This is a genomic window from Paenibacillus xylaniclasticus, assembly GCF_004001065.1.
Lineage (GTDB): Bacteria > Bacillota > Bacilli > Paenibacillales > Paenibacillaceae > Paenibacillus_T > Paenibacillus_T xylaniclasticus.
Genome location: NZ_BIML01000017.1, coordinates 1 through 115343 on the forward strand (window position 1 = coordinate 1; position 115343 = coordinate 115343).

General features: G+C 50.8%; 98 protein-coding genes, 1 other RNA gene, 3 pseudogenes, 2 riboswitches and 1 other annotated feature (1 of these 105 running past the window's edge). Of the genes and pseudogenes, 37 read left to right on the forward strand and 65 right to left on the reverse strand.

Going from position 1 to position 115343, the window contains the following annotated elements; all coding sequences use genetic code 11:
* Positions 1-272: 272 nt before the first annotated feature.
* The 14 genes from PXY01_RS15175 to rpoE form a co-directional block, all read right to left on the reverse strand.
* Complete coding sequence (locus PXY01_RS15175; RefSeq protein WP_127570864.1) at positions 273-536, reverse strand: pro-sigmaK processing inhibitor BofA family protein; 264 nt, start codon at positions 534-536, stop codon at positions 273-275.
* The gene (locus tag PXY01_RS15180; protein WP_164744447.1) at positions 533-826 is read right to left on the reverse strand and encodes a YaaL family protein; all 294 of its coding nucleotides are present in this window, start codon (positions 824-826) and stop codon (positions 533-535) included. The genes PXY01_RS15175 and PXY01_RS15180 overlap by 4 nt, the downstream gene beginning before the upstream one ends.
* 148 nt (positions 827-974) lie before the next feature.
* Complete coding sequence (gene recR, locus PXY01_RS15185) at positions 975-1574, reverse strand: recombination mediator RecR (RefSeq protein WP_127570866.1); 600 nt, start codon at positions 1572-1574, stop codon at positions 975-977.
* A 113-nt stretch (positions 1575-1687) separates the two neighbouring features.
* The gene (locus tag PXY01_RS15190) at positions 1688-1999 is read right to left on the reverse strand and encodes a YbaB/EbfC family nucleoid-associated protein (RefSeq protein WP_127570867.1); all 312 of its coding nucleotides are present in this window, start codon (positions 1997-1999) and stop codon (positions 1688-1690) included.
* Between the two features lie 40 nt (positions 2000-2039).
* Positions 2040-3833: a DNA polymerase III subunit gamma/tau gene (gene dnaX, locus PXY01_RS15195; protein WP_127570868.1), complete on the reverse strand. Its 1794-nt coding sequence runs from the start codon at positions 3831-3833 to the stop codon at positions 2040-2042.
* 175 nt (positions 3834-4008) lie between these two features.
* An RNA gene (ffs, locus tag PXY01_RS15200) (signal recognition particle sRNA large type) lies at positions 4009-4274 on the reverse strand.
* Positions 4275-4354: 80 nt separating this feature from the next.
* The gene (locus PXY01_RS15205) at positions 4355-4798 is read right to left on the reverse strand and encodes a hypothetical protein (RefSeq protein WP_127570869.1); all 444 of its coding nucleotides are present in this window, start codon (positions 4796-4798) and stop codon (positions 4355-4357) included.
* A gap of 73 nt (positions 4799-4871) precedes the next feature.
* Positions 4872-5069, reverse strand: coding sequence for a 50S ribosomal protein L31 (rpmE, locus tag PXY01_RS15210; RefSeq protein WP_127570870.1), 198 nt, complete (start codon positions 5067-5069; stop codon positions 4872-4874).
* A 146-nt stretch (positions 5070-5215) separates the two neighbouring features.
* Positions 5216-6478, reverse strand: coding sequence for a radical SAM family protein (locus PXY01_RS15215; protein ID WP_127570871.1), 1263 nt, complete (start codon positions 6476-6478; stop codon positions 5216-5218).
* 18 nt (positions 6479-6496) lie between these two features.
* On the reverse strand, positions 6497-7858 hold the full coding sequence (gene rho / locus PXY01_RS15220) for a transcription termination factor Rho (protein WP_127570872.1): 1362 nt from the start codon (positions 7856-7858) through the stop codon (positions 6497-6499).
* Positions 7859-7972: 114 nt separating this feature from the next.
* Entirely contained in the window at positions 7973-9235 is a 1263-nt protein-coding gene (gene murA, locus PXY01_RS15225; RefSeq protein ID WP_127570873.1) for a UDP-N-acetylglucosamine 1-carboxyvinyltransferase, read from the reverse strand.
* A gap of 206 nt (positions 9236-9441) precedes the next feature.
* Positions 9442-9837, reverse strand: coding sequence for a response regulator (locus PXY01_RS15230; protein ID WP_127570874.1), 396 nt, complete (start codon positions 9835-9837; stop codon positions 9442-9444).
* Positions 9838-10118: 281 nt separating this feature from the next.
* A complete protein-coding gene (pyrG, locus tag PXY01_RS15235; RefSeq protein ID WP_127570875.1) occupies positions 10119-11723 on the reverse strand; it encodes a CTP synthase in 1605 nt (534 codons plus the stop codon).
* Between the two features lie 464 nt (positions 11724-12187).
* Complete coding sequence (gene rpoE / locus PXY01_RS15240) at positions 12188-12745, reverse strand: DNA-directed RNA polymerase subunit delta (RefSeq protein ID WP_127570876.1); 558 nt, start codon at positions 12743-12745, stop codon at positions 12188-12190.
* A gap of 361 nt (positions 12746-13106) precedes the next feature.
* Between rpoE and PXY01_RS15245 the strand changes: the two genes are divergently transcribed.
* Positions 13107-14240, forward strand: coding sequence for a S8 family peptidase (locus PXY01_RS15245; protein ID WP_127570877.1), 1134 nt, complete (start codon positions 13107-13109; stop codon positions 14238-14240).
* A gap of 130 nt (positions 14241-14370) precedes the next feature.
* Here PXY01_RS15245 and argS read toward each other — a convergent pair whose 3' ends face one another.
* The 6 genes from argS to speE form a co-directional block, all read right to left on the reverse strand.
* Complete coding sequence (gene argS / locus PXY01_RS15250) at positions 14371-16047, reverse strand: arginine--tRNA ligase (RefSeq protein ID WP_127570878.1); 1677 nt, start codon at positions 16045-16047, stop codon at positions 14371-14373.
* Positions 16048-16080: 33 nt separating this feature from the next.
* Entirely contained in the window at positions 16081-16545 is a 465-nt protein-coding gene (locus PXY01_RS15255; protein ID WP_246027966.1) for a YwiB family protein, read from the reverse strand.
* Between the two features lie 122 nt (positions 16546-16667).
* Positions 16668-16936 (reverse strand) — a binding site (T-box leader).
* A gap of 67 nt (positions 16937-17003) precedes the next feature.
* Complete coding sequence (locus PXY01_RS15260) at positions 17004-17522, reverse strand: DNA-deoxyinosine glycosylase (RefSeq protein ID WP_127570880.1); 519 nt, start codon at positions 17520-17522, stop codon at positions 17004-17006.
* Positions 17523-17571: 49 nt separating this feature from the next.
* A complete protein-coding gene (locus PXY01_RS15265; protein WP_127570881.1) occupies positions 17572-17817 on the reverse strand; it encodes a DUF7667 family protein in 246 nt (81 codons plus the stop codon).
* 243 nt (positions 17818-18060) lie between these two features.
* Positions 18061-18930, reverse strand: coding sequence for an agmatinase (speB, locus tag PXY01_RS15270; protein WP_127570882.1), 870 nt, complete (start codon positions 18928-18930; stop codon positions 18061-18063).
* A 93-nt stretch (positions 18931-19023) separates the two neighbouring features.
* On the reverse strand, positions 19024-19851 hold the full coding sequence (gene speE, locus PXY01_RS15275; RefSeq protein WP_127570883.1) for a polyamine aminopropyltransferase: 828 nt from the start codon (positions 19849-19851) through the stop codon (positions 19024-19026).
* A gap of 265 nt (positions 19852-20116) precedes the next feature.
* On the opposite strand from speE, the gene PXY01_RS15280 reads away from it, so the two are divergent.
* Complete coding sequence (locus tag PXY01_RS15280; protein ID WP_127570884.1) at positions 20117-22297, forward strand: transglycosylase domain-containing protein; 2181 nt, start codon at positions 20117-20119, stop codon at positions 22295-22297.
* 83 nt (positions 22298-22380) lie between these two features.
* On the opposite strand, the gene PXY01_RS15285 is transcribed toward PXY01_RS15280, so the two are convergent.
* Positions 22381-23280 carry a LysR family transcriptional regulator gene (locus tag PXY01_RS15285; protein WP_127570885.1) on the reverse strand — a complete coding sequence of 300 codons (900 nt, stop codon included), beginning with the start codon at positions 23278-23280 and terminating at the stop codon, positions 22381-22383.
* A gap of 144 nt (positions 23281-23424) precedes the next feature.
* Here PXY01_RS15285 and PXY01_RS15290 point away from each other — a divergent pair, with 144 nt between their 5' ends.
* From PXY01_RS15290 to PXY01_RS15305, 4 genes and pseudogenes are all read left to right on the forward strand, one after another.
* Positions 23425-24498, forward strand: coding sequence for a branched-chain amino acid aminotransferase (locus PXY01_RS15290; protein ID WP_127570886.1), 1074 nt, complete (start codon positions 23425-23427; stop codon positions 24496-24498).
* A 155-nt stretch (positions 24499-24653) separates the two neighbouring features.
* A pseudogene (locus PXY01_RS15295) lies at positions 24654-25350 on the forward strand (cupin domain-containing protein).
* Positions 25351-26259: 909 nt separating this feature from the next.
* Complete coding sequence (locus PXY01_RS22865) at positions 26260-26646, forward strand: hypothetical protein (RefSeq protein ID WP_246027962.1); 387 nt, start codon at positions 26260-26262, stop codon at positions 26644-26646.
* A gap of 77 nt (positions 26647-26723) precedes the next feature.
* Positions 26724-28043 (forward strand): ABC transporter substrate-binding protein, encoded by a 1320-nt coding sequence (locus PXY01_RS15305; RefSeq protein ID WP_127570888.1) that lies wholly within the window; start codon positions 26724-26726, stop codon positions 28041-28043.
* Positions 28044-28046: 3 nt separating this feature from the next.
* On the opposite strand, the gene bioB is transcribed toward PXY01_RS15305, so the two are convergent.
* Entirely contained in the window at positions 28047-29027 is a 981-nt protein-coding gene (gene bioB / locus PXY01_RS15310) for a biotin synthase BioB (protein WP_127570959.1), read from the reverse strand.
* Positions 29028-29269: 242 nt separating this feature from the next.
* Between bioB and PXY01_RS15315 the strand changes: the two genes are divergently transcribed.
* The 4 genes from PXY01_RS15315 (at position 29270) to PXY01_RS15330 (ending at position 37014) form a co-directional block, all read left to right on the forward strand.
* Positions 29270-29896: a hypothetical protein gene (locus PXY01_RS15315; protein ID WP_127570889.1), complete on the forward strand. Its 627-nt coding sequence runs from the start codon at positions 29270-29272 to the stop codon at positions 29894-29896.
* A gap of 201 nt (positions 29897-30097) precedes the next feature.
* The gene (locus PXY01_RS15320; protein ID WP_127570890.1) at positions 30098-32191 is read left to right on the forward strand and encodes a methyl-accepting chemotaxis protein; all 2094 of its coding nucleotides are present in this window, start codon (positions 30098-30100) and stop codon (positions 32189-32191) included.
* 141 nt (positions 32192-32332) lie between these two features.
* Entirely contained in the window at positions 32333-33961 is a 1629-nt protein-coding gene (locus PXY01_RS15325; RefSeq protein ID WP_127570891.1) for an SWIM zinc finger family protein, read from the forward strand.
* Positions 33958-37014: a DEAD/DEAH box helicase gene (locus PXY01_RS15330; protein WP_127570892.1), complete on the forward strand. Its 3057-nt coding sequence runs from the start codon at positions 33958-33960 to the stop codon at positions 37012-37014. The genes PXY01_RS15325 and PXY01_RS15330 overlap by 4 nt, the downstream gene beginning before the upstream one ends.
* A 75-nt stretch (positions 37015-37089) precedes the next feature.
* Here the strand turns inward: PXY01_RS15330 and PXY01_RS15335 are convergent, their stop codons facing one another.
* Positions 37090-37614 (reverse strand): YwhD family protein, encoded by a 525-nt coding sequence (locus PXY01_RS15335; protein WP_127570893.1) that lies wholly within the window; start codon positions 37612-37614, stop codon positions 37090-37092.
* A 240-nt stretch (positions 37615-37854) separates the two neighbouring features.
* On the opposite strand from PXY01_RS15335, the gene PXY01_RS15340 reads away from it, so the two are divergent.
* From PXY01_RS15340 to PXY01_RS15350, 3 genes are all read left to right on the forward strand, one after another.
* The gene (locus PXY01_RS15340; RefSeq protein ID WP_127570894.1) at positions 37855-40011 is read left to right on the forward strand and encodes a M1 family metallopeptidase; all 2157 of its coding nucleotides are present in this window, start codon (positions 37855-37857) and stop codon (positions 40009-40011) included.
* A 93-nt stretch (positions 40012-40104) separates the two neighbouring features.
* Complete coding sequence (locus tag PXY01_RS15345) at positions 40105-40920, forward strand: hypothetical protein (RefSeq protein WP_127570895.1); 816 nt, start codon at positions 40105-40107, stop codon at positions 40918-40920.
* Positions 40921-41557: 637 nt separating this feature from the next.
* Positions 41558-41719, forward strand: a riboswitch (cyclic di-AMP (ydaO/yuaA leader).
* 4 nt (positions 41720-41723) lie between these two features.
* The gene (locus PXY01_RS15350) at positions 41724-42227 is read left to right on the forward strand and encodes a C40 family peptidase (RefSeq protein ID WP_127570896.1); all 504 of its coding nucleotides are present in this window, start codon (positions 41724-41726) and stop codon (positions 42225-42227) included.
* A 192-nt stretch (positions 42228-42419) separates the two neighbouring features.
* On the opposite strand, the gene PXY01_RS15355 is transcribed toward PXY01_RS15350, so the two are convergent.
* From PXY01_RS15355 to PXY01_RS15365, 3 genes are all read right to left on the reverse strand, one after another.
* The gene (locus tag PXY01_RS15355) at positions 42420-42878 is read right to left on the reverse strand and encodes a hypothetical protein (protein WP_127570897.1); all 459 of its coding nucleotides are present in this window, start codon (positions 42876-42878) and stop codon (positions 42420-42422) included.
* A gap of 378 nt (positions 42879-43256) precedes the next feature.
* On the reverse strand, positions 43257-43721 hold the full coding sequence (locus tag PXY01_RS15360; RefSeq protein ID WP_127570898.1) for a hypothetical protein: 465 nt from the start codon (positions 43719-43721) through the stop codon (positions 43257-43259).
* A gap of 100 nt (positions 43722-43821) precedes the next feature.
* Complete coding sequence (locus PXY01_RS15365; protein ID WP_127570899.1) at positions 43822-44142, reverse strand: hypothetical protein; 321 nt, start codon at positions 44140-44142, stop codon at positions 43822-43824.
* Between the two features lie 325 nt (positions 44143-44467).
* Positions 44468-44626, forward strand: a riboswitch (cyclic di-AMP (ydaO/yuaA leader).
* Between the two features lie 44 nt (positions 44627-44670).
* On the opposite strand from PXY01_RS15365, the gene PXY01_RS15370 reads away from it, so the two are divergent.
* Positions 44671-45105, forward strand: a complete 435-nt coding sequence (locus tag PXY01_RS15370) for a C40 family peptidase (protein ID WP_127570960.1) — start codon at positions 44671-44673, stop codon at positions 45103-45105.
* Between the two features lie 128 nt (positions 45106-45233).
* Here PXY01_RS15370 and PXY01_RS15375 read toward each other — a convergent pair whose 3' ends face one another.
* The 3 genes from PXY01_RS15375 to PXY01_RS15385 form a co-directional block, all read right to left on the reverse strand.
* Positions 45234-46145: a sensor domain-containing protein gene (locus PXY01_RS15375; protein ID WP_127570900.1), complete on the reverse strand. Its 912-nt coding sequence runs from the start codon at positions 46143-46145 to the stop codon at positions 45234-45236.
* 215 nt (positions 46146-46360) lie between these two features.
* Positions 46361-46921 carry an acyl-CoA thioesterase gene (locus PXY01_RS15380; RefSeq protein WP_127570961.1) on the reverse strand — a complete coding sequence of 187 codons (561 nt, stop codon included), beginning with the start codon at positions 46919-46921 and terminating at the stop codon, positions 46361-46363.
* A 64-nt stretch (positions 46922-46985) separates the two neighbouring features.
* The gene (locus PXY01_RS15385) at positions 46986-48233 is read right to left on the reverse strand and encodes an aspartate aminotransferase family protein (protein ID WP_127570901.1); all 1248 of its coding nucleotides are present in this window, start codon (positions 48231-48233) and stop codon (positions 46986-46988) included.
* 512 nt (positions 48234-48745) lie between these two features.
* On the opposite strand from PXY01_RS15385, the gene PXY01_RS15390 reads away from it, so the two are divergent.
* The 5 genes from PXY01_RS15390 (at position 48746) to murI (ending at position 54954) form a co-directional block, all read left to right on the forward strand.
* Positions 48746-49723: a diaminopimelate dehydrogenase gene (locus PXY01_RS15390; RefSeq protein WP_127570902.1), complete on the forward strand. Its 978-nt coding sequence runs from the start codon at positions 48746-48748 to the stop codon at positions 49721-49723.
* Between the two features lie 310 nt (positions 49724-50033).
* Positions 50034-51404 (forward strand): NADP-specific glutamate dehydrogenase, encoded by a 1371-nt coding sequence (gene gdhA / locus PXY01_RS15395; protein ID WP_127570903.1) that lies wholly within the window; start codon positions 50034-50036, stop codon positions 51402-51404.
* 140 nt (positions 51405-51544) lie between these two features.
* Positions 51545-53002 (forward strand): MocR-like pyridoxine biosynthesis transcription factor PdxR, encoded by a 1458-nt coding sequence (pdxR, locus tag PXY01_RS15400; RefSeq protein ID WP_127570904.1) that lies wholly within the window; start codon positions 51545-51547, stop codon positions 53000-53002.
* 147 nt (positions 53003-53149) lie between these two features.
* Entirely contained in the window at positions 53150-54043 is an 894-nt protein-coding gene (locus tag PXY01_RS15405; protein ID WP_127570905.1) for a DMT family transporter, read from the forward strand.
* A 116-nt stretch (positions 54044-54159) separates the two neighbouring features.
* Positions 54160-54954: a glutamate racemase gene (gene murI, locus PXY01_RS15410; protein WP_127570906.1), complete on the forward strand. Its 795-nt coding sequence runs from the start codon at positions 54160-54162 to the stop codon at positions 54952-54954.
* Positions 54955-55090: 136 nt separating this feature from the next.
* Here murI and PXY01_RS15415 read toward each other — a convergent pair whose 3' ends face one another.
* The 5 genes from PXY01_RS15415 to PXY01_RS15435 form a co-directional block, all read right to left on the reverse strand.
* Positions 55091-56908 carry an ABC transporter ATP-binding protein gene (locus tag PXY01_RS15415; protein WP_127570907.1) on the reverse strand — a complete coding sequence of 606 codons (1818 nt, stop codon included), beginning with the start codon at positions 56906-56908 and terminating at the stop codon, positions 55091-55093.
* A gap of 62 nt (positions 56909-56970) precedes the next feature.
* Positions 56971-57510, reverse strand: coding sequence for a TlpA family protein disulfide reductase (locus tag PXY01_RS15420; RefSeq protein WP_127570908.1), 540 nt, complete (start codon positions 57508-57510; stop codon positions 56971-56973).
* Positions 57511-57524: 14 nt separating this feature from the next.
* Complete coding sequence (locus PXY01_RS15425; protein WP_127570909.1) at positions 57525-58037, reverse strand: MauE/DoxX family redox-associated membrane protein; 513 nt, start codon at positions 58035-58037, stop codon at positions 57525-57527.
* A gap of 717 nt (positions 58038-58754) precedes the next feature.
* On the reverse strand, positions 58755-59657 hold the full coding sequence (locus PXY01_RS15430) for a hypothetical protein (RefSeq protein WP_127570910.1): 903 nt from the start codon (positions 59655-59657) through the stop codon (positions 58755-58757).
* Positions 59650-60621 (reverse strand): helix-turn-helix transcriptional regulator, encoded by a 972-nt coding sequence (locus PXY01_RS15435; RefSeq protein ID WP_127570911.1) that lies wholly within the window; start codon positions 60619-60621, stop codon positions 59650-59652. Before PXY01_RS15435 ends, PXY01_RS15430 begins: the two co-directional genes overlap by 8 nt.
* Before the next feature lie 284 nt (positions 60622-60905).
* On the opposite strand from PXY01_RS15435, the gene PXY01_RS15440 reads away from it, so the two are divergent.
* Positions 60906-61664, forward strand: coding sequence for an exodeoxyribonuclease III (locus PXY01_RS15440; RefSeq protein WP_127570912.1), 759 nt, complete (start codon positions 60906-60908; stop codon positions 61662-61664).
* 65 nt (positions 61665-61729) lie between these two features.
* Here the strand turns inward: PXY01_RS15440 and PXY01_RS15445 are convergent, their stop codons facing one another.
* From PXY01_RS15445 to PXY01_RS15480, 8 genes are all read right to left on the reverse strand, one after another.
* Positions 61730-62077, reverse strand: a complete 348-nt coding sequence (locus PXY01_RS15445; protein WP_246027963.1) for a DUF4190 domain-containing protein — start codon at positions 62075-62077, stop codon at positions 61730-61732.
* A gap of 336 nt (positions 62078-62413) precedes the next feature.
* Positions 62414-63292 carry a carbohydrate ABC transporter permease gene (locus PXY01_RS15450; protein ID WP_127570914.1) on the reverse strand — a complete coding sequence of 293 codons (879 nt, stop codon included), beginning with the start codon at positions 63290-63292 and terminating at the stop codon, positions 62414-62416.
* 13 nt (positions 63293-63305) lie between these two features.
* Positions 63306-64187 carry a carbohydrate ABC transporter permease gene (locus tag PXY01_RS15455; RefSeq protein ID WP_127570915.1) on the reverse strand — a complete coding sequence of 294 codons (882 nt, stop codon included), beginning with the start codon at positions 64185-64187 and terminating at the stop codon, positions 63306-63308.
* A gap of 101 nt (positions 64188-64288) precedes the next feature.
* Positions 64289-65569 (reverse strand): extracellular solute-binding protein, encoded by a 1281-nt coding sequence (locus PXY01_RS15460; RefSeq protein WP_373864300.1) that lies wholly within the window; start codon positions 65567-65569, stop codon positions 64289-64291.
* Between the two features lie 329 nt (positions 65570-65898).
* On the reverse strand, positions 65899-67623 hold the full coding sequence (locus PXY01_RS15465; RefSeq protein WP_127570917.1) for an AAA family ATPase: 1725 nt from the start codon (positions 67621-67623) through the stop codon (positions 65899-65901).
* Positions 67624-67922: 299 nt separating this feature from the next.
* Positions 67923-68870, reverse strand: a complete 948-nt coding sequence (locus PXY01_RS15470; protein WP_127570918.1) for an acetamidase/formamidase family protein — start codon at positions 68868-68870, stop codon at positions 67923-67925.
* 49 nt (positions 68871-68919) lie between these two features.
* Positions 68920-69720: a hypothetical protein gene (locus tag PXY01_RS15475; RefSeq protein WP_127570919.1), complete on the reverse strand. Its 801-nt coding sequence runs from the start codon at positions 69718-69720 to the stop codon at positions 68920-68922.
* 303 nt (positions 69721-70023) lie between these two features.
* Positions 70024-70458, reverse strand: a complete 435-nt coding sequence (locus tag PXY01_RS15480) for a MarR family winged helix-turn-helix transcriptional regulator (protein ID WP_127570920.1) — start codon at positions 70456-70458, stop codon at positions 70024-70026.
* A 127-nt stretch (positions 70459-70585) separates the two neighbouring features.
* On the opposite strand from PXY01_RS15480, the gene PXY01_RS15485 reads away from it, so the two are divergent.
* From PXY01_RS15485 to PXY01_RS15505, 5 genes are all read left to right on the forward strand, one after another.
* A complete protein-coding gene (locus PXY01_RS15485) occupies positions 70586-71173 on the forward strand; it encodes an NAD(P)H-dependent oxidoreductase (protein ID WP_127570921.1) in 588 nt (195 codons plus the stop codon).
* Between the two features lie 329 nt (positions 71174-71502).
* Positions 71503-72201, forward strand: coding sequence for a response regulator transcription factor (locus PXY01_RS15490; protein WP_127570922.1), 699 nt, complete (start codon positions 71503-71505; stop codon positions 72199-72201).
* A 53-nt stretch (positions 72202-72254) separates the two neighbouring features.
* Positions 72255-73409, forward strand: a complete 1155-nt coding sequence (locus tag PXY01_RS15495) for a sensor histidine kinase (RefSeq protein ID WP_127570923.1) — start codon at positions 72255-72257, stop codon at positions 73407-73409.
* A gap of 171 nt (positions 73410-73580) precedes the next feature.
* Positions 73581-74357, forward strand: a complete 777-nt coding sequence (locus tag PXY01_RS15500) for an ABC transporter ATP-binding protein (protein WP_127570924.1) — start codon at positions 73581-73583, stop codon at positions 74355-74357.
* On the forward strand, positions 74332-76281 hold the full coding sequence (locus tag PXY01_RS15505; protein WP_127570925.1) for an ABC transporter permease: 1950 nt from the start codon (positions 74332-74334) through the stop codon (positions 76279-76281). The genes PXY01_RS15500 and PXY01_RS15505 overlap by 26 nt, the downstream gene beginning before the upstream one ends.
* 191 nt (positions 76282-76472) lie before the next feature.
* Here PXY01_RS15505 and PXY01_RS15510 read toward each other — a convergent pair whose 3' ends face one another.
* From PXY01_RS15510 to PXY01_RS15520, 3 genes are all read right to left on the reverse strand, one after another.
* Positions 76473-77792: a hypothetical protein gene (locus tag PXY01_RS15510; RefSeq protein WP_127570926.1), complete on the reverse strand. Its 1320-nt coding sequence runs from the start codon at positions 77790-77792 to the stop codon at positions 76473-76475.
* The gene (locus PXY01_RS15515) at positions 77782-78312 is read right to left on the reverse strand and encodes a sigma-70 family RNA polymerase sigma factor (protein WP_307719387.1); all 531 of its coding nucleotides are present in this window, start codon (positions 78310-78312) and stop codon (positions 77782-77784) included. The genes PXY01_RS15510 and PXY01_RS15515 overlap by 11 nt, the downstream gene beginning before the upstream one ends.
* Before the next feature lie 147 nt (positions 78313-78459).
* Positions 78460-79428, reverse strand: a complete 969-nt coding sequence (locus PXY01_RS15520; protein ID WP_127570927.1) for an MraY family glycosyltransferase — start codon at positions 79426-79428, stop codon at positions 78460-78462.
* 258 nt (positions 79429-79686) lie between these two features.
* Between PXY01_RS15520 and PXY01_RS15525 the strand changes: the two genes are divergently transcribed.
* Together PXY01_RS15525 and PXY01_RS15530 are read left to right on the forward strand one after the other, a co-directional pair.
* A complete protein-coding gene (locus tag PXY01_RS15525; protein ID WP_127570928.1) occupies positions 79687-81498 on the forward strand; it encodes an RNA polymerase sigma factor in 1812 nt (603 codons plus the stop codon).
* A gap of 4 nt (positions 81499-81502) precedes the next feature.
* Positions 81503-82639, forward strand: coding sequence for an ABC transporter substrate-binding protein (locus PXY01_RS15530; protein ID WP_164744449.1), 1137 nt, complete (start codon positions 81503-81505; stop codon positions 82637-82639).
* Positions 82640-82754: 115 nt separating this feature from the next.
* On the opposite strand, the gene PXY01_RS15535 is transcribed toward PXY01_RS15530, so the two are convergent.
* From PXY01_RS15535 to PXY01_RS15580, 10 genes are all read right to left on the reverse strand, one after another.
* Positions 82755-83084 (reverse strand): DUF4190 domain-containing protein, encoded by a 330-nt coding sequence (locus PXY01_RS15535; RefSeq protein WP_127570930.1) that lies wholly within the window; start codon positions 83082-83084, stop codon positions 82755-82757.
* Positions 83085-83414: 330 nt separating this feature from the next.
* Entirely contained in the window at positions 83415-83801 is a 387-nt protein-coding gene (locus PXY01_RS15540; RefSeq protein WP_127570931.1) for a hypothetical protein, read from the reverse strand.
* 79 nt (positions 83802-83880) lie between these two features.
* Positions 83881-84261 carry a hypothetical protein gene (locus PXY01_RS15545; protein ID WP_127570932.1) on the reverse strand — a complete coding sequence of 127 codons (381 nt, stop codon included), beginning with the start codon at positions 84259-84261 and terminating at the stop codon, positions 83881-83883.
* A 358-nt stretch (positions 84262-84619) separates the two neighbouring features.
* Positions 84620-85741, reverse strand: coding sequence for a DUF4303 domain-containing protein (locus tag PXY01_RS15550; protein ID WP_127570933.1), 1122 nt, complete (start codon positions 85739-85741; stop codon positions 84620-84622).
* 175 nt (positions 85742-85916) lie between these two features.
* On the reverse strand, positions 85917-86783 hold the full coding sequence (locus tag PXY01_RS15555; RefSeq protein WP_127570934.1) for a hypothetical protein: 867 nt from the start codon (positions 86781-86783) through the stop codon (positions 85917-85919).
* A gap of 158 nt (positions 86784-86941) precedes the next feature.
* Positions 86942-87967: a phage lytic cycle repressor MrpR family protein gene (locus tag PXY01_RS15560; RefSeq protein ID WP_127570935.1), complete on the reverse strand. Its 1026-nt coding sequence runs from the start codon at positions 87965-87967 to the stop codon at positions 86942-86944.
* A 180-nt stretch (positions 87968-88147) separates the two neighbouring features.
* Positions 88148-89266, reverse strand: coding sequence for an ABC transporter substrate-binding protein (locus tag PXY01_RS15565; RefSeq protein WP_127570936.1), 1119 nt, complete (start codon positions 89264-89266; stop codon positions 88148-88150).
* A gap of 93 nt (positions 89267-89359) precedes the next feature.
* Entirely contained in the window at positions 89360-90637 is a 1278-nt protein-coding gene (locus PXY01_RS15570; RefSeq protein WP_127570937.1) for a methyl-accepting chemotaxis protein, read from the reverse strand.
* Positions 90638-90764: 127 nt separating this feature from the next.
* Entirely contained in the window at positions 90765-91973 is a 1209-nt protein-coding gene (locus PXY01_RS15575; protein ID WP_127570938.1) for an MFS transporter, read from the reverse strand.
* A 208-nt stretch (positions 91974-92181) separates the two neighbouring features.
* Positions 92182-93687 carry a protein adenylyltransferase SelO gene (locus PXY01_RS15580; RefSeq protein WP_127570939.1) on the reverse strand — a complete coding sequence of 502 codons (1506 nt, stop codon included), beginning with the start codon at positions 93685-93687 and terminating at the stop codon, positions 92182-92184.
* Between the two features lie 197 nt (positions 93688-93884).
* Between PXY01_RS15580 and PXY01_RS15585 the strand changes: the two genes are divergently transcribed.
* Positions 93885-94298, forward strand: a complete 414-nt coding sequence (locus PXY01_RS15585) for a hypothetical protein (RefSeq protein ID WP_127570940.1) — start codon at positions 93885-93887, stop codon at positions 94296-94298.
* A gap of 87 nt (positions 94299-94385) precedes the next feature.
* Here PXY01_RS15585 and PXY01_RS15590 read toward each other — a convergent pair whose 3' ends face one another.
* Positions 94386-95219, reverse strand: a complete 834-nt coding sequence (locus PXY01_RS15590; RefSeq protein WP_127570941.1) for an RMD1 family protein — start codon at positions 95217-95219, stop codon at positions 94386-94388.
* 233 nt (positions 95220-95452) lie between these two features.
* Here PXY01_RS15590 and PXY01_RS15595 point away from each other — a divergent pair, with 233 nt between their 5' ends.
* Entirely contained in the window at positions 95453-96070 is a 618-nt protein-coding gene (locus tag PXY01_RS15595; RefSeq protein WP_127570942.1) for a hypothetical protein, read from the forward strand.
* Between the two features lie 34 nt (positions 96071-96104).
* Here PXY01_RS15595 and PXY01_RS15600 read toward each other — a convergent pair whose 3' ends face one another.
* From PXY01_RS15600 to PXY01_RS15610, 3 genes and pseudogenes are all read right to left on the reverse strand, one after another.
* Positions 96105-97352, reverse strand: coding sequence for an outer membrane protein assembly factor BamB family protein (locus PXY01_RS15600; RefSeq protein ID WP_164744450.1), 1248 nt, complete (start codon positions 97350-97352; stop codon positions 96105-96107).
* Positions 97353-97521: 169 nt separating this feature from the next.
* The gene (locus PXY01_RS15605) at positions 97522-97791 is read right to left on the reverse strand and encodes a DUF2277 domain-containing protein (RefSeq protein WP_127570944.1); all 270 of its coding nucleotides are present in this window, start codon (positions 97789-97791) and stop codon (positions 97522-97524) included.
* A gap of 52 nt (positions 97792-97843) precedes the next feature.
* Positions 97844-98665 (reverse strand): annotated as a pseudogene (locus PXY01_RS15610) (DUF3221 domain-containing protein); the annotation flags it as partial.
* A gap of 432 nt (positions 98666-99097) precedes the next feature.
* On the opposite strand from PXY01_RS15610, the gene PXY01_RS15615 reads away from it, so the two are divergent.
* Complete coding sequence (locus PXY01_RS15615; RefSeq protein ID WP_127570946.1) at positions 99098-101008, forward strand: ATP-binding protein; 1911 nt, start codon at positions 99098-99100, stop codon at positions 101006-101008.
* A gap of 128 nt (positions 101009-101136) precedes the next feature.
* Here PXY01_RS15615 and PXY01_RS15620 read toward each other — a convergent pair whose 3' ends face one another.
* A complete protein-coding gene (locus PXY01_RS15620; protein WP_127570947.1) occupies positions 101137-101820 on the reverse strand; it encodes a DUF421 domain-containing protein in 684 nt (227 codons plus the stop codon).
* Positions 101821-101893: 73 nt separating this feature from the next.
* Here PXY01_RS15620 and PXY01_RS15625 point away from each other — a divergent pair.
* The 3 genes and pseudogenes from PXY01_RS15625 to PXY01_RS15635 all read left to right on the forward strand — a co-directional run.
* Positions 101894-102154: pseudogene (locus PXY01_RS15625) on the forward strand (shikimate kinase); the annotation flags it as partial.
* Positions 102155-102284: 130 nt separating this feature from the next.
* Positions 102285-102836 carry a glutathione peroxidase gene (locus tag PXY01_RS15630; protein ID WP_127570948.1) on the forward strand — a complete coding sequence of 184 codons (552 nt, stop codon included), beginning with the start codon at positions 102285-102287 and terminating at the stop codon, positions 102834-102836.
* Between the two features lie 142 nt (positions 102837-102978).
* Positions 102979-105057, forward strand: coding sequence for a serine hydrolase domain-containing protein (locus PXY01_RS15635; protein ID WP_127570949.1), 2079 nt, complete (start codon positions 102979-102981; stop codon positions 105055-105057).
* A 57-nt stretch (positions 105058-105114) separates the two neighbouring features.
* Here the strand turns inward: PXY01_RS15635 and PXY01_RS15640 are convergent, their stop codons facing one another.
* A complete protein-coding gene (locus PXY01_RS15640) occupies positions 105115-105744 on the reverse strand; it encodes a DedA family protein (protein WP_127570950.1) in 630 nt (209 codons plus the stop codon).
* Positions 105745-106068: 324 nt separating this feature from the next.
* On the opposite strand from PXY01_RS15640, the gene PXY01_RS15645 reads away from it, so the two are divergent.
* Positions 106069-108408 carry a transglutaminase domain-containing protein gene (locus PXY01_RS15645; protein ID WP_127570951.1) on the forward strand — a complete coding sequence of 780 codons (2340 nt, stop codon included), beginning with the start codon at positions 106069-106071 and terminating at the stop codon, positions 108406-108408.
* A gap of 56 nt (positions 108409-108464) precedes the next feature.
* Here the strand turns inward: PXY01_RS15645 and PXY01_RS15650 are convergent, their stop codons facing one another.
* A complete protein-coding gene (locus tag PXY01_RS15650; protein WP_127570952.1) occupies positions 108465-109364 on the reverse strand; it encodes a LysR family transcriptional regulator in 900 nt (299 codons plus the stop codon).
* Between the two features lie 162 nt (positions 109365-109526).
* On the opposite strand from PXY01_RS15650, the gene PXY01_RS15655 reads away from it, so the two are divergent.
* Both PXY01_RS15655 and PXY01_RS15660 read left to right on the forward strand, forming a co-directional pair.
* Positions 109527-109910, forward strand: a complete 384-nt coding sequence (locus tag PXY01_RS15655; protein ID WP_127570953.1) for a CidA/LrgA family protein — start codon at positions 109527-109529, stop codon at positions 109908-109910.
* Entirely contained in the window at positions 109904-110581 is a 678-nt protein-coding gene (locus PXY01_RS15660; protein ID WP_127570954.1) for an LrgB family protein, read from the forward strand. Before PXY01_RS15655 ends, PXY01_RS15660 begins: the two co-directional genes overlap by 7 nt.
* A gap of 31 nt (positions 110582-110612) precedes the next feature.
* On the opposite strand, the gene PXY01_RS15665 is transcribed toward PXY01_RS15660, so the two are convergent.
* Positions 110613-111323, reverse strand: coding sequence for a hypothetical protein (locus PXY01_RS15665; RefSeq protein ID WP_127570955.1), 711 nt, complete (start codon positions 111321-111323; stop codon positions 110613-110615).
* 55 nt (positions 111324-111378) lie between these two features.
* Positions 111379-112608, reverse strand: coding sequence for an FAD-dependent oxidoreductase (locus tag PXY01_RS15670; RefSeq protein ID WP_246027964.1), 1230 nt, complete (start codon positions 112606-112608; stop codon positions 111379-111381).
* 228 nt (positions 112609-112836) lie between these two features.
* On the opposite strand from PXY01_RS15670, the gene PXY01_RS15675 reads away from it, so the two are divergent.
* On the forward strand, positions 112837-114609 hold the full coding sequence (locus PXY01_RS15675) for a glycerophosphodiester phosphodiesterase (RefSeq protein ID WP_246027965.1): 1773 nt from the start codon (positions 112837-112839) through the stop codon (positions 114607-114609).
* 298 nt (positions 114610-114907) lie between these two features.
* Here the strand turns inward: PXY01_RS15675 and PXY01_RS15680 are convergent, their stop codons facing one another.
* A protein-coding gene (locus PXY01_RS15680; protein WP_127570958.1) for a DUF4153 domain-containing protein crosses the window boundary here: on the reverse strand, positions 114908-115343 show its 3' end. The gene runs 809 nt beyond the window's last position; only the last 436 of its 1245 coding nucleotides appear in the window; its start codon lies beyond the right edge, outside the window; it ends in the stop codon at positions 114908-114910.

Below are 115343 nucleotides of genomic sequence, written 5' to 3' on the forward strand. Positions count from 1 at the left end.
CATTATTTTTTCTTTCTCGTCGTCGTTGGCGTTGTGCTCAGCGGCGACTTTTATAATATATCACAGCCATCTATAGGTTTGCAAGCACTTTTTAAAAAAAACATTCAGCACTCCATTTACCCCTATATCGTTCGTATCTCGAAGCACTTTAATACATGCTCAGTGTACGACCTAAGCCGCTCACGACAGGACTGTTACAGCACATTCCACATCGCGCATCCACGGGGTATCTAGCCAATCTCAACTACAACCCAATCCCTTAATAAGTCCGCTCAAAACAAGGTATAGCGCAATCCTACAATTAGCGCGATACCCGGTATACCAAGCACCATAACTGTACCGATCGTAGCGAAATTCAGCGGCACTTCCCATCCGTCGATCAAGCCCGAGTAATTGATCGCATACAAACCAATCGCGGCCAATATTAGATGTAGCGCCAATCGCCGAATCCACTCAAGCGAGTAACGATTTCTTATCAGCACCAGAATTAAAGATATGGACGAGACAATTAGAACTGCTATCATAACGATCTTCACTGCAGATCCCCTCCGATCCATGCCGGCCACTGTACAGACGTTAAAGACTTCGCTTTTCGTATTAACATGGTATACCGCTGCTCAGCAGCCATTAGATGATAAATGGCATAATCGATCTCGTTGGGCTCGACAACGTATTCGAAGAAACGGCATGCCGCCTGCCAGTCTCGACGCGCCTCATCGATTTCTTTCTTAAGCTGCATCACATCATCGGAGACATGCCCAGTTTCTTTCCGTTCTTGATTCAGCCTCGACTTGACAACTTGTATCCACGATAATAGCCTCTTCACTGACGTTCGCCCCCCGCTCGTCCGATTCCTTATCACCACAATGTATGTGTGAGGATAAAGCAATAGACCATGAACGGGGCGCCTCCATTCCTTCATCGCATTACTGAGCACACAAAAAAAACCAGGCGTTTATACGCCCGGTTGTTCATTAGTTCAGTTCACGCCTGCCCTCAAGGGCTTTAGATAATGTCACCTCGTCTGCATACTCCAAATCCCCGCCGACCGGCAGACCGTGGGCGATGCGCGTAACACGTATGCCGAACGGCTTCACAAGCCGCGATAGATACATTGCCGTCGCTTCGCCCTCAATATTCGGGTTCGTCGCCATAATTAACTCCTGCACACGCTCATCACTAAGACGCCGCAGCAGCTCCGCGACCCGGATCTGGTCCGGCCCGATCCCCTCCATAGGAGAAATCGCGCCCTGCAGAACATGGTAATAGCCGTTATATTCCTTCGTCCGCTCCATGGCAACCAAATCCTTGGACTCTTGGACGACGCAAATGACAGCTTGATCGCGGCTTTTGTCCTGGCATATTCTGCACGGATCAACATCGGTAATGTTGCAGCAGACCGAGCAGTAATGCAAATTGCGTTTGACGCTGACGAGCGCCTTCGCGAAATCGATCACGTCATCCTCCTGCATCCGCAGTACATGGAATGCCAGTCTAGCTGCCGTCTTCGGCCCAATGCCTGGGAGACGAGTAAACGCATCGATCAATTTGGCTATCGGCTCGGGATAATACATGAACACGTTCTCCTCTCTGAACACGTCAAACGGCCTGCCGGTCGCAGGATGCGGGTCCGACAGGCCGCCTATCATGATGACGCTGTAAGCCTATAATGCTGTAAGCCTATAATTTAGAACAGGCCTGGAATTTTCATACCACCCGTATATTTGCCCATATCTTCATTCGCCATTTCCTCTGCTTTGGAGAGCGCATCATTAACCGCCGTCATGACGAGATCCTGAAGCATTTCGATATCGTCTGGATCGACAGCCTCTGGCTTGATGTTAATCGACAAAATTTGTTTATGGCCGCTTGCTTTAACGGTCACAACACCGCCGCCCGCAGAGCCTTCAACCGTTTTGTTGCCGAGCTCCTCTTGTGCTTTGAGCATTTGCTCCTGCATTTTCTTAACTTGACGCATCATATGCTGCATATTTGTCATCTTCATCACCCCATAAGAAATATAGATACCGCTATTCTACCTAATCGCGCTTCAGCTCGACAAGCTGATCTCCGAACATTTTGAATGCTTCCTCTACCCATTCCGGCCTTTCTGCAGGTTCATCGCCCTCAGGCTCGAGCTGCAAAGCCTCTGTAGCTGGACTACCTGCTCCGCTTTCGGATGCCGCCTGCCAGTCCTTCATCATGACAGTTGCCAGCTTGATCGGCCTGCCGAACACCTGGTTAAGCACATGCTCGATCAACTCTCGGTTCGCAGGCCTCTCTGTCGTCTCACGATGCATCATGCTTTTGAACGCGACAAGAACCGTCTCATCCGCTGCCGATACAGGCTCGCCATCGACGAGCCAAGCGTGCACCGTGATCTTCGTCTCCTTCACACGCTGCAGCAACTCGCCCCAACGCATTCGAATTTGAGTGATGGCTTGTCCATTCATCGCTGCGACGAAAGGCTCCAGCTTCGGCTTTCCGATTGTACCAAGTCCCGACCCGCCTGCAGAACCAAAAGCATTGCGCTTGCCGCCCCGACGATTCGCTCCACCTGTCGATTGGCTTCCTGACGACGAGCTAACTCCATCACCCATTCCCGCCGGAATGCCGTTGAGAAGCAGCTGCTCCAGCTTCTTCTCCAGCATTTCGACCTGACGCTGAAGCCGAATTACTTCACCGCCAGATGCCTCCTGCGAAGCAGAAGCAGAAGTACCACTAGAACGCTCGATCGCCTCTCCATGCTCACCCATCGTACAGAGCTTCATAAGCGCCACCTCGAACAACGTCTGCGGCTGCAGTGCATGCTTCATCTCCGTCTGATAACGATTAAGAACATCGATCATCCGGAACAGCCGCTCCGCGCTGAAGGCTTCCGCCATCTCGCGAAACCGACCCTCGTCAACGATTCGCTCCGCTTGTGCTCCGCTATTCGGAGCAAGCTTAAGCACAAGCAGATCGCGGAAGTAATAGATAAAATTCTCCATACACTTCTCCGCGCTCTTGCCTGCCTGCATCAACCCCTCAACCAACGGAAGGATAGCTCCGGCATTCCGATCTCGAACCGCCTCTGCCAGCTGCGCGAACTGCTCTGCAGCCAAGCCTCCGGTAACATCGATGGCCCCTTCCAGCGTAATCCTCTCTCCGCCGAAAGCCGCCGACTGCTCCAGCAGACTTATAGCGTCGCGCATACCGCCTTCGGACAGCCTCGCGATGTAAGACAGCGCTTCGTCTTCCGCTTGAATGCCTTCTTCCTGACAAATAAGCCGTAACCGTTCAGTCTGCTCCTCCAACGATACCTGCCGGAAATCAAACCGCTGACAACGGGATATAATGGTCGGCAATAGCTTATGAGGCTCCGTCGTTGCCAAGATGAATATGACATGCCCCGGCGGCTCCTCCAGCGTCTTCAACAGCGCATTGAAAGCTTCCGTCGTCAACATATGCACTTCATCAATTATATACACTTTATAGCGAACCTCGGACGGGGCATAACGAACTTTGTCGCGGATTTCGCGAATTTCGTCAATCCCTCGATTGGAAGCGGCATCAATCTCGACGACATCCATCACCGTACCCGCTGTAATGCCGACACATGCGTCGCATTCATTACAAGGCTCCGGCGCCGGTCCGCGTTCGCAGTTTATTGCTTTGGCCAGAATCTTGGCTGCGCTCGTCTTGCCTGTGCCGCGCGGTCCGTTGAATAGATAGGCATGAGAAACGCGGTTCTCTCGTATCGCGTTCTGCAGCGTCTGAATGATGTGCCGTTGTCCGACCATGTCACGGAACGTCTGGGGACGCCAAGCTCGGTATAAGGCTATGTGAGACATGCGGACCCGTCCTTTCTGCAATGACATTTCGATCCGATTATTCCATTATACACGAACCCTCGCAGCAACAAAACAAACATTATGCCGGCAAAAGCTGTGTAACAAAAAAATCCGGCTGCGTTAAGAACGATTCCATCATTCTTAACGCGCCGGACCTGCTCATGCTATGTGGGAACCGTGCACCTGCCCTCGATACATGTGATCCGGGCGGCATCCTTGCTCCCAACTCGAGCCAGGCACTCCCCCAACACATGGACGTGTCTGCTTACGGCTGCTTCCTTCCGGACCTGACCGGGTTCACAGATGCCCATTGCGAGGGACCCAACTGTCAACATTGTTCGCAAGTGCCAAACCCCGCATCACATAACCTCAAGCAGGAATTCAACCTCGCTATAGCGGATTGCGAGTTACAGGGCACCGCTACCTCCCCGTCTAGCACGGTAAAACTAAGTATAGACCATTCGGAACCAAAGCGCAACTGCTTAGAAAAAGTTACATAACGATTTTTCAGCAGCAAGCAGCTATGGTGCAATATTAACATTTACATCGTAACGCGGCATGTTATACCGAACCATGGCTTCTGCTTGATTCTTGATCCCTTTTCTCTCGATGGCACTCAATCCCGATACCGGGTAGATCGTGACCACCATCTTGGAGCCTTCCACTGCAATACGCGTATGGTCGACCCCCCTGATTGTACGCAGCTTCTGGTCGACGAAATCAGTATCATTCTTAATCGTCAAGCTATGCGGCGAGTTAGGCAATGACGGATTCGTATTCGTTAACCCCATATAACCGTCATGGCCGTAATGCTGAGCCTTCATCTTATGATCATATTTGCCGCTTCCTCCCCCGCAGCCCGCCGCAAGCAGTAACACAGCAGCAATGAGAAGCCCCGGAAGAAGCCGACCAGCAAGTCTGATACGCAAACGAGAGCGAAGCCGTTTATACATGCTGCGAAGCATAACAAAAAACCTCCCTTCCATCCATAGGATGGCTGAGGGAGGCTGTTGTATTCTGCCAATTTCAGACAGAATATTAGATACCGTATTTCTTTTTGAATCTGTCCACGCGGCCGCCTGCATCAACAAACTTCTGTTTGCCAGTGAAGAACGGGTGGCATACGGAGCAAATCTCGACACGAAGGTTCGGTTTGATCGAACCCGTCTCGAACGTGTTACCGCAAGCACACGTTGCCGTAGTTACGTGGTACGTCGGATGAATACCTTGTTTCATCGTCTGTTCACCTCTTTCCGCCCTGGATTGCATGCGAACCCAGAGTAAATTACACACAAGCATGATTATAGCATGGGCGATTCGCCGCGCGCAATGACATATATGCCCTGTTCATAAAAGCCTCGAATTGCAAATACAACCGTATATTAAGAACGGACACGGCGAAGCTCATGCGGCGGCACATGTGTATAAGAGCCGATAACGACGTCTGGCAGCTCTTCTCGATAAATTTCCAGCATTTGCTTCATACCATAAATTTCTCCCTGTGCCTTCGGGATGAGCTCCAGATAGCTTTCCGGGTCGATATTCAGATTGCGCATTTGAATCATTCTTAATCCCGTCCGCTTCGCGAAGCCGATCATCGCCTCGATCTCTTCCTCACGGTCGGTGACACCTGGGAAAATCAAATAGTTAATCGAGGTGTAAACCCCCTGCTTCGATGCATACGTAAGCGACTTCTCAACATTAGCAAGCGTGTATGCGCGCGGCTTATAATATGCATTATAGTGGTCATCCAGCGCACTAATCGTACTGACGCGCATTAAATCTAGACCAGCATCCACAATGCCCCGAATATGGTCGGATAGACCCGCATTCGTATTAATGTTGATGTAGCCCATCGAAGTACGGCGGCGCACCTCTTTGATCGCTTCGATAATGATTTTCGCTTGGGTGGACGGCTCACCCTCACAGCCTTGGCCGAAGCTGATTATCGCATCCGGCGTAACGAGCTGCTCCATCATCACCTGTACAACCTCTTCGACGGTCGGCCTGAAGTTCATACGTGTCTGCGGCGCCACGAAGCCGCTGTCGTCCGGCTGTTCAGAGATGCAGCCGTAGCACCCTGCATTGCAGGAATACGATACCGGAACGGCGCCTTCCCATCGCTGCAGAAACGTATTGGAGGAGGTGAGACATTCATAGCCGAGCGCACAGTTGGACAAATGCTTATACAACCGATTATCCGGATAGCGGCTTGTTAACTGCTCGACCCCTTTGGCTACAGCCCGGCGGTCGCAATTGAGCGGATTCCATCGTTCCGGATCATCCGTCGCTTCGGCCGCGACATAGAATTGTCCATCCTTCCATACGACCGCCGTGTAGCCGAACAATGGAAACTTTTCATTCTTATCAGTCTTCATATAAGATGGGATGTTCAATCGGGTATAGCCTTGCGGCAGCAGGGCTCCGACCGCCTGAACATCGCCAGGCAATACCGCCATTTGACCCGTCCTTGGATCAAGGCCAATCGGACGCGTATTCGGCAGCCCGACAAGCGTCGCGCCTTCTGGAAGCGGAATAAGCTCGTCCTCCATCAACTCCACGACCATATCGCCGCTGCGGCCAAGGCCAATCCAGCTTGGATGGTCAAACACTTGACCCTTGGCGTCTGCATAAACGAGATTCATGGTGTCCTCCTAATGGCTTTATTCGCGCGGTGCCGCACTTTGGCGGGCTGCAGGTCTGCGGCTCGCAGCGCTCGCGCTTACACTGCCGGTGCTGCTTGGGGTATTCGTGCCGCTGGCGGGAGCGCTCGAGAACGATGAGGTATCAAGAGACATAAGAAACTCTTCGTTCGTCTTCGAATCGGCAAGCTTCTTCAAGAAGCTGTCGACAAACTCCATCGAATCGTTCATGCTTTTGCGAATCGCCCACACCTTGTCGAGCTCTTCCTTCGTCAGCAGCATTTCCTCGCGACGGGTACCGGAACGACGAATGTCGAGAGCCGGAAATATTCGTCTTTCGGCCAAGCGGCGGTCCAAATGCAGCTCCATATTGCCTGTACCTTTAAATTCTTCATAAATAACGTCGTCCATTCTCGAGCCGGTATCTACGAGCGCTGTCGCCAGAATGGTCAGACTTCCGCCCTCCTCTACATTGCGGGCAGAACCGAAAAACCGTTTCGGACGATGGAATGCAGCCGGATCTATACCGCCGCTTAGCGTCCGTCCTGACGGCGGAATAACAAGGTTGTAAGCACGGGCAAGACGTGTAATGCTATCAAGCAAAATGACTACGTCCTTCTTGCTCTCCACGAGACGAAGCGCGCGCTCAAGAACAAGCTCCGCGACTTTAATATGATTCTCTGGCAGCTCGTCGAATGTAGAAGCAACAACTTCCCCTTTGACCGAACGCTGCATGTCCGTTACTTCCTCCGGTCTTTCGTCAATGAGCAGTACAAACAGCTCGATATCCGGATGGTTGTGCGATATACTGTTGGCAATCTCCTTAAGCAGCAGCGTCTTACCGGCCTTTGGAGGAGCTACGATCAAACCGCGCTGTCCAAGTCCAACCGGCGCAAGCAAATCCATAATTCGAGTTGATAGCTTGTTAGGGGCCATTTCCAAAACCAATTTCTTCTCAGGGAAAAGAGGAGTAAGGGCGGGAAAATGAAGACGTTCAGCAGCCGTTTCAGGGTTCTCTCCGTTAACCGCGTTAACTTGAAGCAGGCCATAATACCGCTCGTTTTCCTTAGGCGGACGGCATTTGCCGGATACAAGATCGCCAGAGCGAAGATCGAATCTGCGAATCTGGGACTGCGAAATATAAATATCCTCGTTGCTGCTGGAGTAATTGATCGGACGCAGAAATCCAAAACCATCAGGCAAAATATCTAGTATACCTTGCATGAAGAAAAATCCGCTCTTCTCCGCTTGAGCCCGCAATATTGCAAAAATCAGTTCCTTCTTCTTGAATTGACCATAATAAGGGATCTGGTACTGCTTCGCAAGCTTATACAGATCGGTCAACTTCATCTCTTCCAGATCTGCGATCTGAAGATCTGTCATAATCTCACCACACTATTAGATTTTGCTTACCAGCATTGCCGGAATTGACGAGCGCTATTCCGCTAAGCAGCAAAATAGCGCCGCAGTCCCGTAAAATCAAACTTTCGTTATTACTTAAGATACCGTCTCCCGCCAAATATCAGCGCCAAGCCGGCGTAAATTGTCTACTAGATTATCATAACCGCGGTCGATGTATTCCACTCCGCTCACTTCCGTAATGCCGTCTGAAACGGTTAGTCCCGCAATAACAAGAGCAGCGCCAGCCCGCAAGTCGGTCGCATGCACTTTAGCCGCGCTGAGCGGCCCACCCTCGATAATGGCCGAACGGCCCTCAACGCGAATGTTCGCACCCATCATCTGCAGCTCCGGGACGTGCTTAAACCGATTACCGTAAATATAGTCAGACAGCACGCTTATGCCGTTCGCCTGCGTGAGCAAGCTCGTCATCGGCGACTGCAGATCGGTGGCAAAGCCCGGATACACAAGTGCCTTCACATCGACGGCTTGATATGGGGCATCAGCGGAAGCAAAGATGCGGATAGCATCATCAAGCTCTTCTACCGAAGCACCCATCTCACGAAGCTTCGCCGTTACAGCCTCCATATGTTTCGGAATGACACCCCCCACGGTCACATCGCCGCGCGTCGCAGCCGCCATTATCATGTAAGTACCTGCTTGAATTCGGTCCGGAATAATGGAATGCCGACAGCCATGCAGCCGCTCTACCCCTTCAATCCGAATCGTCTCGGTTCCAGCGCCTTTTATTCTGGCCCCCATCGCATTAAGCAGCATTGCAACATCGATGATCTCAGGCTCTTTGGCCGCATTCTCAATAATGGTAGAGCCTTTGGCTCTAGATGCCGCAAGCATAATATTGATCGTTGCGCCTACGCTGACAAGATCCAAATAAATTTTCGCTCCGCGCAGCTCCTTCGCCGTAATGCGCATAGCCCCATGTTCGTTCGTAACAGTTGCTCCAAGCGCTTCGAAGCCTTTAATATGCTGATCAATCGGGCGCGGCTCGAAGTTACAGCCTCCGGGAAGGCCAATTACAGCCTCGCCAAACCGGCCCAGAAGCGCCCCCATCAAATAATAAGATGCGCGCAGCAGCTTTACTTTACCATTAGGCATCGCTACTGACTGCAAATTGGACGGATCAATACGAATCGTATCGTCTTCTCGTTCGACTACCGCCCCAAGATCCCGTAAAATTTCACTATATACAGCAACGTCGCTAATCGCGGGTAAGTTATCAAGCGTAACTTCCGATTCTGCCAAGATGGCAGCCGGAAGCAGTGCAACCGCACTATTCTTGGCTCCGCTAATTTGGACTTCACCATGAAGCGGACGCCCACCGCGTATCATCAACTTCTCCATGCTCTTAACCAATTCCTCCCCGTCAGAAGCGCAACTAACAAACAACCGCTTCAGCTGGTGTTCAAACAATGCTATAGATAACACAAATCTCTCCTAACGAATCAACATCTGCAGGAGAGACTATCGCATGACATACTGAATTATTATAGCACAATGCACCCGAACATAGTAAATTGGTTTATATTAACAACAAAGGACCTGAATGATCAGGTCCCGATTACATAATGACTATTCGATTGATCGCCTCTTAGCTCACTGTTAACTGCAAGCCGCATCTCATCGATATCGAACGGCTTCGTAAAATGCATCAGTGCACCAAGCTCAGTTGCTTCCTTAATAATATCAAGCTCACCATATGCCGTCATCATAATAACTTTGATACTAGCATCGAACGTCTTAATATGACGCAAAATCTCAAGTCCGTCCATTCCCGGTATCTTCATATCGAGAAGCACTAGATCTGGCCGCTCGCTGCACACAATCTCCAACGCCAGTTTGCCATTCGAGGCTTGGAAGGTTGTGTACCCTTCACTGCTGAACACTTCCATAAGCAGCACTCGAATTCCGTTTTGGTCATCGACAATAAGAACCTTTTTATCCACTCTTACTACCTCCCATATGCTACACTGCCGCTCTGTCGCAGTCGAACTTTTCGAATTCCGTAATTTTGTAACTATACTATTCGCAAGCGCTATCACATTTTCCTGCCACTTTTTCAAAAAAAGGAATTACATGCTTTGTCAGATCTCAGTAAAAGACCTGTAACAAAAAGCACTAGCAACATAAAATACCCTTTAATTCACTCCATTCAATCGCCGGAAAAACAAAAAAAATCCTGCCGCTGCATTCGACCAGAATGCAACGGCAGGATTGAAATGTTAATTTATTGCTTGGAATAGTTAAGCGCCGCACGAACGAAGCCGCGGAACAATGGCTGTGGACGGTTCGGACGAGACGTAAACTCCGGATGGAATTGCACGGCCAGGAACCATGGGTGGTTCGGAAGCTCGACCATCTCAACCAAGCGTCCGTCTGGCGACGTTCCGGAGAATACGAGACCAGCCGACGCTACCCGTTCGCGGTACTCATTGTTGAACTCGTACCGGTGACGATGACGCTCGTACACAAGCTCGTCGTCATACTCTCTCATGCCAACTGAGCCTGGCAACAGCTTGCATGGATACAAACCAAGACGCATCGTACCGCCCATATCCTCAATATCTTTCTGATCCGGCAGAAGGTCGATAACCGGATATGGCGTCGAAGGGTTAATTTCGGAGCTGTTCGCATCGTCCAGACCGCATACGTTGCGAGCATACTCAATAACCGCTACCTGCATGCCAAGGCAAATACCGAAGAACGGCACATCGTTCTCGCGGGCATAACGGATTGCTGCCACTTTGCCTTCGATACCACGATCACCGAAACCGCCCGGAACGAGAATACCATGAACGCCCTGCAGCAAATCAGCTGCATTACGATCCGTCACCTCTTCTGCATTAACCCAGCGGATATTAATGTCAGACTCAAGCGCAATGCCGGCATGTCCAAGCGCTTCAACGATCGACAAATACGCATCATGGAGCGCAACATATTTGCCGACGATGGCAATTTCGGTTTGCTTATGAAGTGATTTAACCCGCTTCACGAGCGCTTCCCACTCCGTCATGTCTGGAGGCGTCGTCGTCAGCTTCAGATGATTCACCACAATATCGTCGAGACCTTGCTCACGAAGCATAAGCGGCACTTCGTACAGCGTCGAAGCGTCACGGCATTCGACTACCGCATCAACATCCACATCGCAGAATTGAGCAATCTTGCGCTTCATGTCGTCCGGCAACTCTTGCTCCGTACGGCATACGATAACATTCGGCTGAATACCAATGCTGCGCAGCTCTTTCACGCTGTGCTGCGTTGGTTTTGTTTTCATCTCTCCAGCTGCTTTAATGTAAGGAATAAGCGTAACGTGAATGTACATGACATTATCGCGACCGATATCGCTCTTAATCTGGCGAATGGCCTCCATGAATGGCAGGCTCTCGATATCGCCTACCGTGCCACCGATTTCGGTGATGACGACGTCGGACCCTGCCTCTTTGCCCGCACGGAAAATCCGGTCCTTAATCTCGTTTGTGATGTGCGGGATAACTTGCACCGTACCGCCCAAATACTCGCCGCGTCGTTCCTTCGTAATAACGGTCGAGTAGATTTTACCCGTCGTCACGTTGCTGTTCTTAGACAAGTTAATATCGATAAAACGTTCATAATGGCCGAGGTCAAGATCTGTCTCAGCGCCATCATCCGTAACGAACACTTCGCCATGCTGATAAGGACTCATCGTGCCTGGGTCAACGTTAATATAAGGATCGAACTTTTGAATCGTTACTTTAAGACCGCGATTTTTGAGCAGCCTTCCCAGCGAAGCCGCCGTAATGCCCTTACCTAGAGAAGACACGACGCCGCCAGTTACAAAAATGTATTTAGTCACTGTACCAATACCCTCCAAGCTCCTATGTTAATGTTTAGGTTTGCCTAATTCTACGCGATTCAGCGGATCGCACCACAAGGAATTTCGTCCAATTTGTGGGGTTCATGCCACGTCCATATACGATAAAAAGGTTTTCGCCGTCCGGAACCGGACGGCGTCCTATGTCGGAGAACGATATATTGGCAAAATAAAAAAAGTGACACCCGTGTCCACGGGGCACTTTCGTTCTCGAATATACATACAAGTTATGACCAGAGCAAGGAAAATGAACGCTCTAACACGCTCTGTTCCCACCTGCATCAGAAGCCCATGCAATAGTTTACCTGCTGCATACGGGCCTGTCAAGTGACGAAACACGCCATTATTCGCCTTGATTCCCCTAACAAAGGTATACCACCTTGGCTGTTACAAGCGGCCTAGCTGACCCGTATGGGCAACTAAGGCCGCTCAATAATAGTATTCGTTTAATTATCGTCGTCGCTCTCATCCAGATCGCCGTCGAAGTCTTCTTCCTCGTCGGCAGCATCCAGATCTTCTTCTTCTTCGAGTTCTTCATCATCCAAAGCGACTTCCTCGTCGACGTCCGCCTCTTCCTCGCCGTCTTCGAATTCCTCATGATCCTCGTCGTAGCTGTCGTAATCGTCTTCTTCCGGCGTGTACGTTTCTTCTTCCTCGTCCGCGTACAGATCTTCATCCTCATCGTCATCGTCGTTAATGATACGAGGTCGCTTGGAGCTTGCTACCGGATCTTCGTTGCGCTCAACTGGATACCAACGTTTCAGTCCCCAGTTGTTGTTGCCAACGCACGCGAAACGTCCATCGATATTAATTTCCGTATATACTTGCGCAATGACATCATTGATGGTATCCGGATCCAATTCACGGATCTTAGCAATCTCCATCATCAAGTCCCGATAATACATCGGCGTGTTGACCGATTTCAGCACTTCGAATGCCAGATCCACCATCGGCATTTCTTGAATATGTTCGCGGTCCCATTTTGCGGCGAAATCGCTGCTCATACTGGCCCATCCTCCCGTACTACCTCAATATCGTAAAAATACCCGTTCACATACGAGTGTTACCGTATCAACCTATAGTAAAACCTATTTCCTTTAAAATTGCAAGCTTCGAAGCATGTCCCCACGCAAAAAGCGAAGGGCATATCCCTTCGCTCCGACTGTATCCTTCCGGACAGGATTGCTGACAATCCGCCTTCCGGGAAGGCAAGAGCCTTGCCGGCCCTCACATCATCCTATGTCCCGTTCCGCTTTTTGACACGGTTTCAAGCCCATTTATATTTAAAAAGGTCACTTGCTCATGCGCGTCCCTACGCTCGTTCATACAATACCTCAGCATCGTCGTCGGGAGGGGACCCGTAATTTGGACACCACCGCTTTTCTCCGTTGGCTGCAGGGTTTGATGGCCGAGAAAAACACAAGCCATAGAAAGAGAATCATCCGGTTCCAGAACAACCAAGACTTTCGCCGCTTTGTCCATGAGTGGTCAGCCATGAAGGCATCGGTCTCATCACTTCAGTCGGTCAGACAGATGGGGATTATACAGGCAATATCCTGTCCAATTCCCGACGACCACCCACACCGCCGATTTGACGGTCGAGTCTGGGTAGAGAACGATCAGCGTATCCAGATCCATACGACAGCTCAGCGCTCACTCTCGTTAGAGAAGGGCATCCCTTGGGGCGTAGCCCAAATCAAAGCGCCTCAGGCATGGAGCACTACAACCGGGCATAAAGTGAAAATCGGCGTCGTGGACACCGGCGTTGACTTCAGTCACCCCGATCTTCGCGGATCTTTAGCAAGGGGCATTAACTTGCTCAACCGCAGTATGCTGCCGCATGACGATAACGGACACGGAACGCATATCGCTGGCACCATTGCAGCGGCCAATCAACTGCAAGGGATGATCGGAGTCGCCCCCCGCTCTTCCATTCATCCGATCAAAGCGTTCGACCATAATGGCAGCGCCTATGTCTCCGATATTATACTCGCGATTGATTGGTGTGTGCGAAACCAAATGCATATTATTAATATGAGCTTCGGAATGAAAACGAGAAGCAAGGCGCTGCTTAGCGCCGTGACGAATGCAACGAATGCCGGCGTCGTCATCGTCGCCTCTTCGGGTAACGACGGCAAACGGCGGTCGATCGACTATCCGGCACGGTATCCGCAGACGATATCCGTCGGAGCGACGAACAGGCTGCGGCGAATCGCACCTTTCAGCAACCGCGGTATTTATATCGATATCTATGCGCCGGGCGATAAAATTACTTCTGCATGGCTCAAAGGCAAGTACCACGAGATGAGCGGAACTTCGATGGCCACCTCGCATGTAAGCGGAGCCGTTGCGCTGCTGTTAGCCAAGCAGCCGGATTTAACCCCTGGGGAAGTGAAAGCTATTCTAAGAAAATCAATGCAGCCGCTGCGTGGCAAACGTTCCCCCCGCCAGACGGGTGAGCTTGATGTTGCAAAGATGCTGCAAGTGTTAGATAGGTAGATGGTGGTTACGAATGGACAGGATAGATGCCATCCTTACAGCAAGGCCGTGAACCGGTTATTCCCTGCGAGGAAATGACCAGATCACGGCCTAGATTCATAAGTGGAGTTATCCGTGTCGTCCTGTCCGATTACATCCGCTCAGGAGCCGATACGCCGACCAGCCTCAGGACATTCGCGATCACGACGCGGGTTGCAGCGAGCAGTGCGAGCCGAGCTTGTGTCTGCTCCGCATCGTCCGTCATTACACGCTCTGCTCTATAGTAGCTGTGGAACTGCGAAGCCAGATCGTACACATAACGAATCAACCGGTGAGGCGCGTACTGCTCCGCCGCGTCGGACACTTCCTGCGGCAGCTCGCCAAGCTTGCGCAGCAGGTCGTATTCCTGTTCCGTCACGAGGTGAGACAGGTCGATATCCGCAAGCGGACGCATCGTTACCCCTTGCTCCTCTGCCTGACGGAAAATGCTGCAAATGCGGGCATGCGCATATTGAACATAGAATACCGGATTCTCGTTCGATGTCGAGACAGCCAGATCCATATCGAAATCGAGATGGGAATCCATACTGCGCATTGTGAAGAAATAGCGAATGGCGTCGACACCGACTTCATCCATCAAATCTTCCATCGTTACAGCTTTGCCTGTACGTTTCGACATTTTGACCTTCTCACCGTTCTGGAACAGGCTGACCATCTGCGCAATGAGAACGGTCAGCTTGTCCGGATCATTGCCGAGCGCCTGCATTGCCGCCTTCATGCGTGGGATATAGCCGTGATGATCGGCGCCCCAAATATTAATTAGACGGTCATAGCCACGGCCGTATTTGACCCGATGGTATGCAATGTCCGGCGTCAGGTACGTATAAGAGCCGTCATTTTTGACGAGTACGCGGTTTTTGTCATCGCCGAACTGCGTTGTATTCAGCCAGGTTGCGCCATCCTCTTCATAGACATGGCCGGTCGCACGCAGCGCCTCAAGCCCTTGCTCCACAAGTCCTTGCTCATATAGTGAAGTCTCGCTATACCATAGATCGAAGCTGACACGGAATCGAGCAAGGTCCCGCTTGATCTTGTCAAGCTCCCGCTCCAGGCCATATTGGCGGAAGAATGCGAATCGCTCGTCATCCGGCAGCGACAACAGGCGATCGCCTTCTTGGGCAGCAAGCTCCTGTGCAAAACCGACAATATCCGCTCCATGATAACCGTCTTCCGGCATTTCCGCGTCTTGGCCAATCGCCTGTTTGTACCGTGCTTCAATGGAATAGGCGAGATTCGCTACTTGATTGCCGGCGTCATTAATATAATACTCGCGAGTGACATCATAGCCGGCGAAGTCGAGTACGTTGCATAGCGCATCGCCCACTGCTGCGCCGCGTGCATGGCCCAAATGCAGGCTTCCCGTTGGGTTCGCGCTGACGAACTCAACCTCGACGCTTTTGCCTGTGCCGTCATTCACACGTCCATAGTTATCGCCAGCGTTCAGCACTTGGTTAACTACCGGATAGAGATAGCTCTTGTTAAGACGGAAGTTAATAAATCCGGGACCTGCAATTTCGGCCGATTCAATTGAAGCGGCTGCCTTATCTAGACCCGCAATGATCGCCTCTGCAATCTGGCGCGGATTGCGCTTTGCAAGCTTCGTTAGCTGCATCGCTGCGTTCGTCGCCAAGTCACCATGAGACTTATCCCGCGGAACCTCGAGCACGAGCTCAGGCAGCTCCTCTCGAGCAGCGATTCCTGCTGCAACGACCGCATCGGCAATAGCCGTTTTGATATTGGCATATAATTGTTCCAGTACATTTGTCATCAGGAAGAATCCTCCTTCACAAGAGTCGGCGCTTTAGCTCGCAACCATCTCTGCTTTCAATTTGATTTTGAACTGACCGGTCAGCTCTTCATCTACATACATCTTATAATGCCATTCCAGCAGCATCGGCAGTACGGGCAGCAGATTATCGTCCGAGGCCGGCTCATGCTGCTGACCCTTCTGCTTCCAATCTCCGCACTGCATCCACAACAAAGAGGTATCGGTTACCATGTGAAACCGGGCAAAGGGAGAGATGTACTTGCCGGTTCTTCGTACTCCTGCAACGAACGTTTGCTCTGACTCCACAATTCCGCGTCTCGTTACGTGAAGCTCGCCTTCCCGCCACCGCACAACCGTTCTAACTTCACCCGCATTATCGTCGTTCTCCGTATAACGGACGTAAACCGTACGCCCTTTGCGGAACCATTCACCCCGAAACTGGTGCTCCTGCCGGTCGCCATCGATCTCGCTCGTGAGCGTCAGCTGCACGATCGCCATATCATTCAAACCCGGCACCTCCTGTATCAGCCTATATGTTCCTACTATACCCAGACATCCGTCCGCATCCAATCTTATGCCAAGAGACAGCTTGGATCAAAAAAACCTCCGTCTCTATATAGGAAAGAGACGGAGGTTATCCGCGGTACCACTCTTCTGGCTGCATGCACATGAGCGCGGTCGCGTCATTGCAACTTGCAGCCTCTTGAACACGATAACGGCGTGACCGGACTGCCCTACCCAGCCGATTCGTCCACATTCCCCAGAACCCGCCTTCAGGCCGCCAACTCCCGGGTGCGCTTCCGAAGCGCTAATGCCGCCGGCTCCCACCATCCCGGCTCGCTAATGGGCATCACTGCCTGCTTCGTACTGTCCCGTTCATCGTCAGTAACATGATTATTGCATCTATTATATGCGATAGAACGAAAATTGCAAATGATAGAATTACGAGCACTGTATCATGATGTGCCTAAGTACGGGACAATCGCCCGCCATGCCGCAAGCCGGTCGTCAAGATTGCGCATCGTTCGCGTCGGAACGGGGCTTGTGGACGGCAGCTTCAAACATACGACACGCCTAGCGGCGTCCGTCTTGCCGAAGTGGCGCATAAAGGTGTCGTGCGCTTTCGTACCGTTCAGCGCCAGACAACGAATACTCGGATAACGCTTCAGCAGACCCGGAATATCGTTCACAACCTCGTTTCGGATGTTCGAATCCAGACTCCCTTCCCGTGTGCATGACTTCAGAACATCCCATAACGCTACCCGGTGAGAAAGCGCAAATGCGAGCCGTTCCTCGTATTCGTCATCAACCGTTGATTGACCGAACAAGCCGTACAGCACCCGCCAGAAGTAGTTGCGCGGATTGCCATAATACTCGCTGAGCGTAAGGGAAGGCACTCCCGGCATACTGCCCAATACGAGCACTTGGCAGTTCTCATCGATGACCGGCTCGAAGGAGTGGACCATTGACATCATGTTATAGGAGCCTCCTCTTCGTTCAGCGGATAGCCTGTCCCGCGCAGGCTCAGCCGCTGCTCGGCAAACCGCCGCCGTACCGCTCGATCTCTTGGCACAGCTCATGCTGCCATTCCTTATCTTCTGTCATTGAAGCCATCAGCGACCAATTATACAGCTGCGCTAGCCGGAGACAATGATCGGCGTTAACATCCAAGCAGTGATCCAGCTCCAGACGCTCCGTATCGGTCAGCTTGCGTCGCTTCTGGATAATACGAAGCTCCGCCATCCGTTCGTAAATCGGCATTAACTTCATATGGACACCCCCCTCTTGGTATCCATCATGCCCAGATTTCGGCGCAATATATCATTTAAATGCGGAAGATAGGTGCCTTTGGGCACCTATTTCTGCGCGCGAGGCGCGGGGCGCCTGCATTTAGGCGTCTCTCAGCACCTACCTTCCCACACGCGCCTCTCCTTCGCCGGCGTAAAAAGCTCCGTTCCATTCGGCGTCAAGCCAACTTGAAACGGAGCTTCTTCTTTACTTTCAGTCCTCGCCTTACTTCACGAAGCCAAGCAGCATTTCACGAATCACTTTCGCAGCAACGATCTGCGTTTGCTCCGTCGGGTCATACGCTGGTGCTACTTCAACCAAGTCGCAGCCGACGATGTTAATGCCCGCGCGTGCGATAGCATGAACTGCATCAAGCAGCTCTTTGCTCGTAATGCCGCCCGCTTCCGCTGTGCCGGTACCCGGTGCGCAGGACGGATCGAGCACGTCGATGTCAATCGTCAGATAGACCGGACGGCCTGCCAGCTCAGGAAGCACTTTTTTCAAAGGCTCAAGCACTTCGAACGGATAGAAATTGATGTTCTCGCGTGCATATTGGAATTCCTCACGGGAACCGGACCGGATGCCGAATTGGTAAATGTTTTTGCCGCCAATCAATTCTGCAGCTTTGCGAAGCGGCGTCGAGTGAGATAACGGCTCGCCTTCATAGCTCTCGCGCAGGTCAGCATGCGCATCAAAATGAATGATCGCCAGATCCGGATACTTCTTATAAACCTCTTGGAAAATCGGCCACGATACAAGGTGCTCGCCACCCAGACCGATCGGCAGCTTGCCGTCGTTCAACAGCCCGGCGACATAATCGCCGATGATTTCGAGCGATCGGCCCGCATTGCCGAACGGCAGCAGCAGATCGCCAGCGTCGAAATATTCGATATCTTCTAGGCTGCGATCGAGATAAGGACTGTACTCTTCCAGACCAATCGATACTTCGCGGATACGGGCAGGGCCGAATCGGGAGCCCGGACGGAATGATACGGTGAAATCCATCGGCATTCCGTAAATGACTGCTTTGGATGCGGCATAATCTTCCGAGCTAAGGATGAAGACGTTGCCGGAATATTTTTGATCAATTTTCATCGTTACAAGATCCTCCTCAACAATGGCTATGTACATTCAAATTCCCGGCCTCCTTCGCTCTGTCGGCAGAACGAAGAGTACCGGGAATTCAGGTTACTTCACAAGGTTCTCCACGAACTTCGGCAGCGCGAACGCTGCTTTGTGAAGGCGCGGGGAGTAATATTTGGTATCGAGCTCCGGAATCGCCGTCTCGTCGACAGCAAGCGGGTCATGCTTCTTGCTGCCCATCGTGAACGTCCACAGACCGGACGGATAAGTCGGCACGTTCGCGCAGTAAACGCGGACAATCGGGAATACTTCCTTCACGTCGCGGTTAACGCTCTGGATCAAATCTGCTTTGAACCATGGATTGTCTGTCTGCGCAACGAAAATTCCCTCTTCCTTAAGCGCATCGTAGATGCCTTGGTAGAAGCCGCGTGTGAACAGGTTCACCGCTGGGCCTACAGGCTCCGTAGAGTCAACCATGATGACGTCGTACGTATTCTTATGATCGTGAATGTGCATAAAGCCGTCGTTCACGATGACTTCAACGCGAGGATTGTCGAGCTCGCCGGCGATGTTCGGCAAATACTTTTTGGAATACTCGATCACTTTGCCGTCAATCTCAACGAGTACCGCTTTCTTAACTTTCGGATGCTTCAGCACTTCGCGGATTACACCGCCGTCGCCGCCGCCGACGACAAGCACGTTCTCTGGATTCGGATGCGTGAACAGCGCCGGATGAGCAACCATCTCGTGATAGACGAACTCATCTTTATCAGTCGTCATGACCATACCGTCGAGAACGAGCATTGTGCCGAACTCTTCGGTCTCGATCATGTCAAGCTTCTGGAAATCCGTCTGCTCGCTAACGTAGGTTTCTTTAATTTTGGCCGTAATGCCATACGATTCGGTTTGCTTCTCGGTGTACCACAATTCCATGTCTAATCGATCCCTTCTTTCCATTGAATGCCCACGGGGTCAATGTTTCTTTCTGTATTATAGAGTAACCCCTACCTCATTACAAACAATAATTCAACCGCTTTTTTGAAGAACCTTACTGGCAGCAAAACCTAATAACAACCTGATCCTTTTATACAAAAAAGCTAAAAACCGCGGAAACATTTCAGTTCTATTGCGAATAGCGCCGCCTTTCTTTTTCCATACTAAGGAAATAAGAAGTTTTCAACCGAGAGGAAGCTGCCGCATGAAACGTTGGTTCGCTCGACTGAAGCATCGTATACCCGGTATCCCCCGCCGTAAAACTGTGCCTAAGCGTGCTGTGCATCGCAGGCCGCCGCTGTTCCCGATTATCGCCGAACGGCTATGGCCGCGGCTTACCGGACGAGCTAAATGGAAGAGACGCGCTAAGCTTGCCGGCGTAATAATCGCCTTATTCATCACCTCAACTGCCGGTATGCTGCTCTATTTGCGCATTCAATCACTACCAGCCGCTTCTATCACCCAAACGTCCCAAATGCTCGATCTTCAGGGTAACGTAATCGATACATTCCATACGACACAGAATCGGAGCTCTGTACCACTCGACCAAATATCACCCTATGTCGTACAAGCAACGCTGGCAATCGAAGATCGGCGCTTCTACGATCACAGCGGCTTCGATGTAAAAGGCATGGCTCGTGCGATGCTCGTCAACGCCAAGAACTTGTCCAAGAAGCAGGGCGCCAGTACGCTGACGCAGCAGCTTGCGCGCAATTTGTATTTAACACAAGAACGTACTTGGAAGCGCAAGCTGAAAGAGGCGATGTATACGGCACAGCTCGAGATGCACTACTCCAAAGATGAAATTCTTAATATGTACCTGAATCAGATCTACTACGGGCATGGTGCATACGGAATCGAGGCGGCAGCAGAGCAATACTTCGGCAAGCGGGCATCCGAGCTCAATCTTGCCGAAAGCGCACTGCTGGCAGGCATTCCAAAAGGTCCAAAGTACTACTCACCCTACAATAATATGAAAAATGCTAAGGACCGGCAGTTGACGATTCTCGATGCCATGGCCGACCAAGGGATCATTACCCGACAGGAGGCCAAGGATGCATACGCCGAATTGCTGACATTCAAGCCGCTGGCTGAATCGCGCGGAGATGGCTTCGCCCCTTACTTCCGCGACTATATCCGTTCCGTCGCTACGGGCGAGCTGGGCATTGATGAGCAGCTTCTGAACGAGGGCGGTATTCGTATCTATACGACGCTCGATCGTGATGCGCAGCTGGCCGCCGAGAAAGCGATCGCCGAGAACATTCCAGCCGACTCGGAGCAGCAGGCGGCGCTTATCGCCATTGATCCGCGCAACGGTTATGTGAAAGCGATGGTCGGCGGACGCGACTACCCGAACAACCAATACAACCGCGTATTCGCGACGACGCGGCAGCCCGGCTCTTCTTTCAAACCGATACTCTATTTGACCGCGCTGCAGCAGGAGGGGATTACCCCTCTTACTTCATATAAAAGCGAGCCGACGACGTTCACCTACGACGACGGCAGACTGACGTACGAGCCGCATAATTATAATGACAAGTACGCCGGCGACTTCATCGATATGCGTCAAGCCATCGCAAGCTCGGACAATATTTATGCAGTCAATACGATAATGCAGACTGGGGCAGACAAAGTGATCGCCATGGCTCGTAAGCTTGGCATCGACAGCCCGATGAAGCCTGTCCCGTCGCTTGCGCTCGGCACGTTCCCGGTCAGCCCGTTTGAGATGGCGTCAGCCTTCGGTACGTTCGCGAACGGAGGCGTGCGCGTGAAGCCGATCGCGATATTAAGAATCGAGGACCGAAACGGCAGCGTGTTATATGAGGCGAGTCATGAATCAGAGCAGGTCGTGGACCCTGCGTATGCCTATGTCCTGACGAGCTTAATGGAAAGCGTGTTCGAGACAGGCGGAACAGGACACCGGGTATCCGCCAGAATCAACCGCCCCGTAGCAGGCAAGACCGGCACGACAGCCTCGGATGCTTGGCTCGTCGGGTATACGCCTGAGCTAGCTACGGCGGTCTGGGTTGGCTACGACAAAGGACGCCAACTGACAACGACGGAGGCCCACCGGGCGGCGCCGATCTTCGCGGCGTTTACGGAAGGCGCGCTGGCGTCCGTCCCTCCGAAAATATTCCCGATGCCATCCGGCGTCGTAAGCGCGTACGTCGATCCGAAATCAGGCAAGCTCGCCGGAAAAGGCTGTGAAGACAATAAGCGGCTGGAGACGTTCGTCGCTGGCACCGAGCCGACCGTCACCTGCGACGGCTCCGAGCCCGTAGTCGGCAGCGGCGACAAAATGCCAGCGGATGGCACCGCAGATCACCAAGCACAGGAGCACAAATCGTGGTGGAACGATTTGAAGCGCTGGTGGCGGAAGGAGTAACCTGATAAGCCCCGTATCACACTCATAGGTTTGGGTGGATACGGGGCATCACGTTTTGTGCCGTTAGAGACTCCCGTAATAGCTTAATACCCATCCTTATATTGCTCAATAAAATGCCGGGCGCTCTTCGACAGATACCGGTCCTTCAGCCAGACAATGCCGACCTCGGACTGGAAGTCGGCTCCTTCAATTTGCAGCATCCGCAGCGAGTCGATCGGCGACATCGCCACGACCGACTTCGGCAGGACCGTAGCGCCGATGCCTGCTGCAACCAGCGATAAAATAATCGCAACACTCGAGCATTCGCATATGATATGAGGGACAAGGCCGCTGCGGCCAAACTCATTCATCACCTGCTCGTGCATGCCGATCGTCTGGTCAGTCTTGAGCGTTAAGAATGGATGGGACGCTAGCTCGTCCAGCGAGATTGAGGTCTGCGTATCGGCGGACGTCCATTTGCGTGGGATCACGGCCACGTAAGGGTCAGACGGAAGACGCAGCACATCGTGCTCATACGGCGAATCGGCAGCGAATTCGAATGGCAGTCTGGCGACGACCAGCTCGATGCCGCGTTTGACTAGAGCATCGCCGAGCTGGAAGTGATCTCCCTCGCTTATTTTGAAGGTAACCTGGGGATACTTTTCTCGATACCGCTCAATTGCACGAGGAAGCAGGGAGACGCAGGAGACGACGGCGCCGATCGACAACAGCCCTTGTACGCCCTCCTCGACCTCCTTAACTTCCTGCACGGTTTCGTGAAACTGCCGCAGCAGCATTTCCGCCCGCTCCCGCAGCAGCTCGCCTGCGTGCGTCAGTGTTAATTGCTTGCTGCTTCGATCGAACAGCGTCACGCCGAGCTCCCGTTCCATCTGCTTCAACTGCCTGCTGAGCGGAGGCTGCTCCATGTTAAGTGACTTGGCGGCGCGCGTAATTTGACCCGCCTCTGCAATTGCAATAAAATAGCGAAGCTGCCGGATATCCATCGTTTTCCACCTCCGTTTCAATCATACCCAAAAAGTATGTTGACTCTATAAAACTGATACTTTCAATATATAGAAGAGAGTGATACGATTCAATTAATATAGTCGTTTTCTTCACACTAATAAAACGATAAGAAGGGGCTGTTCATGTTGTCGAAAGTTTCAATTTCGGTTACTCGCACAAGTAATCCCAAACCACGCCCAGACGAGAAAAATCTCGTATTCGGCAAAACCTACACCGATCACATGTTCATTATGGAATATGATGCCGGCCAAGGCTGGCACGACGCTCGCGTCGTTCCATACCAGAACATTTCACTCGATCCGGCCGCGAAGGTGTTCCACTACGGCCAGACGATTTTCGAAGGATTGAAAGCTTACCGGACAGATGACAACCGCATCGTGCTGTTCCGTCCTGATCAAAACTGGCAGCGCCTTAACCGTTCCAATGAACGTCTAAGCATTCCAGCGATCGATCCAGAGGTTGCTCATGAAGCGCTTCGCACACTCATCGACGTTGACCGCGAATGGGTTCCTTCGGAGCCAGGCACTTCGCTCTACATCCGTCCATTCGTCATTGCTACGGAACCAGCGCTTGGTGTATCGCCATCCTTGAAATATTTGTTCATGATTATTATGTCTCCGGTTGGCGCTTATTACAGCGAAGGCCTGAATCCTGTTCCGATTCATGTTGAGTCTGAGTACGTCCGTGCTGTCAAAGGCGGCGTCGGCAACGCGAAGACAGCGGGCAACTATGCGGCAAGCTTAAAAGCGCAGGAAGGCGCAGCTGAGCTTGGCTACTCCCAAGTACTATGGCTCGACGGCGTGCATCGCAAATATATCGAGGAAGTCGGCAGCATGAACGTGTTCTTCAAAATTAACGGTACGGTCGTTACTCCTGAGCTGAACGGCAGCATCCTGGACGGCATTACGCGCAAATCGGTTCTGCAGCTGCTCCGCTCGTGGAATGTTCCGGTCGAAGAACGTACCATCTCGATCGACGAGCTCGTCGAAGCACATAAGAACGGTACGCTGGAGGAAGCGTTCGGCACCGGCACGGCTGCTGTTATCTCGCCAGTCGGCGCTCTTCACTACGCAGGCGAGAAGTTCGTCATCAACAACAACAAAACGGGCGAACTATCCAGCCGCGTATACGACACGATTACCGGCATTCAACGTACGGAGCTTCCAGATCCGTTCGGTTGGGTTGTCGAAGTATAATTTATTTCTTCATACAGCTTCCCGCAGCTTCCCTAACAATGGGTCGTGCTGGAAGCTTTTTTTATTTCGAAGTTCAAGCGGACCATGAGACATACACCTAAGAGACTGTATTGCCATACGTTACAGCATCACGATGCGCGAGAGGATGTTGCTCGATGGGCGGAGCAGGCCTCGTAACTGATAATTTGAATCTAAAGAAAAACGCAGGTAACCCTAACCTTACTTATAACTTGAAAGACAACCTCCTGTTCAAGGCCGACGATCACAATCTGGCCTACGAAGTATCCGCTACGCAAATTCCCGCTCGCTATGGTTGGCGGTTCGATAGCCGACTTATATATGACCAAGGGACAAATTCGCGAGCCGCATTGGCACCCGAATGCGTGGGAGCTGGACGTCGTCATTGAAGGCCGAGTCGTCGTGTCGATTCTCAATCCCGATACGTCTCAACTCATCAACAATCCGGCCGGGACAGGCCAGGTCGTCTTTATTCCGATGGGCTGGCTTCACTGGATTACGCCGGTGACCGACCGGACGCGGCTGCATTTATTCTTCAACAGCAGCCAAGTAGAAAATGCTGAAGTGTCTGACTTCCTGCGGACGCCGCCGCCGGAAGTGTTCCAGCTGTCCTATCGTATCGATCCAGCGCTCATCTCATCTGCACTCGCTCCGGTCAAGACGGCGAAGGAGACCATCTTCATCGGTCCCCCTGCCTCTGGCGGCACAATCAGCAGTCAAACCGGAACAGGAGCAAGCGGGGATATTAGTCCAATGGGCGGCATGATGCGGTCAGGATGGGCTACAACTGCAACGAGTATGACTCAGCCGACAATTAATATTAAGCGCAAATAGCAAGAGCAGCCGTCATATGCGGCTGCTTCTTGCTGTCTTATTGCGTAATCCTCTCCCGCCTACCCATTAAATTGCGGAAAACCGTAAATTAGTTTTCGTTCTCTCAAGCGACTCTATTATGTTAAATTGTATTATATATTTTAATTATTATATTTATTGTAAAATTTTAACATTCAATGAGGTATGTTTTTGATCCGCATTACCCGCTTAACAGACCTAAAGACAACCCGCTGCTTCGTCAAGAAGCCTCGCTAACGATCGGGTACCGTTCTTCTCAGGAGTTGAACAAACGATATCCTAATCTACTTCACAACGAAATTTCCTAATTTGAACTATACTATCATCTCTAATTCTGAAGTGTGAATAGGCGATCAGACCCCTACATATCAAGCAAGTGCGCTATGGCCCTTATTAATTACCGACAGCACACCGCGCTCAAGTATGCATATCCCGACTTTCAATGGGAACTTGCTCCTATGCCTGTCGATCCCCAGAATGCTAGCAGTTCGCCCTTGTACTCGGTCGAAGGGTTTTACGCTATTTCCACCAAATCCGCCTATCCAGAGGTTGCTCTCGAATTGTTGAAATTTTTGACGTCAAACACCGCTGCCAAGTGGGAGATCAATACTGTTGGAATTAGCTCCAACAAATCGGTAACGCCAAGCGACTATCTGACAGCCATCGGGCAGTTAACTCCGTCTCCTTCGACGATATACCAGTCGAATTTATTGCAATGGGTAACATGGCGTCATTCAAGACCTGCAGCACGGAGTCTCACGAGAGGATGCTCTGGCAGAGTACAAACAGAAAACATTGGACCTCATCTCAGGTCAATCTTCACCTTAATATTCGGTATCAACGGAGCTCGCCCCGTTAATACATATATCATTTTGTTTGGAGGAATGAATAATGAACAAGAAAGCTACAACCTCAATTCTTGCACTAGCCATGCTGCTCGCTTCCGCTGTCCCTGCTCTAGCAGGATCTACAGGTGTGGCGGACCCCTTAAGTTCCGTAACTGCCCAGTGGTCTTCACCTTACATTAGCGCAGTCACAATGACAGGTGATGTTACGGCAGTCAGCCATAATCCCGATTTGAAGGAACTCAAATTATATGTCACCGTACATGATGGGAGCAAATTAATTAAAAGTAGAACAGAAACTGGAAAATCTAATTATGAAGTCTCCATCCAGGCAGATAAAAAATCCGGTTTGCTCCTTCAAGCAGCAGCCAGATCTTATTACACGAACGGTGACTACAGCGAAGCAATTTTAGCTACTCATACTTGGCCATAATAAAAGGGAAGGCGAGGAAGCAACTCCTCGCCTTTTGTATCTGGCATAAATACGAACGGCAAGCCGCAGGAGGATTTATGAAACGGATATCGTTAATGCTAGTCATTATTACAATAGAATTGATTCTGACCTCATGTGTATCACAACCTGACCATAAACCTGTGACACTCAAGGTCAATTACCCGGACTCCGAAATTTTCTATAAGCGGGTCGGTTACTTCTTCGAGCAGAGATACCCCTTCATCCATCTTGAGGTCATCCAGACAACTCGTAATGGAGCTTTCGATCCCGGACAGCTCGATATTGTGTTCAATGATAAGATTACCGAATTTAAGAGACTTCAAGAAGCAGGGAAGCTGGCTGATCTCAGTCCCTATATCCGAAAAGAACGACTAGACTTGAACAAAATGCAGCCCATTACATATAAACCATTCGAAGATCCTTCAACTAAAGCACTGTTCGGTATCTCACCAACGTTCAATAGCACAGTGCTTTTCTACAATAAAAATTTATTTGCCCAATACGGCGTTCCTGAACCCTCGAACCAAATGAGCTGGCAACAGCTCCTGAAGCTTGCGGAGCGGTTCCCCTCTCAAATGAACGACAGCCGTAGCCTGTATGGCCTTGTTACAAGCCACTATCGGGACATCCCATTCCTTACGATTCTATCCGTTGGCAGGACCGAAGAGCTACAGGTGATCGATCCTGCCACTTTGAAGATCACGATCAACACACCTAAATGGAAAGAAATCAGCTCCTACGTCATTGAGGCGTTTCGTAAGCAAGCGGTCTTTAACAAGCCCGATATGAATGAGTTTACTTATAGTCCTATCCTAATGGGCAACACGGCAATGTCTTTCGGCTCTCTGGCAACGGCATATAACTTCCAAATCTACAATAAACAAATTCCACACGACGGCAATAATATCGATTGGGGAATGGTGACCGCACCCGTCAATCCAGCGAACCCTAACCTTTCTAATCAATATTCGGTGGGCGAAATTTTTTCCATTTCATCCGACTCTGCTCATCCGGAAGAAGCTTGGAAATTTATATCGTTTATTACGAATGACGATAAATACCTAGCTTCCAATGCGTTACAATTGATTAACTGGGGTATCCCTGCACGTTCAGAATATTTGCCTGTTATTGAAGGCCACGATCTAGCTCCGCTTACCATGCTTCAACCTTCAATGGAAACTTATAATCCATATGATATCTTCCACCACGATGCCGTAAATGCATTCGTTGAGACCGCGGAGAAATGGATTGATTTGGCGATAAACGATCAGATCTCAATTAACAAAGCTTTGGAGCGTATCGAACAAGAAGGACAGACCGCGTTCTCTACCGCAATCGAGCGGCTGCAAGAAAACGGGATGTCCTACCTGCGTTAAAGGCTACAGCGCACACTGCTCGATCTCAAAGCCAAGATCGGCGATCATCTGATGATCGGCCTCGACCGCCTGCCCCTCCGTCGTCAAATAGTCACCGACGAACAACGAGTTAGCGGCATAAAGCGCCAGCGGCTGCAGCGAGCGCAGGCTCAGCTCGCGGCCTCCGGCGACGCGAATCTCTTTGCTCGGACAGACGAAGCGGAACAGCGCCAACATCTTAAGCGCCTGTATCGGCGGCGTTAAAGGCATGCCTTCAAGCGGCGTTCCCGGGATCGGATTCAGGAAGTTAACCGGAATCGAGTCCGCATCCAGTTCTCGCAGCGCGAATGCCGTCTCGACCAGCTCCTTCGGCGTCTCCCCCATACCAACGATAACGCCTGAGCACGGCGACATGCCGCTGCGCTTCACTTTCTCGACCGTGTCGACGCGCTGATCATACGTATGCGTGGTCGTAATCGAATTATAATTATGCCGGCTTGTATTCAAATTGTGGTTATAGCGGTGAACGCCTGCCTCCTGCAGCCGGGCGGCCTGTTCATCGCTAAGAATGCCGAGGCAGGCGCATATTTTGAGCGGCATCGTATCCCGAATTTCGCGTACTGCATCAATAACCTGAGCAAGCTCCCGCTCCGTCGGACCGCGTCCGGCCGCTACAATGCAGTAGGTTCCAGCTTGACGATTCACAGCCTCCCGTGCTCCAGCGAGCAGCGTGTCCTTATCCAGCATCGTATACTTCGGAATCGAGGCGGTCGATCGAATCGATTGCGAGCAATAGCCGCAATCTTCGGGACATAAACCGCTCTTGGCATTCACAATCATATTCAGCTTCACTTTGTTGCCATAATAGTGTTTGCGAACCGTATATGCGGCGTGAAGCAGCGGCAGCAGCTCGGCATTATCCGCCTCAAGTACAGACAGCCCTTCCTCAAGCGTCAGTAGCTCACCCCGCAGCGCCTTGTCGGCCAACAGCTGCCAGCGGTTCATTCCAATGGCGGCAACCCCCGTCTGCGTATACGAGGTCCGTATATTCCGCATGTTCCCGATTGCGATCACTTCCTCTCCCTCTATTATTTGTTAACCAGTAAATTAATTCTAAGGTTAACAAATCGACTCCTTCATTTTATCGAACCGCTTCCCCAATGTAAATAATGGAATGACGCTTTCGGTACATAATGGACCTGCAGCCGGTCATATACTGATGCATCTTAAAGCGGGAGAGTGAGCGCATGTCTGATCGACCAACATCCTGCCATGTCAAAGCTGCTGGCGATGGTTTAACGCTGCATAATGCAGGTCAACAGCCACCCCTCTACTCGCCTACTACAAGATTATCTTTCGATGAACCGCAGCCACAGCAGTCCCCCACTACTGATCGGCCGACTTTCTCGCAGCGCGACGATGCTTCCAAGCAGTCTCTTTCCTCGTACAACCACAACCATCTCGCTTCTCAACAACAGCCGAAGGGACTAGTCAGCGCTAAAGATCGTAATCGCAGACCCAACCTTATCCGCCGTGTTGGACCGGTCGGCGGCGTGCTGCTCGTTCTAGCGGCGCATGCCGCACATCTGCTGGTGCTGCCGCTGCTTGCCGCTTGGCTCGGAATCAATGCCAGCTGGTCACAGGAATCCGGCACCTCCCCATTGGGCAGCCACGCTTTCCACACCGGCCGCACCGATTCCGTCAATTTGCCTGTTCGCTGGGCATCCGATCTGCTCGCCGCCGCTACCGTCGCCGCCGCAATCTCGATGTGCAGTACGATGGCCCGTTCCTGGCGAAACGTGCGGAGCCATCCAATTTCCTGTATCCTCTACACACTTGCAGCCATGCTGTGCATCGGACTGTTGCTCCTCTAAGGCATTAAATTTTATATGCCTCATAGCAGTCTACGAGTTCCATTTGAATAGACTGCTAACTTTTTTCCCGTTTAATGTTATATTTTTGTTAAGATAAATTAAAAAATTTTATTCTCTTGCAAAATTTACATTGGATTGTCGTCTCCTATCGTCTAAAATTGTCAATAAGTCTAACACATCAGTCCCGAGGAGCGTCTTACAATGTTAAAGCCGTTTACATTCATCATGAACCGCATCAACTACAACCAGAAGTTCATATTGATCGGACTCCTATTCCTCATCCCTATCGGATTCATGTCTTATTCTCTGGCATCAGAAGTTCAGAAAACCATTACAGTCAGCAAGGACGAACAGAACGGCCTCAAAACCCTTAGACCAGTCGAACAACTAATCCTTGTCGTTCAGAAGCATCGCGGGCGGGCTAACGCTTATTTGAACGGGGATACGAGCGTCAAAGCGGAGCTCCAGCAGCTTCAGAATGAATGGCAGCCTTATCTCGAAGAAATTAACAAGCAAGTCCTCACATACGGTAAACAATCTAAAATTGCTATGACCTGGAACAGCATCCAGACTGGATTGACTACGCTGCAGGAGAAATCTGAATATTACTCGGCTAATTACAGCTTTGATATGCATACATCGCTAATTGAAGATCTGTTGAACCTTACTATTACGATTTCAGACGAATCCGGACTGACTCTCGATCAAGAGTCTCATACTTATTATTTAATGGACATGATTGTACAGCGGCTGCCACAGATGACCGAGATCGTTGCTAAAACACGCGGTCAAGCGACCGGTACATTGCTTCGCGGCAAGCTAGATCCGGCAGAGCTGCAGAGTTATATGCTCGATTACGACCGCATCCAGAATGCGAATGCAAGCTTGCAGAAGGATTGGACAAGCGCACTCGGTTACAACGATAAGGTAGCGGAATTGGAAGAGGTCTTTAACGCAGCTAACGCAGCCGTTCTAGATTACAGCACCTTATTCAAGACAGAAATTTTGAGCGAAAAGCTGGCGATTAAAAGCGACGAATATTTTACACACGGTACGGAAGCAATTGGCAGCATGGCAAACCTTTACGACGAAGTATCGGCGTTGATGGACCACCTGCTGGATCATCGCATCGAAGGGGCGAGAAACGAATTAATTAGAATGTTCGCTCTGATTGGTATCATTTTGCTCCTTGTTGTGTTGTTCTTTATCGCTTTCTACCGAAATGTGAAAGGTACAATCGTCGAACTGGAGAAGACAGCCAACCTACTCGCCGAAGGCGATGCAAGCGTTCGGACTAATCTCGTGACGCGGGACGAGCTGCAAGGGGTCGGGTTAGCCTTCAACCGCGCGGCTGAAGCCTTCTCCGATCTGCTGCGCTCGAATCATACCGTTGTTGAGCAGCTCGCGGCAGCGTCCATCGATATGGAATCGGCGGCAAGTACGACGACGCAGGCGACCAACCAGATTGCTCAAGCCATTCAAGAGCTAAGCTCCATGGCCGATCAGCAATATGCGATATCCGAACAAAATGCCGACGCAATGGCAGAGATGGCAGATGGCGTTACGCGCATTGCCGAATCGGCTGGCACCGTGTCCGATAACGCTAGCCGAGCCGCCGCAAACGCGGCCGACGGGCGAGAGGCCGTCTTAGATGCGGCGAAGCGCATGACCGCGATCCAGAGAAGCTCTGACGAGACAGCCGAAGCACTCAACAGGCTTGGCCAGCTGTCTGACCAGATCGGTTCTATCGCAGCCGTCATGACCGAAATCGCGAACCAGACCAATCTGCTGTCGCTCAATGCGAATATCGAAGCAGCGCGGGCCGGCGAACACGGCAAGGGCTTCGCCGTCGTCGCCCAAGAGGTGAAGAAGCTATCCGAGCAATCCCGACAGTCGGCAGATGAGATCGGCAAGCTTGTATTGGAAGCAGCAGAGGGCATTCAAACAGCGTTCGCTGCAATGAGCGGCAGCGCCGAGGAAACAGCTCGCGGCATGGCTGCAATGAATCAGCTGACCGTGCTGTTCGATGGAATATCGGATGCTATCGACAGCGTTGCCCAGCAGATTAGCGATGTATCAGCTTCTTCCCTGCAGATATCTGCCTCGACAGAGGAGGTTGCTTCATCCGTACAGGAAACGTCTGAGCATTCCCGTACTACGCTCGACAAGACGCAGGAGGTATCCGCCTCGACAGAGGAGCAGCTCGCCAGCATGGAGGAGGTGCTTGCTTCTTCTGAAGCGTTGAGCGCCACCGCTGCCAAGCTTCAGGAGATGCTGCGCCGATATAAATATTAATCCACTTAACCTGCTAATTGCCGGCCGAACCGATCGATGACAACGAACGGTATCGGCCGGCTTTTCTTTAATTGTCCGATGCATGTTGTATAATGTCTGATAAGCAATCATTACACTATTCAACGTTTAGGAGATTACATAATGAGCTCTCTCTCCCCGACGATAGACGATAACAACTGGAACAAGCTGCTAACGCAGGCCGCCGCGCTTTACAATGACGTAACGCTGTCGCGCGGCTTTCAGTATTTCAAGCAGGGACGGGTTCGATCCTACACACCGCTGAATGAGCAGCTCATTATAGCTGTCGTAGCTGGCTCCGAGCATTACAACACCAAGCTGAACGTGGACAAGCTCTCCGCGAGCCGATGCGAATGCCCGGTAGGCAGTAACTGCAAGCATATCGTGGCCGTGCTGCTCCAATATGCACAACGAGGCGGACGGCCTGCCGCCGCTATCATAAACGCGAAATTGGCAGGCGTCATCCCGGCACACTCCAGCCAAGCAGTCTCTTCAAGCCCGACCTTACAGCAGCTCCTTCTTCAGGCCAAGAAGCTGCCGGAGCTATCGATGGTGCAGTGGCGCGAACTGTTCGAGCAATGTACGCAGACGCTGACCGACACTCGCAGTCTTTTGAACGGACAAGCCATACTTGCCTCCATCCAGCGAATAAAGCCACCTCTCCCCGCTGATCTAGATCTAATCTACGAGCTGGCCGCCCGCTTATACGCACTGGATAAACTATTAGCCAGCACTCGGCAGCAGTGGCATGCGCTCGGCTACTTCTACAGCTTTCAGTCTCAAGAGGCGTTGTCAGCCTTAACGCGCGAAATCGATAGCCTGCTTAACGGCCAGTCTCCGTTCGCGGCTATCACGAATGTCGAACAAGAGACAGCCATCCGTCAGAGGCTTGCTGATATAACCGATGAGGTGCGCCGCCAGATGCTGTCGGAGGCTGGGACCGCTCGCACTTTACTGAACGTGTACCTGCTGCTGTGGTCGACATGGCTTAAGCCTCCAGCCGGTGAGCTTCGTCCGTTCGCGGCAGAGCTGGAGAAGCTTCTTGCAGCGAAGCCTGCAATAGAAGATGCGCGTTCCCTACTGCCTAGCCAGCTTGCAAGGAGCTGGATGCATTATTACTTGTCACAAGATGAAGAGGCATGGACGACGCTGCGCGAGGCAAATCAGGGGAACGCTATTCTACCCTCAGACTTAACGGCCTTCCTGCGCTTTCTGTCGGCTGAGCGGGACTGGGACCGCATGCTTCGCTGGCTCATCGAGCTCGGTGACCTGCTCAGCGTCCACCGCTCCATGGAGCTGTACACCTATATGGCAGGCTGGAATACGCTGATCGAGCATTTGCCAGAGGCGGAGCACGTAATGTGGCAGACGCTGATCGGTATGCTTCCTGCTTCCGAGCATATATACGATGAAGCGCTGCTCACCTACGGCAAGTGGCGCCAATGGATCGACTACCAGATGAGCTCCGGCATTGATCCATTAGCACACCGCGCTACGGAGCTTACACCGATCGAGAAGCATGCGCCCGAGGCGCTGCTACCTTATTATCATCAAGCCGTCGAGCGTTATGTTCTGGCCAAGAATAGAGATGGCTATAAATCCGCCGTCAAGCTGCTGAAGCGGCTCGCCAAGCTGTACAAGAAGCTAAAGCAAGAACAGCGCTGGGAGCAATTCCTGGAGGCATTCGCCGACCGGCACAGCCGGCTCCGAGCTTTGCAGGAAGAGCTTCGGAAAGGAAAGCTGATCGAATGAAACGATATTACTTGCAGACGATACATCTACAAATCAGTCTGACCAACTACGGCGATGCGTTAATATACGGAGAGCTAGAATCAGGAGAATATGCATCCGGTCTCTTCATCAAGCAGCGACTATTCGCTTGGCATAAGCCGTCCTTCTACGGCACTGAGCTAACTACACAGTCCGTCCAGGGCGTCGAGCTCGTACTGCTTCCTGCCGAGCAGGTCATTCCATTCCTTGCCGAGCATGAACTCCTTGAACATATCGGGTGGATATGGGAGGATGATGCCCGCACTATCGTCGAAGCCGCGCCTCTGCTTGCCTCCTGCATCGAAGAACGAAGATTCAAGCCAAGCTTCACTGCGATGAAGGGTGGCAAGCCGCTTCAATGGATATGGGACGCCGACAAGCTTAAGACGGAGGAGCAAGCGATTCTTGCTTCACTGGCAGATAAACGTAACCGGTTCGCAGAAGGTCTGCAGGCTGCATTCTCCGCTTCAGTCTATGAGACGTATTACGGCACGGAGGCCGCCTCCGCTGACCTGCGTCAGGAATTCCCGCTTTTATTCACGAACAACGCTGCCCAGAATGCCGGTCTAGACGAGACAGCATGGCTGATTGCTGCAGGCTGGAAGGCGGATACCGCCCCGTTCCGCCCGTTGCTGCAGCTGCTGGAGCCGGATGAAACCGAGCCCGATTGGCGGCTTCAGCTCGTACTACAGGATAAGCTTGATCCTTCGCTGCTTGTTGCGATCCGAATCGCAGAAGATGGACGCGCCTTCGGTTCATGGCCTGTGGCATGGTCTTCATCAATCCAGGAGCGCTCAGCTGGCTGGCTGGACCGTCTGCGCGCCTGCTTACCGCCCGCACGGTTAAACGGTGGCCAAGACGATATCCTCAGCAGCCCGATGCCCGATGAGGCGGCTTGGCAGTTCTTAACTTACGACAGCCACCGACTGCTCGAGGCCAGCTGGCAAGTGCTGCTCCCCGCTTGGTGGGAGGCAGCCAGCCGCAAAAAGCCCCGTCTGCGTGCCAAAGTACGCGATGCCGCAGGCTCACGCGGAGGCGGACCATCGCTATTCGGCCTGCATGCAATCGTCGACTTTGATTGGCGGATCGCAATTGGAGACGCCGATCTGTCAGAAGCCGAGTTCAACGAGCTTGCAGCCCGCAACGAACGGCTCGTCCGCTTCCGAGGCCAGTGGATCGCGCTTGACCCGAATTTGCTCTCCCAAATTCGACGGGCGATGGACAGCATCGACCGATCACAAGGACTGTCATTCCAAGACGTGCTGCAGCTTCACCTGCTTGGCGCCCACGACCAAGGTCAAGCTGGCGGCACGAATGACTCCTCTACGGATAAGGACGACGATAAGGAAGAACGGATAAAGCTGGAGGTAGAGCTGAATTCGCAGCTAATTGAGCTCGTAAACCGATTAGGACAGCCTTCCGAATGGCCGCTGGAGCCTCCGCCGGCCGGACTGCATGCCGAGCTTCGCACCTATCAGCGCGAAGGCTTTGCATGGCTTGCTTATTTGCGGCAGTTCGGACTCGGAGGGTGTCTAGCCGACGACATGGGACTTGGCAAAACGGTGCAGCTAATCGCTTATTTACTGCACGTGAAGGAGTCCGCGGCCGCTTCGCCAACCCGCTCCGACCGGCCTCCCATGCCTGCGCTCGTCATCTGCCCGACGTCTGTAATCGGCAACTGGCAGAAGGAGCTGCAACGCTTCGCACCCTCGCTGCGCGTCATGCTCCATTATGGCAGCAGGCGTCTTAACGGGGAGGCGTTTCTTGCGGAGGCGACCGCGGCAGATGTCATGCTTACGTCTTACTCGACCGCCGCGCTCGATCAGGAGCTGCTGCAGCAATACCATTGGGCATCCATCTGCTTAGACGAGGCACAAAATATTAAAAATGCGCAGACCAAGCAGTCCTCTGCGATCCGAAGCTTTACCGCCGATCACAGAATTGCTTTGACCGGCACACCAATCGAGAACCGGCTGTCCGAGTTGTGGTCCATCTACGATTTTATTAATCCGGGGTATCTGGGTACCGCCAAGGGCTTCCAGCAGCGGTTCGCGAACGCAATCGAGAAGGAGCATGACGTACATCGCACCCAAGAGCTGCAGCGTCTCGTCAAGCCGTTCATGCTGCGCCGCAAGAAGAAGGACCCGAGCATTCAGCTTGATCTGCCGGATAAGAACGAGATGAAAACCTATGTCCATCTCACGCCTGAACAAGGTGCCTTATACGACCAAACGGTAAGCGATCTGATGGAGAAGATCCAAACGCTCGAAGGCATCGAGCGCAAAGGCGTCATTCTATCAGCGCTGACGAAGCTGAAGCAGCTGTGCGACCATCCTATTCTGCTGACCGGGGAGCCTCTGCCGGAGCTGGAACTGAGTCAGGAACTAACAGCAAATCGCATACAGTCCGATCCAGCCCAAGCCAATGCTTCCGAACAGACGGAGGGCGAATATGAATCCGCCATGGACCAGCTCATTGCCCGCTCCTCAAAGCTGGAGAGGCTGCTGGAGATGGTGAAGGAGCTGCGCGAGGAAGGCGACCGCTGCCTTATTTTCACCCAATACATCGGGATGGGCAATATGCTGAAGCAGGTGCTGGAGAAGCGGCTTCAAGAGCCGGTGCTCTATCTGAACGGCGGCACGTCCAAGAAAGCCCGGGACGCCATGATTGAACGGTTCCAATCCCGGACGCTTCCCGCCGGCGAACAGCCGGGCGTATTCATTTTATCGATTAAAGCAGGCGGCGTTGGGCTCAATCTGACGGCGGCGAACCATGTGTTTCACTATGACCGCTGGTGGAATCCCGCTGTAGAGAATCAAGCAACCGACCGCGCTTACCGAATGGGTCAAACCCGTGATGTCCAGGTTCATAAATTTATCGCACTGGGTACACTGGAGGAGAAGATCGATGAAATGCTGGAGAGCAAGCAGCAGCTGAGCGATAATGTCATCACGAGCTCGGAAGGCTGGATTACGGAGCTGTCGACAGAGGAACTGAAAGATCTGTTCACGCTTCGGCGAGATTGGAACAGCTAAGGCTAGCGTTTCGCCATATATAAAAAAACCGGCATTCAGCTGCTCCACAGCAGCTAGTGCCGGTTTTCTCTATTGCTAAGCTTCAAGCGCTTGCTTCAACTCTTCGGAAGAACGGTCCCACCATTCTTGATTATGCTCGACAAGCAGCTTCTTCAGCGCTGCCTTCTGCTCTGGACCAAGGTTGTCCAGTATAATCCGCCGCTTAATGGCGTAATCCAGCCGATTAACATGATCGGCGAGAATCTTCCATCCGCGCCGCGCCTCGGTGTCAATGAGCATCTCGCATGACGTCGCTCCGCCATAGAATGAGCCTTCCTCATTACGGTCTACCGCGATCCAGACAATCCAGCACGGTCTGCCATTCGGTACATCTTCCTTATTCGGGCTGAATTTAATCCCCTTCTCAATCTTGCTCTTCGCATGCATTGCGCCGACGTCGATGACCGCTTCCGCCCCGTCGATAATGACAGGAGATACCGAGCTCAAATCAATGGAGCCGGCGCCAAATCCCCGATGCTCCTTATTGCTGACTACGTTAAGCGACAACGACTTCTTCGGCTTCGGTGCTTCCGCCGAACCGCCTTGACCTTGTTGTTCCATCTATCTTCACACCTTTCCGCTTACGGTGCCGCGCTGACGCCAACAATTTGCTGATCCGAACGTCAGATTGCCTTCCCAACTTATCATCCGCAGCCCTGCGGCGGGCGGCCAGAGCCCGCGAGGCCGCGCCCCGCATGAGTTTGTCCGCTTCGCCTCACAATAATTCCATTTTAGCTAATAATCCGCGAAATGCAAACATATACATGCCTTAGATGCTTGTCAACGGGAGGGAATCGTTCAATGACTCCACGACACGTCAAAGGAATTGCCGTCGCACTGCTCCTCGCCACTGTGCTCGGTTACACGTCGTCCCAAGGATTCGGCGAAGCTTGGAAGTCGCATTATATGTACGCCTATTCGTCTAGTGAAATCCATGCCACCAGCTCAGGGATCGCCACAAGCACGAAAGACAGGCTTTTCGAAGCCGGAAGCCCGGACCGCATCATTCATTCAGACGACGATATGGAAAATGACCTCAGCGCAAGCCAGCGAAGCAGCCCTGGCAGCCGGGTGACCACAGCTCCTGGAACGTCGTCTAACGGCCCCGCTCCTTCAGGCAGTCCTGAGCCGAACTCCATCATGACGCCGGATACCCAGACGCTCAGCAAGCGAGTGTCCGAATACCATATCGACGTGAAGCTGGATCAGACAGGCCGCATGCTAAATGGTCAAATGATCGTCACCTGGACGAATCCGGGACGCCAGCCGGTATCCGAGCTGTACTGGCATCTGTATCCGAACGCCTTCTACTCTCCGAAGTCCTCGTTCATGCGCGAGTCGGGCGGACAGCTGCGCGAGGATCGCGCCACAGCGAACAGCTACGGCTACATGAACATTACCGAGCTGCTGACTGAGCAGGGCCAAAGCCTGCTGCCACGGCTTCATTATGTACAGCCTGATGACGGGAATGAGGACGACCGTACACTGGCCAAGCTCCGGCTTCAAACCCCTGTGATGCCTAACAAAAGCGTGACGCTCAAGGTCGGCTTTGAGGTGAAGCTGCCCGAGGTATTCGCGCGAATGGGCTATGCCGGCGATTTTGTCATGGCTGGCCAATGGTTCCCGAAGCTAGCCGTATATGAGACGGCAGGAACCCGCGGCCGTGCTGCCGATGGCTGGAATGCGCATCAGTATCACGGCAATTCCGAATTTTACAGTGATTTTGGCATCTACAGCGTGAACATTACGGTACCGCAGCGGTATAAAGTAGCTGCCACCGGCTTCCAGACGAAGCCGATTCAGACATCTGGCGATTGGAAAAGCTATCAGTTCTACGCTGATGACGTGCACGATTTTGCATGGGCAGCCTCTCCCGATTTTGTATATGCAGAAGAATCACTGTCCGCTCCCGGCATCCCGGGCGTTCGCATCAAGCTGTACCTTGACCCGCTCCATGCCGGCCTCAAGGATCGCTATCTGCATGCGGCCAAGTCAGCGCTGATCAAATATGCACAATGGTATGGCTCTTACCCCTATTCCACACTATCCATTGTCGTCCCTCCCAAAGGGGGCAACGGAGCAGGCGGAATGGAATACCCGACCCTCGTGACCGCATTTGCTGCCGAGGATGAGAGCCCAGGCTATTCGCTCGAGCGAACGATCGTGCACGAGATCGGCCATCAATACTGGTACGGCATGGTTGCGACGAACGAATTCGAGGAAGCGTGGCTGGATGAGGGCTTCACTTCCTACGCCGAAGACAAGGTAATGGAGACGGAGTACGGTGTCGCGCCGAACCTAGCAATCGAATCAAGCTACATGACCAGCCCTGCGCCGCTTAAGCAATTGTCCTGGTCCTATCACAGCCACGATCATTATGCGGAAAATGTGTACATGCGCGCCAAGCTCGTGCTCGTCGGCATTGAGAAGATGGTCGGCGACCGGACGATGCAAAAAATACTACGGACCTACTTCCAGAAGTATAAGTTCAAGCACCCTTCTACTGCTGATTTCGAGCGCGTCGTTGAGCAGGTGACCAAAAAGAAATGGAGCGATTACTTCCGCCAGTATGTGTACGGCAATCAAATGGCTGACTTTGCCGTCGACCGGATCTCCGTCAAGCCGGTTAAGCATCAGAACGGGACAACGCAGTACGAATCGACCGTACAGATACGCAGACTGGGCGGCATCAACGGCTCAGTACCAATCGTCTTCCAATTCACAGACGGAACGACAATGACACGAAGCTGGGACGGATCGGACGCCCGCATCCAGTTCAAGTTCTCTCACAGCGCTCCGCTGCAATGGGCCGCTGTCGATCCGAAGAATACGAATGTACTCGACAACAAGCATATCAACAATTATATGAAAGCCGAGCTGCCCGACCGGACGCGCACACGCTGGAATCTGGGTGCAGCCAAACTGCTCGACGCGATAATCGGAGCATTCGGCTGGTGATAGCAGCGGGAAGCTCTGCCCTTCCCTATTCGCAGATACGATGCAATGCCCTCTGAAGCTTAATAGGGCAGCAATCGGAAAGGAGCGTATCGCATGAAGCAGCATTTGAAGGCCGGCTGGACACTGACGGTTCGCCACCTCTATATCATTATCGTACTTTTCGTTTATCGGCTGTTATGGGGCTTCTTCCTGTACCGGCTTATAGACGGTATCATAGCGCCGCTGCTCCGCCGCTTCCCGGACGCCGGCATGCCGGCGTCCGCTGGCCGGTTATTCTTCTACGAAGCGGAATTCCAGCTAACGAAAACCGATCTCATTCAGCCTTACTTATGGATGTTCGTCGGCCTCCTTGCGATGCGCATGCTGCTCTCGCCCTTATTGAACGCCGGTTTGTTCCACTCTCTTCATCATGCGTCGAGCAGCGAAGGCACGCGCTTCCTGCACGGCATTCGGAAAGCTTGGCTACCGGTAACGGCGCTGTACTGGCTTGAGTCGATTCTCACGCTGGCGCCAGGATATTGGCTACTGCCCCGCGCTGTCTCAACGGTGTTAAGCGATAATACGATCAGCGACATTGCAAAGGCGCTGCTGCCAGTTGCCGGCGGCTGGCTGTCCTGGGGCATTCTGCTTCATCTGATCTTTCTGGCTATGCAGTTCGGAGCCGCGTCCGGTCAAGGAATATTCAAAGGACTGTGGCAATCCATTCGGCGATTTCTTCCTTATCTCGGCGTCTCGCTTTTCATGTGGTGCGCTGCCGGCGCAGCCGGATTGCTTATCTCGTCAGCCTCCATGCTGTGGGCCGGGTTTCTCGCCATCCTCGTTCATCAGGCATACCGGTTCATTCAGACGATGCTGAAGGTATGGACGCTCGCCGCACAATTCGAGTGCTTGCGCCCGGATAGTGGTTAAATGGATTCTCCCATTTTATATCCCCCCAAACCTCCCTTACGGGAGGTTTATTGCGTATTGAATCTTGCATTTCTATCTTAACGCCCTCTAAATTGTAAACTTATAGGATGATGTATAAATTTTAGTTTTATTTCCCTTTATCATTCAAATATCCGGTATACTTATGTATAATAGTAGACAACTAATCTCGAATGATCCCGCATGCTTTCTAGTTCGGTCCCGAGAAGATTAAATTTAGGATGATGTATATGGAGTCTATTGAAGCACGCAATTTGGGATATCCCATTCTCTTGATTCTGTTTATCGCACTCATTTGTCTAATCGCATACTCAAGTATAAGATTAATCAAAGGAAGAAATGAAAATATCAAATACTTCACAGTGGTAATCGTTTGTATGACGATTTCAATTGTCATTATCTCTCAACTTATTCATTAGATTGAACGACTAACTGGACTTTAGATTTCTATTAAGAGAGGGAGGCCTTCGCCTTCCTTTTTTTTATTAATTAATCCTTAAGAAAAATTAGAAACATTCTCATAATCCATTTATCTCGCGCTACTAAACATGAGAATTATTAGAAATTCGACATAGCGGAAGGATTTTCTTCAAAATACCCGAATTACTATTCCCCGTACATAAAAACACTGCCGAATTTCCGTGTACGAAAACGGGGGAACCAATCTGGGTGAATTGATCCCGACCTTGCTTGTTCACTGTAACAGGTCGGTCAGAGGGTATCATAGGGGACCTTCAACCGAACCCCACAGCTAACCTCGTAGGCAATGGAAGGAGCACGAAGTCGTGCGTTTCAAGATTTCAGCTATACTCGCAGGTCTCGCCCTGGTGCTAGCTTTTCAAGCAGGAAGCGCCTTCGCGGACTCCAAACTTAACGAAATAGTCGACAGCGTATACGGTACGCCGTATCGTGCAGCTGGCACAACAACCAAAGGCTTCGACTGTTCGGGATTTACCATGTATGTATTCAAGCAGTTCGGTATTGACTTGCCGCATTCGTCAAGCGCACAAAGCAAGCTTGGCAAGAAAGTGGCAAAGGATGACCTGCGCGAAGGAGATCTCGTATTTTTCAACACGAGCGGCAAAGGCGTATCCCACGTCGGCATCTACGTCGGCGACGGCAAATTCGCTCACTCCTCCTCCAGCAAAGGCATCACGATCAGTAAACTGAGCGACTCTTATTATTCAAAGCGTTATTTATCTGCTCGCCGCATTATGAGCACGGCATCTTACGAGAAGTATGCGGATGATCCAGCCGACCAAGTAGACGGCGGTCCAGACGTAGACTAATCACGTAGATGCACGTTCACATGGCCCGGCCATGTTATAACGGGAACCGCATGCTGATTGCCCTAATGACTAGGCATTCGCGTGCGGTTTTTGCGTATTACGATACCTTCAAGATCATGCGGTTCACTATACTATAGATAACATCAAGCGCCCCCGCTCATTCCTTGATGAACAGGGGCGCTTGATGTTCAATTATGCCGCATTTAGCCTATAAGGTTTATTCATGTCCCCGCTATACGTACCATTTTTGCTGTACACCTTCACATATCGAACGGCTGAGGTAGAGAACGTTACCGTCTCATATGTAGCTGTAGAGGTGGCGCTTGCAATCAGATTGCCGTACTCATCATAAACTTCAAAATCATAGTCAAATCCAACAGGATGCGCAAGACTAATGTATTTTGACGCATATGGAACCAATTTGTAGTAATCGACATCCGTTGGGGTCGAAATGTTGGAAACCACTTCATATACCGGGTATTGAATTCCCGAGAACCGATCCTGCTCAAAATGAAACGGCATCGGGGTTGCCGTTGCAAGAGTGTCGTTCGGTTCATAAAGGTCGTAGGCTGTGGCTGCCGCAGCAAATACACCAGAAGCTAGTGCGAACATGGATACCGTAACACCAAGTTTCTTAAACCATTTCATCATTAACATCTCCCTTTTAGACGGATATGGCATCACTGCCGCACTGTATGAAACTCAGCCCTCTTCCCCCTCTCTCATCATCTACCATCTATGTTATAAAAAATTTTTTCCAATGTAATATAAAATACCTTTATTAACTCTTATTACCTAGTAAAACAAATCAAAAGCCCTGCTCTTGAGGAGCAGGACCCTGTTTTTCGCCAGTAGATCGAGCAGCACGGCACGACTTTCGGCTCACTGTAGTCAGCGCAAAGCGCCCCCGCTCATCCTATTGAAACGCAAAAAAGTCCCGCTCTTAATTAGCGGGACCTCTTGCAGCACAGCTTGAACCGTAAAGCGGCAGGGGACACACCGCTTTACATGCGAACTCGCAGCTGCAGATTAATAGTCAAGCCGATCCGTTATATATCCGGATACATGCCAACTATTGGAGGCATCATAGAACTTGAAGTAACCTCCGACCGGCTGGCTAAGTCCGTTCACAGTGCCGGCAACCGACGCAACAAGCACATCATTCTTATAGATATGGAACTTGCCGTAAATCTGATCTACTGTTGTCGAGCCCAGGCTAACCAGCCGGAACTCATACTTCGTCGCTCCTACATACGATATTGCATTGAAGAAGCCCTGATTACCCGAGCTAAGCGGATGTTCAGTCCAACTTGCAATCGCATTGCCGCTAGTCGAGTTTAGCCAAGCTCCTGTAATACCGTCCTGCACATACATCGGCTTAGTCGAGAATATGCCGTGCACATACGTGCTCGGTGCAGCCGAACCAGATACCGCAAAGCTCATCATCACGACCAACAGCACGGCAACAATCGGAGCGAGCCATTTTCTTTTCATTACTCATCCACCTTCCAGTTTGGTTTTTGTCCCCTAATGAACATATTCGAGGATCACAAAACCATTCCTCCCAGAAATGGATTTTAGTGTAACTTTTTTTCTATAGGCTGCTCTTCACATGCTCCGCGATCCGCTCCGCTGTCTCCCGAACGAGCTTGATTTGCTGCTCAGAGGAAGTAGTCGTCGTCAACTCGTGCCCCCAAGACTCATTCCAATCATAGGCCATTTCAACGCCGTCCTTCGTAAACTCGACCACTTCGCCTAAGTAATAGTCCCAATGGGAATCAACCCGCACGATCCGTTCCGGCTTTATTACGTCACGTATGTAATCGATAACCGGATCGATATACCGCGCATCATTCGGAATCTGGATCGGCACCCTATTAAAATTCACATTGGATTGCCCGTTCTCCTTACTCATCAGCTTAACCTCCTGCCTCGGCTCAGGATTAGTCTTCCCTTGGAATATATAATTATTTACAGTATAGCATGCCGAGTTCCGTAAGTATTTCATCCACTTAAATGTAAATACCGTCAGAAGATGCTCATTAACGATTACAATAAGCTCTCTTATTAGGGAATCGCATTAGCAATGGTAACGACACATGATCACATTTCATCTGGGCAATCCGGTCTCTACGAGCATGGTGTGCACAAAGAACTAATGTCCCTCAACGAGTTACCGAGAAATTTTTCCTAATTCTAAGCAGGAATTAATAAAATTTTATCGAATCTTTAGAGTTGTTATTCAAACTATGCCGAATCTCCGCGTATGCGGGGAACGGGGGAACCACTTTGGGTGAATTGATTTCGCCGTCTCGATCAATCGATGCACGCCGCAGGAATCATAGGGAGCCTTCAACCGAACCCTACAGCTAACCTCGCAGGCTTTGGAAGGGGCAGCGCTACGTTGGGCAAGAAATCGCTTACATTTTTACTCGGACTAGCTATGCTGCTGACGGTGCAAGTAAGCAGTGCTTTCGCAGACTCGAAGCTGGACGATACGATCGATGACCTAATCGGTACACCGTATTTGTCCGGAGGCACGACAACCAAAGGCTTCGACTGCTCAGGCTTCTCGCAATACGTATTCGGTAAACTCGGCATTACTCTAGAACGGACAAGCGGTTCGCAAGCTAAGATGGGAGAGCAAGTCGAAAAGGACGAGCTTCGCGCGGGCGACCTCGTATTCTTCAATACGAGCGGCAGCGGCATTTCGCATGTTGGCATTTATGTCGGGAACGGCAAATTTGCGCATTCATCGTCCAGCAAAGGTGTAACCATCTCGGCACTTAGCGACTCCTATTACTCGAAACGCTATGTCACGGCTAGACGAGTTATGGACAACGACGAATACAAGGAACTCGCAACCGATCAGAAATAGTATGTCCGCCCGCGGCATTGCCGCATGCATCGGCTTTCCTAGCAGAGCCGGCAAAGCAGCCTCAAGGATGAGAAGCAACTCATCCTTGGGGCTTTTTTATTGTTCCCAGCACAGTACCGATCCGTCAGCTAAGGAATAATAGCCTTCGGCTGGAGAGGGTTCATTGGAACGTCTCTGAGGTCAAGATCGGAATCCGGCTTATCAGCTGATAAGGACGGTGGGGCCGGTGCATTAGGATCGAACGGCTCGAAAGGGAGCGATTCCAGAATATCCGTCGAATGCTGCGGATAAGACGACGATTCGTAAGCAGGCTCCTGTTCGTAAACAGGTGGGTGCTGTTCCACTGCTGGCTGCGGCTGATTATGCTGCCGGGATGCAGCCTTGCGCGCCGAGTGCTGAAGCAGTGCTTCGATACGTGCCGCTTGAGCGACTGTCAGCCTCGCGATAATTGGCCATCCCATTAGAACAAACAGTACGCCGAGACCTGATCCAATATATGAGCGCTCCAGTGGCTCCAAATTCGGAAATAGCGTATCCAACACTACATCGTCCTGCAGAATCGGAATGCCGAACCGGTCGAGCACCAAGTAGACAATCGGAGTTAACACCATTGCAGCACCCGTCAGCGGGAAAATGACAGCCATAGCGAATTGGATGACCGCGGCCGGAAGCTTAAAAATCCAATACATAAGAGGAACATAGGGCGCAGACGACGTAAACATTTCCCGGTAAGTGAATGGTCCGAACGGAACCGAAGGCAGATCAGAGCCAGACGCCTTATGCGGCAGAAGCCGATTCGTGCGATACACATCTATAAGCATCAACACATGTGATACATAAGCGGCTGCTTTCAAGATCGGCAGACCGATCAAGATCGGCGTTAAGCCAAAGCCAAGGATCGTTAACGTAATCGATACCACAAAGCCGATAATCGATAGCGGCAATGTAATAAACACCATATAAAGCGCTCGTTCTATATACCGGCCGATCAGGCCGGTTGACGGAAGCGCTGCAGGCGGTTTCGTACTCGCATCTTTCATTTGTTGCAGCTCCTTTAACGTGTCAAATATCGTTAAAGTAAGTGTATTCCTTATCTCACCCTTACACTACAGTCCCCCGTCCTGTCCCCATCCCCGGCTTTGGTCGAGTAAGGCTTCGGACCTGGGAAGGAAGCTGACCATTCTCAAAAGAAAAAATCCGGCGCCATCTCGCATAGATGGCGCCGGCATATGTAAGTAACCTAAACCAATAACCTCTAGTCCCAAGGCTGCTCGACGGTCAAAAAGCCTGCGAACCGTTTGCTCTCTTGTCTGCGGATACGACGCATATCGGCACGGTGCGGCGCGGTCTCATGAAGCTTCAATTCTTCTGCCGTCTCCGGCACCACTTCCGGAACGGGGACCGGCTTGTTGTCGTCGTCAAGAGCGACGAAGGTAAGAAATGCGGTCGCTGCAACTATCCGTTCGCCTGACAACAGACCTTCTTTGACCACTTTAACGAACACTTCCATAGACGACTTGCCTGTCCATGTCACGTACGCCTCCAAGCCTACGGAATCCGTAGGGCGGATCGGATGCAGGAAGTCGACAGAATCGGTTGATGCCGTCACGACCGTCCGACGGCAATGCTTTGTCGCCGCGATCGAAGCGATGTCATCGATATACGCCATCAGCTTGCCGCCGAACAGTGTATCATGGTTGTTCACATCCGTTGGAAAAACACGAGCTGTTTTGTAACACTTTGATTCTCTGCAATAACGTTGATTCACAGAAGTATACTCCTTTGCAGAATTCGACTTTAATCGACATATTATCATGTTGGGGCCCGGATTTCCAATCCTCCACGCCGCTATAATCGAAATAACGAATGATCCAAATCTATCAACCGCCAATCACTTGCTCCAAGGAGATGGTCAACCGCTCCAGCATAACCGAGACGTCCTCCTTCGTTACGATTAACGGCGGCATCAGCCGGATGATGGAAGGGCTCGGCGCATTAATTAGCAGCCCATTCGCCAGAGCGGCGGCTGCAAGCTCGCTGCCGATCGGCCTCGGAAGATCAAACCCGATTAATAGTCCCATCCCTCTAATGCCCGATAGTCCGAAGCGTCCAGCAATGGAATGAAGCTCTTCCCGAATATAGGCTCCTATCTCCTCCGCTTGACTGGGCAAATTATGACGGACAACCTCCCCGAGCACTGCACAACCAACCGCCATAGCAAGCGGCTGCCCCGTGTACGTACCGCCCTGCTCGCCCGCCTCGAACAAATTAAGCTCTTCCTTCGTCAGCATAGCGGACAGAGGAAAGCCAGCGCCAATCCCTTTGGCCAGCGTCACGATATCCGGCCGAATGCCGTAGTGCTCGAACGCGAACAGCTTGCCGGTCCGGCCGATGCCCGTCTGCACTTCATCGAACACGAGCAGAATGCTTCTTTCGTCGCACAGCTTACGCAACTCTTTGATATATTCAGCATCCGCTGGATGCACCCCGCCTTCCCCCTGCACCGGCTCAATCATAATGGCACAGGTCCGGTCGCTGACGGCCTGGCGCATCGCTTCAATATCGTTAAAAGGCACATGGTGGAAGCCTGGAACCTTCGGCGCGAACAGCTGCATCCATTGAGGCTTGCCCGTCGCCGACATCGTCGCCAGCGTCCGGCCGTGAAAGCTGCCGATCGTTGTCACAATCTCGTAAGCGCCATCTAAATGGATGGAGCCGTATTTACGCGCGAGCTTAATAGCACTCTCGTTCGCCTCGGAGCCGCTGCTTGCGAAGAACGCACGGTCATAGCCTGACAGTTCAGTCAACAGCTTGGCGAACTGAATCATCGGCTTGTTGTAATAGCCAGGACTGGCATGAACGAGCTGCGCCGACTGCGAAGCAAGGGCATCGCGCAATACAGCTGGAGAGTGACCGAGCGCATTCACCGCCCAGCCGCCGATAAAATCGAGATATGGCTTACCGTCGGTATCCCAGATGTACATGCCCGTACCGCGTTCCATAACAACCTCCGGGCGCTTCGCGGTGTACAGAATTGAAGCTGATGCCTCTTCGAGCAGTTGTTGCGTATCATTACCGATATGGCTTACCGAAGGGTGCTGTGAATAAAGTGCTGAATCAAGCTGCATAATAAATAACCCCCTTAATGAAAATGGATAATTATTTATACAATAAAATGAATAATTATTCAATATAGCGTATAAAAATTATTTCCTACTGACAGGAAACTAGTCAAGGGCGTTCTATTAAGTCCATGCCTATATAGTGATCCCCAAGCGATATGCCATGCCCTGAAACGAACACTCCATCACTTTTTTTGTGGAAAAAGTTAGGGAATTCCAGGCGTTCGGGATGCGTAAGAATTGATATAATTACAACCACTAATCAAAGAGTAGTTCAAACGGACATAATGAGATATTAAAATAGGTAGCGATTTTTTAGTCGGCAGGATTTAGAGCGGAAATTTTTTGCACATAATTAATATGGACTTGCATTTAAATGTTCATAAAGTTGGAAAAATAAAATGGGGGACAAAAGCCACTGTAATTCTCTTTGCCCGTTTACATTTCATGTAACATCTCTATACTAGAAATTATGTGTCCTTGGAATTAAAATATTTGAATTTGTAGGAGGCTAAACAATGAGTAAAATCCAAATTGGCATCGTCGGTTACGGCAATCTCGGCAAAGGCGTCGAGAAAGCAATCGCGCAAAATCCAGACATGGAGCTTGTCGCCGTATTCACGCGCAGACAGCCGGATCAAATTGCAGTAAGCGGCATCAAATTCGAGCATATCTCGGCAGCCGAGCAGTACAAGGGCAAAATCGACGTCATGATTCTATGCGGCGGCTCCGCTACGGACCTCCCAGAGCAAACGCCGGTATTTGCCAGCATGTTCAACACGGTCGACAGCTTCGATACGCACGCGAAAATTCCAGAGTTCTTCAACACGGTTAATGCAGCTGCAACACAAGGCGGTCATGTCAGCGTCATCTCGACAGGCTGGGACCCAGGTCTCTTCTCGCTTAACCGTCTTCTTGCGGAATCGATTCTTCCAGAAGGCAAAGACTACACCTTCTGGGGCAAAGGCGTAAGCCAAGGCCACTCCGATGCGATCCGCCGTGTTCCAGGCGTCAAAGCTGGTGTTCAATACACGGTACCGGTCGAATCGGTTATCAACCGCATTCGTTCAGGCGAGACGCCGGAGTTCACGACGCGTGAGAAGCATCTTCGCCAATGCTTCGTCGTGGCAGAGGAAGGCGCAGATCTCGAAGTTATCCGCGAGACAATCGTCTCGATGCCGAACTACTTCTCGGATTATGACACGACCGTAACGTTCATCTCCGAAGAAGAATTGAAGACCGAGCACCAAGGCATGCCTCATGGCGGCTTCGTGATCCGCAGCGGCATTACGGGCCAAGGCACGAAACAACTTATTGAGTTCGGTCTGAAGCTCGAGAGCAATCCTGAATTTACTGCAAGCGTTCTCGTCGCTTATGCAAGAGCGGTGCACCGTCTGAGTGCCGAAGGCCAAAAAGGCGCAAAAACGGTATTCGACATTCCGTTCGCTTACCTCTCGCCGAAATCCGGAGAAGAGCTGCGCCGCGAACTTCTGTAGCCGATAGGTGTATGAAATTCCCTGAAATCCCCGCCATCCCTGAAGTGGCGGGGATTTCTTCCGTTTTTGCGATCTTTTTTTGTACTATTATACACTTTATTTGCACTACATAATATATATTAAACCTAAAATGCCCAAATATAATTCAAATTAATCGGGGGTCAAAGTTTTTTTTATTGGCGACTGCTGAGGCAATGTTTTAAACTTTGTAATTATCACAGGCTGATAGTGTAAACGAGTGTTCAAAAACTGCAAAAACACTGGAGGACGAATCCTCGCAGTTACACAAGTTAAAAGGGAGTGTAGAACCGTGGTAAGTACGATTACAAAAAATCAAGCAGCGAAAGACTACGTTCAAGCTGTTTACGACAAAGTTATTAGCCGTAACCAAGGTGAACCCGAATTCCACCAAGCAGTTAAAGAAATTTTCGATTCACTTATTCCAGCAATCGAAGCTAATCCTCAATACATCGAACAAAACATTTTGGAGCGCATCGTTGAGCCAGAACGGGTTGTATACTTCCGCGTTCCATGGGTAGACGACAATGGCAAACCTCAAGTAAACCGCGGCTTCCGTGTTCAATTCAACAGTGCAATCGGACCTTACAAAGGCGGCCTCCGCTTCCACCCTTCCGTTAACGCGAGCATTATCAAATTCCTCGGCTTCGAGCAAATCTTCAAAAACTCGCTTACCGGCCAACCAATCGGCGGCGGCAAAGGCGGCTCTGACTTCGATCCTAAAGGCAAATCGGACAACGAAATTATGCGTTTCTGCCAAAGCTTCATGACAGAGCTGTACCGCTATATCGGTCCAGACGTTGACGTACCAGCTGGCGACATCGGCGTTGGCGGCCGCGAAATCGGCTACATGTTCGGACAATACAAACGTATCCGCAGCGGCAATGAAGCAGGCGTTCTGACGGGCAAAGGCCTCCTGTACGGCGGCAGCCTGACGCGTACGGAAGCAACGGGCTATGGCTGCGTATACTTCGTCAACGAGATGCTCGCATCCAAAGGACTCAGCTTCAATGGCAGCACGGTTGTCGTATCCGGCTCCGGTAACGTATCCATCTATGCAATCGAGAAAGCAACTCAGCTCGGTGCGAAGGTCGTCGCTTGTTCCGACTCGAACGGCTATGTATATGATCCAGACGGCATCGACCTTGCCCTCGTGAAGCAGCTGAAAGAGGTCGAGCGCAAACGGATCAGCGAATATGTGAAATCGCGTCCGCAAGCTAAATATACAGAAGGCTGCTCCGGCATTTGGTCGATTCCTTGCGATATCGCGCTTCCTTGCGCAACGCAAAACGAGATTAACGAAGAGTCGGCTAAGCTGCTCGTGAAAAACGGCGTTAAAGCAATCGGCGAAGGCGCGAACATGCCATCGACGCTCGCAGCAATCGACACGTTCCTGAACAACGGCATTCTGTTCGGACCAGCGAAAGCAGCGAACGCTGGCGGCGTAGCGGTATCCGCTCTCGAAATGTCCCAAAACAGCATGCGTCTGTCGTGGACGTTCGAAGAGGTTGACGCGAAGCTGCACCAAATCATGAAAAACATCTACAACAACAGCGTTGCAGCTGCTGAGAAATATGGCCATCCAGGCAACCTCGTCGTTGGCGCCAACATCGCCGGCTTCGTTAAAGTTGCTGACGCGATGATCGCTCAAGGCGTCGTTTAATCGACTGCCTCTTCTACATCTGCATTACCTAAGACCGCGCGGCAGCGCGGTCTTTTTTGTCTGCAAGCCTCTACATTGCCGATTCGTCCAAGCCATGCATATAATAAAGCATCTATCGATCCTATAATGAGGTGTTCGATTTGTTCGATATACGGCTAACGGAAGGAACGGAGCATCCGCTATACATACAGTTGTACCAATACATACGGCAGCTTATTGAGTCAGGCGCTCTGCAGAATGGCTCGAAGCTGCCTTCTATTCGCGCCTTGCGTGAGCAGTCTGGTCTTAGTCGAACAACAATTGAAACCGCCTATCACATGCTGCTTGAGGAAGGCACAATATACAGCAAACCGCGTTCCGGTATTTACGTATCGAGCGGCTCCGGTACAGAGAGCGCGTATCAAATACCTTCTCTAACTGTGAACGGATCTGCCATAGCATCCCCCGCCCACGCTTATACGGAGCGCCCGCATACCGCTCTAGATGACGCTGTCATTGACTTCAATATGCTAACCGTCGACCGCGGCACATTCCCAGCAGCGGCATGGCGTTCGGCGGCATCTGACGCGCTGACACTCTATAGTGAAAATCTCCAGCAGTATGGCGATCCTCAAGGCGAGTACGGCCTGCGCGCGAGCATCGCCCAATATTTGAACCGTTCCCGCCGCGTCCTCTGTACACCCGAGCAAATCGTCGTCGGAAGCGGCATCTCATCGAACCTTCAGCTGCTTGCACGGCTTCTGCCGGACGTATCGGTCATCGCGGTCGAACGGGAGGGAATTGCCCAAGTAAGAAAGAAGCTCCAGCAGCACGGCTTTCGTCTTACCGCAATTCCAATGGTTCGGGAAGTGCCATGGGCAGCAGAACTAACGAGCCAAGACATTCGAGCGGTCTATGTTACGCCGTCACACCGTCCTGCCGGTCAGCCGCTTACCTACCCGCTTCGCTGTCAGCTGCTTGATTGGGCCAAGCAGAATAACGGCTATGTTATTGAAGACGATTACGATGGAGAGTTCCATTACTCTGGCCGTACTGTTCCATCGCTTCAAAGCATGGATGATGCAGGCACCGTCATTTACTTGGGGACGTTCTCGAAATCCTTCACTCCGGCTCTCCGTATGGGCTATGTCGTTCTTCCTGCTCCTTTGCTAAGCAAGCTGAAGGAGTTGGAGCAGGTTCTCTCTCCTCCATCGCGGATCGATCAATGGGCGATGGAGTTGTTTATGAAACGCGGACATTGGTACCGGCATATCCGGCGTATGCGTACCGTATACAAACGTAAACATAGCAAGCTATCCGAGCTCATTCATACCTACTGGCCGGGCCGAGTTCATATTAACGGAGACTGCGCAGGACTTCACTTGGAAATAACCGTTCAAACCTCCTATAGCGCCAGGCAGCTTGTTGATCTGGCAGCTCGCGCCGGCATCCTCATCTATCATCAACAAGATGTCGAGGAACGGACAGCTGCTGCGAACAGTAAAGATCACCAAGGCGAACCGCGTCTTTATCTCGGCTTCGGAGGCTTAAGCGCTGCCGAGATGACGCAAGGTATCCAGCGCCTCGCCCGTGCATGGTCGCACATCTGGCAGCCGTAAGACTCCATCACAGGGCTGCCGGACATCCCAAACCTCCCCCGCTCGTTGCCAGCTATTACATAGCGGTATCTTTTTCACTTTCTTAACCGAATGTAGTAGTATTACAGACGATGCATTTTAACATATAGGCAGGGAGATTTCGTCTTTATGAGTTCAGTCCGCAAACCAGCCATTACCTATGAGCTCCTATATGTGATCGGCATTATCGCGATTTCGTTCTCCTCGATATTCGTTCGCTGGTCCAGCGCCGATGCCGCCGTCACCGCAATGTACCGGCTCTACTTGACCAACGCGCTGATGCTGCCTCTATTGTGGCGCTTCCGCCGGGAATGGCTTCAACTGACGTTAAAGCAATGGGGGCTGTTAAGCATATCCGGCGTCATGCTGGCCCTCCATTTCTTGCTGTGGATGGCTTCGTTAAGCTACACGACCGTCGCCAGCTCTACAGTCATCCTGACGCTGGAGCCCGTGTTCGTGATGATTGCCTCCTTCCTGCTGTTCGGTATCAAAGCGAACCGCACGATGCTCCTCGGTATGAGTATTGCGATGATCGGCTCAATCATTATCGGCTCCGGTGACTTCAGCCTTTCCGCCGACGCACTGCTCGGCGATGTGCTGTCGCTGCTCGGCGCGGCCGCTGTAGCTGTCCATATGATGATCGGGAAGCAGCTAAGAAGCGAAAGCAGCCTCAGCGCTTACGTCTACAATTTCTCGGTATTCTTCATAGCGGCGTCGTCTCTAGCGCTGTATAACCTTGTCCGCGGTAACCCATTTACCGGATATAGCGGACAAGATTGGAGAGCATTTCTGCTTCTCGCGATCGTCCCGACGCTGTTCGGCCATTACTTATTCAACTGGCTGCTGAAATATTTGAACACGACAGCCGTCTCCATGTCAGTGCTGGGCGAGCCCGTCATCGCATCTGTTCTTGCCTGGATACTGCTGAACGAGGAGTTAACCGTCTACCAGTCCGCCGCGGGCCTGCTTATTCTGTTCGGCGTCTGGTTGTTCATCCGGCATGGGAAGGAAGCACCCGCTTAAGCAGGGAACAATAGGATACGAGATTTATCCCTTTTATACCTTGCCCTAGGGGGCCGATAGGGGTATGCTGAGTAGTAGAAGCTTAAGAAGACTACATAGATAGGAATCGATTGCTCATGACTATTGGATTCTTTGATTCAGGCCTCGGCGGGCTCTCCGTATTAGCGGAATCGCTGCGCAAGCTGCCCGATCAAGATTATCTCTATATGGCCGATACACTTCACGTCCCATACGGGTCCAAGACGAACGCCGAAGTGAAAGAATATGTGTTCCAAGCTGTTGAACGAATGATGGCCGAAGGCATCGATGCGCTCGTCGTCGCCTGCAATACGGCAACCAGCATTGCCGTGGAAGATTTGCGGGCCATGTACGATCTGCCCATCGTCGGCATGGAGCCGGCTGTGAAGCCAGCAGTTGAGATGAACCGCGCCACAGGTAAGAGAGTGCTGGTCACGGCGACGCTGCTGACGCTGACCATGCCGCGCTATTATGCACTCGTTAATCGCGTGGATGAAGGCGGTATCGTCGATTCACTGCCGCTGCCTGAGCTTGTTCACTATTGCGAGAATCTGCAGTTTGATCCTGACGTAATGGTGCCCTATTTCCAGAGTAAGCTTGCACCCTACAATCTGGATGACTATGGGATTATTGTGCTAGGCTGCACGCATTATCCGTTCTACGCCGACATTTTGCGCAGCATGCTGCCTCCGCATATCGGAATTGTCGACGGCAACGCAGGTACAGTCCGCCGTCTGTCAGCCCTGCTCAACCGGTTCGGCATCGCAGGAAGCGGCAGCGGCAGCGTCACATTCCGATGCATGGGCAATGAACCGGCATATTTGGACAAAATGCAAACCGCTCTCGCCTTCATCTCAGAGCGCTTAGAAGCCAGAGAAAACTCCAAAAACTAACTCAGCCTCATGGCAGATGAAAAGGCCGGACAGCATATCCAAGCTATCCGGCCTTGCACGTATCCAGCATAGAGTTCTCTTTCCTCCGTCGGTTTCTTATTTATTTAAGTATCAGCCCGATCAAGCTCACCGAGGCTTAAGACACCTTAGCCTGAACATCAGCTTCTTGGTACCATTGTGACTGTGTCTTGAACATCGCCGCATAATGGCCGTTCTTGGCCATCAGCTGCTCATGGTTGCCCTGCTCGACTAATCTGCCGTCCTGTAGGACGAGAATCAAATCAACCTTCCTGCAGCAGCCAAGACGGTGGGAAATAAGAAGCGTCGTCTTGCCTTCGGCGATATTAATGAAATCGGTTAACACCTGCTGCTCGGCAATCGGGTCCATCGCTGCCGTTGGTTCATCCAAGATAATGACGTCCGCATCTTTAATCAACGCCCTTGATAAAGCGATTTTCTGCCACTGCCCCCCCGAGAGCTCATGTCCCCCCTCAAAAAGAGGCCCCAGCATCGTATCCAGACCATTCGGCAATCGGCTTGCAATTTCGCCAATACCCGTTACTTCCGATACATTGGCCCATTTGCCATTGCTGCCGATCGCATCTGGATTGCCGATAAACACGTTCTCCCGCATCGTCAGCTGATAGTGGACAAAATCTTGAAAGATGGCGGCAACATGCTTCCGAAATTCACGTGCGTTCGCCTCGTCAATCGCTGCGTCGTCATAATATACCTGACCGGCGCTCGCCTCATAAAGCCCAATTAAGCATTTAACCAGCGTGCTCTTGCCAGATCCGTTCTCGCCTACAATAGCTACCGTTGCGCCAACCGGAATCTCGACAGATATATCGCGGAGCGAGAACGTATCATTGTTGGGATATTGAAAGCTTAATCGATCGACCGTAATGCCCCGTTTCAGCGGAAAATGTATTTGCCGGCCCGACTGCCTCTCTTCCTCGATTGCCGTGAACTGCCGAAACTCATAGGCGAACAAAGCTTCCTCGTACATTTGGGACAGATTCAATGCAATGGCTTGGAACGTATTCCCAGATGTAAATATGGCCTGAATCAAGGCGGCGAAGATTCCGATCCCGATAAACTGCTGCGTCATCCCCCACACCAGAAAACCAATCGTAATCAGCATACCTAATCCTTGCGCTGCTTCGGCCACCAAATTCATCCTTACGGCACGCCACTCCAATCTTTGCTGCTCACGAGCGTTGTTCCGGAATGCACGCGACCACAATTCGATTAAGTATCCGCCGGCATCGAATACTCTGATTTCCTTGGCCTCGTCCCTGCCGAGCAGAAGCCGGAACAGATAGTTCATCCTGCGTACGGTCGGCGTTAACCATTTGGTCTGCCAAAAATGCCATTCACCGGCAAGCATATTTACGATTACAAGCGGTAGTGCCAGCGCAAACATAATGAAGCCCAGCATCCAATGATAACTCAAGAGGATTACGATGATCGTACTTATACTCATGCCGTTCTTCAGCACACTCATAAACGCATGCGAAATGTTCAATACGCGATTGGATAACCCTTGCGAGACACGCTGCAGCAAATTGTGGTGTTCCGGCTGATCGAAATACATTAACGGTATTTTCGTGGACTTCTCTACAAGCTGCTTATCTAAATGATAAGATGCTGCATAAGCCATTTTCAGCCTGACAATCCGGCCGACTCCATTCAACACGCTTGTCAGTCCAATAACGGCCGCCATAAGGAGAAGGACCCACAAGGCATCGCGGAAATCCCCGCTGCCATCGTTAGCCACAGCAACAGCAGCCGAATCGACCAATCTCTGCACCAAGACGATATGAACGCCAGGAATTAACCCTTGCATAAGATTAAGCCCTGCCGAAACAACGAATAGGAGAGGAGCCGCCTTCGCAACTTGAAACAGTAAGCTGGATACGCGGCTAATAATCTTCACTTTGTCGGATCCCATATGAACCCATTTCCTATACAATCCCTTTCCTATCACCGGTTACGATTTCCCCCCTCGCCAGGTTATGCTGCTTTCCACTTCTCCTGCTCACCCACCTCGATCAAATATTCCATATCACTCTCGTTGTTAACCGTTCCTTTGGCCAACACTTTACCCTCAGACGATAAATAATAAGCAAATGGTATAGCAGTAACGCCCATATTATTAAATTCATCGAAGTTGGATGGAATAACGGGAACAGTTTGTATGACGTTTTGTTGGATCTCGCTTATCTCCTCGCGCTCGCCATCCATTAAGGTGACAATTGGAATACCTTTTTTCTTCTGGAATGCATCCAATAACGGATATAACGGCTTACAGAAGTTGCAATTGACTGATGCATATAGCACAATCGTCCCATCTTTCGAGCCGTTAATAATTTTTACTTCCTTGTCGTTATTGTCCTTCATGGCTGGAACGGGAAACAGCTGTCCACGGCCGAGACCCGCGTCTTGATGATATAAAAATTTCTTGGTCGCCTTCTTAATCGTCATGAGCACCGATACTGCAACCAGTATCATGAAGAGCCATTGCGATACGACAGCATATTCGAATAGACCCATCGTTATCTCCTCCACTACACATGTTTGCGGTACGCCGCTAACGAATTCGCCAAGACATAGCTGCCGAACAAGTTGACGGATAAAATAAACGACCATAATAGATCGGTCAGCTCCATGTCCGAGGTGTTCGGAATGATGCTCTTTTTATACAGAACGAACAGGCCGATCGCGATCATTAGAATTACGCGAACCGCCGTTTTCCATCCGAATTGTTCGTCGATCATACTTCCGAAACAATTGCACTTCAGCTTCTTACTTTTTCCTCTAACGATTGCCCACAAGAAAGAAGCCGTCAGCATGAACAGACCGATAAGGCTGAGCATGCGCAGCTCCTCGAACCATATGCCGATCCCGACGACAACTTCTGCAAGCGGTAAAATCCATATGACGAGGGAAGCAAGCTTACCTGAGATACCTAATCTTTTGAGCGTCACAAGAAAGTCGGCTCTGCCTACCCATTTGGGAATTGCAGCGAATAGCAATAACACCGATAACAGCATCATTCCAACCATGACTAGATCAATCAATGGAACCCCACCTTTTAACGGTAATAAAAACGGAAGTGAACAGTCGAACTGTCCACTTCCGCCAAGCTGTTACTAGCAGTTGCAGTAACCGTATACTGCACCGTTTGAATTCATGCATAGATTTACATAATTGGCGGGACCACATTTATTAGTAGTGCACAAACATGCCATCAATTTCACCCCCTTTGCTTCATTGGATTGCCTTGCTCGTTCATTATCACATGCTGAATATTGTGGTACAATGATACCGAATTCCTTATTTTATTATATTTGGGAGTAATAGGAGTAATGTCGCGGTCACTTGTTAGTGAATTGGTTCTAAAGTCTCTCTTATAGGAGAGGCACCGCCTCGCAACATCCTTACAACCGTTACTGTAGTTGGCTTCTACTCGATAAGGTCTATAGTAGGAGCCCTTCTGTTGTTTATCTTTTCTTTCTAAAATAGGTACGGTTCCTTCCATCTTTTATCTCATTTTGAACCTACTCTAGTCTTAATTTGTATATGTCGACTTTCCTCTTAGTTTGTCATTTCCTATCGCAAAAAAATGTAAGCGATTACATACCGAAAGTAGATTTTTAGTCCAATAGAATTACCCTAACGATTTCTCCTCTAGAGTTTGCAATAAAAAAGCCATCTCGAAAGATGGCTTGGCTTCTATAACAATAAGAGAACTGTTTATTTAAGAAGAAAGAAGCTCTCAAGAGAACCTTGGCCTTCTACACCCTATCTATTTCAATACCATACGAGCGCAGCGTCCGAAGCCGGTCTACCGTAACCCATCCACGCCACTCTTGCAAGCCGGCCTCACTAATCGCATCGAAGTTAATCGGCCATCCCCCATCATCCTGCTGCTGCTCCATCAAGACCTGAAGATGCCGCTTCACCTCCTCATCCGTCATGAACCGGCCAACGTAATCTCCTACCAGCGGAGCCCAATCAAGCACCTTGTGAACATAGCCCGCCGCATAGGGATCCTTCTCGATTGCACCGGACTGACTCAGCCATTCATCGAGTGTAGGCCGAATACGCTCCGCTCGCTCCCGATCGGGTGTATGCTCGAGGAACGCGATCCACTGCACCGCATCGTGATACTGGATCGGCTTTGCAGTCTCCAAATATGTCCATACGTATGATAAGCATCGCTCAAACGGCTCGCTCTTCGTCAGCTCCGGAAGCGTCTGCTGCTTATATAGCAGGGCAATCAGCCGGCCAGTCGGGTTAATCCAGGGCTCGTCGTACTTGTCCGTCCTCCACCATGGCATGTGCGGATAATCTCTCGAGCTGCGCGTCACAAATGGCAGTCCGCCCTCTGGAAGCACGGATGCTTGCAGATAGCGGCCGATCCCCTCTAGAACGACAGAATCGAAGCACTCGATCTCATCCATAATCATAAGAGCCGTCTCCGTCGCCACCGGTTGGCTGTGCGGGCAGCGAAGGTCCGGCTCGAGGGCATTACCGAACCCGCCATCGGCATTCTGATAAGCACGCAGCGCCTCAATAACCGCCTCTTTCGATCCGCCTTCAAAGTGATACTCGAATCTTCTTCGGTCAAGCAGTCTCGCATTGTTGTAAATGAACGATCTAGCTTTGTCCAATATGCTTCCTGTTGATTTACTCAAGACTATCCTCTCCCTCCGCGGCCTTATAACGGTCCGCCAATTGATTGAACATCTGGTGCAGCTGGCGGCGAAGCTCCTGGGGCTCGATAACCTCCGCATCCATTCCCAGTGTAAAAAACAATCGGACCGCCCAGCCCCATTCCGATGCCGGACACTGGAAGTCAAGCTCCCACTCGTCACTTGTCAGCTGTTTGACCAGCTCACCGACATGCGGGTCCTGCTCAAGCAGCAGCGCTCCGCGGTAAGTCAACCGAGCCACAATACGCGTCGTGGCAGAAGCCCGATTATCTGTCTCCTTGTCCGCATCAGCAGCTGCCGTATCGAGCTTTGGCGCCGTCTCTGGCGCTTCGGTAACGATCACCGATTCGAAGCGGTCCACCCGAAATGTTCGTACCTCGTCATGCTCAGCGGAATACGCCTCGCAATACCAGAAGCCATGCGCGGTGTAGACCCGCTGCGGGCGCAGCAGCAGCTCGCTGCGCCGCCGCTCCGACCGGTACTGTGCGCTTATCCAAGCGCCAGATGCCGTATGCTCGATCAGCGCAGTCAGATAAGGTGCCGAAGCTTTACGCTCCGGCACCTCCAGCTCGACCTGCTGGAGCAATGGCTCGATCTCATTCAGCGTTCGCGGCGGCATGGCAGCGCGCAGCTTGTCAAGTGCCGTCCAACGTGCACGGTTAAACGGTGAGTCCGCCAGCTTAGTCGTCGCCCGAAGCGCGAATAGAACGGCCAGCGCTTCCTGCGCGTCTAGCTGCAGCGGTGGCAGCTTATAGCCTTCCACCAAACGGTAACCGCCTGTTGGACCCGATATCGCATAGATCGGAACGCCGATCTCCGATAGAGACTGCATGTCCCGCAATACCGTCCTGCGCGACACTTCCAGCTTATCTGCTAGCGACTGCGCCGTCTCCTGCCGCTGCTGCAGTGCCATCAGGATTGCCATTAACCGATCTGACCGCTTCATCGCTTACCTCCTGTCCACTCCTATTCTATCAGCCCTATGGTGACAACTCGTCTGTCACCAATTTGCAGATTCAATCGAACGAATTACCCGCCTGTCATACAACTGGCTGCACGGTCCACAGCAGCGGATACAGCCGCCTCGAATCAGGCATAACCATGCTACCCCTGTTCTTTCCGCCAGTATACGGCGTCCAGCCGCTCAATACAAACGTCAATCTGTCCTTCCCGAAGCAATCCGTGCTAAACTAACGGTTATACAGCAAACGATGCAAGGAGAACGCCATAATGAAACTAGTATCTTGGAATGTTAACGGCCTGCGCTCATGCGTGACCAAAGGCTTTCTCGATTACTTCCGGGAGATGGACGCTGATCTGTTCTGTCTGCAGGAGACGAAGCTTCAGGAAGGGCAGATTGAGCTGGAGCTTGGCGAAAGCTACTCGCAATATTGGAACTACGCCGTGAAGAAAGGCTATTCCGGAACGGCTGTCTTCTCGAAGATTAAGCCACTGTCTGTACGATACGGAATCGAGGAGGACTTCGAAGAGGAAGGCCGAATATTGACGCTTGAATTCGAGTCCTTCTATCTCGTGAATGTCTATACGCCGAATGCAAAGCGCGACCTGTCTAGACTCGACTACCGGCTTGAATGGGAGGACCGATTCCGTCATTACCTACTGCAGCTGGATGCGCTGAAGCCTGTAGTCGTGTGCGGAGACCTGAATGTCGCTCATCGAGAGCTCGATATTAAGAATGCGAAGTCGAACATCGGCAGCTCCGGCTTTACCGATGAAGAGCGGGGGAAGTTCACGGAACTGCTCGCTGCCGGTTTTGTCGATACCTTCCGCTACTTATACCCGGACCGGGGCGATGTATACAGCTGGTGGTCGTTCATGCCGAAGGTGCGGGAACGAAATATCGGCTGGCGGATCGATTACTTTCTCGTCTCAGCCAGACTCGCCCCGGCGATTACAGAGGCGGAGGTTCATACTCAAGTGCTCGGCAGCGACCACTGTCCGGTGTCGGTGACGCTGGCGCTGGAATAAACGATTCTTGACGATGCAAAAGGCGGCAAGCCTCTCTTATACGAGACGCCTGCCGCCTATTCCCGTTACTGGGCTTCTTTATTCTTTATCGAATCCAGATAATCCTGGAGTGAATCATAGTTGTTCAACACATAGATAACTGTAATAATCATAATAATGTATAGAATCAGCATGATGATCCCGATGATCAGACCGGCAATCGCCATGCCGCGCCCTTGCATGCCATTACGCTTAATATCTTTGAACGAGAGAAAGCTAAAAATAATAGCCAATATAGAAGTTACAAAGCCAACATAAGGAACCAGCCCCGCGATGCCTAGAACAAGGGCCGCAATCGCTTTACCGCTTGTTTTCGTTCTGATCGGCGGCTCATTGTACGAAGAGAAACCAGAATTCAAAGGTTGATTATTCAACGTTAAACCTCCTATGAACTTATAAATTAGTATGGATAACTATATTATAACTAAAAGTTTCTATTTGTTACATAAGTTTTGATATCGTCTTTCACCCGAGTTCTCGTAGGGAGCCTAATCCTGATCCACAACCTCATAGTTACCGAATTTTATGTCTGTTTTATTTTTATGATATAGAGCTCCAGATATGTACATCCCGACATTATTTGTAATTATCTTCTTACCGCGAAAGCAGCCTCTAAATTAAAAAACCTCCTATTCCAACGATAATCGGAGCAGGAAGTTCATTGGGCATTACCTCTAAAGCTTATACCGCTGCCATGACTCATAAATGACTTAACCTTTAACCGAGCCAGCTGCGATACCTTCAACGATTCGATCACTTAAGAACAGGAACGTAATGAGAATCGGCAAGATACTGATCATCAGCGTCGCACCAATCGCCCCCCAGTCCGTCGTGTACTGGCCGATGAAGTTCTGTACGCCAACGGTCAACGTCTTAAGCGTATCAGAGCTGATGAACGTGTTGACGAATATAAATTCGTTCCAGTTGTATATCATGTTGATGATCGCCGTTGTCGCAAGCACGGAGCTCGTCATCGGAAATACAATGCGGAAAAACATTCGGTTGACGGAGCAGCCGTCAATAACCGCGGCTTCTTCAACCTCTTTCGGCAGAGCATAATAGAAGCCCAGCAGAATCATAATCGTAATCGGCATGTTGAATGCTACGTACGTCAGTATAAGCGATACCGGTGAGTCGGTCAGATTCGCTCGATTAAACATGCTGAACAGAGGAATAAGCGTCGAGTGAACCGGAATCATCATCGCCACCATGAACAGACCGAGAACGAGCGAGCTGCCTTTCCACCTCATACGGGTAATCGCGTAAGTAACCAAGCTTGCGAGTATAACCGTTAACGCTGTAGAAACGGCCGTCAGCCACACGCTGTTAATGAAATACTGATCAATATTTCCCGCTTCCCATACCTTCCGGTAGTTCTCCCAGCGAGGATGGGTAGGGATAGCGAACGGGGGAAGACTGAACACCTCCTGATTATTTTTGAGCGAGAACAACAGCAGCCATACGAGTGGAAATAGCTGCAGCACAGCGACAGCGATCAAGATAATGTATAGAACGACATAGCCGATTCTGCGTGCGGATGCTTCCTTCGGGCTCATCGCCCCCGCGTCCGCTTGTCCAACAGACATCATGAAGCGTCCCTCCTTACGAATATTGAATCGTATCTTTCGTTACGGTCAGCTTGCGAATAATCCAAGTGGCAACGAGACAGATAATAAGCAGGGCGAAGCCAATTGCACTGCCATAGCCGAAGTCATAGGCACGGAATGCCGTATGATACATATACGACGCCATTACCTCACTCGCACCGTTCGGACCACCGTCGGTCATAACGTAGATCAAGTCGAAATATTTAAGCGAGCCGACAACCGCAAGAACGATCGTCACTTTAATCACTTCCAGCACGAGCGGAAGCTTAATCTTATATGCGATCTGGAGCGAGGTGGCGCCGTCGATCTTAGCTGCCTCTTCAAGCGATGTCGGGATATTCTTCAGTGCGGCGTAATAGATGAGAATGTAAAAGCCCGCATACTGCCACAATATCGGGATAAATAGAGCTAGCAGCACCAGCGAAGGCTCTGCCAGCCATGCGGGAGGGTTATTAACGCCGAGCGATTCCAGAAAGGTATTCATAATACCGCTTGTCGGATGGTAAATTTTCAGCCATAGCTGCGCGATTGCAACTGACGATAGCAGCATCGGAATCAGATAAATTTTGCGGAACAGGTTGGCTCCTTTGAGCTTAGCGGCAAGCACCATTGCAATGGCGAGATACACAATAAGGCTAAGGGCTGAGAATACAGCAAGCAGAAGGGAGTGCTTCGCGCTGTCCCAGAACTTGGAATCCTTCATCAGCGTCGTATAGTTATCGAGACCGACAAACTTCATAGGTCCGATACCGTTCCACTCATTCAGGCCGTAGTAGCCTGTAAGAACGATCGGAATATAGACAATGGCTAAGATCAAAATGAGAGAAGGCAGCACATACAAAGCAATCATTTTCTTATTTGACATTACTTTATCCACTAGAGCCGTCTCCTTTCCTCGCACTGGAATACAACGGGCGGGCCTGCCCAGTGCTTCGAACCGGATAAGCCCGCTCGCGTCTTACAATCATTCAGCTGTTATCAGCTGCCCTTCTTGATCGCTGCATCATGCTCTTCTGCGAATTTCTCAGGTGTAGTCTCCTTACCGAAGAGCGCTTGGATCATGTTCAGATGCGTTTCGGCCGCGTTAGCCTTCATCTGTACATCTGCAAACAGCGTTATGCTGCTCGCTTGGTTCATTTCGTTGAACAAATCGATGTACAGCTGCGGCAATTGAATTGCTGACGTGTCAACCTTCGTAGCCGGAATGACGCCAGCTCCTGTTACCGATTGCTCGCCCCATTTCGTGACGAAATATTCAACGAATTTCTTCGCTTCATCCTTCACCTTCGAGTTTTCAGATACGAACAGGCCTACGCCCGGACCACCCACCCAGCTGTTTACATTACCTTTGCCTCCGTCAACGGCAGGGAATTTGAAGAATCCTACGTTGTCGCGGAAGTCCTGCGGAATCTCCTCGTTCGTCGTGAAGTTCGGCAGCTCCCAGGTGCCCATTAGATACATAGCCGCGTTGCCGTTCAGAAACTCGGATTTCGCTTCTTCATTCGACAGGCCGTTGAAGCCTTTGACGAATGCTTTTTGGTCGACGAGTGTTTGCACCTCCCCTGCCGCTTTCAACAGATCCGCATTTTTGAACGACTCCTCGCCCTTGATCGCCTTCGCCACAGTTTCTTGACCAGCGAACCGTTCAGCCAGATACATGTACCAGAGCGAGCCTGTCCAACGGTCTTTGTTCCCGAGCGCAATCGGAGCTACGCCGTTGTCTGCAAGCGTCTTTACGATGTTTTGGAATTCTGCATAGGTTTGAGGCGCCTTCAGGTTATATTTCTCGAAAATCGCTTTGTTATAATACACAGGCGCAATATTGAATTCGAGCGGAAGAGCATACGTGCTGCCGTCGATGTTGTAAGCCTCAGTCGTGCCGGCTACAAATTTATCTTTCAGATCACCGCTGAGCAAATCGTCTACAGGAGCGAACAGCTTGCCTTCTACATAAGGCTGCAGGAAGCCTGCTGCCCAAGTAACGCCTACGTCAGGCAGCTGCTTGGAAGCTGAAAGTACCTTCAGTTTGTTCTTATATTGTTCATTGTCCAGCACTTCCTGCTTAATCGTAACGTTCGTGTGCTCCTGCTGATACTCATTGATAATCTGGTTTACAATCTTGTTCTGACCTGCGGATACTCCCTCCGGCCACAAGTGCATAAAGTTAATCGTTACTTTACCGCCGCCTGCATTCGTCGTTCCGCCGTCGTTATTGTTGTCTCCACTTTCGTCTTTACCGCCACATCCGGCCGCAACCATCACGAGGCAGAGGGTCAATAGGAGCACCGTCCACTTTCTAAACACGTTTACAACCCCTTCTTTCGAAAATATAATGCGTGTTTTTCCAGCTGTATCACCCATTGTAGGAACGCGGCCCCGACGTCAAAAGGGCAGGAGGTAGGGAAATCACCTATCATCCGCGCCAGCTCTACCGTTTGGACTCGCTTAGTTTTGTCCAGCGATTCCAACAAATATTCAAGCAGCTCCATACTTTAACGTTCAGGCTGAACTCATGGAATGACAGCGCGAAAAAGCAGCCTGCGATCGATACGCAAGCTGCTTTACGTGATAATCTCCACATAATAGTCTCAATTCTGCTGCTCTTCATCCGCCACAGTCGTCCGAACGCTCTGATGAAGCTTCTCGAGCTGTGCGCTCGATTTCACCACTGGAGGCTCCGGCCGGGCATGACCATACAATTCGATGTAGAGCCGTTCGATCTCCTCACCTGTCAGATCTCCCTGATTAAGCAGCTCCTTCGCAATCAAATGAACGAACTCCGCATGTGTGTCGAGCAGACTCTTCACCTGATTCATTTGGTCGTTCAGCAGCTCGTTAATTTTCGGCCGGAGCGCCCGAAGCCCCTCTGCTCGGGAGCCTAGTGCCAGCCAGCTGAACAGCTCATCGCCCATACCGACGATGCCTAAATAGGCGCCCGCAAGCTCCGTTGCCTGCTTAAGATCGGACGTAACGCCATTAAGCTTTTTGCCTAGGAACAGCTCCTCAGCCGCCCGCGCTGCCAGACAGACCTGGATTGCCGCAAGAATTTCGCTGTCGCTTCGGTTGTAACGCTCGCTCATTGGCTTCGTTGCCGCTAGACCGAGCGCGCCGCCACGGCGAATAATGGTGACCTTCCACACTCGCTCATGCGGCTTGAGCAAATATTGCGCTACCGCATGCCCAGCCTCATGATACGCCACGTTCCGCTTCTCATCCTCGCTCATCGATCGAAGCGGCTGCTTAAGCCCCCATTCGTACGTCTCCATCGCCACCCGGAAATCGGCATAACCAGTCACCTTGCCGCCTCTCTGATGGGCAATGACGACCGCTTCATTCACGATATGCTTAATTTGGGCCGGGCTGTAACCGACCGTGTCGAGTGCCGCGCGCTCCGGCGTCAGCGATACGCCTCGGCGTACCTTCTTCAAGTAGTAGCTGAACACGTCGACGCGTCCATCGAAATCCGGACAGTCGACCCACAGCTTCCGGTCGAACCGTCCCGGTCTCAGCAGCGCATCATCCAGCACGTCCGGCAAATTCGTCGCGCCAATCGTTAGAACGGCCGGCCGCTCCGCCTTCTTCCTCCGGAGTCCGACCGAGCGAAGCAGCTTGGCGATTGTGCTATTATCGACATTCGGCGGGTCCATCTGCAGCAGCAGCTCGTTCAACAATCCAGCTCCGCCCATCCCCATCATACCCCCGAGCATTCCCGGACCTCCGCCACTCTGCCGCTTCATGCCGATGGCGTCAATCTCGTCAATAAAAATAATACAGGCCCCATAGATGCGCGCGAGCTTACGTGCTTTCTTATAGAGGTTCATCACCTTCAAGTTGCCGACGCCGAAAAACATGTTCTGAAAGCTCGGTGCTGAGGCGTAAGCGAACGGAACCTGCGCCTCATTGGCGATAACCTGGGCCAAATACGACTTACCAGTGCCCGGCGGACCGCAGAGCAACAGTCCGCGCACCGCCTCGCCGCCCATCGCTTTGAACGATTTCACACCGCGCAGCAGCGTTACGATTCGCTTCGCATTCTCGACGATTTCAGGATTGCCGCGGTAATCATCCCAGGTGGAGCCCGTCTCGCCAGGCAAAATCCAATACGTTCGCCCTCGCGCCAGAAACCAGAACAGCGCCACGAACTGGACGATCATGAACAGCATGGCGAATACGAGATTCAAGGCAAGACCGAGAAGACTGTAGGCCACCTCCCACGTCCTCGGCGCCCCGGACCACATTAGCAAGACAATGACGGCCAGAACGGTAAGCCGAATAAACCGTCTGCGCCATTTGATCGCCAAATAATCCTTCATGGTCTCCACTCCCGTAGCAATCGGATTCAACGAGCCAATCCCATCAATGGATCTCCACGTAGGCTAACTACTCTCAGCATGGAAGCTCTATTTGATAACTACTATTTCAGAAGCTGCAAAATAGAACAGGACTCACTCGTCTTGTCATATTACGTTTTGATTGCATGGATAAAGAATGAACCTCTAAGCCACAGCAGCAAAAAAGCCGGGATATCCATTATGGATTCCCGGCTTGAGCCTCGACTTGATTTATACATAATTGAGCCGCATCATTTTCTCCTGACTATTGGCCAGTCTCGTTAAGACATTTCAGAATGCAAAGCATGATGGGGCAGTACGGCGTGAACGCCTTTGACACCGTTGACGACCTGCGTAATACGCAGATCGACAACCGCACTCCCTAGCGCAATAGCCTCCACTCGATTCAAGCCATACAGCCTGCCCATCAGATTCAGCATTCCATCCATCGCCTGTACGGTTGCCTCATTCAAATCTTCATGAAATCCAAATGTAATCCAACCGATGTCTGTATTCGCTATAGGCAGTGTGAGCGGCATATCCTCATGGACCTGGAACGTCAGTCGAGCAGACTCCATCGGACATTCTATTGCCTGGCAGCTTATCTCACCGTCGCCCTGCGTCGCATGCCCATCACCGGCGAAGAAATATGCGCCATCCACCGAAATCGGCAAATATAGACGACTTCCGACGGTCAGCTCTTTACAATCGATATTGCCTCCACTGAAGCGAGGCGGCCAGGTGGAATGAATTCCACTCTCCTCAGGAGGCATGCCCAAAAAGCCGAGAAACGGACGTAGTCCAACGGAGAACGCTCGATCCTTGATCGTCGTCCAGCCAACACGAGTAACGGAATCCAGCTTCCATTCTAGAACGATTTCTTCATACTCGGTTAATCCGAGCATCCGGTTCTGCCAGTTTGGATATTGTCCAGCAGCGGTGAAGCCGTACGGACCTGGGATAAGCTCGTCAATCCGTACCTCCAGCGTCATTCCTTTCCTTGCCCCGTTAATATAGACAGGACCGCATAACGCATGTCCAAGATCAATCTCCGGACGGCGCTCGTAAGGCTTAAATCGCTGACCCTCGGAAGAAGAAGTACCCCATCCGGCGTCAAACAAGGAATATTGAACCGAATCCCCAGATTGAATCGTCACTACTGGCTTGAATTCAGCCGATACCGTTCCATACATACTGTCTTGATCGGGGTAAATACGATGGACTGCCATAGCATTTAGCCTCCCTTGCAGTTGTTATAGACATTCCCTTCACCGTAATCTACTTCTGATCTTCTACACCTGCCGAGCCAGCCTCTTGCGAATGGGTCGGAGCCTCGGCTGCAAATTCACCATCTCGCCAGCGGTAGATGACATCTTTATATCCCGTTTCTATATCGTAATATTTATTCAAGAAGGCCGTATTGTCCACTTTAGGGTACCGGATTGAACCGCGGTGGTCTGCCGAATATAAAATTGTCAGTATATGCAGACCATCCTCGTCCACCGTCACCATAGCATATTCATTGCCATTGCTGCCCGCCCACTGGCCAATTGTAAAATCCGGATTACCATCTGCGTTGTAATCATCAAACAACAGCTCGAACGGCTCCTGTGCCTTAAAACTAACCGTTCCGTAATGGCTGAACACGTCGTTAAGCGGCATTCCCGGCAGCGTCTTCCCATCCGCCGTAACGGCCTCTATCACGAATGCCCCATACAGGAACGTACCTTGGAACGGTCCCGGGGTATCATCTGTCATCTGCTTGCCAGACTTGAGCCATACTCTAACGATCGTCTCCCCTCCGCTGGCCTCAGCCGTACCTTCCGCGATCAGCCTAGGTGAATCGATGGGGATCTCCCTTTCACTCTCCTGCTGCTTTGGTTGCGCCACCGACTCTTTACCTGTCGTGTGATCTATCACAACGGTTGACGCTGGCATGGCCCCCAGCCCGCCATCACTGCCGCCAGGCGGCCCGTGCCTCTCATTCTGGCAGGCGCTCGCAAGCAGCACCGCTGTGATTCCTAGCCCTACAAGCTGTGCTCTCGACATGATTATAGCTACGCGGCTCCTTTCTCCCAAATGTCTGTCTCATTTCATTTAAATAGACGACTTCTTAAAGATATAGTTGCATTATACAGCCTACTCGTTCACTCTTTCTCCAAATTTGACCATACTGTTATTCGTTATCCAATATAGTAGAGGAGGCCGGAGGAATCGTATTTAGCAGACCGCATGATCATGACGGAATGTACGGCGCCGGATTCTCAGATCTGGACGGTCATCGATGGAACCTGCTCTATATGAGAAGCCAAGCCTCGCACTTAGCATCCAAAATAAAAAGCTGATAACGGTTAGCCGTTAGTCAGCTTATTTTATCTACTCCTAGATTTCGAACACCCTCGTCCTCAACAGCTCCATCGCCTTCTTCAGTTGCTCCAGCTCCTCGTCGGAAGCCGGTCCGATTCGGCCCAGAAATTCCCGCTTCATATGCGCGAACGCATCGTCCATAAACTGCTGTCCTGTCGGAGACAATCGAATGTATTGCTTGCGCTTGTCCTCCTCCGCTTCAGACTTCTGACACATGCCTTTATCCGTCAGCTTCTTCAATTCACGGCTCGTGTTCGGCATTGATATATGCAGGCAATTGCTAATTTCGCTCAACGTCACAGGCTGCGATACGGCTATGTACTCCAGTATCCCATATTGAACCGGTGTAATATCGCCCAGCGGCAGGTCCCGCTTCATCTCGTACAGCGTCTGATGAACGGATGTGACGAACGATACCATCTCGTAAAATAGCGCTTTGTGCTGGTCCATTAGTCTCACCCTCTCCCCGTTAAGATATCAAAATATTTATCATATAACAATTATCATTTGACAACCATTTTGTCCGCGTGATAAGGTTTTAATTATCAAAAGATAACTAAAGAGGTGAGCCCATCCGATGAATATACTCGTTATTTATACCCATCCGAATCATAATAGTTTAAGCTATGCCTTCCTGCAGAAGGTGATCCAAGGCTGCAGCGACAATGCTCGTGTGAATGATGTCCAAGTACTCGATCTGTATGCCGAATCGTTCAACCCGGTGCTCGTATTCAACGAGACCAAACGACGACGGGATATGCATAAAGACCCCGCACTACAGCAATACCGGGAACAACTGTTATGGGCCGACAAAATCGTATTCGTCTACCCGATCTGGTGGGGCCGCCCTCCGGCTATGCTGCTCGGTTACATTGACCAGATGTTTGCATCGAATTTCGCTTTCCGGGATACGAAGCATTTGCTGCCGGAAGGACTGCTCAAGGGTAAATCGGTTGTCTGCATCTCCACTATGAAAGGCCCTACATTCTATCCTCTTTATTGGCTAAACAACGCCCATAAGGTACTCATGCGCAGGGCACTGTTCCGATATGTCGGCATCCGCAAGGTCAAGTTTTTCGAATTCGGCAGCATGGAAAAGCCGAACGGACAGCAGCAGAAGAAGCTTGATAAGGTGTACCGTTACTTCAAGACCGTCTCGGTATAATGCTCCGGTAACAAATTTATGCATACGATGCAGCAACCTCGCTGGCCATCGGCGGCTGCGGATTCCGCAATACAGCGATTTCGACGACCGACCGCTGCAAATTCCGCGATGCTGAGATTTCACTGCAGCCAGTCGTTGCCGGCCGCCGGCGATTCCCGCTCCCGTCAATTAGGTACCTTTCAGCACCTATGCCTCTGCTACACTCGAACACTGCCCTCTTGCCATAGACACCTGTTCACGTCTCTCCCTCTTCGGACCTACTCCAAGTTGCCAGCACTAGCATTATAGGATACCCTATATTTTGACATGAGTGAGGGGGGCGACACGCTATGTACCGCATTATGATTATCGAGGACGATGACAAAATCGCTTCGATTCTTCAGCAATATATCGAACGTTACGGCTATGAGGTTATCCGCGCAGCGCGATTCCGCGAGCTGAAGCAAGAGTTCGTGGAGACGAAGCCGGACCTCGTGCTGCTCGACATTAACCTGCCGCACTTCGACGGATTTTACTGGTGCCGTCAGATTCGAACAGTGTCCAATGTGCCGATCATCTTCTTATCTGCCCGGGTCGGCGATATGGATCAGGTCATGGCAATCGAGAATGGCGGTGACGATTATATGACGAAGCCGTTCCATCTGGATGTCGTCATGGCCAAAATAAAAAGCGCCCTCCGTCGCGCATATGGAGAGTACGCTGCCCCAGCTTCAGGTACGGATGAGCTCCAATCGAACGGCTTAAAGCTTGACCGCGCCCGTAACATTGTCGAATGGAATGGCCGGCAGACCGACCTTTCCCGCAACGAGTGCCTTCTGCTCGCGTCACTGCTCGCTAAGGCTGGCCGAATCGTAAGCCGGGATGAGCTGCTTGAAGCACTGTGGGACAGCGTCCATTTCGTCGATGACAATACGCTGAATGTCAATGTCACGCGGGTACGCAAGAAGCTGGAAGAGCTTGGCCTGCCGAAAGTGATCGAGACCGTTCGCGGACAAGGCTATCGGCTCGACCTGTCGCAGTACGCGTAATCCGCATACAGCGTCATCCGCCGCTGACCACATCATCCAAGGAGTGAATCTCGATGTCCCGGTATGAACCGCCGCGGCATTCGCCGCCCAAGCATCAGCAGCATACTCAGCCTTCAGCTCCGCGGATCTTCACCATTCAATCGTTTCTGCTCGACAGGCTGCCTTATATCGCATCATTTTACTTGGCGCTCGCCTTCATCCTGCTCATCATCTTACTAGATTCCGGACGCGGCGCGATGCCTAGCATGAGTAATCTCTTATATATGGCTCTACTAGCTTCGGTCGTCATCGTTGGCTGGCTTGCCTGGGATTATGCTCGTCAGCGGCCGTATTACCGACAGGTTGCCGAGATGCTCGCTGAGGAGAATCCGACCATCGTGTCCATTGTACGCGTACAGGATGGCGTTACCTGTGAGCAGCAGACAGTGCAGCGATTGCTGGAGCATCAGCACAAAGCATTCTCGGACGAGCTTGCAGATTATCGCCGCCAACGGGAACACCATCTGCATTTTACGAACCAATGGGTTCACCATATGAAGACGCCGGTATCGGTTATTGACCTGCTTTTGCAGCAGGCCGCGGAGCAGCAGATCGCCGAGAATGAAACCACCGCTAGCCGAATGCTGCACAGCAGCATCCAAGAGGAGCTCGACCGCATATCCCGGGGGCTGGAAATGATGCTCCACACCGCACGGCTCGATCAATTCCGCATGGATGTTAGAATCGAGCGCATTCAACTCCTTCCTCTTATCCGCCAAGTAATTAACGGCCATAAGAAGGCGTGCATCCGGACGTCCATTTTTCCGCGTGTCGAAGGCAGCGATATGTTCGTCGAGACGGATGCCAAATGGCTGACCTTTGTGCTGAATCAGCTCATGACGAACGCCATCAAATATTCGAAGAACAAGCCAGGCAGCAAAACGCTGCTGTTCGAGACGAAGCAACTGCCAGGAGGAGGCTGCACCTTATCGGTGACGGACGAAGGCATCGGCATTGCAGAGCACGATCTAGTAAGGGTGTTCGATCCTTTCTTTACCGGTGAGAACGGCAGGTTGATCGAGGAGTCGACCGGCATGGGACTGTATCTTGCTCATGAAGTGTGCAGCCGGCTCGGTCATGAAATCTCCATTGAGTCGGAGCTTGGCCGCGGAACGACGGTTACGATACATTTTCGCAGCGATGCCATTCATCAAGGACTGGTGATGTAACCGACCGAGGCTGTAAGCAAGCAGCAATAAAGGTGACAAGATTGTAAGCTTCAAAGGCCAACCTGAAAGGTAAATCAATTCAAACCGCCGCTCCCTCTCGCCTATACTATGAACATAACATAGTTGCTGCAATAACCAGCCATACTAGTAACCTAAGCGGAGGGAATCCCAATGAGCGTATTAAAAGCCCAAGGGCTAACGAAAGTATACGGATCTAAAGGTAAAATGCTGTACCGGGCGCTAAGCGACATCGATCTCGACATTCAAAAGGGCGAATTCGTCGGAGTCATGGGCCCGTCAGGAAGCGGCAAAACGACGCTGCTCAACATTCTCGCTACCATCGATAAAGCAACGTCCGGCAAGGTGGAGATCGGCGGCGTCGATCCAGCCATGCTCAACGACAAGAAGCTGGCGCTGTTCCGCCGGAGAGAGCTTGGGTTTATTTTCCAGGACTTCAATCTGCTTGACACGTTGTCGATCAAAGAAAACATCATTCTGCCTCTCGTACTCGACAATACCAATATCAAAGAAATCGAGAAACGGCTGCAACAAAGCGCAGAACTGCTTGGCATCACCTCCATTCTCGATAAGCGGACGTACGAAGTATCCGGCGGCCAGAAGCAGCGGGCGGCCATCGCACGGGCGATGATTCATCAGCCGGCAATTCTGCTGGCGGACGAGCTGACCGGCAACCTCGACTCGAAGGCAGCTAAGGATGTCATGGACTCGCTGAAGGACTTGAATGAACAGATGGGCGCCACGATTATGATGGTGACGCACGATCCTTTTGCCGCCAGCTACTGCAAACGCATTGTGTTTATAAAGGACGGGGCGTTCTTCTCGGAAATTCGACGTGGCACGAACCGGCAGGCGTTCTTCCAGCAAATTCTCGATTCGCTGAGTGTGTTGGGAGGGAATTTCGATGAACTTTCGACAGTTCGCAATTAAGAACGTTCCGGGCAATTGGCACCAATACGTCGCCTATTTCTTAAGCAGCGTATTTTCGGTCATGATTTTCTTTATCTATGCTGCTTTCATTTTTCACCCGGATGTTGTTAATGGGCACATTCATGCGGCTAAAGGTGTACGCTCCGGCATGATGTTCTGCGAATATATTATCGTTATTTTCTCGTTCGTCTTCGTTCTATATTCGATGTCAGCGTTCCTCAAATCGAGGAAGAAGGAATTCGGCCTGCTCTCGTTGTTCGGCATGACGAAGGGGCAGATGCGAAAAATGGTACTGTACGAAAATATTGCGACATCGCTGCTCGCCATCGGAACCGGTATTGCGTTCGGCGCCCTGTTCCTTAAGCTGTTCTTTATGGCTCTGTCGAATATACTCGATATGGAGGAGCCAATCCGCTTCCTTATTCCAGGAAAAGCGCTGTTGCTTACGTCGATCGGATTTTTTATTCTGTTTCTGGTCATTACGCTCGTCACGCTCTTCCAGGTCGGAAGAAGCCAGATCATTGACCTGCTCAGAGCTTCCAAGAAGCCGAAGTCACCTCCCCTTGCATCGCCTTGGCTCGTGCTGCTGTCGATTTGCTGCTTAGGCGCAGGCTACTACATGGCATACACGATGAGACTGACGAATGCCATGATCTATATGCTGCCCGTCGTTGCACTCGTAGTGATCGGCACGTTTTTCTTGTTCACCCAAGCGAGCGTGATCATATTCCGGTGGCTGCAGCGTAGAAAATCGCTTTACTACAAACAGACGAACCTAATGACGATCTCCCAGCTCGTGTTCAAAATGAAAGATAATGCGCGCATTCTGTTCGCTGTTTCCGTCATGAGCGCCGTCATTCTGACAGCCTCAGGTACGTTCTACGTCTTCTTCCTCAGCGCGAAGGAGCAGCTGCTGGACACGGTGCCGCAAACAATATCCTACTATGAGAGGGGCGTAAATAAGCACGAGGTTCTCGATCCTGAGAAGGTACGTGCTATCTTCAAGGAGGATGACGTTAAGCTTGCCTACGAGGTAGAGCTTGTCGGCGCCCCGGCTGAGCTTCCTGTCATCGGACGAAGACCAGCAACGGCCGATGTCTTGATTATATCTGAAGAGGATTACAACAATTATGGACAGAAGCTTCACCGCTCCCGGCCGATTCTTCAAGTGGAGCCAGGGCATGCGGTATATGTCCTTCCGTACATCGGTATAACAAAATCATTCATCGAGACCAACAAGCCTCATCAAGTCAAAGTAAACGAAGGGACTCTTGAGCTATCCCTCACGATGGATCGTCAAGTAAACGAGGGAGCGATCGCTTATTCGAGAAGCACGGCGACTGAGCTGCTCGTCGTCGATACTGCACAGTATGAACAGATTATGCAGGCTGTACCAGACGATCAGAAATTCGCCGTATACGGCTTCGAGCCAAGCAACTGGTTATCCACAGGCAATACGACAGCAAAAATTGAAGCACTCGTTCCCGAGAACCAGAAACACGCGTTCGATAACCGGGTTTCACTGTATGAGGAGACGAAGCAATCGATGGGGCTCACATTATTCATCGGGCTGTTCATCAGCATCCTGTTCTTCATCGCCTCCGGCAGCATGCTTTACTTCAAGCTGTTCACCGAATTAGAGGAAGACCGCGAACAATTCCGTTCACTCAACCGGATCGGAATGACGACCGGCGAAATTCGCCGAACGATCACGACGCAGATTGCGATCATCTTCTTCGTCCCTTGCCTTGTCGGCATCGTGCACACCATGTTCGCCATGAAGTCGCTCGGCAACCTGCTCTCCGTGAGCGCATTGCAATATTCACTTGTCGTCGTAGGCATCTATATCGTCATGCAGAGCCTCTATTTCTTCGCCGCTCGCCGCTCTTACTTGAACAAGATTACGAAGAGCTTTACGAGCTAGATAGACAATTCCCCTCTAGGTAGCGGTTATGTTATCTAACCTGCCTACTTAGAGGGGAGAAATTGGAATATGCTTTACATACCACACCTCATAATGATCGATTTCGTTCTTCTCATTCCAGTGAAAGTGAATAAACTGATAATTCATGACACCACATCATCCGAATCCGGCTGTTTAAAGAGGCTTCTTCATCATGCATCTCCTTCACTACTAGCCTCGAACGCCGACACCGGAAGCTCGAACGTCCATGGGCCTCTTATGACGACGCCGGGCCGGCTGAAATCCAATTGTATCGTCTTACTGTCGGGTGCTACTGCAACTTCAATAAACTCAAACACGCCTGTTTCTTCTTGCAGTTGGACCATATTGTTACGATCGAGTGAGAAATAATACAGGGACGACGGCGCATTCTCATCATAATAGAAGTCAAAATACGCTCTGAATTTACGATCCGATACTTTCTCGGTCTTGGTCACTGTCACCGGGAATCCAGCCAACTCGAACGTCTTGTTCAGATGATCGTTAGTCTCAATCGCGAGTTCAATCGATGCCGTATCCGAGTACGTGACACTTATCTCCGGAATGGTCAGAGTCAATGGATCCGATTCGCCATTTGCAGGCAGCTTGAAGACGAACTCATTAGCCGGAGCGGCCATAGTCATCAGCTTCTCAATATCCACCTTGGTGCCGGATGTATCCGTTAAGAATAATTTCAAGCTTTCATCGTGCATATCGACTCCGTTAATTCCATAATCACTAATCTCAAAGTCTAAGGCATGCTCCGATATTAACGACACTTTCGCTTTATCCCCTGCTCGATCTGTAATGGCCGTGATCGTTACGCCGTTGACCGTCTGAGTAGCCCCTAATGCCGTGTAGCTGTCATAGCGCTCAGCCTTGTCCAACGTCACCGGCACTTCCATTGCGGGCAAGCTTGAGCCAAGACTGTTAAATAGAATAAGCTTCAGTGGACCACTGGCATCAAGCTTTCCTTGATATTCATATTGCGCTGTCCATTCATGATCGGTGGAGTTAGACATTCTAATATCCAAGTCATAAGCCTCTCCCTGCCCATCCACTAATTTTACATAAGAATGGAGAGCATTCTTGTTACTTCCCGTCATTCTAATCACAGTAGACCGCTCATCGGACATCATCCCTAATATCGTTACAGAGCCATCCCTGACTGTCAGTGCGATCGGCTTCCGCAGCACATACCGATCGGCCCTTGCTTCTTCCTCCTTCATAACGCCTATACCCGGTACATACTGCAGCACCTTCTGCACCGCCGCCCATACTTTCGCCTCATCGGCGAGCGCTGCTCCCCCGACGCACAGGGCTATAACCGCCGTTGCTGCTGACATTCGAGTAAACCGTCTGCGTCTTTGGCTGCGCAGCCCTTCCTGCCTCTCTTGCACGGCCTGCCGAATACCAAGCCGGCTACGTTCCCCTAATTGAGCCGGCAGCGGGATCATAGAGAGCTCCTGGCTCAGCCTGTTCTTATCCGCCATAGACTTCTTCCTCCTCTACACGTATCCTAAGCTTGCGCAGCGCCCGATATAACAAGGTCTTGCCCGTGCCAAGCGGAATGCGCAGCAGCTCAGCCGCCTCTCGAATCGTCATATCATAATAAAATCGTAAGATAACGACATGCTTCTCTTCCTCATCCAACGTCTCGATCATATCCTTCAAAGATATCGCCAGCGGCAAATCCCCGTCGTCGCCGGCTTTTAAATCCGTCCAATACTCTGATCGCCATTGAGCTTCCTTATTCCGTTTGCGCAGCAAATCGATTGAGCAGCTTATCGCAATCTTAATGAGCCATGTCCGGAAGTACTGCGGCTCCTTGAGTCTACCGATCGACTTGAACGACCGATACGCTGTCTCTTGCACGACATCGAGCGCATCCTCCTGATTGCCCAAATACACATATGCTGTTCGATAGATGTGCGCCTCATGCTGTCCAAACAGCTCAACATAAGCCTCTTCATCGCCCTGCTGTGCCCGCTTCACAAGTTCGATAATGATCAATCACCCACGTTTCTTTTGAGCTCTCTATACCATTAGACGTATATGATGGCACAATCGGCTCTACTTCTGCCAAAAAAAGACTGCAACAGCATGCCAAGCGGCAGCAGTTACAGCCTTATACAGCCATAATATAATGAAGTTTCGTTCTCACTGCTGCTGAAGCAGCAACAAAATAATGGAAAACAAGCTGAGGCAGCTGCTGACCAGATAGAGAAACAGCACGACCTGCTTTGGATTCAGCCCCGTTCGCAGCAGCCGGTAATGCGCTTGGCTCGCATCCGCCTGATAAATCGGCTTGCCTTGGACAGGACGCCTAGCCACAACGAACAAATTGTCGAAGATCGGTACGCCGAGCGCCAGTATCGGGATAAAGATCGACAGCACTGTCGCCTGCTTGAATGCGCCGTCGAGCGCTATAACCGCGAGAATGAAGCCAAGGAACGTTGCTCCCGCATCGCCCATGAACACTTTCGCCGGAGGCTTATTATACCTTAAATACGCGACCGTCACGCCAACCAGAATGATCGCCATCATTGCCGATTCGCTCTGGCCCATCGCCAGCGCCACGACGAACAGCGTACCTGCCGAAATCGCCGACAAGCCGCCAGCCAGTCCATCCATGCCATCGGAGAAGTTAATAACCGTCGTTACGCCAAATATCCATAGAATGGAAAGCGTAAATTGCAGCCACTCCGGAAAATTGAGGAATTGGCCCGTCAGCGGATTTTCGAATCCGTGAAATTTAATGCCGGACGCATACACGAGTACGGCCGCCGACACTTGAACGAGAAACTTCGGCAGTGAAGGAAAGTCTTTGCCTTTCGTTTTGTACCAATCATCCACCGTTCCAATCGTCAGCAGCAGCAATGAGCCTGCGATGATCGCGCCAGTCTGTACCGTAAACCCGCGAACATAAATAAAATAAGTCGCAATAAATCCGATAAAAATGGCATAGCTGGCCGTTAGCGGTATCGGCTGGCGATGAATTTTACGTTCGACGTCCGCACGGGGCTTGTCCACAAAATCTAGACGGAACGCCAGCTTCCCAAGCGGCGGAATTAAGACGTACACAATTAGGAACGATATGGCGAATGCTAGAACGTAAGAAATGGCCATCCTCTCCCTCTGCACATTTGATCGATCAATGTCATAAGAACAGTTCTCCTTAATGCAGACGCTCTGATCTGTCGAAAGGTTTCGAATGCTCCCACATATTTTCTTGGCACAAATAGTCGCCTATTCGTATAATTTACTTAATATTCCCTGCATTTCAAATGTTATTATTATTTTTTTCTTTAAATTGTTCAAATCGTTACAGCGACAGGCATCACTCTTCCTATAGGGCAAAGACGAGTTAAGCTGCGGAGGGCGGACATGGAAATTTACCAATTAGACGGTGCAGCCATTCAATCGAGTCAGCAGGAAGCTGCCGAGGAGCAGCGCAGCAGAGAGCTCGCCGAACGGGCACGGCAGGGTGATACCGAAGCGTTCGGGGAGCTAATCGAGCAGCATCGACATCGTGCGAAGGGCTGGGCCGAGCGGATCACCGGCGATCCTCATATGGCCGACGATATTGTTCAGGACGCGCTTATTCGCGCCTTCCTGCATATTGGTACGCTGCAAGACTCCAGCCGGTTTCTGTCATGGCTGCACCGAATCGTACGAAATCAAGCCTATATGCGCATGCGCCGAGGAGGTCCGTACAAGCATGAAAAGCCGCTGGCCGCATTTAGACCCATCGAGGCGGACAGCAGCCACATCGAATGGAGCGATCTGGACAGCATCTTGTACCATCTTACACGGTCTGCAGCCAAGGCAGCGTCTGGCAACGAGAATGATCCGGCCGAGCATCTCATGCGCAAAGAAATGTACGAAACGATCCACGCGCTGCTGCACTGTCTGACGAAGAAGGAGCGCAGCATATTCGAAGCTTACTTCTTCCGGCAGCTGACCCCAGATGAGATTGCATCTATGTATCAAATGACGACCGGCTCCATCTACACGTATATTCACAGGTCCCGCCAGAAACTGCGTAACGAGCAGGTCCGCGCTTCCCTAGGTCTTGTGCCCGAGAAAGGAGGAAGCGCTGTGATCAAGAGAAAGCAGCTTAATTTGCCAGATTGGCCACCTCATGCTTCGACATCAATCACATTAATAGACCGAATCGGCCACATGCTGACCGCACTTGGCGACCGACGGGATACAGCCGAGCTGATGGGCATATCCGGCTTCGCATTCCGGATGCAGATCTCAGATCGAACGACATTCGCAGACGGTATCTACATGTTCGATTGGCGCCAAACCGTCCAGCAACTGCTTAAGCAGCTTGGTTACGAATCGACACTGCTGTGCGGCCAGCTGTCGAACAAGCCAGTTCCATTGCTGGGCGCCGTCGAACGGTTTCCAGTCGTGCTGCCAATCGAGGAGGCCGTTATTCCATTCATTCGAAAGTATATTGATCTCGGTAAGCCCGTGCTCTACTTCGACACGACCGTATCGCGTCCTTATGTGCATGAATGGTCGCTTATTTACGGTTACGACGATGATCAGCAGACGGTTCAACTAACCGACATCTTAAAGCCTGGCGGCAAGACACTCTCTTACGAGGATATCGCGAATAACCCCGTCCGCTTTCTCGCTGCGGTCGACGGTAAGCATGAGTCCATCTCGCCGAATGTCCCGCGCCAGTTAGACTCGGTCAGCATGCGTACGCACCGCAGCCGTGAAGCGGAGCAAGCTATTCGTTTCGCGATCACGTATGCGAAGAATCGATGGGGCTATTGCCCGATGACGACCTACCTGTCATATACGACCGGGCTAGCCGCTTATGAGCGCTGGATAGAGCATGTGCTCGGAGGGCCGGATAAGCCGCCGAATCGGTACGGTCTTGGTCAACTGGCCGCTGTATACGCGGATGCGAGAGTCTATGCGGCTCAGTATTTGCGAACTGTGCCGTTCGAAGGTGAAGCGATGCGGCTTACCTTGCTAGCTTCCGAGGCGTATGAGCAGGCAGCCGAAGCGCTTAAGAAGCTAAGCGCAGCTGTACCATTCGTAAGGATCGCGGAGATCCTGTCGACGGAGCAATGCAAAGCTTATGCAGCGCTGCTAGAGCAGGCCCGGACATTCGAAGCAGCGGCAATCGAATACTTGGAGAAAGCTATCCAATATGTTGAGGAAGGACAATGATACCATGAGTGACGTAACGGTGCTTCGATTTTTAACTGAGTTTCAAAATCTTCATAACGTTAACGATGCGATCGCATCGTTCGAGCGCCTCCATCCAAATGTACGAATTATTGTCGAGCAAGTGGCAGACCATTTTGAATCGCTGCAGGCGTTCGACGCCGACGATGCGCCGGACATGATCGAATCAGGCGGCTGGTCACTGTTTAACCGTCCCGGTATGTTCGTCGATCTTATGCCATACGTTCATGAGGCACCTGGTCTGCAGGAAGATTTGAACCCTGGTATTATGCGCGTCGCCTGCAAGGACGGCAGTCTCCCTGGGCTGCCGGTAGATGTGGCAGTTCCGCTTATTATGTACGATAAAGAGAAATTCGATCGGGCGAACCTGGCTTATCCGACCGAAGATTGGACTTGGGACGACATGATGACGCTAGGGGAGAAGTTGACTATTCGCAACGAGCAGGGCATCGCCCAGCAGCTCGGCTTTGGCATCGGCGTCGATATTGAATTTTTCGAGCCTTTCATTATGCGTAACGGCGGACGCTGCATCGCGCTGGACGGCATGGCAAGAGGCAGCATCGATCAGCCTGCGGCTATTGAAGCGTTCCAGAAAATTATCGATGCCTACCGTGTGCATCGAATGATTCTGAAGCCAGACGAGCCCTCCGAGGCAGGAAATCTGCATGAGGGCTTTGCGATGGTATTTGCATTCACCTGGTTTACGGGCGACTGCATTCACTATGGCTTTGACAATCGGTTCGGCGTCGTCGGATTGCCGAATATGCCTGGAGGACAGCAAGACAACATGATTTACATGGGCGCTGCGGGCATCACATCGAAGTCACATCATCCGCAGCTCGCATGGGAATTTCTCAACCATTATATTCTGCAGCGCCCAGACCCTTTCCGGTCTGCGTTCACACTGCCGATCACGCGGTCGCTTGCCGAGCAGAGCGGCATGACGGAGCACCCAATCTGGTCCCGATATATTAAAGAGCTCGACCATGTGCAGATCAGCGGCTTCTATCTGAACGAGAAATGGAACTCCTCCCGTCAGCTCATTAACGAAGACATTAATCGAATGATTCTCGAAGGCGCCGATGTTGCACAGACGTTGAAGTCGTGGACTAGGTTTGCTTAGAGCAACCCCGAGATATATCGTCATCCTCAAGGGCTGTAAGTGCAAAATAAGCTGAAGAAAGGGGCTGTCCGTCAGTCTGCTTTGCACAGACTTTCTGGACAGCCCCTTCCAATAATTACAGACTTGTACCAACAGCAACTACTGCGATGATAAGGATGAGCAAGACGATAGCGTACAGCGCCGTGCCGACAATACCGCACACGAGACCTGCAACGGCCAATCCCTTACCTTGCTCGCCCCTCATTTTAATCTCATTAAGCGAGCTTCGCGCAATAACAATAGCTATAATGCCAAGAATGAATCCGATATAAGGAATGATAATGGATAGAATGCCTAGTACAAGAGCTGCGATCGACTTGCCGTTCGTCTTCGGTGGATAAGGGTTGTACGGCGGTGGCGGCGGCGGATAGGATTGAAAACCCTGTTGATTGTAATCATGATTCATTGTAGTTACTCCTTTGCTAGGGCGATTGGTTCCACTTCTATAAGCTGCGCTCTGTCTATTAAAGTAACTCATAGCTGTCATGATATAAAGGTATATTCATGCAGAACAAAACAACTTATGAAACTTTCTCAAACAGTAACACTATTATAGTATTCTCATATTTGGAAAACGTCAACGTGTACTAGATAAGATAATGTCGAATGCACTCGATTGATCCAACAACGACTTAAATGTAAAATAATACTATCTTGAATTGGAGGGTCCCGCGATGATGCCCTTGAATCCCTCCTTTAATATAATAGGTATTTTCTAGACCGTCCGTCTGCTTGCCTAGAAATAAATAATATTCCTCACCAGGCGTAAGTACCTCCTCATCACTTTAGTCCCTAATTGGTAAATGATAATTTCGTCCAGTTTCTTACCCTTCATTGTTTTCGTTACTTTTACCTTTGTCGCAACAGTAGCGTTTGACGGAAACTCTTGTGAAATGGCCGTTCCAGCGACGATTAAGCCGGCATTCTTCTTGTGCTCCTCAATGTTCATCACTCCGTCAGAATACGTTGCAGCGGCAGAGCTTATTGCATTCTGCTTCAACGAGCTTTTAATATCCTCAATGTTGATTCCCTCTATCATACTTGTAGGCGAGCTTGCCTCTTCCCCTTCTGCCGTAGTGTCTATTCGTTGTTTGCAAGCCCTGATGATTTTTGGGTCCATCATGATCTTCGTGTGCTAAATTGACACATCATAAAGAAAGCCGTTGGCTGCCAATCCGGTCGACCAACGGCTTTTTCCCTACTTATAATGCGCCCTCTTCCCGTACGATCTGTTCACCGCGCTCGTAATCTTCCTCCGCCACAATTGCAACCAGCATTATGTCTCGGCCCGTTACTCGGTTATCCGGTCCTCCCGAGCTGTAACCGCTCGCGCTCACGCTGGCGGCGTTCAGAATGCCGGCATCGGGATCATCAAAATCGCCGCCTAGCGTCAGCCGGCCCAGTCCGACGAAATCAGCCGTAATCGTAGAACCAACCCTGTCTAAGCTTTGATATCCAGGCCCGGCATAGCCGTCGATCCGTTCAATTCCGTAATCGATCAGCTTGAGCGACCTCAGCCGTTCAACCGCCTTCTCTGCCTGATTCGGCGTATGAAAATATGCGAAAATCGTCCTTTCGGCCATCCGCTTCTCCCTCCAATGATTCTCATCTATACAGCTGGAGATGTTCTCCACTAGTTTGCTCCAGCCTTCCGGAAGCTATGCGGTCGGTCTTAATGCAGCTGTTTATGAATGCATAGCACGACATAACAAAGGACCGGATACCGCACGAGGCGGCATTCCAATCCTTGTTATTCGTTATGACTCCGTTCCCCGGACCAACGTGTCGTTCTGATACAGCGGTCACCTTGCTCCAGTTCGCATGCGTAGTCTTCGTCGGGTCGAATGAACGCGCTTCCTTCACTTGGCACAACGCTTACCTGCTGAGAGTTCGCGCTCGTACCGACTGCGTTCGTTTAAATAGGGCCTGATCACTAGCCGATTAACGAGCTATTGCAAGCAATTCCGTCATGCCTTCATCCATATCGTCAAACTTCTCGTTCATGATGGCCGCAATCGTACGGCATTGTGCCGCACATTCCTCCGACAGCGGACCGGCAAAATGAAGTGCCTCGATGTAAAACTGAACTTCATCAACATCGTTGCGTTCCAAACTTTCCAAATTGGTAATACGATGCAGCCGCACAAGACATTCTTCCGCCAGTGCCGCTCCATAACGCTCTAACTGCCGGAATACCTCAAATGCTGATTTGCCGCAATCCGAGATCACTCCGGTGCTAGAGTCCCCGCCCGTCATCTCAGCGAACCAATAGTCCAATGCCTCGGTTACGGAGTAGTGCTCAATCGATTTTAACCGCTCCTGGAACTGACGATCCTCCTCTCGCACACGAGAGAATACTCGCGCGAACAGTTCCGGATCGATCGTTTGCCTCATCATGAAGCTATAATCGATATAGTCGTTCCCTGTGGATGTGAACGCGATGAAATCGTCCGTCCGATCCAAAACATTGAATGCTTTCTCTTCTACGAGCCGCATCACCGCTCTCATCGCAAGCACTTGATAACCTGCCTTTACAATACCCGCTTCAAACGCGATGACAGAAGCTGCTTCCCCGTCAGCCGTCTCGTGATCGTCTAAATCTTGAACAAGCTGAGCTAATTGTTCGAATATACGAATGATTCGGCCCTGCTCCCCCATATGCTCCGACCACAGCTGAAAGTCCCAGTCGCCTTGATTGTATTTTAAAGACTCGATTCTATCCGCATGGTAATAGTCTGCATTGTCGGCTTGGTAATCGCTCAGCACCTCTTCAAATCGCTCAAGCGTGTTCAAGTAAATATAGAAGCTGAAATAATCGTCAGCATTCAAACTAAATGCATATACTTGTCGATTATCATCACTCGCCGCAAAAGTCCGAAGCGCATTCCTGCAGCCTTCAACCAAAGCCTCAACAAATTGGTCAGCATTAACAATTTCCACACCATCCGGCTGACTGCGGCTATAGCCTGCGCTCTTATCCTCATACAGAACATAATAGCCTTCTCTTTCGAAAGAGGTTCTCCCCTCCAAGAACCGTCCTAGATAAGAATTATAAAGTCTCAATAGCGAAGCCCCTCTCTTAAACTAAATATTGGCTCTAACTTTCAAATTTATCATATAACATTTATTATTCCAATTAAAGGAATAATTAATCCGAAAAAGTCCTTTCTCAACCAAACGAAATGGTGTAGAAAGGACTCCTCTTCCGTATAGAACTGCAATTATTACAGCTTGATAATCATGACTGTCCTATTATTCTTCGTTTTACAGCTTTTCCATCCCGAACGCACAACGGATTCGCCCAGTACGAAATATCACGCCTATCGAAATCCAATTCTCCCAATATGCTTAAGACCTTGTCTGGCGATTTCCTAAGGACAGAGGGCATCATATATATATCTAGCATCCATAATTCCCTGAGTAACTCGTCTTCTGTCACGCCAATCCAGGTACGGTCAATATACAGATAAGGGATCCTGCCATACTGGCTCATCATAATGAGAATGCGGTCTTCCGGTTCTGGTCCATCCCGAAACAGCTTTCCCGATGGGTAAAACTTTAACCGCTCTATAGGCTCTAGCTCATTATGGTCGAACCAATCATACCTAGGCTCATACGTAATCCCCTTATATTCGTCCAAAATACTTATCAGACAGTTTTCATACCAAGACGCCTTGTCCAATCGATCCGCATTATCGGGATTAAAATATAGAGGATCAAAATCATACGATCGAATCGGTCGTCCTTGCCACGCGCCATCATCCGAGAACAAATAACCTTCCGTCAACTCTGCCAATGCTGAAGCGAGAACCCCGAATGCTAGATTAATAATAGCTGGCTGGCCCATTGATCTCCGGAATATCCAATAATGACCGATGGCGAGCGACCTTCTCACATCGGCATAAGTATCCCCGTACTTACCATAATCATCCCATATATCCACAGTCAGATCATCGACAAACTTATAATAAGCATCGGTGCCCCCACCGTCTTCACTCGGAACAACGTAGAACCAGGCATATTCGTCACTCCATGCAGCAGTGTCAAGACTCTTATCATTGAGAGATATATGTTGTTCCCCAAATCTTACACGAATCTCAGGCATAATCTGCAACTCATAGGGTTGGAGAAAATGGTGCAGCTTTCGGTTAGCGAGTTGCAGCAGCTCCGTTATAGCCGGAACGTTCGATGTTCCCGGATAGACTTGAAATTCCGTACTAATCGTAACTCACTCCTCTATACACATAAACCCTTGCTGTTCAGTCAATTGGACAGTGCGACTTCGCGTCTGATTCGCTGAATATCGTCAGGATACAAGGATTCCAATACATCCAAGTTCAAAAAATCGCGCAACGACCACTTGTACTTCACATCATATTTATGACAAACTTCCTCAATTTGCTTGCGATCAAATTCCTTATCTCGGGCATACAGTTTAACTGCCATGTAGATCATGCCGCTGCGCACGATATTTTTCGTTGTGATCGCTTCCTTATATTCCTCGAACATTGTGAGCGATTTAATCATCTCTAATCGGTTATGAACCGTATAATGGCTTACACTCTTACCTCCATTATTGTTATCCTTGCTGTTCGTAGGAACGCTTTTCAACACGTATTCAGATGGCGCCAGATCTAATATCGGTTTCCAGTTGTCCCTATAGTCAACTGTACCGTTCATCTTGTAATACTCCTTCTCTTTGTTCGCCTCTACCGCATATTGAATCGTACGGTCTTCTACATCAATCTCGCGAACAAATTCACCGTCGACATCATAAATATAAACTTTCTTTTCTACTGCATCCAGATCAGAAATCTTTAAATTCACTAATTCGCTCAGCTTTCCCCCTTGAATCCCATCCCAAAGGGCTTGAATAATAAAACTATCTTGCTTGTTTATTAGCATCTCCTTGTTAATGATCTTTTCTTTCTCTGCATAGCTGATGTAGGTCTTCCCTGCCGGTTGAACAAATTCATAGAAATATTCTTGCCGTCTTTTGAGAGGATTCGTTAAAACTCTTGCCTGGCTTTCAGTTGGATTGTCAATTGCCCATTGGACATAATTTGTTAATACATTACAGTAAGTTCTCGCGCTCTCTTTCGTTTTGGGTCTAAGAACATCTCTTAGAAACAATTCAAATTCGTTATCGCTAAAGTGATACAAATCCTTTCCTAACTCTTTCTCCCTCACAGCAGACTTTCTGAACAAACGTGCATATACTTCTTTAGTACTCACTTTAAATTGGTTCAAATACATTTGCTTAATGCTCTCGTTATACATTTCTGTCATTGCTTCGCTCCCCCGCATGATATGAATATAATTGATTCCATGTCCTTGTTGACTTTTCCTTTGTTGTCCGCTGTATGAACACTAGTGCATCCTCGATTAATGTCGAATCTCATTACACAAAAAAATAGAAGCCGACGACACGAGGCCGACCGGCTTCTATTCCACCCATTGTTAAATATCTTACGCATATCTTGTCCAAGATTGGAGAGTGCGGGAGACATCGGCTCCGTCTACAATCATGCGATAAATATCCTCGTTAATCAATTGACGCGAAGCATTCCACTTTTTGTTCAGGAAGAAGCCACTCAACTGCACATCGTCGAGCTCCTGTAGGTACCGAGACCAGATGGGATGCTTCGTCAAGCCGCGCTGCTCCGCCTGTGATCGGCTGATCGGCGGCATCCATGAATGACACTCCAGCAAATAATGACGCATGAAGCTCCATGCCAAATCCGGATGTGCTGAAGCGGCTGTAATGCCTATGCCGCCCATATAGACCATGTTCGCCCGCTGCCCGCCCGGCATATGCGGCAGTCCGACGACACCATATCTCTCCACCGGCTGCTCCCGCAAAAAGTCATTAGCATTCCACATAAAGGAGAATTTCATAGCACACTCTTCATACCATACATCGGCTGAGCAAGGCTCGTCCGGCATGCGGACGACGCGGTGCTTGCGGAATGCATCCACGATCAGCTGGAACGCTTCGATCGTCGCCGCGCTATCGACAAAGCCTCTCGTTGTCGAACCGTCCGGTGCGACATAACGGCCTCCGTTGCGCATAATGAATGGCTCGAACCACTCAATATCGATTCCGATTCCGAGCCCGAACTGCGACGCGACCCCGTGCTCGTCCCTTAGCGTAAGCTGCTTAGCCAGCGCAATCATGTCCGCCCAAGTCCAATCGTCAGTCGGATAGGCAAGTCCAGCTCGATCGAACTTCTCTTTATCATAAATAATAAGCGGGGCACTTATCTCAATCGGCAGGCTAGGCAATACCCCGCCATGTCTCGCAGCTCGAATGAGACCCATGTACAGATCCTCCTCTAACCCAGAGGTCTCGGTCACATAGCCATTCAAATCCCTAAATACGCCATCAGGATTGCCGATTTGAAGGCCGCCCGTCTCGATAATGTCCGGCGCCTCATCCGACTGCAAGGCACGCATGATTTCAAAATAATCGTTCACCTGCTCCACAACGATGTGTACGCCGGGATTGGCCTGCTCGAACGATGCTTTCGCAGCGAGCAGCTCCCCCATGTTGTAGCTGATTTCGGTCATCAATCGTATTGTCGTCATCCTCAATGCTCCCTTTCTACAGCCATAATGGTTTCCAACAATACACTTGATGCCGCCGGCGACTCGATTTTGAACATTTGATCGGCCAAATCGTTAAAATCTGAATTTGCCAATCCCGCTTTGCAGCGCATCGGTCATCGTCTGCAAATGATTCGAAGCGGCCGCAACCTCCTCAACCATCGCATTCTGCTCCTGTACGGACGCTGCAATTGCACTAAGGCTGTCCGCATTATGCACCGCCGCAACAGCTACCCGCTCCGCATCTTGGCGCATCGCATTCATTTTGGCCGATTGGGTATCCATCAGCCCAGCGATCCGGTTAATAGCCTCGACCGTTCGATGGACGGATTGCGCAATGAGCTGCAGATGGCCGATCGTTTCGCTCGTCTTGGCCGATTCCTCATAAGTATTCCGGGCCTGCTGCTCCATGCGGTCAACCGCAATATTCAGGTCCGTCTGAATCGCTCCGATTAAGTCGCCGACATTCTTCACTTCGGTTGTCGTATGGTTAGCTAGCTTCCTAATTTCGACAGCAACAACCTGAAACCCTTGTCCATGCTCGCCGGCATGAGCCGCCTCAATCGATGCATTCAACGCAAGCAGATGCGTACGGGATGCAATCTCCTCGACGACATGAATAATGCGGCCGATCTGCTCCGCGTGTTGATTCAGCTTTTTGACCAATTCGGTCGTCTCATGGCCCTCCTCCGCAAAACGCTTCATTGCCGCCGAGAGAGAATCGATAGCATCGCTGCTCTGGTCCATCGCCAGCGTCATCTGCTCCGCTTCCCTCTGTGCATCGCCCGTGCAGGACGCGGCATCTGCGGACAGATCGGCAATTTCCTCGATTGAATCATGCATAAGGCGCGACAGCTGAGCCTGCGTTTCCGTATTGCGCGATATTTCCTCTACTCGTTCGGATACATCCGTCAACAGCGCCGCCGCCTGCTCCATCGCCAGCCTCAGCTGCCCAACCTCGGAGCCTGTCGACGTGGAGTGCTGATTAATGTTCGCTACGATGTCGCGTAGACTGACAATCATTCGGTTGAATGATGTTGCCAGCTGCATTAATTCATCCTTGGATTGCGGAATCGAGACGACGACCTGCAGATCGCCTTCTGCTGCCGCGCCGGCTGCCCGATGCAGTTCATTGAGCGGTCTTACAATCCAACGCGCCGTCAGCCAGCCAAGCAGCGCGGTCCAGAATACGCCGAGTCCATAGGTGATAATCGAGAATATCCAGGATTCCATATCCGGGGCCAAATAATCTTTTAATACAAAGATAAAGAACGCGCTAGTGCCATACGTAGTCGCTGCCACAATCGCTATACCTACCACCATCTTCGTCACCAGGCTTGCATTCAACTTCATATGTCTGTCCCTCCAATGTAGTCCGTAAGTGGGAAATCCTACTTATTCCATTATACGCGAAGATGACAAGGGCACTGTGACCTAAGTCACAATGCCCTAATCCTATTATTATATAAAATCTTCCGGCTCACGATACCGTATGCTGGTGCACCTGGGATTGCGGCTTGCGCCGGCCGGGCATCGCAACAAGCAGCGCCCAGATCATGACCGCCAGCATCACCGCTGCTATGACGGCGAACAGCCACCGTGTCGCATCGGCTCCATGCTCATCGAGAAACCAGCCTGCTAGCTTCGGCATTAACGCGCCTCCGATGCCGCCGAATACCATCATGAGACTTGTCGTTTTCTCCGATAGCCCAGGAACCGCCCAATTGACGAATACGAGCGCGATCGAGTACATCCCGGACATAACAAGCCCCGCGAAGAAGGTTAGCACGAACAGACCTTCCACACTCTCAACACCGCCCATTATAACGAAAATGACTGCACAGGAGAAGCATGTAACCATCATATAGGTCCCGCTTCCCCAGCGGTCAGCGGCATGACCCGATACTAACCGACCAAGCACCATCGCTCCCCAGTAGACCGCGAGGGAGATGGATGCCGTCGACTCAACCATCCCATTGTTCTGCACCAGCAGAGACGGAAAGTAATTCACAAAGCTAATCTCAAATCCGACATAGACCGCGAAGAAGCAAGCGCTTCCGAGCCAAATCATTGCAATGCGGGAGCAGCTCATCCTATTGCGCTGTTGAGCAGCTGCCTCGATCTCCTCTTCATTCTCCTCGCGATCCAGAACGGATGGCCACCATAGAGTCCACAGCAGCAGCGTTATCGCCGCCAACGCGCTGACCACAGCGAACGCGGTCACCCAGTAGCCCGCATCGATGAATGCAGCGCCGACGAGCGGCATGACCAGCGCGCCGACGCCGAACGACACCTCCACCCGGCTCATAGCCACGTTAGCTTTGCGGCCTGCCGCCCTAATGATGAACGAGGCGACGACCGCCTCGGTCGTACCAAAGCCAAGTCCTGCGAAGGGCGCAGCCGTCAGCATAATCCCCCACGACGGCTGGCATACATAGACTGCCTCCGCGGCTGTCATAATCGCAAGCGCCGACAGAAGCAGCTTCTTTTTGCCAATTCTTCCGATCAGCCACGGCGCCAGTATAACTCCGAACATTCCGCCAAGGAATTGATGCATGACAAGCTGCCCGCCGTCTCCATATTGAATGCCGTATGCTTGAACCATCGGCTCCATCACGGCGCCGACGACTAGTTGCCCCAACCCGACTACAATGTAGGCAGCACAAGCTAGAATGATTAGCCGAGTCATCTGTTATATTGCTCCTCTCAATTCTTCTTCGGTTAGCTAATTCAGCGCCCCTATCATACCACTGTCTGCAGCCGATGAACTAGGCCGCATTGTGTCGTTTTATTATCGAATTCTGTCTGGAATAATCCGACAGCAGCACGCAATAAAAAAAGAGACCCGCCTGTGGTCACGGAAACATAACCATTCAGGAAGGCCTCATAGCCCATATTTATGTACCACAGAACGTGCGGTACCGCTGACTAGAAGGGGCAGGCAGCATGCAATATTCATCCTGATCGGCTGTGTAGGCGTAAGGATTAGACAAGACCGACAGAAGCCGCTCCATGACGCTGAGGTCACCATGTTCTACCGCCGCTTCGAGCGCTTCTTCTACCCGATGGTTGCGCGGAATAACGGCCGGGTTGCTGCGGCGCATGAGGTCGCGTGCAGCCTCCGCCGACTCTGGCTGTCTGCCGAGCCGCTCCTGCCACCTGTCGTGCCACTGCCCCAACTCTGCCGAGCCTCCATGGGCAGACAGCACGGCCTCATAGTCGCCGATCGTAAGCGAACGGAACGTATTCGTATAATCCGCGCGATACTGCTGCATAAGGCCCAGAAGCTCCTTGATAAGAGCTTCATCCGCTTCCTCCTCTTGCTCCAGCGGGAATAGTCCCAGCTTCGCCTTCATGCCGGATAGCCAATTTGCGTAATAAAGCTCGGCAAATTGCGATATCGCGTCCTCCGCCAGCTCAATTGCCTTCTCCATGTCATCATGGAGCAGCGGTAGCAGCGTCTCTGCGAATCTCGCCAAATTCCAGACACCAATCTGTGGCTGGTTGCCATATGCGTAGCGGCCCTGCGTGTCGATTGAGCTGAATACCGTTGCCGGGTCAAAAGCATCCATGAACGCGCAAGGGCCATAGTCGATCGTCTCGCCGCTAATGGTCATATTATCGGTGTTCATGACGCCATGAATAAATCCGACAAGCTGCCACTGCGCAAGAAGTGCAGCCTGCCGCTTGATGACTTCCCGCAGCAGCGACAAATATCGGCCTCCAACTTCGGCATCGGCTTCCGCAGCCGCATCCGGATAATGACGCTCCAAGGTATAGTCCGCCAGCTCCCGAAGCTCCTCCGTCGTCCTCCACTGCGCGGCATACTGGAACGTGCCGACGCGAATATGGCTGGCCGCCACACGGGTCAGCACAGCACCGGGAAATACGGTTTCCCGGTAGACCGGCTCGCCGGTCGTCACAACTGCTAAGCTGCGCGTCGTCGGAATGCCTAATCCATGCATCGCTTCGCTGATGATATATTCGCGCAGCATCGGGCCGAGCGCGGCACGGCCGTCTCCTCCTCGAGAATACGGCGTTCTGCCCGAGCCCTTCAATTGAATGTCCAGCCTCTCGCCTTGGGGCGTTATGTGCTCGCCAAGCAGCAAGGCGCGACCGTCACCAAGCATCGTGAAATGGCCGAATTGATGCCCAGCATAAGCTTGCGCCAGCGGGGCAGCGCCTTCCGGCACTCGGTTACCTGCCAATACGGCTGTACCGCTCTCGCTCCGCAGCGACTTCGCGTCGAGGCCTAGCGACTTGGCTAATTGATCATTCAAAATCACAAGCTGCGGCGCCTTAACAGGAACCGGTTCCTGTCTGCTATAGAAAGCCTCCGGCAATTGAGCATAGCTATTATCAAAGCGCCAGCCGGGCTGCTGCTTCTCCAAATGTTCTGTCACTGGATCTCCTGCTTCCGTGTAAGAGTTTGAGCCTATTATACCCTTTCCTGCGATATCCTGCGCATGGCCATCCAACCTCGCTTCATCTGTTAAATCCCCCCCTCCACCCCTGCGCTATGAATCCGCTGCGCTTTCGGATTGGATTATACACCATCATCTTTGATAAAATAGTCCCGTCTGAATAGAGGAGGAACGCCATGCGTATCATGATTGTTGTACTATTATTGGCAACGGTGTTAGCAGGCTGCGGCGACGGTAAGCATACGAAAGAGCCGTATACGATGCAGCAGGTGCTCGATGCACTGCAAGCGGAAGGGCTGCAGCTGACGGACGATGCACCTGTCGATCCAGATGACATTTTTCAACAGGGCGTTGATGAGGTGAAGCCTCAGTTCTACCGGCTCGGGGATGGCGTCATCTACATTTATGTGTTCGAGACGAATGATAAGCGTGTTCTAGGCTATGAGAAATTTTATGACCGAACGCTCAAGCAGCTGAAAGCCCATCATTCGCACGAGGCCAACAATGTGTTCATTATCTACACCGGCGGCCAGCAGCAGGGCGATTCGACGAACGACCAGATCCGATCCGCGCTCAAGCGGCTGGAGTAACCCCCCTTTTCGCCTTTGGCTCGTCTCGCCATGAGACGAGTCTCATGGGCTTACCTTAGCGGAACGCTCAATTGTGCTGCTAATGCGTTACGGCAGCCATCCGACAATCTGAAGTACCGTCAGAACGACCTCTACAACGATCAGAATGACAATGACCCATTCGACGAATAGGCCCCGAATCGAGTGGCTAATTGTAGAAAATCCCTCCATGATGCGGTACAGTACCTCCGTCTTGCTCTTTAATATTTTGTACCGATCACTAAGCTCGAAAAATTCAACCATCCGTTCGTAAAATTCCCTGGCACTGCTGCTCGACCACGTAATGTCAGGCTTGTCGAGAATCATAATATATGAAATCGTATTATATTCATGCCGCATAATGATAGCTGTCGTACGTGCCAGCTCCTTGCTGCCGATCGACAGATTGCCTTTCTCCAGCCGATCGATCATATGTTCAAGTTTATCGTGGATCTTGCCGAGCTGCTCCTCAATCCTCTCCAGTGCCGCCGACTTGGCCAGAACCGTTGAGATCAGCTCCGGGTAGAATGATTCGTACTCCGGCACGACGACAAACTCATCGGTCAGCTCCAGACTTCCCTTCTTATCAACCTGCAATCGATAATCATCGGTATACCGGTATGCATGCTGAATATCGATGTCCGGCTCGAAAGTCTGGATATAACGGAGAAACTGAAGCACCTCGTCCTCATGCGCATGATTAACGAATACGACGCTCCCGAAAGAGAAGACGAGCACCTGCGACTTATCAATCGATTTATGCAGAATTGACTGTAGAATATCACCTTTAAGCGTAAGCGGCTCCTCCCAGGTAAACTTCTTGGGGATGCCGCAGTGGATTGCAATTTTGTTCAAATCGATTTCATTCGTTACGGCGTATGCTTTAAATTTAATTTCCTTCATACTGGTCGAATCACCCCCTATCCTCCTTAACCTGCTCTTGCCTGCGTAACAGGACACGGACGCTCCTATTGCTAATGTATTGCTGAGCAGGCCCAATATACATGGCAGAGGCCATTCCAATCGGAGCCGCGACAGAGATCCATTCGACTACGAGACAGAATGCTGTATAATAATGGTGCATCATCAGAGCTGAACAACCGCTTGCGCGGAAAGCATAAGCAAGGAGAATGAGAATGGGCAAAATGGACGAAGTCATCATCGTAGTTCCAAGAGAGCAGCTGTTTCAAGGCGAGGAGCTCTCATTTCAAGGGGTGCAGCGCGACCCAGCGGCTGTAGCGGCCCTCGACCGCATCATCGCCGAGAATTACACGACTATGAGACGCGGAGATGCAGAAGACAATGAAGCGTACAAGCAGCCGATTCCGTACTGCGTCATACGCCGCGGCAACGAGATTTATATGTATCGACGTCTGGGCGGAGGGGGAGAAGCGCGGCTGCACGACAAGCTATCCATCGGCGCCGGCGGACATATGAACGATATCGATCGGGCTGAATCGTTCCAAGAGGTGCTCCGCATCAATCTGGAGCGCGAGCTGGAGGAGGAGCTGAGCATCGAATCCCGGTCACGGGAATTTACGACGATCGGCTTCATTAATGATGACGATAACGAGGTGGGTAAAGTCCATATCGGTCTGCTCGTTATTCTCGACATTGAGGAAGGCGGTACGGTCGAGGTTCGGGAGACGGATCAGCTGCAGGGCGAGTGGATCTCTGCACAAGGGCTGCTGCATGAGGACATTTACGAGAAGCTGGAGACGTGGTCGCAGATCGCTGCGAAAGTATTGGTATAACACAAAGGGGCGCCTTGGCGGGCGCCCCTTTATTTTATTTTTGAGGAATAGCCGTAATCTTCGTTAGCCCGATATTATCGAGCAGCGCGTATACATTGCCGTCCTTGCCGATAACGGATGTTGTCAAGGTTGGGCCGCTCTTATTGCGGTATAGAAGAATAAACCGCTCATTCCCGTCCTTATCCAATGAATAGAGCGTTCCGCCCGCATCTGAGAAATAGACATTGCCTGCCGGGTCAGACGTCATCTCATAAGCAGCCGAGTAGCCTTGGTAACGGATTTTATAGCTCCAGATTGGGTTCCCTTTCATATTGATTTTGGAAATCCCATTCTTGCTTGCGCGCAGCTCATTACTAACATACAATCCGCCCTTGCGGTCAATCGGCAAGCTCGTATCAAGCAGCCATTGCGAATTAATCGCAGCCCCGCTAACGTTCTTCCCGGTGCTGGAGTCGATCAGAACCAACGATCCGCTCGCTGGCGTATACAGCAAGTATTGATCTTGTCGGATAGGCGTAAAATCACCCTTAATATCCCGACTCCACAATATACTGCCCGCATCGTCTAATGCGTACAGCGTCGTATCCGTCTGAACAAACGTCCTTCCTTGACGATCGGCGAACATGCCGGTAATGTTAGAGCTTGATAATTGGTAAAGACCATAGTCCGTCGTCGTCAACTGAAGAATCTCTGTATTCGTCCATGCAATAGCACCGTTCTTGATGCCGATAATGCCGTCATCGTTGAACGTAACGAACGTCCCTTTGGAATTGCCGCCATATTGGAGGAACGCGGTCGCTTTCGGGTTGTCGAGTGCGCTTTCCCACAGCAGCTTTCCTTTCTCCGATAACGCTGACACATGACCAGACTCATACTCGTCCAGAAGCTTGATCGGCCGTTGAACGGCATAGATCGTCCCATCGGCTCCAACCAGCAGAGAATAGTGATTAAACGAAAAGCTCGGCAGCGTATAACGCCACTGCACTTTACCATTCAAATCATAACTAACAACTGAATTGTTTTGCGTCACGATGATACGGTCCTTTGTCTTATTCGTCACGATGTCTCCGCCATCGCTGAACTCCTTCACCCATTGCAATTGATAACTCTTGCTGCCATACAATTTCAGCGTCTCGCCGCGATCGTTCCGATACTTCAGCTCCTTATACTCTTTCGACGGAATTTGATACGGCTTGGCTGCTGCCGAAATTGTAGTCATCCCCAAGCTTACAATCATCAGGACACAAAATAAAACTTTAATTGAAATCCTCCCATGTTTCATTCTCATGTCTCCTCACTGCACGGCATTGTACTATTAATTTACACTTATTTACTTATGTTGATATTATAATAGACATTGGAAATTTATAAAATATATAAAGAATATTATGTTGCGAAAAAAAGAAAGCAGCCTCTTCCTGATGGCTGCTTTCAACCTATGAAGCTTTATACTACCCTCCGAACCGCTTCTGCGCCCGCTGGCGGGCACGCTCCGCCTCGACCTCCCGGTTGCGCGGCGCGGCTGTCGTCACAAGCGAATCGAGAAGCTTGCTTGCCGCGGCGGTCACTTCCTCAACTGCGAGCTGGAACGCCGCTTCATTCGCCTTAGAAGGGGTGTTAAAGCCCGACAGCTTACGGACGAACTGCACGGCAGCCGTCCTTATTTCATAGTCGGTAGCCGGAGGATCAAAATTGAATAACGTTTTAATATTACGGCACATTCGTAATCCCATCCTTCGATTATAATAGTCCCTTGCCCCTTATCGTTACAGCTTAACTAATCCACGTTAAATCTGCCTTCGTCACTTGCCACAGGCCGTCAGCCAGCTCCACAACGACTCTCATTCCGATGGCGCCAAATTCCGCCCTGAACTTCGAGCCCTCCAGTACCATTCGCTCCTTAGATAGCTCTACTTGGTCTACGCGCAGCAGCACGCCTTGCAAAGCGGTCGAATTCGCCTCCCGCTCCTTAGCTTCTTCCTCCCATAGCTGCTCAAAAGTAGAATTCTTCACGGGAACCTCATAACCGCTCAAAGCTTTCAGAATTTGCTGCTTATCAATATCGTCAACGTTCTCCAAATGACTCATATCAACCGCGATATACTTCATATCGCCATTCAGCGCCTCATCAATTGGCATAAACGCGTTAAGCGCAAGACCGTACAGCTCTCCCATATCTGGCTCCTGTTCCTGGTCGAATACTTCAACAGAGATGATCTTATCTTTCCCGTTTCTCGCCAAGGACACAGTCCAGCGCGCGGCGGATGGATCATATTTCGCGCCCGTAATGACCGGATCACTAATACCGTTCATCTCATACGAAGTGATCACTTTCCGAATCGCTTCCGACTCCGACATGACCGCCCCCTTCGGCTTTGCTTGATCCAGCACTTCCGCCCGATCCGCCCTCCCTTGCGCGGGATAGGATTCCAGAACCCCTCCGCCCTCTGCCCATACTTCTACCTTGTGTCCCAGCTCGATACCGGGCGGCATGTTCGTGAACCAGATCGCTTCATAGAAATGGCTCATGCCGCCATTCGCGCTGTAATCACGCGATTCCGGTGAAACAACCAGCATCTTGTCTCCTTCCGTACGTACAACGTACCCGACGAAGCCGGCCTCCTCAGCCTCTCTGTCCGGTGATACAGATGTCGCCGCTGCTGTCTTAGGATCACCCGTGCTCTGCCGAAGGTTATCATCTGAGGCGGCTCCATCTCAACATGCCGCCAGCATCAAGACACATCCCACAACCACTATCGACTTTCTAAAATACATTCGCGCCCACTCCTAATAGGTTAGCCATCTATAATAGGATAGACGCACTCGTGCCGCACTAAGGTTGCATCCAATATGCGAAAACGGCTCAGAGTTTACAATTACTGTATCCTATTAGTTCAAATACCTGCCAGAGAAGCTAAATTTCTTCTAAAGCAGCCGCCATGCATAGGAATTAATCAAATCGTGTTGAATTTTATCATGTTGAATCTTAATATGAGACCAAATGTGTTCATTGTCTGAGGTGACTTCATGAGCTTGTTCCGCATCAAGACGCCCATTCTGCTTGTAGGTGTAATCCTTACCCTTCTGCTTGCTTTTCCGCACATTGGATTTGCTAATCAAGCGCAGTCGGCCGAAATTATTGTTCGAGAGTGGGAATTGCAATGGTTTAATGATAAAACGCAGCCAGAACGACTTAACGCCCCCTCCATGACGGAGCCCTGGCTGAAGGCAGACCTTAACAGACCCACTAATAAGATTCCGAAAGGCTCTACGGGTGCATGGATTCATATCTCCATTCCGCCTACAGCCGACTGGACAACGCCTGGCCTGCTCTTCAGCCGGATATATGGCACCAGCATCTCGGTCTATCACGAAGGCGTGCTCATCTATCAATCAACCCGTGATTTTAGCTTTGAACGCGATAAGCTGCTTTTACCGCTCAACCCGCAATCTGTGCCGTCCGAGCTGTATTTACGTATCACGTCGCAGGAGCGGGCCGGGCTTAACAGCTCCATACGGCTCGGTAGCTTCGAAGCTTTGTCGCATGCAAGCACAATCCAGGAGCTGCCTGACCTTCTACTCGGCTCATCTATCGCTTTCATGGCAGTCATTATGCTGCTAGTCTCTGGCTACCTGCATACTCATCAGCGCAAGGCGTGGATATCGCTAAGTCTGATGGCGCTTGCAGTAAGCATTATGATCATTACATACTCGACATTTCTGTTTACTTACTTCAAATCATACGGTAAGCTGCTGCAATTGCTGTTCGACCTGTCTATGATTGTTGTTTTTCCTGCACTGCACTTATATGCGGGCACTGTATTCGAAGGCAAGTTAACCTTATATCGAAGGTTCGGACAATGGTTTGTCATCTATAATATGTTCTGTTTCATGATCCTGCTGATTTACAATGTGGTCGGGGAGCCCTTGTACGTCTATTACAAGCTCTTCACGTTCACCCTGCTCGCGCCTATATTGCTGATACATCTCATGCTCGTTATCGGACAGTCCATCGTCCAAGCCATTCAAGGCAACAAGAACGGCAGCATTCTTATAATGGGATTCGCCGGCTTTGCCATTGCGTTCGGGGTGGACCTCTACATCATGTACACTGACGAAGCGCATCCAATGCTCTACTTCTGGAAAATTGGCGTTATGTGGCTTATTCTCTCGTTCGTCGTTGTACTTGCCCGGAGGATTTCGGCTGATCGAAGACAGCTCTTGGCTTACTCAGAGGAATTAGAGCTGTTCAACCACCAGCTTCAGCGTACGGAGAAAATGAAATTCGTGAGTGAGCTTGCGGCATCGATCGCTCATGAGGTGCGCAATCCTCTGCAGGTGACAAGAGGGTTCTTGCAGTTCATCTCCGGCAAATCTAACGAAGCCTCCAAATCCCATTTCTCGATTGCAATCGATGAGCTGGATCGGGCTTCGATGATGATTACCGACTTCCTTACCTTCGCCAAGCCAGATCTGGATTCAACCATCGAAGAGCTCAATCTTCAACAGGAAATGGCCGTCATCGAGACAATAATGAGCCCACTGGCCGCCATGCGCGGCACCATCCTGCAGGTTGAAGCCGCCACTCCGCTGTATGTAATGGGCAGCTCGGCGAAGTTCAAGCAAGCTGTTATGAACATTATAAAGAACAGCATCGAAGCCATTCATGAGAAGAAAGACGGAATGGTAAGCATAAGCACGTACGAAAGCAACGGCATGGCTGGCATCTGCATCTCCGATAACGGGGAAGGGATGGACGAAACGCAGCTTGCTAAGCTAGGAGAGCCATACTACTCAACTAAGAATACAGGAACCGGACTCGGCCTAATGGTGACCTTCCGAATTATTGAGATTATGAATGGAACCGTTCAGTATCACAGCAAGAAGGGACAAGGCACCGAAGCGTTAGTCCTCTTACCTCTCGTCCATAAACCTTAAGGGCGTATCGGCAAAGTCAGCCGCTGTACACAGAGAACAGACTCTCGCTAATAGCACCCGTAAACTCATCCGCGTATCGAGAAGAGGCTTACGGGTGTCTTTCAATTTCGGATATCCTATCCGTCTGATTACCTCTTCGTCTTGGCTTGAACGAAAAGCCCGTCTCCCTCCAGCCACTCCGCAATAAATACATCACCTGGATCATTCACTTGATGCATCTGAAGCTGCTTGGTCAGCCATATTTCGTCGTACCCCAATTCCCTCACCTCGTTCCACAGTACCTTACCGTCTCGTATGAGCGTAACAGGCACATAAAGAGGAGAACTAGGAAGACCCAAATCCCCCTGCGTCGTCTTCTGATATTGCGGCTTCTTCAGAATACTAATAGCTCCATTGAACTCCAGATAACAATAAGCAACCTCGCGGATCGAGAAGGTTTCGCTCTGCCTCAGAAGGCTTTGCAGCTGATTTAGACTTATCCAGCTTTTCCTCAACGCTTGCCGGTCAATAACTCCATCACGAATAAGGGCGGTCGGTTTACCGTCCACGATGCCGCGAAACCACAGCAGCTTCAGCCCCAAATATTCGACGATGAGCAGCAATGCCCCCCACACCGTCATCGCGAACACGATATCAATAACCCCGACATGACGGTCATACAGCGCATTACCGAGAATTTCTCCAATAGCGACGGCCGTAATGAACGTAAATGGCGTAACCTGCGTAATAATTTTTCTACCGACGATCTTTACAATAACGAACAGTAGGATGAAGCCAACGACTAGCTCAAGAGCCATCTGGACAAACTTCAACGTTCGACTCCCCTTATTCGCTTATAATGACTGGACGTAATGTTTCCAGAATAAAGGGAATTTATGTGCAAACATGCCTCTTATGATATTGAAGACAGTGGGACATGAGCTGGAAAAGATAACGGAGTTGAAATTGTTCCACAACCATATGACGATTGAATTACTGGCCCCATATTTTCAGTTTAATCCTGAAATGTGGCGATTAGTGGATCAATTCCGACAAGATATATTCGAAGCCGCTGCCGCCAGCGACATGTACGGAATGATTTTTACTTATGTATGGGCTTTCGATATGCAGGAGGACTGGGATTATGTCGACCGCATTTGCAAGATAACTTACTACCGAGCACCGACATACACCGTTCGAGGCATGTTCACACGAAAGTCATAAATCATCTCTAAAGTATTCCCTCTCGGCAGTCGACAAAAATATAATCCCCTATCAATAGCCAAGAGGTGCTCTTATGACCATTTATGATTTTACTGTACGTCAATCGAACGGCAAGCGAATTCCCCTGTATCAATACGAAGGGAAGCCAGTTCTCATTATGAATACAGCAAGTAAGTGTAAGTTCACTTCCCAATTCAGCGAACTGCAGAGCCTGTACGATCAATACCATGAGGCTGGTGTGGAGTTTCTCGGCTTCCCATGCAACCAGTTCGGCGGTCAGGAGCCCGGAAGCAACGAGGAAGCTGCTTCATTCTGCCAGATTAATTATGGGGTGAAATTTCCGATGCTGGCCAAGGTCGACGTGAACGGCGAATCGGCTCACCCGCTGTTTGATTATTTGAAGAAGGCCGCCCCGTTCAAAGGCTTCGACGAGTCAAACATTAACGAGAAGCTATTGAAGCTGATGATTACGGACATGAATCCGGAATGGCTTCACGGAGATTCTATTAAATGGAATTTCACAAAGTTTCTTATCGATCGGCAAGGACAAGTTGTCGCACGCTTCGAGCCTGCTGACGATATTGATAAAATCGCAGCAAGCATCGAGCAGCAATTATCGCTTTAAGCTTTGCTCTCCTTATTGCAGATGGGTTGAAGAACCGTATCCGACTGCAGTAGGGGGAGCTCTATTTTTATTGCGGAAAATGGTAGAAACCTCCTGGGACAGTATTACGTAATACCATTATCTACATTCTTAGGAGGGTGCTATGAAGACTAAAAGATTGTTTCGCATGTTAGCTATGATGGTGCTAATCCTGACCATGCTTGCTCCGGCGAGTATAGCGGCTGCCGCCGCTACCGAAGAACCGCAGGCTTATGAGCAAACGATTAAAGCCGCAACTGAGAAAGCCTCGCTTCTTACGACTCAATATGGTGTAACAAGCATTCAGTACGCTCTCATCGATCAAGGAAAGATCGTCGTCTCCGGGCAGTCCGGCGTCAACGATATGGCTGGGAAGAAGCCGCTGACCGCAAACACGATATACGGTATCGGCTCAACCAGTAAAATGTTCACCGCTGCATCTGTCATGAAGCTCGTCGATGCAGGCAAGCTTGACCTTGATCGTCCTGTCGTAGAATATATACCGGATTTTACAATGAAGGATGAGCGCTATAAGCAGATTACGCCTCGTATGCTGCTGAATCATTCCGCCGGTTTCGAGGGATCTTCGCTCTCAAATTCCTTCTTATTATCTGATAACGATACATATGCGCACGATACGCTGCTTAAGCAGCTTGCCGATCAACAGCTGAAGGCTGATCCGGGCGCATTCTCAGTCTATTGTAATGACTGCTTCTCTCTAGCCGAAATTTTGGTTGAGAGAGTCAGCGGTGTTGATTTCACGTCCTACATTCATCAGTCTTTTAGCAAGCCGCTCGGTTTAACAAATACAGGGACACCTCTGAGCCCATTGAACGAATCGGAGATGGCGGCGCTTTATTACCCTCCTTTCCGTAATCAGCTGCCGAGCGAGATTGTAAACTCCATCGGTACGGGAGGCATTTATTCCACGGCGGAGGATCTGGTTCGGTTCTCCCAAATTTTCACCGGACAGGCGAAGGGCATTCTGTCGCCAGCATCGACGGCTGCAATGGCTGAGCCGGAATATAAGAAGGGAATTTGGCCGGAGGATTCCGATAACATCATCAACTTCGGGCTGGGCTGGGACAGTGTAAGCTTGTATCCATTCAGCGAATATGGCATCTCGGCGTTAACGAAGGGCGGAGATACGATTCTGTATCATGCCTCACTAATCGTTCTCCCTGAACACAATATGGCTGCAGCCGTTCTGTCATCCGGAGGCTCAAGCTCGCTGGATCAGCTGCTCGCGAGCGATATGCTGCTTCAAGCACTGCAGGAGAAAGGTGCGATTGACCAGATTAAAGGGGAAAAATCGCACGGGAAGCCAGTCAAAGCCGAAATACCGGCTCAATTGCTAGATGAATCAGGAATGTACGGCTCAACCAATTCATTAATTAAAGTAGACATCACGAAGGATGGGATCATGTCGATTACGACGCCTCAAGCCCCAGAATATCCGGCTGAGAAATATACTTATTCCGAAGACGGCTCGTTCCTAAGTGATGACGGAAGCGTCAAGATCAACATCGTCAAGGAAGACAACGGGCGCACTTACTTATGGACGCAGCAATATATTACGATTCCGGGGTTCAGTCAACTCGCTTTATCCGAATACGCTGCCGAGAAGCTGGCGCCTAACGAGGTCTCGGAGGAAGTGCTCGCCGCCTGGAAAGAAAGAGACGGCAAGACCTACTATCTCATTAACGAGAAATATACCTCCGTCACATTCTTGTTGCCGCCTGTCCTCCTGATTGAACTGTTCCAAGAAGCTCCTGGATATGTGGTGGATCGTAAAATCATCGACGCGAACGCAGCAACACCCGACCATCAAATTCCTTCGACGGGAAGCCGCGATTACACACCTCTTCGTTTCTATCAGCAGGATGGAACGGAATATCTGTTAACCGGAGGCGCACTATTCGTAAGTCAAGATGCATTAAAGCCGCTTTACGCGGGCAAGCGCTCATCCGTAACGATACCAGCGACCGGGTATGCGAAATGGTACACCATTCCTGATAAGGCCGCAGGTAAAACGATAACGGTATCCACATCAGCCAAAGGCTCGTACGCGGTATATGACGAGAACGGAACGTGCGTTGATTATGGCATCGTCAGCCCGGACAATACGACCGTCCTTCCTGCGAGCGGTACGATTATGTTCGCCGGCGAAGCGGGAGCGAAATTTAGCGTTACGCTGAACTAATAGCTTTATATACCAATACACCGCCAAGGGCTCGGCCCAATGGCGGTGTGTTGCTGTTTATAGTCCTGCCGACGCGTCCGGCTTAGACGATTGGCGCTTGCGCTTAACCGCTAACCGTATCGCTGCATAGGCTGCGGCGATAACAGCTAATACGCCCAGCGAATAGTAACCGTAACGGTCAATTAGTCCGTTAATTTCGTCCAACCGATTGCCAACGAACGTGCCGATAATAAAGTAAATGGAGGTCCATACGAAAGCAGTCGTATAGGAGAACAGCGCGAACCTCCGATAACCCATCCCATTCACCCCGACCAAGTAAGGCATCACATTCCGCAGCAGTGGGAAGAAGCAGCTGATGCTCACCGCGAAGCTGCCATATTTGGCGTTAAGCGCTTCAGCTTTGGCCATGAACTTGCCAATATTCGGTTGGCGAAGAAACCGGCGAATAAGCTTCTGAGCTGAAAATTTGCCAAGCATATAGCCAACCGTCGCCCCCGAGCACACACCCATATACAAAAAGATGAATGCCGGCACCGTGTTAATCAATCCTCCAGAGCTAAGCGCTCCTCCGGTTATGGCGACGACCTCATTCGGTACTGGAAGTCCCACAACCCCTAAACATAGGGTGAGAAATAATGAGACCGCACCGAATTGATCAATAAAGTTAAGCAGTAAATCGTAAGCCATTACCGGCCTCCTAGCGTGTGAACCTTTATCTTTTCTACATGTAGCGACAGGTTCCGGGAGCAGAAACCAAAAGCAACAGAGTCGAGATTCATTATGTCCTGTACCTCTATCATTACGGTCCTGCCGGTAATGAAGTTTCAAGATACCACGAGCGACGCAAGTAAGCACAAGCTTCGGAGAAAGGTTCTCCGAAGCTCTTTATTATACAAAAATCGCCATATGTCTACCATGATTTAATATAATGTTGTATTATAATGTTATTTATTGTCTTAGTACCACAAAATCTATAAATTTCAAAATATTAACTAAAGGAAGGTGTATGAGTTGAACAAGGTAATAACCTTACTTCTGCTAGCAAGCTTGCTGCTTGTAGCTTGCACAGACGGAGATAAACCAGAAGTAAAGCAAGTTCAAGCTCCCTCGGACAAGGTGATTCAAACCAACACTACCGGAGGAACGGTTCTTGACCTTAAGAAAAAATACGGCTCCGATCAGGACAAGTCCATCATGCCGATGTACAATGTTCCCCGTGATAAAGTGTTCGAATTCAAATTCAACAGCGACATTTCGGGCGAGAAGGACGTTATCACCGTCCACACCGATATTAAAGCGGAAGAAGCGAGTCGCATCTCAAGCTTTATCTCTCCCAAAGACTATGGTGAGAATAAGAGTACGCTCGAAATCAAGCCAATGATGCCTGTGCTTGCCTCCCCCGATCATCTGAACCAATATGAGGGCTGGGGTAATGCGCCGATCTACTACATTCGGATCAACTACGATATGGATGCGACAACGCCTACCAAGCTCGATAAGCCGATTATCATTCCATTCACCGTCAAGTCTGATGTAGAAGTGCCCAACCTGAAGGCGACCGTCAGCCAAGATGGCCGTTTGAAATTGACGTGGAACGCAGTACAAGGCGCTACTGAGTACAAAATTTATCAACGCCGCAAAATCGTACTGCTCGATACAAAGAATCTTCCGGTAACAGGGGCCGAAGAAGGATATAGCGGACTTGGACCGAGCCTCGAGGCCACGGTGAAGGGAACCGAGTTCGACGATTTTCTCCATGACGGCAAAGGCGGCCTCCTTCAGGTTGAAGATCTAATCTCAGCACAGAACAGGGGCGTCAATGGGGAGTATTATGTTACAGCAGTCAAGGATGGCAAGGAATCCATCTTAAGCAATGCCGTCAGTACGGTCACGCTCTCTTCCCAGCTGCCGCACGAGCTTAAAGAAACAAACAATATTTTCTTCAAATTATTCGACAGCACTTCTTCTTTGCCATTGAGCGTTGACGTGACCTTCATTGATGGTTCCGTTGCTCCGAGAGACGTCATCTACGATACGAATGTAACCATTGCAGAATTCGGAGAAACTAATCTTCCTTTTGCAATTAAAGGTACGGCAATGAAAGGCACGGTCAAGGTCAAGAATCTAACAGATGCCGATCTTCAGGCACTTGCCAAAGCACAGTCGCAAGAAAGCTCTACCGGGTTGGTTGCGCCTGAGAATACAACCCCCTATGTACCGAGCCCGGATGTACCGACAATTATTGAGGCTCCATCTTCCAGCAACGAGCAGGAGCAGAGCATTGAAGAAGCCCAGAAGGAAAATACGAAGAAGAAGGTCGACGAGGGTAACCAGCAGCCGCTGCCTACTCCTGAAGTAATTGAGGACGTCAAGATTAATGCCAATACGGCGCTTGAAGAATATTTGGCCGTGAACTTGATTGATGCTCAAAACAGCGTCTCGCTGAAGGCCTTTCCAGAAGCTCAAAACTTCGAGACTCTCTCCGATGTCCTGCAGGAGGTTGTCTATCAGAACCCCCTTATTCTCGGGCTGCGGGGATGGGAATATAATTACGGCACCTTGAAGCTTACGTTGAAATACGAAGAATCCGCGGACAGCATCAAGAAGAAGCAGCAGGAAATTGTTACGGAGGCAGGAAAAATTATTGCCGACACGATTAAGCCGGAGATGTCCGATGAAGAGAAATACAAGGCGATCTACGATTATTTGAACGACAACTCGAGGTATGATGAAGCTGCACTCGAGAATGCAGAAGCTAACGACTTTAAGAAAGTCGATGCCGAATTTAATGACTCGTTCACGACTTACGGCATTATGGTTAAGAAGGTCGGCGTGTGCGCCTCCTATGCATCCGTATACAAAATGCTAAGCGATCTCGCAGGACTGGAGTCAATCGTCGTGACCGGCGATATGGATGGTGTTCCGCATGCATGGAACAAGGTAAAGCTCGCTAACGGCTGGGTCAATGTCGACTCTACGAACAACGAAACGAACAGCGGCATTCCTTATCTTCTCTTCAACTCCAGCGATGAGACGGCACAATCGTTGGGCTTCACATTGTCGAATGAATTCTGGGCGGACGATCAAATTTCGGATTTTGAAGCTGTAGACGGCTCCAAGGATTATTATGTGGTGAATGGTCTGGAATCTAAATCATCATCCGAACTCGGCACTTTGCTATCGAAGCAAGTCGATGCAGGCAATACCTACATCGTTATACGTCTGGCTGCTAGGATCGATCAGGATGAACTATTGGACGAGATAAAGAACATACTCATTAAACTGCCAGAGGAACAGCAAGACAAAGCTTGGATGGGCAGTTTAAGCAATTACGTAATCATCGGGTTATAATTGTAGAAAGCTGCAGCGGGTCGAGATGACCTGCTGCAGCTTTGCTTTACAGACGTTTAGTGATGCACCGAAGCTTCAGCGAACAGCTCTCGTGTGAACCGAATCCACTCCCGCGTCGCCATGGACAGATACCCTTCCTTGCGCCACGCCATTGCCAACCGCCAAGGGATGACAGGCTGCACAAGCGGAATGGCCCGCACTAACTCCGGGTGAAGCCGCCGACACATCGCGTCGGGCAGCATAGCGACCCCGAGCCCGGCGCCGGCCAGCTCCCCAATAAAATCCCATTGAGAGCTCTCATATAAGATGTGAGGCTCGAAGCCCTCCTTTCGGCATTCGCCGATAATCCGATCATGCAGCGCGAAATCATCGTTGAACAGAATGAATGACTCGCCCGCCAGCTCCGCCAGCTCAATTCGCTCCCTGTCTGCCAGCGGATGCGAGGGCGCAACGAGCACATTCATCCGATCGTCTACGATCGGATACGTCTCGAACGCTTCTGGATCAACAGGAAGCAATACTACGCCCGCTTCCAACGAGCCGTCAGCGATACTCTCTTCTATCTTCTTCGCCCCTTCTTCCACAAGCTGAATGGCAATGCCGGGGTACCTATCCCGGAACCGCTTAATGATCGGCGGGAAGAACCGCGCCCCTGCCATAGGCGGCAGCCCGATCCGAACGGTTCCCTTGTTCAAGTAAGTGAGCTCGCCAAGCTCAGTAACGAGCCCGTCGAACAGCTGAAGAATGGGACCGGCGTGACGGTAGATCGTCTCGCCGGCATCTGTCAGCCTCACCTGCTTACCCTCCCTGACGAACAGTTCAACGTTAAGTTCCTCCTCCAGCGACCGTACAATTTTACTGACCGATGGCTGCGTCAAGTGCAGCACTTCGGCAGCTTTCGTAAAGCTGCGATGGCGCACAATTTCCGTTATACATTGCAAATGGCGGATATCCATAGATTTATAATGCCAGCCCCTTATAATCATTCCATATTGGAATGTAAATAATTCAATATATTCATTTTACGCATGATTGGGCTAGGCGTATACTTTCCTTCATACGAACTAGCGGCAACGAATGCCGTTTAATAAGACCCTGATATGAAGGAGTAGGGACAGATGGCTCGCAAATGGCTTCGAATTATGATTCAGATTGCGTTCTTCATCGCGCTCGCCCAGTTGTCTGACGCGCTGGTTGATTGGCTGCGGCTCCCGGTACCTGGTACTATCGCCGGCATCTTTATTCTATTCGTGCTGCTGAAGCTGAAGATCATCAAGCTGCAGTGGATTAGTCAAGGTGCGGATTGGCTGCTCGCAGAGATGCTGCTGTTCTTTATACCAGCAGCGGTCGGCGTAATGAAATACACAGACTTAGTCGTTCATAGCGGGCTTCGCATGGCGATTGTCATCATAAGCAGCACCATTGTGGTCATGGTATGCGCTGGATGGATTGGAGAGAAGGTTGCAGCGCGGCAGAAGCAAGGGAGGAACGCAGCATGCTAAGCGGCGTCTGCTGGCTTATATTTACGTATATTGTATATCGCGGGGTCAAAGGATTATACCGAGCTTATCCGAAAATTTATTTGACTCCGCTGCTCGTCACCCCTGCTATCGTCATTACCGTGCTTGAGTTATCGGACGTCAAATTCGACGAATACGATCAAGGGGCACATCTGCTAAGCGATATGGTCGAACCGGCTACAATTGCGCTCGCCGTGACGTTGTATCGACACCTCGACGCGCTGAAACGGAACGCCCTTGCGATTCTCGCTGGCGCAGGCACCGGAGCGATTGCCGCCATCATCTCTTCCGCTGGACTTGCCTGGCTGCTTGGATTAAAGCCAGAGCTCGTCAATAGTCTTGCGCCGCGCTCCGCGACGACGCCTATCGCAATCGCCGTATCTGGCACGACCGGCGGTGTACTCACGATTACCGCCGTCGCTACTCTAATTACAGGCGTACTCGGCCTCATCATCGGACCGCTTATCGTCCGCTGGTTCCGTATCGAGAACCCTGTAGGGCGGGGCATTCTGTTCGGGACAGGCTCCCACGCTGCCGGCATTACCAAGGCGCTGGAATACGACGCCATGACCGGCTCGGTCGCAGCCGTTGCGATGATCTTTACCGCCTTTATTACTCTTCTCGCAACCCCTTGGCTGCTCTCGCTTATCTAGTAAGCGAGAGCAAAGTACCCTTTCATTGTACCTAAATAACCGACATTTCCTTCTTCAGATCATCGATTGTGTCAATGTGATGTAGCTGTTCGTATTCAATGCTTAGCAGCTTCGTTGTTCCTGCTGCGTTAGCGCCGTTGCTCGCTTCCTTACACGCTGCGAACAGCTCTATTCTCCGCTCGTACTGCTCTAAGTCCTGAATCATAAGCAATAGCTCTTGCAGGAGCGTTTCGGAGAAATCCGCAGTTGTTAGATGGATATTTAATATATAAGAAAGAACCGGTTCTTCAGGAATAAAAATTCCGCGTTCGTCTGCGATGCTGCTTACCCCTTCTTCTAGAGAAGCCGTATAATATGGTATATCAAGGTCGATTTGATCGATGTCGCTTAATTCGTACAACGTCGGATACCGTTCCTTCAGCTCGTCCTCAACCTGGCTTTTCCAGTAGACCATGCCGTAGTTATCCTCCAGATCGCCATAAGACGCCGATTGTTCGACGAATATCCTCTTCTGCTTGCTGACATCCATGACATCGTAAACCTCGGCCCTATACTGATTGAACTTAGGAATATAAGAGCTCCCTCTTACCGATACGTCCATATTGTACTTTTCTTTCATATAGGTTGCCGCCTCTTGTCTCAATTCAGCATGCTTCCAAGGGTATCCGTATATGCCTGTAAAAATATACCCAATGCCAAGCAGCATTAACAGCCCGACAACCGAAATAATCAGCCATTTCATGATCATCACCCTATTTCATACTACCAGCAGCTGGGGTATTCGCCAATCTATTATATTATCCTCCTTGTAGCAGCCGTCCTATAATCTGTTCGAGTTGCTCCGGCTCAAGCGCATGATTATACACGCCCAGGAATGCCTTTGTCGCTTCGGGATGAGTAGCGATTAACCGATTAACTGCCATCTGCTCCGGCGTGAACGGAACGTTCTTCGTAATCTGGCACGCCATATGATAACGGGGCAGCATTGCCGCTTCCGTCATACTCGCATATTTGTGTGCCATTTCCCCCCAATGCGTATCCCAGCGCTCGTGCCCGGATAAGATGCCAGTTAAGATACGCGCTCCTTGCAATGCGTCATGCATGCCCTGCCCGACAGCAGGGTCCTTGAAGGATAACGCGTCTCCGACGAGTGCCCACCCTTCTCCCATTCCTTGATACCAATCGTTGTCATATCCTCTCATTCCGCGTATTCTGCCAACAAGAGCAGATTTGCGCAGTCGCTCCGGCAATGGCGAGTCTGTAAAGCTGATGTCGATTAACTCTCGCATAGCGACTTCCGAAGATTGAGCGAACCGACTGCTCCATTCCTGATCATCTAGCGGAAACATCGCGCCGATAACGTACAAATGATCGCTCGTTGGAAACGCGATGACCAATTTATCCTTAATTTTATACATCTCCACATGGATGGCTCCATCCTGCTCGTAGCCTGAGAAATAGCCAACATAGGACGCATAATCGGTTGGAACCGTCCTCAGGCGCATGCTGTTCACTCGGCTTCGTATAGTTGAATTGCGGCCATCGGCGCCGACCACAAGCTTGGCTATGAACCGCTCCACCGCCCCGCTGCGGTGGACACCCGCAATTCCGGTAATCGTGTTTCCCTCCCGAATGACATCCGTTACGCGAAAGCCTTCGATTGCGGTGACGCGGCTCTGCGCCGCCGCATGCTCAAACAAAGCCTGATCCAAATAGATCCGTCGAATACACAAGCACTCGGTTTCCTGGTGCACCGCGGGAAACTCGCCGTCGATGACAGCGTCTTCAAGCTGGACGACCGCCCTTCGGTACAACGGCGTGCCGGTCGCCAGCAGCCGGTCCAGCACCCCCATCTGCCGCAAAATCGCTACAGAATTGTTGAAGAAATTATGGGTTGATAATGTATCGCTCGGGAATTCGCCTTTATCAACCAGCAGCACTTCATAGCCCGCTTGTGACAGCTCGTAAGCAAGCGTTGCGCCAGCAACCCGGGCGCCGACAATGATGACATCATAGTGATGGTTCATTCCATCCATTCCTCCCGTTTGATGTTGGCCGATTACCGGCTCTTCCGACAAGCTTATTAAGCCAAGTGATATCCTATGCCCGCTTTCACATGACCTAGTCTCTAGTCCATAGATTTGGGAATGAATATCGTCCTGACATTCTAGTATAATTTAGAGTAATCCTGTATCTTTATTACTAGAATAGCTTCTCAGCATTATTAAGGTCTGCTTGATGAAAGGATGAACACCATGCTCAGACTGCTCAGTCGAAGCATCCGCGACTTCCGTGCCGCTTATCCCCAGCTTCTGCTGTTCGAATATTTATTTATGCTGCTTACCAGCGTCATCATTATTCCGATTATGACGTTCATCTTCAACCGCGTTCTGACCGTTATCGGTTCCGGATCATTAATGAACGATGATGTCGTTCAGCTCGGCTCGAGCTGGCAGGGCATGCTCGGACTAACCCTAATTGGGATGGTTGCTTCCTTCACGGTATTCATTGAGCTGTGCGTACTGATCATTCTCGTGCAGCAGCGATATTTCGGCAATCGAATAGCCATCGTGGATGCGCTGCTAACTGCGCTCCGCCAGACTCCTCGACTGATGGGATTCGGTGCAGTACAGCTGCTCGTGATGCTGCTTGTGCTGATTCCGTTCGTCGATTCACCGATGTCGAAATCGTTCTATGCGCTGTTCAACGTGCCGCTCTTTCTAGAGCGCAACTTCATGCATCCGTCGCTCATTATGTCAATCGTCTATGGCATTCTATTAGCGGCGGCAGCTTACTTGGTGCTTAGATGGATCTTCGTCCTGCATTACATCGTCTTGGAGGGCAAACCAATCGGCGCGGCCATTCGGAGCAGTCTCGATCTGACGCGCGGTCGGCGCTTGAACGTACTCATGTCCCTGTTCTTCTGCAATGCGGTCATCATCGGTACCGGATTTGCAGTCATTTCGGCGCTGTCGTTCTTTCCCTACTGGATCAACCACAATATATTGAAAGCGTTCACCGAGCACTATTCCTTAACTCTGACGACCATGCTGACGTACGTCATGACATTGGCGATCATGCCTCTTAACATCATCATACTAACGCGCTTGTTCTATGTATTCACCCGGGAAAAAGGACGCCATCCGCACGACCGCCTGAAGCTGTATCGCAGCTTCCTCGGCCGCCTGGAGGACAGCCTCACGGAAATAATGAAACGACTTGCGCGTCGGCGGGTGTTTTTCACCGCATTCGTCGCAATCTATATGGCGTCCACGCTATTCGTCGGCCTGAAAGCAAGCGGCCATCTAGTCTATGCCAAGTGGAGCGTACTGATTTCGGCTCATCGGGGCGACGTTGAGAATGCTCCCGAGAATTCGCTTCCGGCTGTTCTACATGCGATCGACAAAGGCATTCAATCCGTGGAGATCGACGTGCAGTTGACCCAAGACGGCGTAGCTGTGCTAAATCATGATGCCACGCTGCAGCGAATGGCCGGCGTGAACAGCCGGGTATCCGATCTAACCTATGCGCAGGTAAAACAGCTCATTATCGGTCATGAAGAGGATGGGACGCCGGTTGGCATCGCCTCGTTGGAGGAAATCATGGCTGAGGCCAAAGGACGGATTAAGCTACTGCTCGACTTGAAGCCCTATGGCTCAAGCGAACCTTTAGTCCGAGAGGTAATTCGGCTCATTCGTGCCTATGAGATGGAGGAAGAAGTATACATTCAGTCGTTCGACAGCGCTATGCTCCGCCAAATCCGCGGGATAGATCCGGATATCCGAATCGGCCAGATTATGTATTTCGCCGTCGGCAACCTGTCATCGCTGGATGTGGACTTTTATACCGTCGAGCAAGTCATGGTGACCAAGCAGCTGTTAAACCAAGCGCACGCCGCCGACCGTGAAGTGTGGGTGTGGACGGTGAACGGGCGGAATAATCTGAAAGAGATGCTGAAGTTCAAAATTGACGGCATCATTACAGATACGCCTTCACTAGCGCAATCGATGGTCGAGCTCGATCTGTAACAAGAGTAATCCATTTTGTCATAACGTTAATAAGGATATCCGTTTGGTGAAATACTTCTCATGGATAACGCAGGAGGTGAATAATGAATGAGCACAAAAGCCAAGCCCGAGAAAAGCACCCCGAAGAAAAATCCGGCGCGATCCAACAATCCGAGCAGGCAAGGAAAGCCTAGCGCTCAGGAGACGACGGAGTAAAGCTGACGCTCACCATATGTCATGATCCACATAACAGGCCATCCTAACCGGATGGCCCGCTTGTATTCTGATCAGTTGGCTGCTATCCGCATCCGGCCTTATGTCAGAAAAGAAATGGGAACGTGAACGTAACTACAGCTGCCCACACTCCGTAAATCGGCAAATACTTCGTCACGGCGCTCTGAATGGCCGCCGGTCCGGTTTTATTTTGCAGAAAGCGAACATAGGAAAGCATAATCCATATCAAATGACTCCAAATTAACAAGTTAGCGCCTAGAACCGCACAACGATTCGGCGTAATTCCATAAGACGACAGCCGGAACGCGATTGCAAGCAGCGCCACCGTATTGAGGATCAGAGCCAGAACGATCAGAGCTCCATTGATATAATCCGACAGGTTCTTCTTCTCGTCCGTTCCGCGCTCGGTAATGGAGAACACAGAGACAGCCAGTACAACTACGAGTATACCATTGAAGGACATTAGAAAATTACGGTCTTGAAATGGATTACTACCGATTCCGATCGCCGTAACTACATAG

Excerpts from the sequence above, each read along its gene's own strand:
- recR (WP_127570866.1), bottom strand. The coding sequence starts at position 1,574 with ATGTATTATCCCGAGCCGATAGCCAAATTGATCGATGCGTTTACTCGT.
- PXY01_RS15190 (WP_127570867.1), bottom strand. The coding sequence starts at position 1,999 with ATGACAAATATGCAGCATATGATGCGTCAAGTTAAGAAAATGCAGGAG.
- dnaX (WP_127570868.1), bottom strand. The coding sequence starts at position 3,833 with ATGTCTCACATAGCCTTATACCGAGCTTGGCGTCCCCAGACGTTCCGT.
- PXY01_RS15205 (WP_127570869.1), bottom strand. The coding sequence starts at position 4,798 with ATGCTTCGCAGCATGTATAAACGGCTTCGCTCTCGTTTGCGTATCAGA.
- rpmE (WP_127570870.1), bottom strand. The coding sequence starts at position 5,069 with ATGAAACAAGGTATTCATCCGACGTACCACGTAACTACGGCAACGTGT.
- PXY01_RS15215 (WP_127570871.1), bottom strand. The coding sequence starts at position 6,478 with ATGAATCTCGTTTATGCAGACGCCAAGGGTCAAGTGTTTGACCATCCA.
- rho (WP_127570872.1), bottom strand. The coding sequence starts at position 7,858 with ATGACAGATCTTCAGATCGCAGATCTGGAAGAGATGAAGTTGACCGAT.
- murA (WP_127570873.1), bottom strand. The coding sequence starts at position 9,235 with ATGGAGAAGTTGATGATACGCGGTGGGCGTCCGCTTCATGGTGAAGTC.
- rpoE (WP_127570876.1), bottom strand. The coding sequence starts at position 12,745 with ATGAGCAGCGATTTCGCCGCAAAATGGGACCGCGAACATATTCAAGAA.
- argS (WP_127570878.1), bottom strand. The coding sequence starts at position 16,047 with ATGACAAATGTACTGGAACAATTATATGCCAATATCAAAACGGCTATT.
- PXY01_RS15255 (WP_246027966.1), bottom strand. The coding sequence starts at position 16,545 with ATGGCGATCGTGCAGCTGACGCTCACGAGCGAGATCGATGGCGACCGG.
- PXY01_RS15260 (WP_127570880.1), bottom strand. The coding sequence starts at position 17,522 with ATGATGTCAATGGTCCACTCCTTCGAGCCGGTCATCGATGAGAACTGC.
- PXY01_RS15265 (WP_127570881.1), bottom strand. The coding sequence starts at position 17,817 with ATGAAGTTAATGCCGATTTACGAACGGATGGCGGAGCTTCGTATTATC.
- speB (WP_127570882.1), bottom strand. The coding sequence starts at position 18,930 with ATGAAAATTGATCAAAAATATTCCGGCAACGTCTTCATCCTTAGCTCG.
- speE (WP_127570883.1), bottom strand. The coding sequence starts at position 19,851 with ATGGAATTGTGGTACACCGAGAAGCAAACCGAATCGTATGGCATTACG.
- PXY01_RS15280 (WP_127570884.1), top strand. The coding sequence starts at position 20,117 with ATGAAACGTTGGTTCGCTCGACTGAAGCATCGTATACCCGGTATCCCC.
- PXY01_RS15285 (WP_127570885.1), bottom strand. The coding sequence starts at position 23,280 with ATGGATATCCGGCAGCTTCGCTATTTTATTGCAATTGCAGAGGCGGGT.
- PXY01_RS15290 (WP_127570886.1), top strand. The coding sequence starts at position 23,425 with ATGTTGTCGAAAGTTTCAATTTCGGTTACTCGCACAAGTAATCCCAAA.
- PXY01_RS22865 (WP_246027962.1), top strand. The coding sequence starts at position 26,260 with ATGAACAAGAAAGCTACAACCTCAATTCTTGCACTAGCCATGCTGCTC.
- PXY01_RS15305 (WP_127570888.1), top strand. The coding sequence starts at position 26,724 with ATGAAACGGATATCGTTAATGCTAGTCATTATTACAATAGAATTGATT.
- bioB (WP_127570959.1), bottom strand. The coding sequence starts at position 29,027 with ATGAACCGCTGGCAGCTGTTGGCCGACAAGGCGCTGCGGGGTGAGCTA.
- PXY01_RS15315 (WP_127570889.1), top strand. The coding sequence starts at position 29,270 with ATGTCTGATCGACCAACATCCTGCCATGTCAAAGCTGCTGGCGATGGT.
- PXY01_RS15320 (WP_127570890.1), top strand. The coding sequence starts at position 30,098 with ATGTTAAAGCCGTTTACATTCATCATGAACCGCATCAACTACAACCAG.
- PXY01_RS15325 (WP_127570891.1), top strand. The coding sequence starts at position 32,333 with ATGAGCTCTCTCTCCCCGACGATAGACGATAACAACTGGAACAAGCTG.
- PXY01_RS15330 (WP_127570892.1), top strand. The coding sequence starts at position 33,958 with ATGAAACGATATTACTTGCAGACGATACATCTACAAATCAGTCTGACC.
- PXY01_RS15335 (WP_127570893.1), bottom strand. The coding sequence starts at position 37,614 with ATGGAACAACAAGGTCAAGGCGGTTCGGCGGAAGCACCGAAGCCGAAG.
- PXY01_RS15340 (WP_127570894.1), top strand. The coding sequence starts at position 37,855 with ATGACTCCACGACACGTCAAAGGAATTGCCGTCGCACTGCTCCTCGCC.
- PXY01_RS15345 (WP_127570895.1), top strand. The coding sequence starts at position 40,105 with ATGAAGCAGCATTTGAAGGCCGGCTGGACACTGACGGTTCGCCACCTC.
- PXY01_RS15355 (WP_127570897.1), bottom strand. The coding sequence starts at position 42,878 with ATGATGAAATGGTTTAAGAAACTTGGTGTTACGGTATCCATGTTCGCA.
- PXY01_RS15360 (WP_127570898.1), bottom strand. The coding sequence starts at position 43,721 with ATGAAAAGAAAATGGCTCGCTCCGATTGTTGCCGTGCTGTTGGTCGTG.
- PXY01_RS15365 (WP_127570899.1), bottom strand. The coding sequence starts at position 44,142 with ATGAGTAAGGAGAACGGGCAATCCAATGTGAATTTTAATAGGGTGCCG.
- PXY01_RS15370 (WP_127570960.1), top strand. The coding sequence starts at position 44,671 with ATGCTGCTGACGGTGCAAGTAAGCAGTGCTTTCGCAGACTCGAAGCTG.
- PXY01_RS15375 (WP_127570900.1), bottom strand. The coding sequence starts at position 46,145 with ATGAAAGATGCGAGTACGAAACCGCCTGCAGCGCTTCCGTCAACCGGC.
- PXY01_RS15380 (WP_127570961.1), bottom strand. The coding sequence starts at position 46,921 with ATGATAATATGTCGATTAAAGTCGAATTCTGCAAAGGAGTATACTTCT.
- PXY01_RS15385 (WP_127570901.1), bottom strand. The coding sequence starts at position 48,233 with ATGCAGCTTGATTCAGCACTTTATTCACAGCACCCTTCGGTAAGCCAT.
- PXY01_RS15390 (WP_127570902.1), top strand. The coding sequence starts at position 48,746 with ATGAGTAAAATCCAAATTGGCATCGTCGGTTACGGCAATCTCGGCAAA.
- PXY01_RS15405 (WP_127570905.1), top strand. The coding sequence starts at position 53,150 with ATGAGTTCAGTCCGCAAACCAGCCATTACCTATGAGCTCCTATATGTG.
- murI (WP_127570906.1), top strand. The coding sequence starts at position 54,160 with ATGACTATTGGATTCTTTGATTCAGGCCTCGGCGGGCTCTCCGTATTA.
- PXY01_RS15415 (WP_127570907.1), bottom strand. The coding sequence starts at position 56,908 with ATGGGATCCGACAAAGTGAAGATTATTAGCCGCGTATCCAGCTTACTG.
- PXY01_RS15420 (WP_127570908.1), bottom strand. The coding sequence starts at position 57,510 with ATGGGTCTATTCGAATATGCTGTCGTATCGCAATGGCTCTTCATGATA.
- PXY01_RS15435 (WP_127570911.1), bottom strand. The coding sequence starts at position 60,621 with ATGAAGCGGTCAGATCGGTTAATGGCAATCCTGATGGCACTGCAGCAG.
- PXY01_RS15440 (WP_127570912.1), top strand. The coding sequence starts at position 60,906 with ATGAAACTAGTATCTTGGAATGTTAACGGCCTGCGCTCATGCGTGACC.
- PXY01_RS15450 (WP_127570914.1), bottom strand. The coding sequence starts at position 63,292 with ATGATGTCTGTTGGACAAGCGGACGCGGGGGCGATGAGCCCGAAGGAA.
- PXY01_RS15460 (WP_373864300.1), bottom strand. The coding sequence starts at position 65,569 with ATGGTTGCGGCCGGATGTGGCGGTAAAGACGAAAGTGGAGACAACAAT.
- PXY01_RS15465 (WP_127570917.1), bottom strand. The coding sequence starts at position 67,623 with ATGAAGGATTATTTGGCGATCAAATGGCGCAGACGGTTTATTCGGCTT.
- PXY01_RS15470 (WP_127570918.1), bottom strand. The coding sequence starts at position 68,870 with ATGGCAGTCCATCGTATTTACCCCGATCAAGACAGTATGTATGGAACG.
- PXY01_RS15480 (WP_127570920.1), bottom strand. The coding sequence starts at position 70,458 with ATGGACCAGCACAAAGCGCTATTTTACGAGATGGTATCGTTCGTCACA.
- PXY01_RS15485 (WP_127570921.1), top strand. The coding sequence starts at position 70,586 with ATGAATATACTCGTTATTTATACCCATCCGAATCATAATAGTTTAAGC.
- PXY01_RS15490 (WP_127570922.1), top strand. The coding sequence starts at position 71,503 with ATGTACCGCATTATGATTATCGAGGACGATGACAAAATCGCTTCGATT.
- PXY01_RS15495 (WP_127570923.1), top strand. The coding sequence starts at position 72,255 with ATGTCCCGGTATGAACCGCCGCGGCATTCGCCGCCCAAGCATCAGCAG.
- PXY01_RS15500 (WP_127570924.1), top strand. The coding sequence starts at position 73,581 with ATGAGCGTATTAAAAGCCCAAGGGCTAACGAAAGTATACGGATCTAAA.
- PXY01_RS15505 (WP_127570925.1), top strand. The coding sequence starts at position 74,332 with ATGAACTTTCGACAGTTCGCAATTAAGAACGTTCCGGGCAATTGGCAC.
- PXY01_RS15510 (WP_127570926.1), bottom strand. The coding sequence starts at position 77,792 with ATGGCGGATAAGAACAGGCTGAGCCAGGAGCTCTCTATGATCCCGCTG.
- PXY01_RS15520 (WP_127570927.1), bottom strand. The coding sequence starts at position 79,428 with ATGGCCATTTCTTACGTTCTAGCATTCGCCATATCGTTCCTAATTGTG.
- PXY01_RS15525 (WP_127570928.1), top strand. The coding sequence starts at position 79,687 with ATGGAAATTTACCAATTAGACGGTGCAGCCATTCAATCGAGTCAGCAG.
- PXY01_RS15530 (WP_164744449.1), top strand. The coding sequence starts at position 81,503 with ATGAGTGACGTAACGGTGCTTCGATTTTTAACTGAGTTTCAAAATCTT.
- PXY01_RS15535 (WP_127570930.1), bottom strand. The coding sequence starts at position 83,084 with ATGAATCATGATTACAATCAACAGGGTTTTCAATCCTATCCGCCGCCG.
- PXY01_RS15540 (WP_127570931.1), bottom strand. The coding sequence starts at position 83,801 with ATGATGGACCCAAAAATCATCAGGGCTTGCAAACAACGAATAGACACT.
- PXY01_RS15545 (WP_127570932.1), bottom strand. The coding sequence starts at position 84,261 with ATGGCCGAAAGGACGATTTTCGCATATTTTCATACGCCGAATCAGGCA.
- PXY01_RS15555 (WP_127570934.1), bottom strand. The coding sequence starts at position 86,783 with ATGCCTGAGATTCGTGTAAGATTTGGGGAACAACATATATCTCTCAAT.
- PXY01_RS15560 (WP_127570935.1), bottom strand. The coding sequence starts at position 87,967 with ATGACAGAAATGTATAACGAGAGCATTAAGCAAATGTATTTGAACCAA.
- PXY01_RS15565 (WP_127570936.1), bottom strand. The coding sequence starts at position 89,266 with ATGACGACAATACGATTGATGACCGAAATCAGCTACAACATGGGGGAG.
- PXY01_RS15570 (WP_127570937.1), bottom strand. The coding sequence starts at position 90,637 with ATGAAGTTGAATGCAAGCCTGGTGACGAAGATGGTGGTAGGTATAGCG.
- PXY01_RS15575 (WP_127570938.1), bottom strand. The coding sequence starts at position 91,973 with ATGACTCGGCTAATCATTCTAGCTTGTGCTGCCTACATTGTAGTCGGG.
- PXY01_RS15585 (WP_127570940.1), top strand. The coding sequence starts at position 93,885 with ATGCGTATCATGATTGTTGTACTATTATTGGCAACGGTGTTAGCAGGC.
- PXY01_RS15590 (WP_127570941.1), bottom strand. The coding sequence starts at position 95,219 with ATGAAGGAAATTAAATTTAAAGCATACGCCGTAACGAATGAAATCGAT.
- PXY01_RS15595 (WP_127570942.1), top strand. The coding sequence starts at position 95,453 with ATGGGCAAAATGGACGAAGTCATCATCGTAGTTCCAAGAGAGCAGCTG.
- PXY01_RS15600 (WP_164744450.1), bottom strand. The coding sequence starts at position 97,352 with ATGAAACATGGGAGGATTTCAATTAAAGTTTTATTTTGTGTCCTGATG.
- PXY01_RS15605 (WP_127570944.1), bottom strand. The coding sequence starts at position 97,791 with ATGTGCCGTAATATTAAAACGTTATTCAATTTTGATCCTCCGGCTACC.
- PXY01_RS15615 (WP_127570946.1), top strand. The coding sequence starts at position 99,098 with ATGAGCTTGTTCCGCATCAAGACGCCCATTCTGCTTGTAGGTGTAATC.
- PXY01_RS15630 (WP_127570948.1), top strand. The coding sequence starts at position 102,285 with ATGACCATTTATGATTTTACTGTACGTCAATCGAACGGCAAGCGAATT.
- PXY01_RS15635 (WP_127570949.1), top strand. The coding sequence starts at position 102,979 with ATGAAGACTAAAAGATTGTTTCGCATGTTAGCTATGATGGTGCTAATC.
- PXY01_RS15640 (WP_127570950.1), bottom strand. The coding sequence starts at position 105,744 with ATGGCTTACGATTTACTGCTTAACTTTATTGATCAATTCGGTGCGGTC.
- PXY01_RS15650 (WP_127570952.1), bottom strand. The coding sequence starts at position 109,364 with ATGGATATCCGCCATTTGCAATGTATAACGGAAATTGTGCGCCATCGC.
- PXY01_RS15655 (WP_127570953.1), top strand. The coding sequence starts at position 109,527 with ATGGCTCGCAAATGGCTTCGAATTATGATTCAGATTGCGTTCTTCATC.
- PXY01_RS15660 (WP_127570954.1), top strand. The coding sequence starts at position 109,904 with ATGCTAAGCGGCGTCTGCTGGCTTATATTTACGTATATTGTATATCGC.
- PXY01_RS15665 (WP_127570955.1), bottom strand. The coding sequence starts at position 111,323 with ATGAAATGGCTGATTATTTCGGTTGTCGGGCTGTTAATGCTGCTTGGC.
- PXY01_RS15670 (WP_246027964.1), bottom strand. The coding sequence starts at position 112,608 with ATGAACCATCACTATGATGTCATCATTGTCGGCGCCCGGGTTGCTGGC.
- PXY01_RS15675 (WP_246027965.1), top strand. The coding sequence starts at position 112,837 with ATGCTCAGACTGCTCAGTCGAAGCATCCGCGACTTCCGTGCCGCTTAT.